The organism is Achromobacter sp. SLBN-14 (assembly GCF_006715415.1).
GTDB lineage: Bacteria > Pseudomonadota > Gammaproteobacteria > Burkholderiales > Burkholderiaceae_B > Achromobacter > Achromobacter mucicolens.
On sequence record NZ_VFNE01000001.1, the window covers coordinates 1,139,788 to 1,255,130 of the forward strand.

Genomic DNA, 115,343 nt, shown 5'->3' on the forward strand with positions numbered 1-115,343 from the left:
ACCGGCTTTCAGCGCGGCTTCAAGCTCCACCGGATCGAAGACGTCCTTGTTGCTGGACTGGTCCTCAAAGCGCGTCAGGATCGTCTGGGTGGTCAGGCGGCCATAGGTCGACAGGATGTAATCGGCCTGCATGTCGAACACGGCGCGCTCGTAGGCCAGGGCCAACTGCGTGCCGTAATGCGGATTGGCTGCGCTGTCGACCGACAGCGGCGCAAAGCCGGCGTAGAAGACTCGCCCATCCTGGGCCTTGCCCATCGCCTGGCCGAACTGCTCTTCGAACTCGGCCACCCAGTCTTCGTAGCTCTGGACGGGCTCATCGCCCATGGCATTGGCGCCCGTGGCCTTGTCAAGCAGCGCCTCCGGCGCCTGGCCGGGAACGGGGGTCACGGCGTGCGCGCCCGCTGCGGGCTGTGCTGCGGGTTGTGCTGCGGGTTGTGCCGGGGTTTGCGCCAGCGCGGTTTGCATCGGTGTGCCGGCTGCGGCAAGCAGGGACAACGCCAGGACGATCGGGGTGAATTTGGACATGACGCGGCCTCTTACCAAGCGAAATTCTGATTCGGCCCCAGCTTCTCGATGGGGATCAGGGATTGGAAAATTTCCAGGCCGGTATCACGCTCAACCACGCGGAAATCAAATTCGTACTCCAGCTGCTGCTGCTTTTGCGCCCCGTCGACCACCGTGCGCTGACGGATCGCGCCTCCCATTTCCAGATCGGACGCGACCACGGTGCCGTTACGGGCGACCGTCTTCTGGTTGAACATCTTGGACTTGCTGAGTTGACGCGAGTCCTTCACGAAGTCCGTGCGTTCGGCGCCCGTCGCGCCGGTAAAGATGAATTGGCCGGTCTTCGTCAGCGCGATCTTCATGCGCGAGGTCATGCTGGCGGTGTCGATGCGGAACGTCGTGTCGTTGACCACTTCGCCCATCTGCACGACCCAACGGCCGCCGCCCGGCTTCTTGGCGTAGGGCGATTCCAGGAACTCCTGCACGGCCTTCTTCGACGCGTATTCAAAATCCGTGTTCTGCAGACCGAAGGACACCATGCCCGGCTGGCCGGTGCGGCTGAGATCGCCATTCGGGTTGCTGGAAACCACTGCCATGTTCTGGCAGCCCGCCAGCGACAGCGCCAGGAGGGCGATGAGAGATGCTTTTTCATGGATGTTTGATGCTCAGTTTTCAACGTATATGCGCACGATGGCGCGCGTGGCCAGGGGATCCATGGCCGTGGACTGGATGATTTCCTGACGCCGAGGGTCCAACGCCAGGCCATCGACGACCTGGGCGCCGTTGACGACGCGGCGCCCGCAATCGTCAAACCACTGGACCGCGTATCGGACGCGCAGAATGACGCCGAAGGGCTGGGGGTCGCGCGCGTTGCGGACAGAGAACTGCACCGCCTTCATGCCGTTGCGCAGGTCGATCAACGCCGCGCCCTCCACCGCCGCCCCTTGCGGGCTGGCCTCATCCACGACCTGAAGCGCCGTTTCGGGGGCCAGTGTCATGTCGCAGGTGATGACCCGGGGCGCCGCGAGCGGCCCACGTGTTTCCCCCTGCACCCCGCCAGCAACCGCCGCCAACAGGACGATGGCCAATCCTTGAACAAGCGGCCGCATGTCAGAGACCACCGGCAACTTTCACCGGCGCGGCAGCTTGGGTGACCGGCGCCTGGGCCGGCAGCGGCTGCACGTACACAGCCGGCTTGCCGGCCGTGCCGGAGGCTTTCACCAGCACCAGCGTATTGACGTCTTCCTGCAGCGGGATCTGTGCAAGGGATTCGCCCTGGGCGGCGGCCAGCGTCAGCAGACCGTCTTTCGGGCGGTCGACCACCACCATTTGCAGCGTGTCAGGCAGATTGGCCCAGGCGCGAACATCCGCCTTGGTCAAGGCGTACTGCACGGCGCCGGTTCCCAGCTTCAGCAGCCCGGCCACCAGCGGATCCGCCTTCTGCTTGTCGATCTGGTGGTTCACAGCGGCCTGGGCGGTGGTCTTCAAGACCGTGGAAATCACGGCTTTGGCCACCACGCCCTTGTAGCCGGCATCGAACTCCAGCCCGGCCACTTCGTTCAGGTCGGTCAGGACTGCGGTTTCCTGCTGCGTCTTGCCCGAACCCACCTTCAGGCTGCCGTAGGCGGCCTGTCCGCGCACAAACTGGGGCAGCGCGATGCCGCTATAGGTGACCTTGTCGCTCACGATGAACAGGGGCAGGTCAATGCGAAACTCCTTGAACCCGGGTCCGACGCCGTCTTCGTACAGCACGATGACCTTGTTCTTCAACACGCCTTTGCCCTGCTGCAGCTCCCGGCTCAGGTAGGCAAGGACCGCATTGCCGCCGCGCGTGGCGCTGGCGGCGTTGGCGCTTTTCAACATGTCCCGGGACACGTTCGAGCGCTTGTCGGACGAGGACGAGGATGTCGCACGGAAGACGGCGCTCATGGCGTCACCCGCTGACAGGCGGATCTTCGACGACTTCAATCCACTAGGCAGATCTTTCACGCCGTCGGCGATCTTGGGGCCCACTTCGCCCAGGCTTTTCTTGGCGCCTTCGCTCTTCTCGTCGGCCAGACCGGTCTTCACCGACGCGTTGACGGTATCGGAATAGGCCTTGAGCTGGGTCTGCGCGTTGCCCTGCCGAACCTGCAAGCGGTTGAAGTCCACCCGGGCATTGCTCTCGTCGCCCAGCATCAGATGGTTGATGGCCTGGTAGTAGTCGACGAGCGAGCCTTGGTAGATCTTGCCCTGATAGGCGCCAAACGCGCTGCTGGTCAGGGTCGTGCCGATCAGGTTGGCGACTTCGGCCGGCGTCTCCACCGTGTCTTCCTTCCAGTTGAGCTGGGTGGCCGCGGCGTTGAAGGCGTCGCGGCTCAGGGCCCACATGCCGGCGTCGTTGAACGCCTTGCCCGCTTCCAGCGCGTCCAGCAGGCTGGCCGGGTCATACGTCGGTTGGCCCTTCGCGTCCAGGTAGCGCGCGGCATACGCCTGGTAATCCGACGCGGCGAGATGGATGGAAGCGTCTTTCTCGCTTACGGTCCGCGTTCCCGCGCAACCTGACAGCACGGCAACAGCCGCAACCAGCACCCCCTTTCCCACCCACCCCATGCGGCGCATCCTGCTCTCCTTGTAGTTAATTCAAATACTTGGTTACATAGATCGGGTGCGATGGTAACACATGGTTATTTTTAAGCACATTTCAAGCGTTATTTGTATCCCGCTTGTGACAGGTCGGGGGGCTTCAGCGCGCGCGCCCAGCGCGTGAGCGGTTTGCGGAGGAGATCGGGAAACGGACGGGGGAGTCACAAGGGGATCGGGATCGCGCCGTCAGGACAAGCAGGCGGATAGCGGATCGAGGGGGATGTCACCGGGGCGGTCGGCGAGGACGACGGCGGGGATGCAACCGAGCCAGGCGGAGCCGGCCGATGGAGTGCCGAGCCCGGCGGAGCTTGATGCCGAGCCCGGCGCCGTCTGAACAACAAAAAACCCGCATCCTCAAAGAGAGATGCGGGTTCATTGCGAGGAATTTCTTGGTGCCGACGGCGAGACTCGAACTCGCACAGCTTTCGCCACTACCCCCTCAAGATAGCGTGTCTACCAATTTCACCACGTCGGCTTGACCACTCCAACAAGGCGAACCTTGCTGGAAAGTCGAGCATTCTATCACGTAATTTTGAAAGCGGGAAAGCCGTCCCGCTTTATCCGTGAAGCGGATGACGCGAGGGTCATCGCTGCCCTCGCGCCCTGCCCCGCCGATCAGTTGATCTGCAGATTCGTCGCCTTGACCACGTCGCCCCACTTGCGGGTTTCGCTTTCCATGAATGCCTTGAACGCCTGCGGGGTGTTGGGCGGCGGGGGAAGCAAAAAGCCGTTGGTCTGGTAGCTGGCGGCCAGCGCGGAATCGGAGGTCAGGGCCTTGTTGATGGCAGCGTTGACCTTCTGCACGATCTCCGGCGGGGTGCCGGCGGGCGCGAAGAGGCCAAACCAGGCCGCCACGTCAAAGCCCGGCACACCGGACTCGGCGATGGTCGGGATCTCGGGCGCGAACGGCACGCGGCTGCCGGTGGTGACGGCCAGGCCCGTCAGTTTGCCGGCGCGCACGTGCGGCAGGAGCGGCGGCAGGTTGTCGAAGATGGAGTCCACCTGGCCGCCCAGCAGGTCGGCCACGGCCGGACCGCTGCCGCGGTACGGAACGTGCAGGATGTCGATGCCGGTCTTCATCTTGAAGAGCTCGCAGCCCAGGTGGGCGGACGAACCGTTGCCGGGCGAGGCGCAGGTCAGCTTGCCGGGATTCTTCTTGGCGTACTCGATGTATTCCTGCACGGTCTTGACCGGCACGTTCGCGTTGACCGCGAGGATGTTGGGCACCACGTTCAGCAGCGCGACCGCGTCCAGGTCCTTGAGCGCGTCATAGGACATCTTGGAGTACAGCGACTGGTTGATCGCCGTGGAGATAGACCCCACGAAGAACGTGTAGCCGTCCGGCTGCGCGCGGGCGACGGTCTCGGCGCCGATGTTGCTGTTGGCGCCCGGCTTGTTCTCGACCACGAAGGTCTGGCCAAATTCCTTGCCCAGCACGTCCGCGATCATGCGGGCGCTGATGTCGGTCGTGCCTCCCGGCGCGTAGCCCACGACCAGCCGCACGGGCTTGGTGGGATAGCCGTTTGCCTGGGCCTGGGCCTGGGCGGGGCCGGCCACGACACACGCGAGCGCCGCGGCAACGCCAGCCAGCTTGGAATAGATTTTTTTCATGTTTCCTCCTGTTGAAAGCGGTGGGGCGCGACGTTACGCCGCGCCATTTCTTGTTGTTGTCCGGGCCGTGCGGCCCGGTGGGAATCAGACGGCCGGCCGGGAACGCCAGGATCCGGCCGGTTGCACCGGCGCGATCAGGTCCGGCGTGACGTCGGCAAGCGTGCCGCAGCCCAGCAGCGCCATGTTCGTGGAGATCTCAGTGTGAAAGATCCGCGCGACCTTGCGGATGCCGGCGGCGCCCGCCACCGCCGCGCCAAAGAGCTGCGGGCGGCCGGTGAACACCATTCGCGCGCCCAGGGCCACGGCCTTGAGCACGTCGGCGCCGCGCCTGAAGCCCCCGTCGACCATCACGGGATAGCCTTCGGGCACCGCGGCCACGACATCGTGCAATGCCTGCAGCGGCGAAATGCAGCCGTCGAGCTGGCGGCCCCCGTGGTTCGACACGATCACGCCGTCCGCGCCCGCCGCATGCGCCATCCGCGCATCGTCGGGGTGCATGACGCCCTTGAGCACCAGCTTGCCTGGCCAGTTCTCGCGGATCCAGCGGATGTGTTCCCACGACAGCTTGTCGCGCTCGCCGCGAAAGCCGTTGGGCGGGTCCTGCGTGATGGGCGGGCCGATCTCTTCGTACAAGTTCGAAAACCGGGGCACCCCGCTGCCCAGCAGCGTGCGCATGAAGACGTTCAGCGTCCAGCGCGGATGCAGCATGCCGTCCAGCACGACGCGGCCGCTCATCTTGAACGGGACGGTGAAGGCCAGCCGTTGCAGGTTCTCGCGGTTGGCGCCCACGCAGGTGTCGATGGTGACCACCAGCACTGGAATGCTGGCCGCGCGCAGCCGCGCCAGCAGCTTGCCGATGCGATCGATGTTGCCCGGCAGATAGGCCTGGTACCAGCAGCGGTTGCCGGTCGCCGCCTGCAGGCGTTCGAGCGGCACGCTGGAGGCGCCGCTGATGATGAACGGAATCCGCGTCTCCTGGGCCACGCGCGCCAGCGCCAGATCGCATTCGTGCATGACGATGGCCGAGAAGCCGGTCGGCGCGAACCCCACCGGCATGGCGTAGTCCTGGCCGAACAGGCTGACCTGGCTGCTGCGCTGGTCCACCACGCGCAGGCCGCGCGGCCGAAAGCCGATGTCGCGCGGGGCGCGTACGCTCTCGGACAGCGACGCGCCGTCTTCCGTGCCGCCGCAGACGTAGCCTTCGACGCAGCGCGGCATGATGCGCCGCGCCTCGCGTTCGAAGTCACCCACCGACAGGCAGCGATCCAGCCGGCTCATGCGTCCACGGGCGCGGCGAGCGCCTGCAGGCAGGCCTCGAGCGAGCGCGCCTGCGTGTCGTCGTAAAGGGCCAGCTCGTCCAGCACGCGGGCGCCCAGCGCGGCTTCAAATGCCGTCTGGCTGGCATTCTGCGCGTACTCGGCCTGCGCCTTGTCGCCCAGGTTCGACTGGAAGATGCCGGCCGCGCTGACCGGCAGGAAGTCTTCATACACCAGCGGTTCGTATTGGATGAACCCCGCGTCGATCAAGGCGGACAACTCGGAGGTCTCCGGCGTGCCGGCCTTACCCGTCAGGAAGTAGCGGAAGTACGCCAGCCCCTGGTCATGCAACGCCGCGTAGTTGTCGGGAAATGCCGCAAAGCAATCCTTCAGGTTCTGCATGTACGCCGCCGCGTTGCCTTCGTTGGGCGCACCGCTGATGCGGCTGCGGGCCAGATCCAGCAACTGGTCGTACAGCGCGCGGCCCTTGCGGGTCAGCGCCACGCCACGCTGCTCGATCTCGCCAAAGCGGGCCGTGTGGCTGCCCACCGCACTGGTGCCGTCGGCGCCCGCAAAACGCACGGGCTCTTCCAGCGCCTTGAAGCTGGTCTGACGCAGCAGGATCGGGCACTTGCGCGGTGGCGGGCCTTCGATGACGGCCTTGGCCGACACGCCGCGCCGCGGCATCTCGGCCTGCGCTTCGTCGATGTCCAGCGTGCGCGGCGTCAGGTGATTGATGTGCGGCCCCTTGAACGCCACGACGTCGGCGATCAGGCGATGCTGGCCGTGCAGCTCGCGGTAGTCGTCCAGGCTGACCGTGGACTCGCTGTGCCAGCGGAACGTATGCAGCGCCTCGGCGACAAACTCGCGCGCGTCGGCCTCGGTGAGGCCGCCTTCCGCCTCGAAGCGGGCGGTCAGCGCCAGCGCGCGGTCCGTGAAGATCTGGCGCGCCGCCAGGATGCGGGCGGCCTTCTCGCGCAGCGCCACGTCATCGATCAGCTCCAGCCGCAGCAGCGACGTGAAAACGCGGAACGGGCTGACCTGCAGCGCTGCCTCGTGCGTGGCGCGAAAGGCCGTCGAATGCACGGGCACGCCAGCAGGCGACAGATCGTAGTAGCCGACCGGCTGCATGCCCATCACGGCAAACACGCGGCGCATGTTCGCCAGTTCCTCGGGCGTACCGACGCGGATCGCACCGTGGCGCTCGATGTCCAGGCGCTCGATCTCGCCCGTGCGCGCCAGTTGCGCGGCCAGTTCCGGCTGCTCGGACATCGTCCGCGCATTGACCTGCGCCACAAGGTCCAGCAGGGTGTCGTACAGCGGAACTTCCTGCTTGTACATGTCGGACATGGCGCGCGAAAACCAGGCGCGGATCTGATCGGGATTGACGAAATTCTGACTCATGGCGGGCTCGGCACATCGGTAAACAAGGATGGCCCGCATGAGATCATGCCCGCCGGGGCTCGATCAAATGAAAAAAATCGGCTTAATCAGTCCGTTTTTTCATGGATTGCCCGCGCGTGCCGCCCCGCGCCTCCTGCTGGCGCGCCTCGTCGCGCACCCACGCGACGAACTGCTTGATCTTGGGCACCTCGGCGGAGTGTTCGGAATACGCCACGAAGTACGCGCCGTCACTGGGCTGCACGTAGCCCCATGGGATGACCAGCTTGCCGGCTTGCAGCTCTTCCTCGGCCAGCAGACGCGGCGTGAGCGCGATGCCGCAGCCGCCCTCGGCCGCCCGCACGCACATGTAGAAGGTGTCGAACCGCGGACCGTGATAGCTGCTGTCCGATTGAAACTGCTGATGCGAGAAATAGTCGTGCCACGCTTCGGGACGCGAGGCGCACTGGATCAGCGTCTGTTGGCTCAGGTCGTCCAGGCTGGCGATCCGGCCGCCGCGCAGGAACCCGGGCGCGCACACCGGCACGACGTCGGCCTCGAAGAGCTCCAGGCACTGCGCGCCGGGCAACGTGCCGTGGCCAAAGAAGAACGAGATGTCGATCTTGGCCTGCATCAGGTCGAACGGGCGGGTTTCGCTGCGCACCTTGACCTGGATATCCGGATGCGCGGCCATGAAACGCTGCAGCCGCGGGATGAGCCAGCGCGAGCCGAAGGTGGGCTGGGTGCCGATCGTCAGCACCTGCGTTTCACTGCCGTAGGTCAGGATGTACCGCGAGGACATGTCCACCTGGTTCAGGATCGTCCTGACCTCGGATTGGTACAGCGCGCCGGCCGGCGTCAGTTGCAGCCGGCGGCGCACGCGCAGGAAGAGCGGATTGCGCAGCAGCGCCTCAAGCTGCGCAATCTGCTTGCTGATCGCGCTTTGCGTCATGTGCAGCTCTTCGGCGGCACGCGTGACGCTCATGTGCCGCGCCACCGCCTCGAAACACTGGAGCGCCATCATCGACGGCATCAATCGCTTTTCCATGGTTTCCCCACGCGGATCGCTTCAATATCGCAAGCATAAAAAAAGCCGGCTTGCGCCGGCCTTTCTGCTGCAGTCCCTTACTTTGCCGGAGCGGCGGGCGCTTGCGCCGGCTTTTCAGCGGCAGGCGCAGCCGGCGTGGCCGGGGCCGCGGGCACGGAGGCGTCGGGCGTGGCGGGAGCCGGGGTGGCAGGCACCGACGACGCGCCCGGCACGGACGATGCGCCCGGCGTGGCGGGCACCGAGGAGCCCGGGGCCTGCGGAACCGAACGGTCGGCCGGGAAGCTCTGCATCACGCCGGAATCCACGGCGGGACCGCTGGTGCCCTTGTGGCTGAAGTAAGCCAGGCCAGCGGTGGAGGCAAAGAACACGACCGCGGACCACTTGGTGGCGCGCGACAGGAAGTTCGCCGCGCCAGTGGCGCCGAACAGGCTGCCCGACGAGCCGCTACCGAAAGCGGAGCCCATGTCGGCGCCTTTGCCCTGCTGAAGCAGGACCAGGACGATGATAGCCAGCGCCGAGATCACTTGGACGGCCAGCAGAATTTTGAGCATCAGGGGCATTACAGACTCCGGAACGGAAACTTAGATGGCGGCAATTCGCAAAAACTCTTCGGCCACGAGCGACGCGCCGCCGACCAGGGCTCCGTCGATATCAGTCATGGCGAACAAACTGGAGGCGTTGGCGGCCTTGACGCTGCCGCCGTACAACACCTGAACCTGCGCAGCGCCGAGCGCGCGCAGGGCGGCGCGGATGGCGCCATGGACTTCCTGGGCCTGCTCCGGCGAGGCCGTGCGGCCGGTGCCGATGGCCCAGACGGGTTCGTAAGCGAGAACCATGCGCGAGACGGCGTCGGCGCCCAGCGCCAGCACGGGCTTGAGCTGCCGTTCGATCACGGCCAGCGTGTTGCCGGCTTCGCGGTCAGCCAGGGATTCGCCCACGCAGACCACGGGCGTCAGGCCGGCGGCCAGCGCGGCCTGCGCCTTGGCGGCCACGATCTCGTCGGTTTCGCCGTGCAGGACGCGGCGCTCAGAATGGCCGGCCAGCGCCCAGCGGCAGCCGAACTCTTTCAGCATCGAACCGGAGACTTCACCCGTGTACGCCCCCTTGTCGTGCGCGCTGACGTCTTGCGCGCCCCAGGACACGCTGCTGCCGGTCAGGGCCGACGCGGCCTGCGCCAGGTAGGGAAACGGAACGCAGATGCCGATTTCGCAGTGGCCCGCCGCATCCGCGGCACGAAGCTCGGTCAGCAACGCGGCGTTCTCGGCGAGATTGCCGTGCATCTTCCAGTTGCCCAGCACGAGGCGGGCGCGATTTTCGACTGAAGTCATGGCGAATTTGTCTGACGATTGGGTCTGAGGTGGGAGGACCTGTTACAGGGGCTTTGTGCAGCAACCGCCCACGGGCCTGCCTGGAAAAAATTCCAGGCGAAACCCGAGATTGTATCCTGTTGCGCGGCGATACGCCGAACGCCGCGCGTTTCTTACATGGTCAGGATGATTTTGCCGATGTTTTCCCCGCCTTCCATCATGGCGTGCGCCTTGGAGGCCTCGGCCAGCGGGAAGGTGGCATGGACGATGGGCTTGATGGCCCCTTTTTCCAACAACGGCCAGGCGTGCTCGCGCAGGGCACGCGCGATGGCGCCCTTGAAGGCCACCGGACGGGGACGCAAGGTCGAGCCGGTGATGGTCAGGCGGCGGCGCATGACCTGGGCGGTATCCACATTGGCGTGCGAGCCGCCCAGCTGCGCAATGATGACGATGCGGCCGTCATCGGCCAGGCACTGCATGTCGCGGGCGATATAGTCGCCGGCCACCATGTCCAGGATCACGTCCACGCCGCGTCCGCCGGTGGCGTCCAGCACTTCCTTCACGAAATCCTGCGTCTTGTAGTTGATGCCCTTGTCGGCGCCCAACGCCTCGACGGCGCGTGCGCGATCATCGCTGCCGACGGTCGCATACACCTTATGCCCCATCGCACGCGCCAGCTGGATGGCCGTGGTACCGATGCCGCTCGCGCCGCCGTGAACCAGCAGCGCCTCGCCCTCGGACAGGCGGCCGCGGTCGAACACGTTGCTCCACACCGTGAAATACGTCTCGGGCAGGCCCGCGGCCTCGATGTCGGACAAGCCCTTGGGAATCGGCAGGCACTGCGCCACGGGCGCAACGCAATATTCGGCATAGCCGCCGCCGGCCACCAGGGCGCAGACCTTGTCGCCTACGGCAAAACCGCTGCCAGCCACGTCGCCGCCAACGATCTCGCCGGCTACTTCCAGGCCCGGCAGATCGGACGCGCCACGCGGCGGGGCATAGTTGCCCTTGCGCTGGAACACGTCGGGGCGGTTGATGCCCGCAGCGGTCACTTTGATGAGAACTTCGCCGGCGCCGGCCTCGGGCGTGGGACGTTCCACGGGGACGAGGACCTCGGGGCCGCCGGGGCGGGTGATTTCAACAGCGTGCATCGCGTGCCTCCTTTGCAGCAAATGGATTATTATTGCGCCCTTTGCGGCATACCGTGGTATCGATCGGACAGAATGTTTGCCTGGCGGCCGCAGTATCGCAAAATGTCGGCAAAAGCAGGACAGGTCAGCCGATAATGTTGGGCTCTGGCCTGAATGGTTACGTCGGGAGGTGTGGCAGAGTGGTCGATTGCACCGGTCTTGAAAACCGGCAACGGGCAACCGTTCGTGAGTTCGAATCTCACCGCCTCCGCCAAAAGCATTTGTTGTAGCGGATGTTCCATGTGCAACACCTAGCCGCTGAATGCTGCGTTTCATAAGGCCTTGATCAGCAACTGCTGAGCACTCTGAGCCAACACATGCGCCGGGCTGCTCGACCGCTAGCTCCGCGAGCGAGCGAATCGCTGCGTTTTTTAGCGCTGCCACGGGCGTGGCGACGCATTAGCGGCAGCATTGCTCAACATTCCGTCCTTCTGAAAATCTGACTATCCCCATGCCTACAGCGCCTGCGTGCCCTCTGTGCCAGACAACTTCCGCGTTTGAATTGGCCTATCACAAGGCAGGAATTCCCATCTACCGGTGCCGGGGATGCGGCGCAGGCAAGGCGGAACCCGAGCAGTTCGATGCCGCCACCTATTACGATTCCTCGTACTTCAATGGAGGACGCGAGGACGGGTATTCCAATTATGTCCAGGCTGGCGACGTGCTGCGTACACAGTTCAAGCAGGACATCGCGCTGCTGAAAAGGCTGGGCGCGGGCAGCGGGCGCCTGATCGAGCTGGGCTGCGCTTATGGCTATTTTCTAGACGTGGCCAAGGCATCCTCCTACGAGGTAGGCGGCGTCGAACTGTGTGAAGAGGCTGTCGAAAGCTGCAATGCCCGAGGGCACGACAAGGTTTACCACGGAGAAGTATCCAGAGAGGCGCTGTCCCGCTTCTCTGACGCGGACGTCGTGGTCCTGCTGGACGTCATTGAACACTTGCCTGATCCAGTGGCTTCGCTTGAGGCGGCATCCGGCACGTTGAAGCCGGGAGGATTGCTGCTCATGACGACCGGAGATTTCTCCTCGGCGGTCGCGAAAGCCACCGGCAGCAACTGGCGTCTCATGACGCCTCCCCAACACTTGTGGTTTTTCACGCCAAAATCCTTGAAGTCGCTGTGCGATCGCCTGGGACTGGACTTGGTCCACATGGATCACCCCTGGAAAAAGGTGCCGATTGGTTTGATCGTGTACCAACTGCTCCGGTATGTTTCGGTGCGACCCACGCTGCCGACGTGGACGCACCGCATGGGTCTGCCCGTGAATCTGTTTGACGCGATGCGCCTGGTGTTCCGAAAACGGGAGGCAGCGTGAAGGCAGTCCACATCCTGCTCGGGTCTTCGGCGCAGCGCCAAGTGCCGACCGAACACCAAGGACCGTTTTCGCGCCTCTCGTCGCTGGCATCGGATTGGACATTCCTGCTCGGCGCGGCCAGCTATGGCGTCGTGCTGGTTTTCTGGGTTTGCCTGCTGGCGTTTATCCCGCTTTCCCGCGGCTATCCCTTTACGATCATCAGTCTGGCCGTTATCGGAGTCGGGCTGATCATCTTGGGCACGGAGTGAGTCATGGCGACAAATTGCCAAGACAACGTATGGGTCGTGATTGCTGCATTCAACGAAGGCAGCGTCATCGCCAACACCATCGCGGGCGTGCTCCCGTATGTCGGGAACGTGGTCGTTTGCGATGACTGCTCGGCCGACGCGACCGCCCAAGCTGCCCTGGCCGCAGGCGCTCACGTCCTCTCGCATCCCATCAACCTCGGTCAGGGCGCCGCGCTGCAGACCGGGATCGAATATGCCCTGCGTCAGCAAGCCGATTACATCGTGACGTTTGACGCCGATGGCCAGCACGACGCCCGCGAAATCCTGCCCATGCTTGCCGCACTCAAGGCGAGCGGCGTCGATGCCGTTCTGGGCAGCCGGTTCTTGGGCACCAAAACCAATGTCCCGTTTTCCCGCAAGCTAGTGCTGACCAGCGCCCTGCTGTACACGCGCATCACTGCGCGAATTCGCCTGACCGATGTGCACAACGGTTTTCGCGCCCTGACCCGCAAATTCTGCGAAGAGTTCAAGTTCAAACAGAACCGGATGGCGCACGCATCAGAAATTCTCGAACATATCGCGTCCCATAAAGTGCGCTATATCGAGCACCCAGTGACGATCGCCTATACGGAATATTCCATCAGAAAGGGGCAGCGCAGCTCAAATGCCATCCGCATTCTGATGGAATTGCTGATGGGGAGAGTTTCCAAATGATTTTCAGCATCTTGCTCACCGCGGTATTTTTGTTCATGGCGGTTTACAGCTTTGCATTCATTCGGCCGACCTGGATCTGCATGTTGCTGTGTCTGTCTTATCTGGTGGGGATCTACTTCGTCTGGAATCCTGAGATCACCTCGGAGATCGCTCATTTCTTCGGCATCGGCCGGGGCCTGGACTTTTTCATCATTCTGCTCCTGGTAGCGATCATCAACGCGCTGATTCTTCTCGCACGCCACCTCAATTCCCAGCATCGCGCCATTACCAGTCTTGCACGCTATGTCGCGCTGCAAAACGCACGCGTTGGCCGCAAAACGTTGGACTGAACAACCGTCATGGCTACCAAGCAGTCAGCTTGGCAGCACGTCACCGCGGGTCATTGGCTGGCGGTGCTTGTGTCTGCAACGCTCATTTACCTGTCGTTGAACCTGGGGGCGTTGCAACCGGAATATCGCGTCTGGATATCGCCCTCCGCATCGCCGGAAGGCAGCGTCACCGTAGCGCTCTACGGCAACGACTTCGATTCCTATCTGTCGCGCGGAATTCTGACCGTGCCCGCAAACGGTTGGCAAATCACCCGAGGCTCGGACTCGACGGTCATGACGGCGCAGGCGCCCGCCGCCCCCATTGAAGTCGTGGCGCGGAACAACCCGGTCATTCTGACGTTTGTGCATCACGCCAACGGCGGTTCGGCCACGGTGAACAACGGCGCCGGCGACCGGCGCTTGATCGCCCTGCGCGCAGACAGGGAAACCTTGTCCACGTTAGTCATTGGCGGCGCCCTCTCTTCCGTTGCAGCCAGCAGCGAGCCCCCCCGCTTCGGCGTGACGATCCGGATCTTCGCCGCCGCGGCAATTCTGATCCTGCTGACGGCAATCACCTGGCAGATGACGCGGCCTGCCATCGCCGATGAAATGCCGCGGCCCAGCCCGCGACGGCTTGAAGTCGCATTCTGTGCACTGCCTTTTCTGATCACGTCGGGCGCAACCCTGATTGCCTTCCTGCCCGGCAACGTCAGCTACGACGGCTCGATCCAGTGGGTTCAGGCGGCCGGCCGCGGTGAATTGTTCGAGCCCCTGGGCTACCCCACCACGTATCTCATGCGCGCGTTCGCATGGATGAGCAGCTCTCCGTTGCCGTTGATTGCCATCCAGGCGGTTTTCGCAGCGTTTGGCATGGCGCTGGTTCTGCGCGAATTGCGCCACCGTGGATTGTCATTGCCTGCCAGTCTGGCGGTGGCCACGGCCCTCGCCATCACGCCGCAGTACTTCTCGTTCTTCACCAATCTGGGCAAGGACCCGCTCTGCGTGACGGGCATCCTGTTTTTTTCCTGGGCGGTGCTGAATCTGTTTCGCCAGACGAAGAAGCAGTTGCCGCCGTGGGGCGTTTTGGCCGCGGCTGTCGCCTCGGGATTGTTTGCGGGTCTGATGCGCAATAACGTCATGCCCGTCATTCTGGTGGCCCTGGCCGTCGCCCTGGCCTGGTTGTTCTGGCGCAGCCGCGCCTACCGTCTGCTCGCGGCCGGCGCGGTATTTCTCGTCGTCGCACTGGTTGTTCCCAAGGCACTCGCGGCGCTGGCGGCACAGGAGGTGGAGCAATACCAGCGGCCGGTCGAGCGGGTACGCATTCTGCCCAACGCCGACCTGCCGCTCGGCGTTTTCACCAACCTTTACCTCTATCATTTGTTCAGCGCCGCCATGGCCAACAACGTCGCCGTTTCGGACGACGAGGCGAAGCCCTTTTTCGCCATCATTCCGCGGGAGAAATGGAAGAATTACTCCTGCTACATGACAGACACGACCATGGCCAGTCTTGGCCAGAACATTCGCTTCACGCAAAGTGAATACAACGCGCACCTGCAGGCACATCAGCCGGCCATGGCGCGAACCGTGCTGCGCATCGTTCGGGACAACCCAAAACTTCTCTTTGACCGGCAAGCCTGCATAACCCGGGTGTTGTGGCAGATCGGCGTCGGAGACCGTCCCTTCCAAGCGACCGCGATGTTGGGATACGACGTCGTCGACAAGCGCTTCCTGCCACTTGCCGGAGAAAGTCGCACGCCTTGGCCCTCGCTGCGCCAGAACATCCAGGATTACGTGCAGTGGACAGAGAATCCCGGCTGGTTCTGGTTCTTCTGGAAGCCGGCGCTGCCGCTGGCCTTCGGCCTCTTTATCGTCGGGCTGTATCTCGCGCGTACCCGAGACGTAGGCGTGATGATGGTTGCCCTACTGCCCGTGCTGACCATTGTGCAATTGCTGCTGGTGATCCCGTTCCCGGCCTACCGATACGCCTACCCGGCGGTGTTGGTGCTGATGCTGCTGAGCGGGCTGGTTTTTTGCCGTCCACTCCCGCCATCCGGGCACACTAACTTTCTGAAGTAAGGAAGCACTGCCGCGTTATGCAGCCCAGGAGCGCTCTTTCACGGCGAAATGCGCCGCTTTGGATATGGCTGGCCAGCTTGCTGGCAGCAGTCGCAATGTTCCTATCCCTGGATCTGGCCTACGAACGTCCGGTCTATCGGCTTCAAGTCGCTCCCGCCACTGGCTACAGCGGATCGCTCAAGGTTGTTTTCTACGGCCTGCGGATTGATGCGCTCCGCAAGGACGACGCCATATCGGTTCCCGAGCAGGGATGGACGGAAACGCGCGCCCTAGACTCCGTCACATTCAGCGCCGAGGCGGGTGCGCCGCCCCTAGTGATAAGAACCGCGGATGAGCCCATCCTCTTTGGGTTGCTTCGCTATGCTCAGCCCAGCGCCGCCATCTTGAGCGATAGCGCGGGATACCGGAATCAGATCGAGCTGCAGAGCGCCACTGAATCTATCGTCCCCATCGAGGTCGGCGGCGTCAATTCCTTGGTGCCCTCCACCGCCACGCGAGCCGTTTTCGGCTTGCCTGCCCGCATCGGCATATTTGCGCTGATCTTGCTGGTTACTTCCGCCGTCGCCTTCCGTTTGATGACGGCTTCAGGAGTAGGATCCGCGGCCAAGCCGAAACGCCGAGAAACGCTGTGGCTGGCCCTTCCGCTTGCTCTGTCTACAGCCGCCACGCAGGTCAGCTTCTATCCAGCCAACGTGGGGTATGACGCTGCGCTCCAATGGGTACAGGCCGCCTTGGGCGGCGATCTTTCCGAGCCGCTTGGCTACGCCGCGACATACCTGATGCGGCTATTCACGTGGATAGACACATCACCCGCGTTGCTGGTGGCCGTGCAGGGCGTGTCTGCCGCGCTCGCGGTTGCGCTGGTTCTGCGTGAACTGCGCTTTCGCGGCGTCCCCCTCTGGTGCGCCGCTGCAGCGGCACTTATCCTGGCATTCACGCCGCAATACCCGCTCTTTTTCACCAATCTTGGCAAGGATGCCATCAGCGCAGTAGGCCTCCTCTTTTTCAGCTGGGCGCTCATGGCCGCCTTTCGCACGCAACGCGGCGCGCGCGTGCCGGCGTTCTTGTTGACCTCGATCGTCTGTTCGGCGCTGATGGCGAGTCTCATGCGCGGCAATGTCATGCCCGCCATCATGCTCGCGATGCTATTCGTCGTGATCTTGCTGTACCGCCGGCACACCGCGAACGGCGCAGTCGTGGCCGGCGTGGTCTTCGTGGCGCTGGCCATTGCAATACCCAACGCCCTGTCCATGCTGGCAAAGGCGGAGCGCCGAGCCTTCCTTGCTCAAAGCGGTGTTGAAGAAATACAAGATAGACCGCCGCGCCTGTTCGCCAACCTGTACATCTACCATCTATTTGCCGCGTCGGTCGCCAGTGGCGTTTCCATTGATGCAGAGGATTCCGCCCTTTTCTATCGATTGGCCCCTCGCGAAGCCTGGGCAGATTTCGATTGCTACATGACGGATACGACACAAACTTCGGTTTCGCAGAACATCCAGCTGGACAGGGAGGCGTATCTGGCGTTCCTATGGAATCACCAGCTTGATTTGGCCAAGGCTGTCGGCAGGATCTTGTTGGCACACCCAAAGATCCTGCTGGACAGGCAAATATGCATCACAAAAATGATCTGGCATACCGGCGTGGGCCAATTGCCATTTCAGACGACCGCCGCTTTGGGTTTCGATGATCAGGAAAGCAGATTTCTGCCCCTCGCCGGCCCGCATCGAAGTCTGATCCCCTCGCTGACCGAGGCCATCGAGCAATATAAGAGTCAGACGGAGACGGCAAGTTGGTTCTGGCTATTCTGGAAACCCGCCCTTCCGTTGCTTGCGGGATTTTTCATCGTGTTCATGTTTGTCGCGCGGACGCGAGACCCCGGAGTGCTGATGGCAGCCGTTGTGCCCGTTGCATCGATTCTCCTGCTGCTGATGGTGATACCGTTCCCCGCTTACCGCTACACGTATCCCGCAGTGTTGATGATGCTGTTGCTCAGCACGCTGGCGTTCGCCCGGCCGCAAGATGGATCCGCCGGCGCGTGACCTCTCGCCAATCCGGGATGTCACGACTTCCGAGCAGTAGTAGGATGGGACCTGCCGGTGCGCCTTTCTTGCTACACCTTTCCTTCAAGAAGGCGTCGCGCCTCATCCCCTGGAGGTTGCCATGTACAAGCACATACTCATCCCCATCGACGGATCCAGCCTGGCCAATTCCGGCCTGGAGCAAGCGCTTGCGCTTGCCCGCGAGTTGGGCGCCAGCGTCACGGTCCTGACCGTGTACAGCCCTTTCCAGATGCCTTCCATGGAAACCGTGCAGCTCGAAGGCATGCGCGGCGTCTACGAAAACCAGGCGCGCGAACTGGCCAGTTCCTACTTGTCCGAAGCCGCCGGCAAGGCAAGCACCACGGGGGTGGCCTGCGTCACGGAAATGCGCGAAAGCGAGTCGCCGTACCAGGTGATCGTGGACGTGGCCATGACGCGCAATTGCGACCTGATCGCCATGTCCTCGCACGGCCGCGGCGGCGTGGCCGCGCTGCTGCTGGGCAGCCAGACCCAGAAGGTGCTGGCGCACAGCACGCTTCCGGTGCTGGTGTATCGCTGAGCTACGCCGCCGCGTAGGTCTTGGGAATGCCAGCGGCGGCCACGCCGCTGCGCAGTCTTTCCTGCGGCAGTGAATCGGCCAGGAGCGGGCGCGCCGCCAGCAGGCGGGACAGGTCGACGCCGGTTCGAAAGCCCATGCTTTCCAGCATGAACACCAGATCTTCCGTGACGATGTTGCCCGACGCCCCCGGCGCGAACGGGCATCCCCCCAGTCCGCCCAGACAGGAATCGAAGGCGCGGATGCCTTCGTCCAGCCCCGCCAGCGCGTTGGCCAGACCCAACCCCATCGTGTCGTGCAGATGCAGCTTGGTCAGCCGTGCCCCCACCGCGTCCTGCGCGGCCCGCACTGCCTCGCGCACCCGCCCGGGGTGCGCATAGCCCACGGTATCGGCCAGGGCGATTTCGTCGGCGCCGGCCCGCGCCACGGCTTGCGCCACGTCCGCCACGCGCCGCACCGGCACCTCTCCTTCCATCGAACAACCGAACGCCGTGGCAACGGCCGCGTCGATGCGCATGGGCCGCGCCTGTGCGCGAACCCAGTCGACGATGGCGGCCAGCATGTCGACCTGCGCGTCGGTGCCCTTGCCGACGTTGGCGCGGCTATGCGTGTCGCTGACCGACACCGGAAACGCCAGCACATGCGCGCCCGCCTCATACGCCGCGATCGCGCCCTTCAGGTTGCAGGCCAGCGCACATACTGTCAGCCCATCGATCTTCAGGACCTCGGGCAGGATGTCGCCGGTGTCCGCCATCTGCGGCACGAGGCGTGGCGACACGAAGCTGCCCACCTCGATCTCTCGCAGGCCGGCGTCGGCCAACTGCCGGATCCAGCGCAACTTGTCGGCGCCCGCCATCATGCCGTTGGCCATCTGCAGTCCGTCGCGCGGCCCGACCTCGCAAAGCCTGACTTCCTGGTTCATATGCGTTCCCGTGATGCTATTGCTGAATGACGATGCCGGCGCTCTTGATGGTTTGCCGCGCCTTGCCGATGTCCGACTGGATCAGCGCCGCAAACTGCGCGCTGGACACCGGATCGGTCTCCAGTCCCTGTGCCGCCAGCGCGTCCTTCACGTCCTGCCGGGCAAGCAGCTTGTTGAAGTCGGTGTTCAAGCGCGCCACGATGGCGTCCGGCGTCTTGGCCGGGGCAAGCACGCCGTAGTAGGTCACCACGCTGAAATCCTTGTAGCCCAGCTCGGCCACGGTCGGCACGTCGGGCAAGGCGGGATTGCGCTTGGGCGAAGTCACCGCCAGCGCGCGCACCTTGCCGGACTTGATCAGCGTGGCCGCCGAGGAAATCGACGAACCCGCGAACTGCAAATGGCCGCCCATCAGGTCGGCTAACGCCGGGGCGGACCCTTTGTAGGGCACGTGCTGCATCTTGAAGCCGGCTTCGTGCTGCAGCATCTCCATGGCGATGTGCACGCCGCCGCCCGTGCCCGACGTGCCATACGAGATCTTGTTGGGTTCCTTCCTGGCCGCCTCGATCACCTCGGGCAGCGTCTTGTAGGGCGATCCCTCGGCCACCAGCAGCACCATCGGCGTGGTGGCCACCAGCGCCACGGGCGTCAGGTCCTTGACGGGGTCGTAGGCCACTTTCATCAGCAGCGGAATCAGCGTGACGTTGTCGGACTGGCCGATCACCAGGTCGTAGCCCTGCGCGGGCGACCGCGCGGCCTCCGCCAGGCCCAGCGCGGTGCCAGCACCAGGTTTGTTCTCGGGCACCACCGCCCAGCCGTTCAGCTCGTGCAGCTTGGTGCTCATCAGGCGGCCGATGTAGTCGGTGCCGCCGCCTGGCGTGGACGGGATGATGATGCGGATGGGCTTGCTGGGATAGTCCTGCGCGTTTGCAGCACATGCCACGGCCAATGCGGCCAGCGCAACGAGTTTGCGGATCATGGTTGTCTCCTCTTTGATGGATGTCTTGGCGGTCTGGCGCCGCCTCGACAGGGATCGGGCGCTACTGCCCGTCGTTCATGCAATCACTCCCGAAGCGCGCAACGCGTCGATGCGCGCGGCATCCAGCCCCAGACCCTGCAGGATCGCGTGAGTCTGCGCGCCCTGCGTGGGCGGATCGAACCGCTTGCCCGCCTTGCGGCCGTCGAACTCGATGGGCAGCGCGGCGGCCGAGATTTCGCCGCCGTCCGGCAGCCGCGTTTTCAAGAGCGCCCCGCCAGCGTTCAAGTGCGCATCGTCGAGCAGGTCGTGCGGCTGGCGGATCGGGCCATACGACAGGTTGGCCTCTTCCAGCGCGGCGCACAGGTCGTCGGTCTTCCAGGCCTTCAGGACCTCGCCCACGCCCGGCACCAGCCACGACCGCGCGGCTTCGCGATCGACGGCGGTCGCCAGGCGCGGGTCCGCGGCCCACTCGGGCGGCAGGAATTTCTGCGCGAAGTTGCGCCATTGCGCATCGCCCACCACCGCGACGAACACGCGGCCATCCGCCGTCTCGAAGACGTCGTACACGCCCCATGGCGGCTTGCGCTCCGCGCCCATGGGTTTGGGCGCCGTTCCCGTCAGCTGGAACTGCGCGATGAACTGCGCAACGAGTAGAAGATTGTTTTCAAAGAGCCCGGACCGGACATGGCGTCCGCGGCCCGTCGCGTGGCGGTCGTGCAGCGCGGCAAGCGCGCCCACCACCCCGAACGTGCCGCCCAGGATGTCGTTGACCGACGCCGCCACCCGCTGCGGCGTGTCCGCGCCGCCGTTGATGTAGGCCAGCCCGCCCATCATCTGCACCACCTCGTCCAGCGCCGTGCGGTGCTTGTAGGGACCGGACAGAAAGCCCTTGAGCGACACATAGATCAGCCCCGGGTTCTCGGCCGACAGCGATTCATAATCCAGTCCGTACTGCGCCAGGCTGCCATCGCGGAAGTTCTCCACGATCATGTCGGTCTGAAGCGCCAGCTTGCGCACGACCTCCTGCCCCTCCGGCGACTTCAAGTCGATCGCCAGGCTCTGCTTGTTGCGGTTGAAGACGGGAAAGTAGCCACTGCCGGATCCCTTCAGGCGGCGCGTGCGGTCGCCATCGATGGGTTCCACCTTGATGACGTCGGCGCCCAGGTCCGCCAGCGACAGGCCGGCGGCCGGCCCCATGATCATGTGGGACAGTTCCAGGACCTTGATGCCGCGCAGGGGCAGTTCGGTGCTGTCCATGAAGGGTGAAGCCGGTGCTGCTGTCATCTCGGGTTCCTCTTGCCAGCCTGTTCGATGGAAGCGCGGCGGCGGTCAGGGACACTCGCCCGCCGCCGCCCGCCTGCCTGCATGATCGCGGGCGGGCGGCCAGGGCGGGTAGCGGTCTTTCAGCACGGGGGCATTCTCGTTTGGGAACGTCCGGGTTACCCCTGAGACGCCCGTCAGCTGCCCAGCACGCCCAGATGCGCCAGCAGCGCACGGGCGGCCGGCGACAAGGCGTCCGGATCCCGCACCGCGACGCACAGCGGCGTGCTGGACCAGGGCCCCTCCAGCGGAATGAAGCGGATGTCCAGGTGCGCCAACCGCGCCTTCAGGTAATGCGGCACCACGGCCACGCCCATGCCGCGCGCCACCAGCAGGCAGATGGTCTCGTGCGAACTGACCCGCGCGCTGATGCGGCGCGTCATGCCCGCGTCGCGCGCGGCCTGGTCGAACACGCTGCTGATGCCGTTGTCCCGGTTCAGCTCGATCAATTCGAACGGCAGCAATTGCGCGTACCCCAGCGTCTCGCGATCGGCCAGCAGGTGCCGGCCGGGCACCACCGCCGCCAGTTCGCAATGGCCAAAGGGAAATACCTGCAGACCGTCATGGCCGAAGTCCGATCCCGCCGCCACGTCCGCCTGCCCTTCCAGCACGGCACGAAAGGCGGTCTGCGTGGTGTCCTCTTCCAACGAGATGTCGATCTGCGGGTTCGCGCGGCGAAAAGACTGGATCTGCGCCGGCAGGTCACCCGACAGGGCCGCGAAACTGACCGCGAGCCGGATATGCCCGCGCACCCCGGTCGCGAATCCCGCCATGTCGCGGTGCATGCGGTCCATGTCTTCCAGCACGCGGCGCACATGCGCGGCCAGCGCATCGCCCGCCGGCGTCGGCTGCACGCCCTTCACGCCGCGCTCGAGCAGCGGCACGCCAAACGCGTCCTCCATCTCCGACATGCGCTTGCTGACTGCGGACGGCACGATGTTTTCACGGGCGGCGGCGCGCGCCAGGCTGCCCTCTTCCAAAGCGGCCAGGAACAGGCGCAGGGAAACGGGGTCGATGTCGCGGGATGGCGGGGCGGGCGGACTGGGTTTCATGGCGCAAAGTGTCGTCCGGAGTCCGGGCCCGCAGGGATCGGGGTTTACCCGCGCGCGGCCGCGGCAACAATTCGCCGCCGCGCGCGCGGCCATGCGGTCTAGATGGTATAGTCTCGCCCGCTGCCGGCCCCAAGCGGACCGCGCATCGCCCGAGTGGTGAAATTGGTAGACACAAGGGACTTGAACAAATTTGAGCCCTTTGGAGGAAACTCCAAAGGTGTAGCCCGTCAAACTCGGTGAAGGCCCTGGACCCCGTCCGCGCTAATGCCGAGCCAAGCCCCGGTGGCCAACCGGGGAAGGTGTAGAGAGCAGACGGCGGGCACCTAAGGCCGGCAAGGCTATGGTGAAGGCGTGCTCCAGACCACGAACAGCAAGCCTGTGCTGGCGGCGAAAGCCGAAGTGGTAAGAAAATCCCTCGGCCTCGCGGCCGTACCGGTTCGATTCCGGTCTCGGGCACCACCCCTCGCATCACCCCCGCACTGGACAAACCGCGCACCGGCGCGGCAAGCTAGGACTTCGAGACGCGCTCCCAGCGCGCCGCCCGATAGTCCGGGGAGCCGTCCATGTGTTCGCACTATCAGACGTTGAAAGACGCCGAACTGCTGCTGCAAAAGTTCGGCGTGCGCCGCAAACCCGCCGCCATCGGCAAGTACGACATGTGGCCTCGTTATGAAGGGCTGTTCGTGCGCCGCCCGCCCGAACACGACGCGGGCGACGATGCCGTCCCGGAACGCGAGGCGGTCACCGGCCGCTGGGGCTTGATCAGCGCCATGACCCGCACGGGCGGCCTGGACCGCGCCAGCAAGCTGTCCACCTTCAACGCCCGCGCCGAGACGGCCGCCGCGTCCTATACCTTCGGCAACGCCTGGCGCCGCGCGCAACGCTGCATCATCCCCGCCGACGCGATCTTCGAACCCGACTGGACCTCCGGCAAGGCCGTGGCCACCCGCTTCACCCGCGCCGACGGCAAGCCCATGGGCATCGCAGGACTGTGGGACAGGTATCGCGATGCGGCGGGGCAATGGCACGAGACCTACACCATGCTCACCATCAACGCCGACCTCGATCCCCTGTTCAGCCGCTACCACCAACCCGGCACGGAAAAGCGCATGGTGGTGATCCTGCCTGAGGGCGCATACGGCGAATGGCTGACCGCCGCAGCGGAGCGAAGCCGCGAAATGCTGGTCCCGTTTCCGGCGGAACAGCTGACGGCCACGCCGCTGGGTTGAGCGCCAACTCAGCGCTTGAGCGATGCGGACCTTCCGTTGGCCTCCCGGGCATTCACGACGGCAACGGCCTTCCCCTTGCGCGGCAGGTCCGCCAACAGGGTCCGAGGCAGCGCGAATCCCTCGAAGAGCGCGTGTGTGAATGGATTGTGGGACTTTTCAGCAGATACCCGGTAACGCATCGCACCATCGCTGGCGCTGAAGCTCAGGTCCACGCTGGTCGCGTTGGCGCTGTCCAGCCGGGCCTGGCTCAACAGACGGAACAACGACCAAGGCCCCCGATACGCAAGCGTGCTGCTGGTGCCGTTGCTGCGCACCAATGTGACGCGGCTTTCCGTGTTGGCGCCCAAGCTGTTGGGCCAGATCAGCACGACGCTGTTGGCCGCCCCATGGCTGTAGGAGATCAACTGGCCCTCCACGCTCAGAACGCTGCTTCGCCGCGTTGCCGCCAGTCCCAAGGGCTCCACGCTGAACTGAACGCTCAACGCCCCCCGGCTATTGAAAAACGCATCCTGGATCCGGTTTGCGGCTTCCAGCTGTTCAAGGACGTCCATGCGCACCAGATAGCCTCCGTGCCGCTCGGAATGCAACGCCTCGAGGTTGTCTTCCAGAAACAGCTTCAGGTATTGCTCCTTGAATTGGGCCAGCCGTCCTTGCGGCCCAAACATGGCGGTGAAATCCTCGAGCGACGCGTCGGTCCGGCCCGCCGGATTGAACGGATAGCGGTTGGCCAAACGTTCGTCGTAAAAGCGATAGACCTCGGTATTCCAGCGCCGTTCCAGCTCTTTGAGCGCCTCGATCACGAGAACCTGCGACGATTCATCCGCCAGCTTTTTCACCTGCCGGTTGAGCGGCTCCGGCATACCCGCGGCAATGCGCTGAAGGTTGCCGATGGGATCCTCGCCCTTCAGCGTGAATCGCTCCAGCACCACGCTGAGGGCCGCCTTGCCCGGGTCCGGGCTGTCCTGCACGCTCTTCACAACGTCATGGACCCGAGCCACGGCAGCGATGCTCTCGTCCAGATACGAAGGTTTAAGTTCCGTTGCGCGCAGCACATCGGTCAATGGACGGAAGGGACGCGCGATGGCGGCAATCTGCTGGTCCTTGGCCACGCGGGCGGGAGTTGCCCCCTCGGCATCCGGCTTGTCCTGCGGTATGCGCGCATCCAAAGGATGCAGGCTGGTGTTGTCGCGTACCGTCTCCACCAGCCGCCGCAAGGGGGCTGCAGGGCTGATGACGCTGCCCAGCACGCTCACCGCCTGGGCAATGTCGTCAAAGTCAGCCACTTCCAGACGATTCAAGCTGCGCTGCCACGTGTCGATGTAGTCGCGGTTGTAGATCGCGCGAACCCGGATGGCGAGCGCCTGTTTGTCGGCTTCGGAATACTCGATGCGCGCGCGCTCGCCCAACGTCCATTGATCGATGAGCGCCAGGTCGGTGAAGTCCTCGCTGCGCGGCTCAAAGTACCTCTGGTAACCGCGCGCGGTAAGCAGGGCGGCGATTCGCGTATCCGGACCGGCGGCGTTGCCGGCGTCCGCGGTCCGGTAAACGATGTCGAAAGCGGGACCGACCTCATTGCGCAGGTCCAGCGGCGATTGCAAGGCCTTGCCGGCCTGCTCACGCATGCTCATGTATACGCGCTGAGGCATGGGGACCTGCCGCAGCCGGGCCTGGATCTGCGCCACGCGGTCGCGATGCGCCGGCAGATCGGTGCGGGCGTACTTCATGGCATAGGCCAGATGGCGCATCAGCCCGTTCTGCACATCCCCGTCGCCCGGAAACGCCGCCTGCCATCGTGTGCTCATCCAATCCTGCACGACGGGCGCGCGGCGATTGTCGATATCCTCGATCATCCGGTAAACGCGCAGCGCCGCCAACTGCTCGTCGCTGCCGGCCGGCGCCGCATTGACGGCTTGCATTATCCCCCCGGCCAGTTCGGGCAGAAACCGCCGCGACAGCAGCTGCAGGTACGCTTCATCCACCTTAGGGCCGATCTTGCGGCCTTGGTACAGCCCCAGGTCCGACACCACCGGCCATGCTTCGCGATAGTCGCCAAACACCGAAACCGCGCTACGGATCTGGTCCAGCGGCGCCAGCAAGTTTCGGCCCGTCGGATCAGCGCTGCCATCAATCTGGAAAGCACTGAAGTCCCGGCTGCGCTCCAGCACCCGCGTCGCAAGCTCGCGATTGATGTCGTAGTAGCGATACCAGCCACCGATCAACACAAGGCTGCCCAGCGCCGCCACGGCGAATCCCAACCGCAAAACGCGACGCTTGGCGGCCAGCACCTTCAGGTTGTCGCCAGCCAGACCTGCTTCGGGATAGATGATGCGCTGGAAGACCCGCTGCGCAAAATAGACCACGGAGTGGCCGGCCGGTTGGGTGTCCGCCAGCGGTTCTGCCAGTCCATATGATTGCGACGCAGCATTGATGAAGGCGTTGCAGAGCAATCCTTGCTGATAGACGGAAGAAAAGTACACACCACGCGGCAGCGCCGGCGTCGTGTAGCGATCGCTGCCCAGCACCTCTGCCAGAAAGCCCAGCAGCACGGGGCGCATGCCGGCCAGTTGGCCGACAAGTGAAAACAGCGCTTCCCGGGTTTCCAATGCGTTGGCATCCGCCAGCGCGTCGAACACGCGTTCGTTCAACCGGGCGATGAAGCCGTCATAGCGGCTAGCCAGTTCCTCGAGCCATGCGTCGTACTGCTTCACGGAATCAAGCGTGAACGTGAACCCGAAGATCTCTTCGCGCACCGCGCGCGGCAGGCGTGAGAAAAACGGCTCGAATCCAGCCAACAGATCGAACTTGCTCAACACCACATACAGCGGCGGGCGCGTACCCAGGTGCCGGCTCAGTTCGCTCAGGCGCGTTCGCAAAAGGATCGCCAGCGCCTTGCGGTCGCTCGCCTTCTGGTTCAGCAATGTCACCAGATCGACCATCAGCACCACGCCATTGAGCGGCCGCCGGCTGCGGTTGCGGCCAAGCCAGTCGATAAGGCCTTCCCACAGGCGCCCGTGCAGGCCGGCGGGCCAGTGCTTGCCAGGCTTGGCGGCACCGTCGGCGCGGGCGTCCTGGCCCAATTCCCCGTTTGCAGGGGCCTCCTCGTCTGCCGTTTCGATCTGGCTGATCAGCTCCCCAGGCGGGTCGATCAACACTGCCTCGCCGCCCATCCACCAATCGATGCCATAGGCCAGGTCCGGATCTGCCGGCGCGCGCACGCTGCCCGACTTGATCTCCCCCGTCAGCGAAAATCGCTGACCCGACCGGTTGATGAAGCTGGTCTTGCCCGAGTTCTGTTGTCCCAGAACCAGATACCAGGGCAGCGCGTACAGGGCATTGCGGCCGTCCAGATTGGCCCGCAAGGCAGCAAGACTCGCGTCGAGCGCACGCTCCTGCGCCTGGACGAACCGCAATGCCGGGTCCTCCTGTCGTTGCCCCGCCTGCTCGCGTTCGGTCTCCAGCCGACGGTTGCGTCGGCGCAACGCGGCCAGCCAAACGATCAGCGGCAACATCAGGACCGCGAGCATGGCCAGCAGTCTGGCCGGCGCCTCGTCCAGCGGACGGCGGCCGTTCCAGCTTAGCGAGGGGCCAAGCCACCAGATTCCGATCAACACGAACAGCACGCCCAACAGCACCAGCACCGGCATCGCACTCTTGAACTGGCGCAGCACCGGCCCGCCAAATCGCTTGAAATACGCCCAGATTCTCGACATCGCGTTTCCTTCTAAAACCCAGCTTTAACGTTGTGGTTCTTCCGCGCCCGATCGGGCCGGCACGTATTGGCTCAGTGGGCCGAACAGCTCCGGCTCCCACTGACTGGCAGGCGTGTCCTGCATGAGCCGTCCGACGCCCGCATACAGGTCTTGCGCAAGCCATGACAGCCCGCGCACGGCAAGCATCTCCGCCGCGATGACGCGGGCGTGCCCCCGCTGTCTCGGCGTGGCGTCCTCGCCCTGTAATTCCTGCAGGCGCCGCAAAACGGCTTCCACGCCATCGCTTGCAAGCTGTGCCGACAATTCCTCTCGCAAGACGCGGAACTCCAACGTGGCAGGCTGCGCGGCGATTTCCGCATCTGCGCCGCTCAGCCAACCCAGCGTCTCGGCGTCCACGAAAGGGCGGCCATCGTTGAACTGCAAGTCGACCAAAACCGGAATGCGGCGCACGAATCGCTCGGTCGACGAACGGATCGCCGACGCCACTTCCTTCATTTCCAACCGCCGCGCGATGCTGGCGGCCAGAAAGCTCCCGCGGATCCAATACGGCGACGCCACCACGCTTTTCTCGACACGCTGGAGCAGCGCCGGCGTGACCGTGTTGGCGGTCAGTGCCTCGCCATACCCGTGTGCAATGTCGTTGGGCACCGCCATCAGTTCCGTGCGCATCTCCTTTCGCACGGGCGGCGCCGCGTGCAGATGCGCCCACAACGCAAAGCGGCGAAGCTGATAGCCGGCCGGATCGTAAGCATCTTGCTGATTGATGAAGTCGGCCACGCTCAACAAAGAGCGCCGGCTCTCGCGTTCGTCTCCCTGCTTCAACGCCTCGCCGGGCACGTTGAAGAAGGCCTCGCTGATGGCCTGGCCGCCTTGCTGCCCCAAGGCGGGCACGGCGGCGGCCGGCTCCGGATACCGCAGCTGCTCCACGCGTCGGGCGAATTGCGCTTCCAACCGCGTCAGCATGGCAACGTCCAGCTTTGCCGCAGCCGCCTGCGCCTGCAGCGCATCAAGCGCCTTGGAGGCAAACTCCTGGTGTTGCCGGGCGTCGTCCTGCGCTCGCAAGCCCCCCAACGCCGCGCCCAGCCGCTCGACCTGCAACGCGACGAACCGGCGCTTGCCCAGGAATCCGGTCGGGCCGGGCTTGGGAAAGCCTGCCTCCCAATAGCGCTCGACCATGCCGGCCAGTACATGGGCAGCCTCAGCCCAAGTTCGCCAGGAACCGGCCCGCAATCGGGCCGCGATCAGATGCCCTGCCACGCGAAAGTGCTTGCACTGCGACGCCAGATACTGGCGCGACGCCTCGTCGACATAAGCCCAGTCCAGCCGCGGCTCATGCAGGCCGCCCAGCTTGACCATCTCATGGTCGATGCCTTGGAACGTCTCATCTTCCTCATCGAAGCAGCCAGCCGGACTGGCGGCATCCAGCGGCGCAAGCAACGCTTCCAGGTCCAGCGCGGGGTAGTCGATCACCAATGACATGCCTCCCGTTGCTGCGCGATCAGCCCGGTCAACCCAGCCGCGTCAAACATCAGTCCGTGAACGACGGCGTAATCGCTCTCGACGCGCAGCCGGCCACCCGTGACAAACTGGCGCAGCAGGTCGATGGCCACGAGTCCCCGCCCGGCGTCGACCACGTTGCCCGGCTCGATTACCTGCCACGTCCGAGACGCCGACAATGGCCGTTCGTCGATAAACAGCCGAATGCGGATCTGGTTGCGATCCGCAGGTGCTGGCAAGAGCAGTTGAAGCCGCGAGATATTGGCGATGCAACTGAGGGCGAGATAGACGGAGTCGGCCGCGCCGTCAAGCGCTGGCGCCGAGATGAAGATCTGCGTCTGCCCGGGCGTGGCATCTTCCTGGCGAGAAACAAGAAACGTGTTGTCGCCCTCGCTTCGCTGCGCCTCGTTCCGGCGGATCAGGTCAACCAGGGCGGACGGGCGCGGCACGACGGATGTCGCTGCGGGAACGACTATGGAGGGCGAATCAACTGCCGGCATTGGCTCTGGCAGCGTGCCGGCGATGCGATCAAAGCACGCGAGCCGCTGCAGCCCTGACACGATCGCCGTGCAATCGCTCGTGGAAGGAATGGGCGGCGTCTCCGCATGGCAAGTCGCAGCCGCCAGCATCAGAAGGCAAAAGGTGTTCGGAGATTTCATCGGGAAGAGTCCTCGCGGTCCAGGTTCCAGGCCTGGCATCGGCGTGCCAGCGTGCGCTTGGGAATGCCCAGGCTCTGCGCCGCCCGGCTGCGCGAACCTTGCAGTGATTGCAGGCGTGCGGTGACGAGCAGGCGTTCGAAGGTATGAACCGCATGCGGCAAGTTGTCGGTGTGAAGCAGGCCATGCAGATGGCGATGCACCTGATCGGCGCATTCGAGGGCGTTGCCGCCAGCCTCCGGTTGATGCAGGTGCTGCAGGCCGATCGCCGCGCCGGCGCCGGCCCGCTCGGCGGCAACCAGCAACATGCTGCGCAGTTCTCGCACGTTGCCGGGAAAGGGATGGCTCTCCAGGAACGCCAGCGCGCGTGCCTCCAGCTCCTGCACATGGGTGCGTTGCTCGCGGTTGTGCCTGAGGATCATGTGCGACGCCAGCGCGGCAATGTCGTCTGGCCGGTCGCGCAGCGCGGGCAGATGAAGCGTCTGCTGGCGAATCCGAAAATAAAGGTCTTCGCGGAATCGTCCCTCCTGGATCAACTGCGCCAGGGGCTGATGCGTCGCGCAGATCAGCCGAAAGTCCGAGGCGTGCTCCCGATCGCCTCCAAGGGGCCGATACTTCTTTTCGTTGAGCAACCGTAGCAAGGCGGCCTGCAGGGCAAGCGGCATGTCGCCGATCTCATCCAGGAACAGCGTCCCGCCATCGGCCTGCGCCACCAACCCTGCGCGCGCGTGCGTCGCGCCGGTGAAGGCCCCGCGCACATTGCCGAACAGCTCGGCCTCGATCAGGTCCTTGGGAATCGCGGCGCAATTCACCGGCACGAACTTTCCTCCGCGCGGTGACGCCTGATGGATCAACCAGGCGGCGTGGTCCTTGCCCGTTCCCGTTTCACCCGTCAACAGCACGGCGAGCGTGGAGTCGGCAAAGCGCAGGATGTCCTCCCGAACCTGCCTGGCCGCAGGGCTGACGCCGATGAATTCCGCTGCCAGCAAGCGCGCCGTGCGAACGCCGCGGCGCTCCTCCTGCGGCTGGCGCAAGCTGTTCTGGTAGCGCGCGTTTTCGGACGCGCTCATCTGCGCACACAGGCGCGCCGCCAGAAGCTCATGGGTCTGCAGCAACAATTGCCACAGCGGATCGGCACGCCAGGTCTGCAGGCGGCGCGCATCGCCAGCCAATACCAGCACGGAGGCGACATGCTGGCGACTGTCGCGCTGCGGCAGCGCAAGCAACGCGCTTTGCGGTCCCAAGCACTGCGTCAGGCGTTCAAATCCGGCGCCCACCGCGACCAGCGCCGACAGGCGCTCCACAAAACATGGCTGGCCCGCCGTCAGGCTATAGACGACCGGATCGTCCAGCGCCTCAAGGTCTATCGCCGGAAACGGTTCTGTTTCCGGGGGGACGCTGGCGAGTGGCAGCAACTGATCTCCCGCCGCATCGCGCACGTACACACAGGCGGCGCGCAAACTTGCGAATCGGGTGAGAGCGGACAGGAAAACAACCGCCAGCGCCCGCGGATTGGGGGCCATGGCCAGATTCCTGGCGATCTCGGCCACGTCATGCGCGTTCATCGCCGCGCCTCAGTCCAGACTGGCCGTGAAAGCGCTGCATTGCCACTGCAATCTCGCGTTGCCAAACGGCGCGCCGGTCGCCAGGCGCTGCAAGACCGCCAGGGACAACGGCGGGAGCAGTTCGCCGTCAATGTTCGCGTCCAGCAATCGGGCGCCGTTCGCGTGGCGGTTGCAGCGCCGCCGCAACTCAGCCCGTGCCTCTATATCGATGTCCAGCACGGCGTCATAGCGCGTGCGGAATTGGGCTTGAAGCCGCGCCAACCGTGCATCGACAATCTCTCCCAGCACGGCTTCGTCCAGGTAGCGGTACGGAACGACCTGCATGCGGGCAAGCAGCGCGGGCTTGAAAAAGGCCAACAGCCGCTGGCGCAGCGCTTCGTCAGTCAAATCCGCCAGCTCACCGCCCTGCTCGTCGAAGCCTAGATTCGACGTCAGGATGAACAGCACGTTCCTGCAGTCGATCTGTCTCCTTTCCCCATCGGCTAGCTCGCCCTTGTCGAAAGCCTGGTAGAAAATGTTCAGCACTTCGGGATGGGCCTTCTCCACCTCGTCCAACAGCACCACGGCGTACGGTTGCCGGCGGATCGCTTCGGTCAGCACACCGCCTTCACCGTAGCCGACATAGCCCGGCGGTGCGCCCAGCAGGCGGGACACGGTGTGCTTTTCCTGAAATTCGGACATGTTGATGACGGTGAGGAAATGCTTGCCGCCGAACAGCACCTCAGCCAGCACGAGCGCCGTCTCGGTCTTGCCGACACCGCTGGGACCGGCAAGCAGAAAAGCGCCCAGCGGGGTGCCGGGTCGTCGCAGATCCGCCATCGCGGTGAGCAAGTGCCTGTGCACGCGGTCTATCGCCGCTTCCTGGCCCTTGACGCGCTCGCGAAGCAACATCGGCAGTTGCGCCAGACGTTCCGTCTGGCTGCTGTCCAGAGTGGTCACCGGAATTCCGGTCCAGTCCGCAATGACTTGCGCGATCTGCTCCCGTCCAACATCCGCATGCAGCAGCGCGCCGCCGCGCTGCAATTCGGCCAGCTCGGCGACCGCCGAGGCGAGGTCCGCATCCTCTTGGACGGACGCGCTTTCGCCTTGGCCGCTTCTCAAGGCCAGAATATCGTCGACCAGTTGCCTTTGGCTTGTCCAGGACGCCTGAACGTGTCCGGCCCGCCGCTGCTCGTCGCCTGACATTTCCTCCAAGGCCGCCAATCGTGCAGGATTGGCTTTTTTCCCTGCCCGCGCGTCGCGCCGCAGCAAGGCTGACTCCGCCTCGATCTGAGTCTGCTCCTGCATCAGATTTGCCAGTTTGCGAGGTGGCTCGGCCAACGCGGTGGCCACGCGAGCGCAGGCCGTGTCCAGGACGTCGATTGCCTTGTCAGGCAATTGACGTCCCGACAGATAGCGCGCCGACAATGCGACTGCTGCCTGCAGGGCGTCATCGCCGATATAGACGCCGTGCGCCTCCTCATAGGTCTGGCGCAGGCCGCGCAGGATGTGAACGGCGCTTTCGGCGCTGGGTTCGTTTACCTTGACCAGTTGGAAGCGGCGCGCAAGGGCCGGGTCCCTCTCGAAGTATTTCTTATATTCCGACCACGTCGTGGCGGCGATGGTGCGCAGTTCGCCGCGCGCCAGCGCGGGCTTGAGGAGATTGGCTGCATCACCACTTCCTGCTGCATTACCGGCGCCGATCAGCGTGTGCGCTTCGTCGATGAACAGAATGACCGGCCGCGCCGACGACCTGACTTCGTCAATGACCGCCTTCAGCCGCTTTTCGAATTCACCCTTGACGGACGCACCGGCCTGCAGCGCGCCCAAGTCCAACACCCAGATCGCAACCTGTTGCAGCGCTTCGGGCACGCGCCCCTCGGCGATGCGTAGCGCCAGCCCCTCGATGACGGCACTTTTCCCGACCCCGGCGTCTCCCACCACGATGGGATTGTTTTTCCGGCGGCGCGACAGAATGTCGATCACCAGGTCGATCTCCGCGTCGCGGCAAAGCACCGGATCTATGCGTCCCTCGCGCGCCTGAGCAGTGAGGTCATGGCCGAACCGGCCCAGCGCGCTGTCGTCACTGTTTGGGGCGAGCAGCGATGCCGCCGCGCCGACCTGGGCGGGTGTTTCCGACGAATCCGCCAGCACCACGCCGAAATTCTTGCGCAGCGCTTCGCGATTGACGCTCTCGAAGTACGAGACCGCCGCCAGGGGCAGATACCGCGGCGCATTGAGCAGGGCCGCAAGGAGCAGGCTGCCTCCCCGAATCTCCGTCTGCCCCAACTCCAACGATCCGAGCAGCCAGGCTTCCTGAAGCAACTCGATCAGCAGCGGAGAAAAGGTTGGGTATTGCTCCGTGCTCTCGGCCTGATACGACGCGCGCCCGGACATGACGGCGCGCGCCCCATCCACGTCCAGCGCGACGTGCCGCAATAACAACCTGACGTCGCCCAGCGGCTGGTCCAGGAGCTTGGACATCACCAGTGCAACAGTCACCTCGGCGCCTCGCTGGCTGATGCACAAGCTGGCGGCTTCTTCCAGAGCCTGACGGCAGGCAGGGTTCAAGCGCTGAATAACTGCGGGCAAATCAATTCTGATCATGGATCGCACTCGGCCGACTCGATGTCGTTATTTATCTTCAAGGCCCAAACACACTCCGCAAATGCAGCCATTAATAACGGAGATTATCTGAAACCCACAAAAATACGCGGCAAGAATATGCGAGGAACAACAAATTAAACAAGCATTTATTTTTCGAATTCTTATTATTCTGCGAACTCGATAACCCCCTTAGGATCACCGAAATCAGTATTTCAAAAACCAAACTGATTAATTACAAAACACCAACCGTCACCGCCCGGCTTAATCAGGGCCTTCCAAATCCGTTGCTTCCGCGTTAATAACCAGGAACTTTCATGGCTACAAAATCGGCTTCCGTCGCCCCACAAGAACGTATCAACATCAAATACGTGCCCGCGACGGGTGATCAGCAGACAGAAATGGAATTGCCCCTCAAGCTGCTCGTCACGGGCGATTTCAAGGGACATGGGGAAGAAGCCGCGCTGGAAGACCGCCCGCTGGTCCGCGTCGACAAGGACAACTTCGACGAGGTGATGGCGGGCGCCGGACTGTAACTGGCCATGCAGGTGCCCACTCGACTCGGCGATGGCCAAGAGGACGACACCCTGAGCGTGGGCCTGCAATTCAAGGGCATCCAGGATTTCACGCCGGATGCCATCGCCCGGCAGGTGCCCGAACTGAACAAGCTGCTGGAGCTCAGAGAGGCGCTCGTGGCGCTCAAGGGGCCACTGGGCAACGTGCCCGCGTTCCGCAAGCAATTGCAATCGCTGCTGGCCGACGACAAGGCGCGCAGCGCATTGGCCAAGGAACTGGACCTCGTGCTGGACACGTCCGCATCCTGATCCCCCACCCATCACCTACTGCCCACAGGTTTACAAGGACAAGCGCATGAAGGCTCAAGCCAGCGTTGCACCGGAAACGAAACAAAGCCAGGGACTGCTCGAGCAGATCATGGCGCAGACCCGAATCGAACCCACGCACGAGGGTTATGCCGTCGCTGAACGGGGGGTCGCGGCATTCATCGGCGAAATTCTAAAAAGCGATGAACGCGAGCAGCAGGTAAATAAACAGCTCGTCGACCAGATGATTGCGGAAATCGATCGAAAAATCGGTCATCAAATGGATGCGATTCTGCATCACAAGCCGCTGCAGGAACTCGAATCCGCCTGGCGTGGACTCAAACTGCTGGTGGACAGGACGGATTTTCGGGAAAACATCAAGATCGAAATCCTGCACGTCACCAAGGACGAATTGCTCGACGATTTTGAAGGCTGCGGCGACATCACGCGCAGTGGTTTGTATAAGCACGTGTATACCGCCGAATATGGGCAGTTCGGCGGCGAGCCGATTGCCAGCATTGTGGGCAACTACACGTTTGGCCCCTCGGCGCCCGACATCAAGCTGCTTAGCTATGTCGCCTCGGTTGGCGCAATGGCCCACGCGCCGTTCCTCGCCGCGGCCGGCGCCGAGTTCCTGAACCTCAAGAGTTTCCAGGATCTGCCCAATCTGAAGGAAGTGAAGGACATTTTCGAAGGTCCGCGCTTTGCGAAATGGCGCGGCCTGCGCGAATCCGAAGACGCCCGCTATCTTGGACTGACCATGCCGCGCTTCTTGCTGCGCCAGCCCTACGATCCCCTTGAAAACCCCACCCGCAGCTTCGTGTACCGCGAGACGATCGCAGGCGACCATGACAACTATCTGTGGGGCAACACGTCCTACCTGCTCGCCAGCCGTATCACCGAGAGCTTTGCCAAGTATCGCTGGTGCCCGAACATCATCGGACCGCAATCCGGCGGCGCGGTCGACGACCTGCCGGTGCACCTGTACGAATCCCTGGGACAACTGCAAGCCAAGATTCCCACTGAAGTGCTGGTGTCCGACCGCAAGGAATTCGAGTTGGCCGAAGAGGGTTTCATCCCCCTGACGATGCGCAAGGACAGCGACAACGCCGCCTTCTTCTCCGCCAACTCGGTGCAAAAGCCCAAACGCTTTCAAAAGACGCCCGAAGGCCAGGAGGCACAGACCAACTACAAGCTGGGCACGCAGCTGCCGTACATGTTCATCATCAACCGCCTGGCGCACTACATCAAGGTCCTCCAGCGCGAGCAGATCGGCAGCTGGAAGGAGCGGCAAGATCTGGAACGTGAGCTCAATGGCTGGCTCAAGCAGTACATCGCGGACCAGGAAAGCCCGTCTTCCGATGTGCGCAGCCGCCGTCCGCTGCGCGCGGCCAAAGTCCAGGTGCAGGACGTTGCCGGCAACCCGGGCTGGTACCAGGTTTCGCTGGCCGTGCGCCCGCATTTCAAGTACATGGGCGCCAACTTCGAGTTGTCGCTCGTGGGCCGCCTGGACAAGGAATAACGCGGCATGCCCAGAACAACCGGGCAGGCGAGCCTGTTCGAGCGGCTGACTCCGGACGCGCCGCCGCGGCGCGTCCGGTCACGCCAGGATGCCGCAGCGGCGCGCATCCTGGCGATCAAGCGTCATCTCGAGCTGATCCTCAACAGCCGTCAGGGGTGTTCGCTGAGCACGCCCGGCCTGGGTCTGCGCGACTTCAATGACGCCGCCATCGGCAGCGCCGACCTGCTGCTCCGCGTCAGCCAGGACATCCGCCAGTCGGTGGCCAAGTTCGAACCTCGGGTCCGCGTGCTGGCGGTTCGCGCCCGCCCCGATGCCTCGCGTCCGCTTGACCTGACTTTCCGGCTGGACTGCCTGGTTCCCCTTGCCAACGCCGCCGAACAGGTCGAGATTGACCTCATCATCCACCGCCCGGATCGACTCGCGCGAATCGTATAGCCATCGCCCAAGGAGGCGCATCGAACATGCCGTTGCGGGGAAAATTCCGCGAAGAAATGGATTACCTGCGCAGGCTCGGCCGCGAGTTTGCACGCGACAATCCGCAGCTATCGCAGTTTCTGGGCGACGAAGCGGCCGACCCCGATGTGGAGCGGCTGCTGGAAGGCTTTGCGTTCCTGACGGCCAAGCTAAGGCTCAAGATCGAAGACGACCTTCCCGAGCTGACCCATTCGCTCCTGCAACTCTTGTGGCCGAATTACCTGCGCCCCCTGCCCAGCGTGACCATCATGCGGTTCGACCCGGTAGATCGCGCCATCACGACGCGGCAGGTGATACCAAAGGGTACGCAGATCCTGTCTCACCCCGTCGAGGGAATCCGTTGCGAGTTTCGCACCTGCGCGGACGTCACGATCTATCCGCTACGTATCCAGGAAGTCAGCGATGCGCACTCGCGCGAGAAGTCCATCATGCGTGTGGACCTTGCACCGATGGCGGGAAATTCGCTGGACAGCTTCGACTGCGATCAGCTCGACTTTCACCTGAGCGGTGACGACACCACAGCACTGACGCTGTACTTGTGGCTATCCCGGTACTTGAGCGAGATACGGGTGGAATGCGGGGGACAAACGCGCCAGCTGTCGCCGCGCCAGGTGAGCTTTCCCGGATTCTCTCCCGAAGAAGCGTTGCTTCCCTATCCGAAGAACGTGTTCGACGGCTATCGGATCCTCCAGGAATACTTCATCTTCCCCCGCCGCTTTCAGTTCTTCAGCCTGACGGCCTTACGTTCACTCTGGCCGGCGGACAGCCACGGCAACGTCCGCGTGGAGTTCCATTTCTCGCGCCCCATGCCCGCCGACATCCGGCTGCGCAACAACGACCTGATGCTGTACTGCACGCCCGCAGTGAATCTGTTCGAGCACGATGCAGAGCCCATCAATCTGAATGGCCGTCAGGCAGCGCAACGGATTCTGCCGGGGGGACAACGCCAGGACGCTTACGAAATCTTCAGCATCGACAAGGTGAGCGGCTGGCACCGCAAGGCGGATGGCCAGCGCGGAGAATTCCTGCGTACCTTCCATCCGTTTGAATCACTGCAGCACGAGATCGAACATGCGCAGGGCCGGTCGGCCCTCTACTACCGAACGCGGATCGAGAAGGAATTGGCCAGCGACGGCGTGCGGCATCGGATTTCGTTCATCCGAAGCGACGAGACCCATTACATCGATGAGGATGAAACCGTTTCGCTTGCGCTGACCTGCACCAACAAGGACCTGCCCCTATCCCTCGCGGTTGGTGACATCTGCCTGCAAACGCAAACCACGCCAACGTTCGCACGCTATGGCAACGTCACAAGGCCCACGCCGTCATATCGGCCGGTCCTGGACGGCGAACTGCAATGGACGCTGATTTCCAACCTGTCGCTCAATTACCTGTCTTTGCTGTCGACAGAGCCGCTGAAGGCGGTACTTCGCGGCTACGACTTCGCGGCGCTGCATGACATTCAGCGCGCCCGCGCCACGCGAAAGCGGCTGGACGGCATCGAAGGCGCGGTCACCACACCGACGGACCTGCTGATGAAGGGCCTTCCCATCCGCGGCCTCAAGACAAGCATCCGGCTGGATCCGCAGGCCTTCCTGTGCGAAGGCGACCTGTACCTGTTCGGCACGGTGCTCAGTCACTTCCTCGCCTTGTACGCGAGCATCAATTCCTTTCACCTGCTGGAAGCCACCAACACCGGCAACAACGAGCGCTACGAATGGCCCCTGCAGACCGGCAAACAACCGCTGATCTAGCTGACCATCTGCTGGCTGACGCGAAGAACTTTGATTTCTTCCGCCTGCTCGAGCAGTTGCACGGCTTGCACGGCGACAACCTGGAAGCCCCCGACAGCGCGGCGCCGGAGCGCCAGCGTGTGCGCCTTGGCAGCTCCGCAGGACTGGGATTTCCGGCGTCCGACGTCGAGTTGGCCGAACGCATGCCCGCGTCCGCCAGCAGCGACTACCGCGTGCAAGCCACTTTTTTCGGCCTGCAGGGACCGGATTCCCCCCTGCCCGGCTTTTATCTGGATCGGCTCGCTTACGAATACGGCCAAGGTATTGGCATCCGTCCGGCATTTCTGGACTTCTTCCATCACCGGCTGCTGACGCTGCTGCATCAGGCCTGGCGCAAGTATCGCTATTACGTGCGTTTCCAAAGGGAGGCGCAGGATCGGTTCTCGCGCTACGTTTTCGCCATGGTGGGATTGGGGGACTCGGAGCTACGCGGCGTGACCCCCATCGCCTGGAGCCGCCTGCTGAGTTATGCGGGCGCGATTGCGGGGCGCAGCCGTTCAGCGCAGGTGGTCGCGGGCATCATTGCGCACTGTTTCGACCTCAAGACGGTGCGCCTGCGGGAGTTCGAGCCGCGATACATGCACATCAACCCTGGCCAACGGCTAACGCTGGGAAGGCGCAACGGAACGTTGGGCGATTCCTTTGTGATCGGCGATCGTGTACGTACACGCTATAGCAAGTTCACCATCGTCATTTCCGACCTTGATCAAAGACGTTTTCGCGAGTTCCTGCCCAGCGGCGAGAATTTCGAACGCCTGCGCAAACTGATCGACTTCCTGCTGCGCGACCCGGCCGCTTATGACCTTGAACTCGGGTTGCGGCAGGAAGAGGTCCCGCCCTTCAACCTGGGACGCGCCAGCGGCGCGCATCTGGGTTGGACCAGCTTCGTGGCGCATACGGTCGTGCGCCGCGCCTCCCACGTCAGAATCAAGGCGCGCTTATGACAACCCCCCTCTCCGAGCGCGGCATCGTGCTCGTCGTCGCCAATCCCCAGGCGCTGCAGCATGGCAGCACGCCCCGGCATCGATTTGACTTGAACGGCGGCACCATAGGCAGCCACGGCGCAAGCTGGACCTTGGTGGACAAGGCGGGACGCGTGCTTGCGTTGCACTGCGAGATCCGCCACAGCGACGACGCATTCTGCGTGATAGACCGATCAGGATTCACTCGTGTCAACGATGCGCGCGACCCCTTGGGCGTGATGGTGGGCGCGCGCCTGAGCGACGCCGACGTCCTGCACATTGGGCCGTACAGGGTTACGGTGCACCTGGACGACGCGCTGCATGCGATGCCGGATGCTTCGCGCCATCTCGCCCAGTATGACGTGAGCGAGATCCTCAATGCGCATCGCGCCGCAATGGACGATTTGCCGGCCGACCGCTATCCGTTCGATCAGGCCCGCGGCACACACGGCGCGGATGCCGCCTTCCAGGCTTTGGCTGCCGCCCGCGATTCCCGCACCGACCTTGACCCGCTGCGCGCCCTGGACGCCGCGGAACAACCTTCGTTCGCCCCGCCCTCGCCACTGGATGCCGGCAATGCGCGGGGCGCAGCGCTTGCGCCCACCCAGCCGGACCTGGCCTCCACCCGTTACGTTGCGGTCGCCGGCTCGCCCAAGATCACTTCTGGAGACTTCAGCATGTCGCAGTCACGCGAACCCACTCTTACCGACCCCGGCAGGACGGCCCCGGCGGCGCCCTCCTTTGGCGATTCTGCGCAGGCGGCGCTGGCGCTGCTTCAGGGCATGGACGTGGCGCTCGATGACATGGACGCGCAGGCGGGCCGTGCACTGCTGGTCGAAGCCGGGCAGGCGCTCGGCGCGGCCATTCGAGGCATTGCTGCGCTGTACGACGCCACGGAGCCTCAAGAGTCGCGATTGGCGATGAACACGCTGACGCTGCAGCCCATCGAGGACAATCCGCTGCGCCTGGGCCAAGGCTATCCGGACACCGTGCGCGCCTTGTTCTCGCGAGAGCGCAGCGTCGTGCATCTGTCGCCCAAGGCCGCGGTCGAAGAGACGATGACGCAGTTCAAGGGGCATCAGGCCGCCATTATCAAGGGAATCGAAGCGGGGCTGGATGCCCTGCTGCAAGCGTTTTCTCCCGAGGTGCTGGTGAAACGCTTCCGCCGCTATGGAAATGAAGATTCCGCCCATGCGGGCTCGAACGACTGGGCATGGCGAATGTACACGCATTACTACGAAGAACTCCGCTCGGCACGCCAGCGCGGTTTCGAGAAACTGTTCTGGGAAGTTTTCGCGCAGTCTTACGAACGCGCCGTGCGTGCGGAGGCCCAATGAAACGTCCGATCCTGGCCGGGCTTGCAGTCAGCATGCTCGTCGGGTGCGGCACGGTGGGCGAGGTCCTGACCAAGACAGGGCAGATCCTGATGGACCCGTCGATACCAGTGGGCGCCCCGGACGATCAGCCCAGCCTGATCGGTCTGAGCCTGTACGCCGCCGACGACGTCAATCCAAATCCCGAGAGCGCCCACGTGCCGCAGCCTGCGGATTTGTCCGGCACCGCCCAGCCGGGAGGCGATGCGAGCGGCGATGCATTCGAAATCAGCTTGCGATCGGGCAACCGGCACGATTTGATCGGCGAGTTGCGGGCGCTGCTCGACGAACTCGAGGACACAGCGGCGTCGCCGCAATCGATGAGCCGTGTCGATCGCGGCTCATCCCGCGTCTCCCAAGCCCGTGTCGTCGTGGCCCTATCGCCGCTTCCCGCCAGGCTAGATGTATCGCCCCACTACCTGCCCAACCGCGGATTCGGCGCCCCAGCCGCGGCGGCCAGCCAGCACCTGACAAGCGCCCCCTCCCCCCTCGCGCTTGTGGATGAGGACATTGCCGACCCGCAGGCGCACGCGCCGGCGCGCGGTCTTGGGCAGTACAGCCAAGGACTGGATATCGCCGCTCTCCCGACCGCCACTCCATCGCGCAGCCTGGCCACGCCCATTGCGTTCAAGGTATTGCAACTCAAGGACGATTCGCTATTGTTGAACGCAGACCCGCTGCTATTGGCCAAGGACCTGGAAAAAGCGCTGGGGACCACCTTCGTGACGCAGGACGACTACGTTCTGCAGCCCGGGCAGTTCAAATACATCGACTTCGCCCGCATCCGCCCGGACACGCGATATGTCGCCATCGTGGCCGACTTCCACGCGCAGAACGGCGCTGTGTGGAAGCAGGCTTTCCGTCTGGAGCCAAAGGGACGCCGGTATGCCCTGCTGCTGACGCTGAGCGGCACGCGCGTCGCCATCACCGACGAAAGCCATCGTCCCTTGCAATCGAGTTCCAATCCATGACATCACGCAATCCCGTTATCTGGAGCGAGGGGCTTTTCGTCAAGCCTCAGCATTTTCAACAGCAGGCGCGCGCCGCCGAGCACCACGCCAATCAGCGCATCAGCGGGGTCAGCGAAAACCTGTATGGGTTCAGTGAACTGGAGTTGAACCAGGAATACCTGAGCTTTGGAAAGATTGCGATTGTGCGCGCGCGCGGCGTCATGCCCGACGGAAGCGTATTCGACATCCCCAACGATCAGCCTCCTCCGGTGCCGCTGCCCATCACCGACGCCTCGGCCGTAAACCAGACCGTGTACCTGACGTTGCCGCTGCGTTCCGATGGCGTGCTGGAGGTGCAATGGCCCGAGACCTACGCCAATGCCCGTTACGTGACGCGCAGCGAAGAGGTGCGTGACACGCACAGCCAGGAGGGCGATTACGTACCGATGAACCTGGCGGCCTTGAATCTGCAACTTGCGCTGGAGCGCGACGACCGCAGCGCGTTTACAGGCATTGCCTTATGCCGCCTGCTCGACCGCCGTCCGGATGGCAGCCTGCTGCTGGACGAATCGTTCTACCCCACGGGAATCTCGCTGAATGCGATTCCTCCGCTCAAGCGCTATCTCGGGGAGATCGCCGGTCTCATGCGTGAGCGCGCCAAGAACATCGCCGAACGCATCGGCTCTCCCGGCCAGGCCGGCGTCGCCGATGTGACCGATTTCAACCTGCTGCTGGTCCTCAATCGCCTGCATCCGCTGTTCCTGCATCTTTCCCGATTGCGCCGCGTCCATCCAGAGCAGCTGTACGTCGCTTTCAGCCAGGCTTGCGGCGAACTGGTCACCTTCACCGACGAGGGCCGAATTCCTCAGGAGTACCCGGCCTATCAGCACGACGATCCGCGCGCGTCGTTCCGCGTGCTGGAAGACACGTTGCGGCGTGCGCTGAGCACGGTGCTTCAACCCCGTGCGGTTTCGCTGCCCATCGAACGTCAACAATACGGCGTGCTGACCTGCGCCGTGCACGACCGGTGCCTGTATTCGGAAGCCGACTTCATCCTGGCGGTGCGCGCGCGCATGCCGCTGGACACGTTGCGGCAGCAATTCGTGCAGCAGGCCAAGGTGACGTCGATGGAGAGGCTGGGCGAACTGGTCAGCCTGCAGCTCCCGGGCATTCCGTTATTGCCTTTGCCCGTCGCGCCGCGCCACCTGCCGTTTCATGCGGGATTTACCTACTTTCAGTTTGATCGAAGCCACCCAAGCTGGCAGATGATGCGAGAGACGGCGGGGTTTGGTTTCCACATTGCCGGGGATTATCCGGAAATGGAATTGCAGTTCTGGGCGATCAGGAGCCAATGACATGAGCACAATCCAGAATATAAATGCCGAGCCGGAGGGATTTTTTCGAACAAGTCCCGTCGCGGCGATCGAGCAGAAAGGTCTGATCGCATTCGACACCATTGAAAATATCGATCGCGACCCCGATCTGAATTTCCAACTGCGGGGGCATGGCTATAACCCCTTGGTCGACGGCGCACTACCATTATTCGCGCTGGTCATCCGCCTTCGCAAACTGGCGACTTATGAAGGCGTGGAGCAACTTTATGGCGCCGTACGCGACCAGATCGCAGCGCTGGATGAGGAAATCCGCCAGCACGATTACGACAGCGCCACGCAACTGGCCTATCGGTATGCCTTGTGCAGTTTCATCGACGAAGCGGTCATGGGCACGCCCTGGGGCGCGCATTCACGGTGGGCCGAACGGTCACTGCTCAGCGTGAATCACAACGAAACCTGGGGCGGTGAAAAGTTCTTCACGGTTCTGTCGCGCATGATGATGGACCGCACCAAATACCGCGATGTCCTGGAATTCAAGTACCTGTGCCTGTGCCTAGGCTTCAAAGGCAAATACGGCATGCAACATAATCAGAACGAAGCGCTTCAGGGGATTATTTCCAAATTGCATCGCGAGCTCCGTGCAATGCGTGGCGAGACGCCCGAAGTGCTTACCGATGCGCAAGAGAATATCGTTTCTAGCCGCTATCGCGTTGGCCGGCTTTGGCCCTGGTGGACGCCGTGGGTGAGCGCGGTGGTGGTATTGACGGTCATTTACGGCGCATTCGCCGTCAGCCTGCACGGGACCAGCGATCTGGTGCTGCAAGCGTTGGACGAAATCCTGAAGAAGTAATGCGTGGTCGGGCAGAACGCCAGAAAAAACACTATCCTTCTGCCTCGCCTTCCATTTTTCCGCCCGCCCGGGCGTCCGCGGCGCGCAGCGTGTGCGCGTTTTCCGGACCCGCGGCCGTACCGATCTTGAGCCTGCCCCCTCCTTCTCCCCCGTTTATCGTCCTGGACGCCTGCGTCCTCATGTCTGGCATCCTGCGCCGGCTGTTGCTGCGGCTGGCCGAGGCCGGTGTGTTTCAGCCCGTGTGGACCGAGCGCATTGGCGAGGAATGGCGCCGCAACGCCTGCCGGATCTGGGATATTCCGCCCGAGGTGATGGCCGATTTCTGGGCGGACATGAACGCGCGGTTTCCGGCGGCCCTGGAATCCGACACGCAGGTCTATGAGGCGTCGCTGCGCTATAGCGACCCCAAGGATTTCCATGTGATCGCGGCCGGGCTGGCGCGGCGCGCGCGCTGCGGGCTGCCGCAGACGCCGACCGTCCAGGTGCTGACGTGGAATCTGAAGGACTTCAACCGTTCCGAGCTGCGCCGCCAGGGCCTGGACGTCTACAACCCGGACCGGATGCTGGTGCAGTGGTGGCACGCGGGGTCCGAAAACATGCAGGATGCGATCGCGCAGATTCCGGCGGACTATGTCGCGCTGGGCCGCGACCCGGAGCCGTTGACGGCAACCCTGCATCGGGAACGCCTGTACGGCCTGAAGAACCTGGTGGCCCGGCAATAAAAAAAGGGTCTGGCCGGCTTGCGCCGAACCAGACCCGGAGCCAACCGGATCCAGAAAAGTCAGTCGACCTCGACGAAGGCTTCGTCGCGCTTCTTGCGCAGCGCGGGCAATGCCACCAGCACCAGCAGGATCGCGGCAAGCGCGAGCAGCGTGGCCGACAGCGGGCGCGTGACAAAGGTGGAGAACTCGCCACGCGACAGGAGCAGCGCCCGGCGGAAGTTTTCTTCCATCATGGGCCCCAGCACCAGGCCAAGCAGCAGTGGCGCGCCTTCACACCCCAGCTTGCTCCACACGTAGCCGATGATGCCGAAGATGGCGAACATGAAGATGTCGAAGGCGTTGTAATTCAATGAATACACCCCGATCGTGCAGAAGACCAGGATCGCGGGAAACAGCATGCGATACGGCACGCGCAGCAGCTTGACCCAGATGCCGATCAGCGGCAGGTTCAGCACCACGAGCATCAGGTTGCCGATCCACATCGAGGCGATCAGCCCCCAGAACAGCTCGGGGTGGCTGGACATGACCTGCGGACCGGGCTGGATGTTGTGGATGGTCATCGCGCCGACCATCAGCGCCATCACGGCGTTGCCCGGGATGCCCAGGGTCAGCAGCGGGATGAACGAGGTCTGCGCGCCGGCGTTATTGGCCGATTCGGGACCGGCCAGACCGGCCGGGTGGCCCTTGCCGAAGCGTTCCGGCTCTTTCGAGAGCTTCTTTTCCAGCGTGTAGGACGCGAACGCCGACAGCACCGAACCGCCGCCCGGCAGGATGCCCAGGGCCGAGCCCAGCGCCGTGCCGCGCACGATGGCCGGCGCGGCCTCGCGGAATTCCTGGCGGTTGGGATACAGAGATCCCACCTTGTCGGTGATCTCGACCCGGTTTTCCTTCAGTTCCAGGTTGCTCATGATTTCCGACAGGCCGAACACGCCCATGGCCACGATGGCGAAGTCGATGCCGTCCTGCAGTTCGGGAATGCTGAAGTCGTAGCGCGCAACGCCCGAGTTCACGTCGGTGCCGACCATGCCCAGCAGCAACCCGAGCAGGATCATGCAGATGGCCTTGGGCAGCGAGCCCGACGCCAGCACCACGGCGCCGATCAGGCCCAGGGCCATCAGCGAGAAGTACTCGGCAGGCCCGAACGCAAAGGCCACTTCGGCCAGCGGCGGCGCAAAGGCGGCGATCAGCACGGTGGCGACGCTGCCCGCAAAGAACGAGCCGATGGCTGCCAGCGATAGCGCGGCCCCGGCCCGCCCGTTTCGGGCCATCTGGTGCCCGTCCAGCACGGTCACCACCGCCGAGGTCTCGCCCGGCAAGTTCACCAGAATGGCCGTGGTCGAGCCGCCATACTGCGTGCCGTAGTAGATGCCGGCCAGCATGATGAGGCCCGCGGTGGGCGGCAGCACGTAGGTGATGGGCAGCAGCATGGCGATGGTCGGCACGGGTCCGAGTCCCGGCAGCACCCCCACCAGCGTGCCCAGCAGGCAGCCGATGAATGCGTAGGTCAGGTTTTCGGGGGTGAATGCCACCGAAAAGCCCAGCATCAGGTTTTGAAGCAGTTCCATGTCCGGTACCTCAGTTGGTCAGCACGCTGGGCCACAGCGGAAAGATGAGACCCAGCCCGCGAATGAACGCGAGGTAGGAGAACGCCACGAGGAACAGGCCGTTGGCGACGGCGACCTTCCAGTTGAATTCGTGGCTGGCAACGCTGCTGATCAGGACGAGCAGGAATACCGAGAGATACAGCCCGAGATAGCGCAGGGAAAAGCCGTACAGGAACACGGACCCGACGACGAGAAAGAGGATGCGAAAGTCATAGCGGCCGATGGTCGTGGTTTCGGCGCGGGGGGACAAGGCGCTCATCAGCACCGTCGCGCCCATCAGCGCCAGCACGATGCCGAGCCAGAACGGAAAGTAGCCGGGGCCCATGCGCGCCGCGGTTCCCATGGAATACGTGGTCGCCTGCAAGGCGAAGCCTCCTCCCACCACGATGAACATCACGCCAGACCAGAAATCCTGTCTGTTTCTTATCAATCTGCTTTCTCCCTAATTCGTCGCAGCCAGCAAAAGACAGCCTCAACTGCGAACGTTTCTCTTTCGACGAAGCCGCTTCAACGGGCGGCAACGACATGAACGCGGGATGGTAAATCGTGGAACGACATAATCCATATCGGTATCAACCATGACTTCCCGGGGGATATCCCTAGAACACGGAATGGACGCCGGGCGGTCGAGGGCCGGTATGAATATGGTGATGCAATCCAGGAACATCGCCCGAAAAGACCGTTTTTCGGGGAAGTTAGCCCGACGCCAAAAAGTTCCATGAAAAATTCAACGCCCGAAGTCCTGAAATATGCAGATGCATTTTTTCGGGGTCAGAGGTGCGCGTGGGGCCAAGTCAGTCGCACCTAGGCCGCAAACCTATTCGGCCCTTCAGCCGGTCAATGCGTGGGCCTCGCCCATGAAAAATCGCTCCCGCCAAAAGTTCGGCGGGAGCGACAGTTTTCTGACAGGAAATTGAAAGCAACGGCGGCGTGTCGACGCCGCGCGGCGGATCAGTGGTCGTGGTTGCTGGCGGCGAATCCCGCCGCGTTCAGGATGTCGATCACTTCCTGGATGTGCTCGGGGCCTCGCGTCTGGAGGACAAAATCCACCTCGACATTGCGCACCGGCAGCGACGTGAACGCGCGCTGGTGATGCACTTCCGTGATGTTGGCTTGCGCGTCGGCAATGAGCTTGGTGGCGTGGGCCAGCGCGCCCGGCAGGTCGCGCAGGTCGACGCGGATGCGCGCCAGGCGTCCGGCGCGAACCATGCCGCGCTCGATCAATTCGCCCAGCATCAGCGGATCGATATTGCCGCCAGTGAGCACCAGCCCGATGCGTTTGCCCTTGTAGCGGTCGCTGCCCTCTTCCTGCGCGCGCAGCAAGGCGGCCAGGCCAGCGGCGCCGGCGCCTTCGACGACGGTCTTTTCAATTTCCAGCAGCACGACGATGGCATGCTCGATGTCCGCCTCGCTGACCAGCTCGATCCGGTCGACCAGCCGGCGCACGACGGGCAGCGTCAGATCGCCGGGCGATTTGACGGCGATGCCCTCGGCAATGGTGTACTGCCCCGGCGGCATGGTCGCGCCCTGGACGGCGGCGTACATGGCCGGAAAACGCTCGGTCTGCACGCCCACGATCTCGATGGCGGGGTTCACGGCCTTGGCGGCCGTGGAAATCCCGGAGATCAGCCCGCCGCCGCCGATGGCGATGACCAGGGTATCGAGCTCGGGCTGGTCTTCCAGCATTTCCAGCGCGACGGTGCCCTGCCCGGCCATGACGGCTTCGTCGTCATAGGGGTGGATCATGATGAGGCCGCGCTCCTGGGCCAGTTCGTAGCCGCGCGCCTTGGCGTCATCGAAGGAGTCGCCCGCCAGGACGACTTCGGCGCCGAAGCGCCGCGTATTGGCGACCTTCACGGTCGGGGTGAACCGCGGCATCACGATCACCGCCGGCACCCCCATGCGCTGCGCATGGTAGGCCACGCCCTGGGCGTGATTGCCCGCCGAGACCGCGATCACGCCCTTGGCGCGTTCGGCGTCCGATAGCGTGAGCATGCGGTTCAACGCGCCGCGCTCCTTGAAGGACGCGGTGAACTGCAGATTCTCGAACTTCAGCCAGATCTCGGCGCCGAAGATGTCGGACAGCGTGCGGGACAGGGTGAACGGGGTCTTGAGCACCTGCCCGCGCAGGTTCTCGCGGGCGGCCTGGATGGATGCGATATCGATCACGATGGAAATCCTGTTAACGCACAGGCAGGAAGTTGAAGAGCAACAGGCCCTGGGCGTAGTTGATGCCGATGCGCCGGGAGTTTTCGCCGAGCAGGTTGGCGATCAGGTCCAGCCGGCCGATGATGGCGCCGAACTCGCGCTCGAAGCTGAGATTCGTGGCGTTCGGGGAAATCTCATTGGCCAACAGCAGCAGTTCGCCCTGGTTGTTGCGGCGCGTGGCCAGCAGCCAGGCTGCAGCCTCGACGTTCCGAGCGGCATTGTAGACCCGCTGGCCATCCAGGGCGTCGGTGGCGTACAGGCGTGTCTTGCCGTTGTGCGCGGCGATGATGGTGTCGGCAAGGCCGTAGATGAAGGCGCCGACCCGGTCGCCCGGATAGTTGGGATCCAGCGCAACCGCCAGGATCTGGATGTCGCGCAGACCGGCCAGGTCGCCAGGAGGCACACGCACTTCGATGGAATGCTTGACGCGGTTGACCGCCGTGGCCAGGTCCGGCACGCCGGTCTTGCGCCATTCCCGGGGATTGCGGCGATACAGCTTGTCGAGCAGCGAATACAGGCTGGTCAGGTTGTCTCGCACCTCCAGCGTGACGGTGCGGTTGAAGTCCGTCTGCGCGAACTGGTCCGCCGTCATGTCCTCGCCCTTGGGGCCGCGCTGACCCGGCCCGGGGGGAGTCATGCAGCCCGTCAACAGCGCAGCCAGCAGCGCCGTGGTGACTGCGGTTATCGGCCACGCCGTCATGCCTTGCTCATCCGTCTGCCCCCTTAAATCAAGCGTGAAGCGCGCCGCATCGGGGCGGCGCGTCTCTCGCGCAAGACTTTACAGGAAGGCGGGCGAACTGGGGAGCCGCGGGCCGTCCCGCATGGCTGCCACGGCGCAGGCAAAAAAAAACGACGCCTTGCGGCGCCGTCTTTCAATCAGGAGGCTGCAGGCTTATTCAGCTTGCGGTTCCGATTGGGGAGCGGCTTCGGGAGCGGCAGCGGCTTGCTGCTGCTCGATGCCGCCGATCGCCTTGATGGACAGGCGCAGGCGGCCCTTGTCGTCGGCCTCGATGACCTTGACGCGGACTTGCTGGCCGACCTTCAGCACATCGTTGATGTTCGCGATGCGGTAGTTGGCGATTTCGGAGATGTGCAGCAGGCCGTCGCGGCCCGGCAGCACTTGCACGATGGCGCCGAAGTCCAGCAGACGCAGGACCGAGCCTTCGTAGATCTGGCCCACTTCGACGTCGGCGGTCAGCTCGACGATGCGGCGCTGGGCTTCCTTGGCCTGCGCTTCGTCGACGCTGGCGATCACGATCGTGCCGTCGTCGGAGATGTCGATCTGCGTGCCGGTTTCTTCGGTCAGCGCGCGGATGGTGGCGCCGCCCTTGCCGATCACGTCACGGATCTTCTCGGGGTTGATCTTGATGGTCAGCATGCGCGGCGCGAAAGCCGACAGCTCGCCGCGCGAACCGTCCAGGGCTTCCTTCATCTTGCCGAGGATGTGCAGACGGCCTTCACGGGCCTGGTCCAGCGCAACCTGCATGATTTCCTTGGTGATGCCCTGGATCTTGATGTCCATCTGCAGTGCGGTGACGCCGTTTTCGGTGCCCGCAACCTTGAAGTCCATGTCGCCCAGGTGATCTTCGTCGCCCAGGATGTCCGTCAGCACGGCAAACTTGCCGCCGTCCAGGATCAGGCCCATGGCCACGCCGGCCACGTGATCCTTGATGGGCACACCAGCGTCCATCATGGCGAGCGAGCCGCCGCAGACCGAGGCCATCGACGAGGAGCCGTTGGATTCGGTGATTTCCGACACGAGGCGGATCGTGTACTGGAAGTCTTCCGGAGCCGGCAGCAGCGGCACCAGCGAGCGCTTGGCCAGACGGCCGTGGCCGATTTCGCGGCGCTTGGGCACACCGATGCGGCCGGTTTCGCCGGTGGCGAACGGAGGCATGTTGTAGTGCATCATGAAGCGGTCACGGTACTCGCCCATGAGCGCGTCGATGATCTGTTCGTCTTGCTTGGTGCCCAGCGTGGCCACGACCAGCGCCTGGGTTTCGCCACGGGTGAACAGCGCGCTGCCGTGCGCGCGGGGCAGCACGCCCAGACGCACGCTGATCGGACGCACGGTGCGGGTGTCGCGGCCGTCGATACGCGGTTCGCCGTTCAGGATCTGGCCGCGGACGATGGCCGATTCCAGCGAGAACATGATGTTGTCGACCGTGACGGCGTCGGGAGCCGATTCGCCCTTTTCGGCGGCGGCGGCGGCCAGCTTGGCCGAAACCTCGGCCGACACTTCACGCAGCTTGGCCGTGCGAGCCTGCTTTTCGCGGATCTGGTAGGCGGCGTTCAGGCCTTCCTGGGCGGCGGCGGTGACCGCGGCGATCAGGGCCTCGTCCTTGGCGGGAGCTTGCCAATCCCAATCGGGTTTGCCGGCGTCCTTCACGAGCTCGTGAATGGCGTTGATGACGGTCTGCATTTGCTGGTGGCCATAGACCACGCCGCCCAACATGACTTCTTCGGACAGCTGGTCAGCTTCCGATTCGACCATCAGCACGGCGTTTTCGGTACCGGCGACAACCAGGTTCAGCTTGGAGGACTTCAGTTCCGATGCGGTCGGGTTGATGGTGTATTGACCATCGATGTAACCCACGCGCGCGGCGCCGATCGGGCCATTGAACGGGATGCCCGAGATGGCCAGCGCGGCCGAGGCGCCGATCATGGCTGCGATGTCGGGATCGATTTCAGGATTGACCGACAGCGTGTGCAGGACCACCTGGACTTCGTTGTAGAAGTCTTCGGGGAACAGCGGACGCAGCGGACGGTCGATCAGGCGCGACGTCAGCGTTTCCTTTTCGGAGGGCTTGCCTTCGCGCTTGAAGAACCCGCCCGGGATACGGCCGGCGGCGTAGGTCTTTTCGATGTAGTCGACGGTCAGCGGGAAGAACGTCTGACCCGGCTTGGCCTTCTTGGCAGCCACGACGGTGGCCAGGACGACGGTGTCCTCGATCGACACCACAACGGCGCCGGAGGCCTGGCGAGCGATCTCGCCAGTTTCCAGGACGACCGTATGCTGGCCGTACTGGAACGATTTAGTCACTTTGTTGAACATGACGATTATTCCTTACAAATGAAAAACCGTGGCCGCTGCGACATGCGTCGCACCGACCACGGTTGCGTCATGGGGAGCCAGCCCCGTCGATCACTTGCGCAGACCGAGTTTTTCGATCAGTGCGCGGTACGAATCGGGATTGCGGCCCTTGAGATAGTCGAGCAGCTTGCGGCGACGGCTGACCATACGCAGCAGACCGCGGCGCGAGTGATGATCCTTCATGTGTTCTTTGAAGTGACCGGTCAGCTCGTTGATACGGGCGGTGAGCAGAGCCACCTGAACTTCGGGGGAGCCGGTATCGCCCTGAGCGCGTTGGAATTGCGCAACGATATCGGATTTCTTGATGTCAGCTACAGACATTGATGACCTCTTCGGACATGCGACAGGGCCGAGGCGCCCTGACGTGGTTTGGAAAAAATTTGCGCGAGCCAGGCTTGAATTCGCTTTCTCACTGCTGCCATTGGCGGGATCGGGCAGGACCGGCAAATGAGGCGTGACGCCGTGTTGCGGGCACTGCGACAAGCCACCAGCGGCTGGCGCAAAGGATCTTGCAGAATCAATACATTTGATAAAGCTCGGCGATTATAGCTGATTCGCTAGAATTACCCCAGCAAGGAGACTGGACCCGGCCAATGGCCGGTCGAGGCGGCAACGCCCACCCACAGGAGAAGGACATGATCAGCCCATACCGAATGGTCCGCTTGGCCGCCGCATCGATCGCGCTGGCCGGTCTGGCCGCCTGCGCCAACATGACCGAGGTGCCGCCCGGCACCCCGCTGTCGCAAGTCCAGGCGCAATTTGGCGCGCCCAACTTCGAGTGTCCCCAGGCCAACGGCGGCCGGCGCGTGATCTGGACGCAGCAGCCGATGGGCCAGTATGCGTGGGGCGCCAACGTCGGTCCCGATGAACGGGTCGACCGGGTGATGCCGCTTCTGACCGACGCGCATTTCAAGGTGCTGGAGACGGGAGATTGGGGGCCGGATCGCGTGCGCTGCGAATTCGGACCTCCCGCGCGCATCGACCAGGCCGGGCTGGGCGAAAAGCGCGAAGTCGTCTGGTCGTACCGCTACAAGGAAAACGGCGTGTGGAATTCGCTGATGTACGTCTACATGAGCCGCGACGGCAGCAAAGTGACGCACTTTCATCCCGGGCCGGACCCCATGTACGACGACGACCGGTTCAACTGGTGGTAGATGACCCGACTGGGCTGTCTGCGCCCCGGACCTGAAGGCCCGCCAGAATGAAAAAACCCGCCGGTTTTGAATCGGCGGGTTTCTTTTTGGGTGCCCTCAGGAGGAATGGCCCCGGCGCTCCTGCTGCAGGCGGCGCACCTTGTTCCAGCGCCAGACCCACGTGACCCAGCCCGACAGGCCGTACAGCACGAACAGGCCGAACAGCACCACCGGAGGATCGCTGGACACGAACACGAACACCGCAACGACGAGCAGGATGCCCCAGAACGGCACGCTGCGGCCCAGGGCGAAGCTCTTGCCGCTGAAGAACGGCGCGTTCGACACCATGGTGATGCCCGCGTACATGGTGAGCGTGAACGCCACCCAGGCCATCAGGCTGTCATGGATGGGCAGCTTGTTGTCCACGGCCAGCCACACGAAACCGGCCACCAGCGCGGCCGCGGCCGGGCTGGGCAGGCCCTGGAAGTAGCGTTTGTCGACCACGGCGATGTTGGTGTTGAAGCGCGCCAGACGCAGCGCCGCCCCTGACACATATACGAAGGCCGCCAGCCAGCCCCAGCGGCCAAGATCGTTCAGGATCCATTCGTACATGACCAGCGCCGGCGCCACGCCGAACGACGTCATGTCGGACAGCGAGTCGTATTGCTCGCCGAATGCGGACTGGGTGTTGGTCAGACGGGCCACCCGGCCGTCCATGCCGTCCAGCACCATGGCGACAAAAATGGCGATGGCGGCGACTTCGAAGCGGTCGTTCATGGCCTGCACAACGGCATAGAACCCGGCAAACAAAGCGGCGGTGGTGAACGCGTTGGGGAGCAGGTAAATGCTCCGGTGGCGGTTCTCGGAATCGCGCATGGAAAAATTGGGCATGGTCTCAATAACTTACGACGGACTTTGAAAGGTTAACCTATCTGGCCCTGCTTGCGGGCTACAGCAAGGATCGTGCCCGGCCCAATTGGCGCCAGGGGCCGTAAATAAGCAGGAAAAGGCCAAAAAAAGCGGCATGCCCTTGCGAGGCATGCCGCTTCGATCCTGACCGGCGGGGCCCGAAAGCCCCGCCTGCCCGGGGATCAGTTCTTGGACTTGTCCACCAGCTTGTTGGCGGCGATCCAGGGCATCATGGCGCGCAGCTTGCCGCCCACTTGCTCGATCTGCGATTCCGCGTTGATGCGGCGGCGCGAGGTCAGCGTCGGGGCGCCGGCGGCGTTTTCCAGGATGAACTTCTTGGCGTATTCGCCGGTCTGGATGTCCGTCAGGCACTGGCGCATGGCCTTGCGGGTTTCGTCCGTGACGATCTTCGGACCCGTTTCGTATTCGCCGAATTCGGCGTTGTTCGAAATCGAGTAGTTCATGTTGGCGATGCCGCCTTCATAGATCAGGTCGACGATCAGCTTGAGCTCGTGCAGGCACTCGAAGTAGGCCATTTCGGGCGCGTAGCCGGCTTCCACCAGCGTGTCGAAACCGGCCTTGATCAGTTCGACGGTACCGCCGCACAGCACGGCCTGTTCGCCGAACAGGTCGGTTTCGGTTTCTTCGCGGAAGTTGGTTTCGATGATGCCGGCACGGCCGCCGCCGTTGGCGCTGGCGTACGACAGGGCCACGTCACGCGCGGCGCCCGACTTGTCCTGGTACACGGCCACCAGGTGGGGCACGCCGCCACCTTGCTTGTACGTGTTGCGCACCGTGTGGCCGGGGGCCTTCGGGGCGATCATGATGACGTCGATGTCTTCGCGCGGCACGACCTGGCCGTAGTGCACGTTGAATCCGTGGGCAAACGCCAGGGCGGCGCCCGCCTTGATGTTGGCGTGGACTTCGTTGTTGTAGACCGAAGCGATGTTCTCGTCGGGCAGCAGCATCATGACGATGTCGGCCGACTTGACGGCTTCGGCGACTTCCTTGACTTCCAGGCCGGCGTTGGCGGCCTTGTTCCACGAGGCGCCGCCCTTGCGCAGGCCGACGATGACCTTCACGCCCGACTCATGCAGGTTCAGCGCGTGCGCGTGGCCTTGCGAGCCGTAACCGATGATGGCGACGGTCTTGCCTTTGATGAGGGACAGATCGCAGTCTTTGTCGTAGAAAACTTTCATGTTGTGCTCCAGATTCCAGTATTTGGATATTCGTTTGATTCAGATGTAGGGTGAGGCAGGCCTGGAAGGCCGGTCAAATCTTCAAAATCCGTTCACCGCGTCCGATGCCGGACACGCCGGTGCGCACGGTTTCAAGGATGGCACTGCGGTCCAGGGCCTCGAGGAAGGCCTGTACTTTTTCCTGCACCCCGGTCAGTTCGATGGTGTAGGACTTGTCGGTGACGTCGATGATGCGGCCGCGGAAGATGTCCGCCATGCGCTTCATTTCCTCGCGTTCCTTGCCGACGGCGCGCACCTTAACGAGCATCAGCTCGCGCTCGATGTGGGCGCCTTCGGTCAGGTCCACCACCTTCACGACATCGACCAGGCGGTTCAAATGCTTGGTGATCTGTTCGATGACCTCGTCCGAACCGGTCGTGACGATGGTCATGCGCGACAGCGTGGAATCCTCGGTGGGCGCCACGGTCAGGGTTTCGATGTTGTAGCCCCGCGCGGAAAACAGGCCCACCACGCGCGACAGCGCGCCGGGTTCGTTTTCGAGGAGGACGGAAATCACGTGCTTCATTGCGGGGCCTCCTTACAGGTCTTCAGAGCCGAGCAGCATTTCGGTCAGCCCGCGGCCGGCCTTGACCATCGGCCACACGTTTTCGGTGCGGTCGGTAATGAAGTCCAGGAAGACCAGGCGCTCCTTGTGCTTGCCAAACGCCTCGCGCAGCGCCGGTTCGACGTCGGCCGGGCGCTCGATGCGCAGGCCCACGTGGCCATAGGCCTCGGCAACCTTGACGAAATCGGGCAGCGAATCCATGTACGACTCGGAATAGCGCGAGCCGTAGTCGATCTGCTGCCACTGGCGCACCATGCCCAGGAAACGGTTGTTCAGGCAGACGATCTTGGGCGTCAGGCGGTACTGGTGGCAGGTCGACAGTTCCTGGATGTTCATCTGGATCGAGGCTTCGCCGGTGATGACAGCGACGTCCTTGCCCGGATTGGCCATCTGCACGCCCATGGCGTACGGCAGGCCCACACCCATGGTGCCCAGGCCGCCGGAGTTGATCCAGCGGCGCGGCTTGTCGAACTTGTAGTACTGCGCGGCCCACATCTGATGCTGGCCGACGTCCGAGGTGACGAAAGCGTCGCCGCCCGTCACTTCCCAGAGCTTTTCCACCACGTACTGCGGCTTGATGACTTCGGTCGAGTTGGCGAACTTCAGGCATTCCTTGCCGCGCCACGTCTCGACCTGGTCCCACCACTTGGCCAGCGAGGCCGGCTTGTGCTCGGCGGCGGCGATCTCGAACTGCGCGCTGAGATCGGCCAGGACGTCCTTGACGTTGCCCACGATCGGGACATCCACGCGCACGCGCTTGGAGATCGACGAGGGATCGATGTCGATATGGATGATCTTGCGGGCGTTCTGCGCGAAGTGTTTGGGATTGCCGATCACGCGGTCATCGAAGCGGGCGCCGATGGCAAGCAGCACGTCGCAGTGCTGCATGGCCATGTTGGCCTCGTACGTGCCGTGCATGCCGGGCATGCCCACAAACTGGCCGCTGCTGGCCGGGAAGCCGCCCAGACCCATGAGGGTGCTGGTGCAGGGCGCGCCCAGCTGCGTCACGAGCTTGTTGAGCTCGGGCGCGGCGTTCGAGAGGATGACGCCGCCGCCCGTGTAGATCATGGGGCGTTCGGCGGCCAGCAGCATCTGCACGGCCTTCTTGATCTGTCCCTGATGGCCCTTGTTGACGGGCGCGTAGGAACGCATCGAGATCTCGCCCTTGGGCGGCACGTACTTGCACTGCGCGACGGTGATGTCCTTGGGGATATCCACCAGCACCGGGCCCGGACGGCCCGTGCGCGCAATGTAGAACGCGCGGCGCATGGTTTCGGCCAAATCCTTGACGTCACGCACCAGGAAGTTGTGCTTGACGCAGGGACGCGTGATGCCGACGGTGTCGCATTCCTGGAAGGCGTCTTCGCCAATGGCCGCAGTGGGCACCTGCCCGCTGATGATGACCATCGGGATGGAGTCCATGTAGGCGGTGGCAATGCCGGTGACGGCATTGGTCACGCCCGGACCGCTGGTCACGATGCAGACGCCGACCTTTTGCGACGAGCGCGAATAGGCATCGGCCGCGTGCACGGCAGCTTGCTCGTGACGAACCAGGATATGCTGGAATTTGTCTTGCTTGAAGATTGCGTCGTAGATATAAAGCACCGCGCCGCCAGGGTAGCCGAAAACGTGTTCCACGCCTTCATCGGCCAGGCAGCGCACGACGATGTCGGCGCCATTCATTTCCATGTTGTAGTTCCTTTCAGTACCGGCCCTGCAACCCTGACTGCTGCGCGCCCGGATACGGCGGCAACTGAACCCATACCGGTTACGACAACATGATCCGGCGCTTAGCGGCTCACGGAGCCACGCCACCCGGACACCTTGCCGACCCGGCACACGCTCGACAGAACGCAGTGCAAACGCCCCTTGGGGACGCTGGAGGTCGAAATGGAAGCCTTGGCAACACACGCTTGTGGCGCGGCCAACGGCAGGTGTGACTTGCTGCAGGACGGCTGGGATGTGACCCTGGCCGTTCGCATCAACGCTCCGGTTTCGGATAGGCAGACCGAAGCAAGTGTGGCAATTTACCGCGTTGCGTCAAAGGTGGCAAATCGGCTTTTGCCGACCGTTGCAAGGAGGGTTCGGTAACTATCCGGCCCCAAAACCCGCGATGGCCTCTCTATACTTGTTGCGTCGTCCAGAACCGAGCCGCCGCCCATGGATTTACGCATTGCCAGCATCCGCCGCTTTCTCTATAGCCACTACTTCTTCGGAGGCGTGCGCCAGGGGGTTGGCATGCTGTTGCCCGTGCTGGTGCTGGGCGGCATCTTCGGCAATTACACGACCGGCCTGGTGGCGACCTTCGGCGCCCAGTGCCTGGCCATCATCGACCAGCCGGGCGGTCCGCAGCGGCACCGCACCAACGAAATGCTGGGCGGCGCGGCGCTGGGCACGATCACCGTCATCATCACGGGGCTGGCGTCCACGCATCCGGTGCTGATCTGGCTGGTGGTCATCGCGCAGTGCTTCGTCTATTCCATGTTCACCGTGTTCGGCAAGCGCGGCGGCCTGATCGGCTTTGCGGGCCTCTTGCTGATGACGCTGACCATGCATTCGCCGCTGGCGCCGCATGAAGTCCTGTCCCATGCCGCCGCCACGCTGGGCGGCGCGCTGTTCTATGTGGTGTTCAGTTTGGGGTTTTCGCGGCTGTTCTGGCTGCGCGAAGAGCAGCAGGCCATGTCGGTGGCGCTGTTTGCCACCGCCGACTACGTGGCCGCGCGCGCCAACTTCTACGACGAGACCTCGGATCTGGACGAGGCCTACCGCAACCTGATCCAGCGCCAATCGGTCATGACCGAGAAGCACCAGGCCGCGCGCGACATGGTGTTGCGCGCCTTGCCCCGCGGCAAGGGACTGGGCGACCGCCAGCGCGTGATGATCTGGAACATGTTCGTGGACATGCTGCAGCTGCTGGACACGCTGGTCGCCACGCACACCGACTACGCCGCGCTGCGCCGCACGCTGGCCGGCAACGACTGCCTGATCTTCATGCGCGACGCGCTGGTGAAGATGTCGCTGGAGCTGAACCGCATCGCGCTGGACGTCTCGCGCGGACGCAAGGTGCAGTACCGCAGCAGCGCCAAGGCCGAGCTGCGAGCCATCGAGTACGAGATCGAACAGTTGAAGCAGCAGGGGCTGGGCGAGCGCGATCCGGAGATGCTGGCGCTCATCGTCCAGGTGCTGCGGCGGCTGCGCAATTCGGCGCGCATCGTGGACCGGCTGGCCGATCACACCGCGGCCTCGCCCGACGCCAAGCCCACCGACGTGCTGCGCATCAACAAGTCGCTGACGCGGTTCATTTCGCGCCAGGAGTTCCGGTTTGGCCTGTTGACCAGCAACCTGCGGCTGGATTCCCCGCATTTCCGCTACGCGCTGCGGGTGACGGCCGCCGCGGCCATCGCGATGACGCTGGCCAGCCGCTGGCTGTCGCCCGAGTTCTCGGCGCACAACTACTGGATCATGCTGACCATCGTGATCATCATGAAGCCGGGCTTCGCGCTGACGCGCCAGCGCAATGGCTGGCGTCTGATGGGCACCCTGATCGGCTGCATCGTCGCGCTGCTGCTCTTTAACGTGACCGACGAGCCCAGCATCCTGTTCGCCGTGCTGCTGGGCGCGTGCATCATGGGCAACAGCCTGGTGCAGCTGAATTACATGGCCAGCGCGATCTTCAACACCTTGTTCGTGGTGCTGGTGTTTCACTTCGTGTCGCCAGGCACCGTGTCCATGTCGGTGATCGGCGAACGCGCCATCGACACGCTGCTGGGCTGCGCGCTGGCGCTGGTCTGCAGCTACATCCTGCCGTGGTGGGAGGCGCGTTACCTGAAGCCGCTGGCCTCGGCCGCGACCCGCGCCAACCGCGAGTATCTGCTGGCCGGCCTGCGCTACGTCGAAGCCATGCAGGCGCACGGCGCGCCGGTGGGCGAAGCCGCCGCCGAGACGCCGGCCGTCACCGACGCCGACCTGGCCTGGCGATTGGCGCGCAAGAACGTGCACATCGCCTTCAGCAATTTCGCCGAGGCGTTCTACCGGATGATGAGCGAACCCAAGTCGCATCAGGTGGACGTGCCGGAACTGAACAACCTGCTGATCCAGAACCACGTGCTGGCCTCGCAGATCACCGCCGCGATTCCCATCCTGGCGGCGCTGCCCGCCACGCCCGAGCCCATCAAGCAGGCCTTGGACGGCATGACCGTCCTGCTTGACGAAAACAGCCCGCGCGTGCCGCTGGACCTGCCCACGCAGTTCGACACCGCCGGCGATCAGGCCGCGTTGGTTTATCCCGTGAAGCAGATGCTCAAGGCCACCCACATGATCCGCCAGGAACTGCTGGCACTGGCCGACCCGCTGCATGCGCCGCCGGTGGCGGCGGCGGCCTCGTAAGCCGGCATTCGCCGGTTCCGCGGGCGAAAAAAATGCCGGCCTGGCGCAGATGCCAGGCCGGCATTTTTTGTGAAAAGGCGAAGTCCCAACCAGGTTCAACCCGGTGTCTGACACTCCAACGAGACAGTCTTCAAGCGACCGCACCGCTTCCGGGGTGTCTGACACCTTCCCCGCCCGGCGACGCCGTCAGTCCAGCTTGCGGCGGAACACCAGCTTGTCCGCCGACGACGCCGATGCGTCGTACGCGTAGCCTTCCAGATCAAAACCCTGCAGCCCTTCCGGCTTGGCGACCTTGTGCTGGATGGCGTAACGCGCCATCAGCCCACGTGCGCGTTTGGCATGGAAGCTGATGATCTTCCAGGCGCCGTTCTTCCAGTCCTGGAACACGCATTGCACCACCCGCGCCTTCAGCACCTTCTGGTCCACCGACTTGAAATACTCCTCGGAGGCCAGGTTGATGATGACCGGCGACTTCTGGCCGGCCTGGCGCTCGTTCAGGTAGTCCGCGATGGTGCTGCCCCAGTATTCATACAGGTTCTTGCCTTTGGGGGTCTCCAGCCGCGTGCCCATTTCCAGCCGGTAGGGCTGCATCAGGTCGAGCGGGCGCAGCACGCCGTACAGACCGCTCAGGATGGCGACGTGCTCCTGAGCCCAGTCGAGCTGCTTGGCCGACAGGGTGGCGGCGTCCAGGCCTTCGTAGACGTCGCCATTGAAGGCCAGCACGGCCTGACGCGAGTTGGCCTGCGTGAAGCTGCGCTTCCAGTGCGCGTAGCGCTGGACGTTCAGCTCGGACAGGGCCGGGCTCAGGCTCATGAGTGCCGAGATGTCCTCGGCGGTCTTGGTCTTCAGAACCTTGATCAGGCCCGCGGCCTGATCCACGAACATCGGCTGGGTGTGCGTCTCGATGTGCAGCGGCGAGTCGTAGTCCAGCTTCTTGGCGGGGGAAAGCAACAACAGCATTCAGGATTTCCTTGATTTAGCGCGCCGTCCAGCCGCCATCGACGGACACGGTCGTGCCGGTGATTTGCGCGGCGGCATCCGAGGCCAGGAACACGGCGGTGCCGCCCAGTTGTTCCGGCGTCACGAATTGCAGGGACGGCTGCTTTTCGCTGAGCAGTTCTCGAGCAGCGGCTTCCTGGTCCACGCCATTCTTTTCGGCCAGCGCGGTGATCTGCTTTTCGACGAGCGGGGTGCGCACCCAGCCCGGGCAGATGGCGTTGGCGGTGATGCCCTGCCCGGCCGTTTCCAGCGCCGTGACCTTGGTGAATCCCACCACGCCGTGCTTGGCCGCGACATAGGCCGACTTGCTGGCCGAGGCCACCAGACCGTGCGCCGACGCGATATTGATGATGCGGCCCGAGCCTTGCTTCTTCATGTGCGGCAGGGCGGCGGCGGTGCCGTGGAAGACGGCGGACAGATTCAGCGCCAGGATGGCGTCCCACTTTTCGGCCGGGAAATCTTCGATCAGCGCCGTGTGCTGGATGCCGGCGTTATTGACCAGGATGTCGATGCGGCCCAACTGGCGCACGGTGTTCTCGACCAGCTCGCGCACGGCCGCTCCCTTGGACAGATCCGCGCCGTCGTAGATGACCTTCACGCCATGCTTGCTGGCCAGATCCGAACGCAGCTTTTCAATGTCGGCCGCGTCGCCGAAACCGTTCAGCACGATGTCCGCACCCTGCTGGGCGAAGGCCGTGGCGATACCCAGGCCGATGCCGCTGGTGGAACCGGTGACAAGCGCTACTTTTCCTTTGAGCATGAGCTTTCTCCTGTGAGCGGGCGCATAAGTGAGGAAAAACGAAAAGGGGGCAAACGAACAGGGCTACAAGTGTAGCTGCCCGGCAAGGCGCCCATCATGCCATGCCCTCACCCGCCGCAGGGTCAAGCGGCGGGCGGCTTGTCCGACGGGGACGATGACGCGGCGTCGGCGGGCGGCGCGGCGTCCGCCACCGGCAGGCCGGCCATGCCGCCATACTTTTCGGGCACGCGCTCCAGCACCTTGATCAGCACCGGCACCACGCCCATCGACACGGCGACGATTACCGACAACACGTCGCGCTGCTCCAGGTTGACCAGATGGTTGTCCCACGCTTCGTTGAAGATGGCGAAGCTGAACTCGCCGCCCTGGGCCAGCACCAGCGCAAACAGCAGGCGGTGGTAACGGGGCAACCCCAGAAAGCGGGCAAAGCCATAAAGGATGACGGCCTTGACCGTCAGCAGGGCCAGCACGCCGGCGCAGATGAACATCCAGTGATGGGCCACCACCTTCAAGTTGATGGACATGCCGATGGCCACGAAGAACAGGCCCAGCAGCAATCCCTTGAACGGGTCGATCGCCTTTTCGAGTTCGTGCCGGTAGCGCGATTCGGCCATCAGCACGCCCACCAGGAATCCGCCCAGGCCGGCCGACAGACCCGCATAGTCGAACAACTGGGCGGCGCCCACCACCATCAGCAGCGCCGCGGCGGTAAACAGTTCGTTCAATTCCGCCTTGGCCGCCCACCCCAGAAGGCGCAGCCGGTAGGCCAGCGCCACCACCGCCACGGCGATCAGGGCTTCCTTGAAGGACGGGGCCGACGTGCCATCCGAACCCAAGAGGCCAGCAGCCACCAGCATCGGAATCGCGGCCATGTCCTGAAACAGCAGCACCCCCAACGCCGAGCGGCCCAGCGGCGCGCGGGTCAACTGGCGCTCGTCGAGCAGGCGCAGCGCCACCGCCGTGGACGACAGCGCCAGCGACAGGCCGCACAGCACGGCCGCCTGCCATTCCATGCCGGCCAGATGCCGCAGGGCCGCGCCGAACACCACGCCCAGCAGCAGGCCGCACACCAGCATCTGCAGCGAACCCAGGACAAAGACTTCGTTGCGCATCGCCCACAGGCGCTTGGGCGACAGCTCCAGCCCGATGATGAACAGCATCATCACGACGCCCCACTGCGAGACGCCGATCATCGTGTCCACATTGGTGACCAGCTTGAAGCACGATGGGCCGACCAGGATGCCTGCGATCAGATAGCCGGGAATGGCGCCCAGACCCAGCATTTGTGTGACGGGCACGCACAGCACCGCGGCGAGCAGCAGGATGAGGATGAGGTCCATGGGATGGGCAGAGGGCGGAATGGGAAGAATTCTGGCCAAAGATTGCCCCGGCTGAAAGCCGGATGAAACCCGTTGTGGTCCTTTTACCCTTCCTTTTATCCGCCCCTTTACACAAAAGAAAAAAATCCTGTAGAATTGCGGGCTTCGCTGCTCCGACAACGAAGATCCTTCCGACCAGGGATCTTTAGTGAAGGCTTGTTAATCCAAGCGCTCACCGTTACGGAACCCAGCCACGGAGAGGTGGCAGAGTGGTCGAATGTACCTGACTCGAAATCAGGCGTACGGTATCCCCGTACCGTGGGTTCGAATCCCACCCTCTCCGCCAAGTATTAAAGAATGAAGCCCCTGAGAAATCAGGGGCTTTTTTCTTTGTGCTGTGTTTGGTGTGGGCTTATCAGTGTGGGCTTATCAGTGCGGGCCTATCAATAAGCAGCCAGCCGCCGCGGCGCCGGCGTTTCGCCAGCGTGGACGGACGATACCGCCTCAACCGCCAACACCCGGTCCCCGCCCGGCAACCTGAACGCGCTCACCGCCCGCGTCAGATCCGCCGACTGATCCTGCATCGATCCCGCCGCCGCGGCGGCCTCTTCGACCAGGGCGGCGTTTTGCTGGGTCACCTCGTCCATCTGCGCCACGGCGCGGTTGACCTGTTCGATGCCGTCAGCCTGTTCGGCCGAGGCCGCGGCGATTTCGCCCATGATGTCGGTCACGCGTTGCACGGAACTGACGATCTCCTGCATGGTCGCCCCGGCGCGTTCGGCGCTGCCCGAGCCCTGGCCGATCTTCTGCACGGTGTCTTCGATCAGCACCTTGATCTCCTTGGCGGCCTGGGCACTGCGCTGCGCCAGCGTCCGCACCTCGGCGGCCACGACCGCGAAGCCCTTGCCCTGCTCGCCAGCCCGCGCGGCTTCCACGGCGGCGTTCAGGGCCAGGATGTTGGTCTGGAATGCAATGCCGTCGATCACCGACACGATGTCCGAGATCTTCACCGAGCTGGCGGAGATCGCGTTCATGGTGCTGACGACTTCGGACACGGTGGCGCCGCCGCGCGATGCGGTTTCCGAGGCCGCCGCGGCAAGCTGGTTGGCCTGCTTGGCGCTATCGGCGTTCTGCTTGACCGTGGAGGACAGCTGTTCCATAGACGCGGCCGTTTCTTCCAGCGAAGCGGCCTGCTGTTCGGTGCGGGAAGACAGATCGGTATTGCCTGCCGCGATTTCGCCGGACGCGGACGCGATGCTGTCCACACCGGTCCGGATGCGGGCGACCGTAGCGGCCAGGTTGGCGTTCATGGACTCCAGCGCCATCATCAACTGGCCGATCTCGTCACGGGACCGCACGACGATCGTGCTGGTGAGGTCGTTGGCAGCGACGGTGCGCGCCACGCGCACGGCGTCGGACAGCGGACGGGTGATGCTGCGCGTGAGCAGCACGGACATCAAGAGACCACACACCACCGCGATGGAGCCGATCACGATCATCCACAGATTCGCGTTGCCGTAGGACGCTTCGATCTCCGCGGCCCGCGCATCGATGTCGGCGCGTTGCAGCGCGGACAGGCGATTGATGTTGTCGATGAACTGACGCGTCGCGGGCAGGAACTCCTGCGTGAAGATCTTGTTGGCGGCCTCGACGTTGCCTTCCTGCTTGGCCTTGAAGATGCCGTCGCGGGTGCGCAGATAGTCCGCCCGCGCCTTGCCGATTCCCTGCCACAGCGCCTTTTCCTCGTCGGTCTCGATCAGCGGCTCGATCTTCTGCTGCAAGGCCGACGAGTTGCGGGTCGAGGCCGCCGCTTCCTCGGTGAAAAAGCCCGCCAGACTGGCGTCGGCGCTCTTTGCGATCGCGGTGGTCCGGGTGACCCCGGTCTGGATGTTGCGCGCCCAGTCGTTGATCAGGCGCTCCTTGGTCAGTGAACGCTGCGTCAGCGTGTCGACCGAATCGTTGATGTTGGCCAGGCTGACCAGCCCGACGACGCACATGACCATGATCATGGCCAGCAAGATGGCGAAACCACCCGCCAGGCGGGTTCCAAGCTTCATGTTTTTCATACTGCCTCCGGCGGCTTCCAGGGCAAGTGTGAATGCGGGCTCGGGCGGATGCCTCGGCGGCGGAATTGCGCCGCCTCCAAAACAGGCCAGATGCTCGCAAGCCCCTGGTTATCCGCCCCCAATAATGGTGTCCGTTGTGTCTGAGAATTGCCGGCGGAGAGGTCGAGTTGTCGAGGGTTCTCGCGACGGTCGAACGGATGCTAGCAGTCCGGATTTGGGGGGCATCGGGGGAAATGAAGGCGTTATTGACGCAACCTCGACGCATTGCGCCAAATCGCCGGCGGCGTTGTAAAAAAGCCGCTTTCCGGCCGCAACGCACGGGCAAAAAAAAGGCCCGAAGGCCGTGGTCAGATCAATCCGGCGTCGTCGGCCGCGCAAGCTGGAAGGTGTCCGTGCTGCGCGCGTACCAGCCGCCGCCGTGCATGCGGGCAATCAGCCCAAGCGCCGGCGTGTCCACGTGGCCGCGCTCGGCGTCGCGCACATAGGCGTCCTCGACGTGCGCGCCCAGGACGCGGCCGATGACGACGATCTGGCGCGGGCCGGTCACGACCGTTGCCTGGCTGACGCATTCCAGCGCCACCGGGCTGCCCTGGATACGGGGCGGCCGGACATGCGTGGACGCGAGCGCCGTCAGGCCGGCCGCGGCCATCTCGTCCACGTCGGCCGGGTAATCGGCGCAGGTCTGGTTCATTTCGCGGACCAGCGACTCCGGCACCAGGTTCACCACGAACTCGCCGTTCTCGATGATGTTGGCGCCCGTGTCCTTGAAATCGCCATCGGGATGGCGCATCAGGCCGATCGCGACCGTCGGCGGCTGATGCCCCATCACATTGAAGAAACTGAAGGGCGCCGCGTTGACCACGCCCTTGCCCGACACGGTGGTGACCCAGGCGATCGGACGCGGCGTGACGGTCGAGGTGAGGATGTTGTAGACCGTCTGCGCCGGCAAGGCGCTGAAATCGAACTCCATCGATCAAGCCTCCTGCTGCGGCGCGGCGGGGCCGGTCGCCGACACCGCGCGCTTCTCGCGGGTGTCCACCTGCAGCTGGAAGACGTCGGGGCGGGCGTAGTGCCCGGACACGTCGAAGTCGTATTTTCCGCGCAGGATCTGGTTGGGCTCGATGTCGGCGTACAGGATGGTCTCTTCCGAGAAATCCGGGCCGGCCAGCACCTCGCCGAGCGGGCCGATGATGGCGCTGCCGCCGCGCATCAGCACCGTGTCCGGCGCGTCGCCCAGGGCGCATTCGAAGTCTTCGGGGTACGCGCTGCGGCGCAGGTGCTGGCACGCCGTCAGCACGTAGCAGCGGCCTTCCAGCGCAATGTGGCGCATGCTGGGCACCCAGGTGTCGCGGTCGTCCGCGGTGGGCGCGCAGTACAGCGCCACGCCCTGGCTGTACATGTACATGCGCAGCATGGGCATGTAGTTCTCCCAGCAGATCACCGCGCCGATCTTGCCGTAGGGCGTGTCGATGACGGGTAGGGTGGACCCGTCGCCAAAGCCCCAGATCAGCCGCTCGCCCGCGGTGGGCATCAGTTTGCGGTGCTTGCCCGCCAGGCCGGCCTGGCCATTGAAGTACAGCACGGTGCAATACAGCGTGCCGCCGTCGGCCTCGATGCAGCCCATGACCACGAAGCTGTCGGTGTCGGCCGCGGCTTGCGCCACCAGCGCGACCTCTTCGCCGTCCAGGCGGATGGCCTGCCGATGGTATTGGGCGAACGCGTCGCGGCCCTCGGGTTTGCGCATGCCGATGGGCGCGCCGAAGGAGTTGCCCTTGGGATATCCGCCCAGGAAGGCCTCGGGAAACACCTGCACGCGGGCGCCCTGCTCGGCCGCCTGGCGGATGAGCCCGGCCGCCTTCTGGGCGCAGGCCACGCTGTCGGTGGGAATGGACGCTGCCTGGATGACGGCGGCCTTGAAGGTTGTTTGCACGGACATGTCTCTGCTCGCTTCCTTGTCGCGTTGTTGTTAGTGGACCGGGTCTTCGTCGATGGCCTGCGCGCGCGTGTTGGGCAGCAGCAAGCTGCCGATCACACCCACGATCACCATCACCGTCACCGGGTACATCAGGCCGCCGAAGATATTGCCGCTGGCCTGCGCCAGGTAGGTGGCGGTAAAGGGCACGATACCGCCAAATATGCCGGCGCCGATGTGATACGGAAAGGACAGCGCCGTATACCGGATGCGCGCGGGGAACAATTCCACCAGATAGGACGCGACCGGACCATAGACCATGGCAACGACAGCGGTCATGAGCACCAGGATCAGGATGATGGTGGCGCGGTCGATCCGCGCCGGATCGGCCTTTTCCGGATAGCCGGCCGCGGTCAGCGCCTTGGCGTACGCCGCGCGATCAAAGCCGTTGACGGTGGCGCCGCCCACGCTCATCGCGATCTCCTGCCCCGGAATCGGCGCGGCGTATTCGAAGTTGATGCCCTTGCCGACCAGGAATTTCTTGGCCTGCACGCATACCTTCTTGTGGTCGGCGTGGCTGCCGATCATGGCGGCCTGCAGCCCGAAATCGCAGGCGCCGCCGGTGGTGTCGGCATGCACGCGGACGGGCGTCGTCTGCATCGCCTGCGCCAGCGCCGGATTGCCGGCATTGAGCAGGACGTCGAACATGGCGTGGTAGCCCACCGCGCCGATGAACAGGCCCGCCATCATGATCCATTTGCGGCCCACCTTGTCCGACAGCCAGCCGAACAGCACGAAGGTCGGTGCGCCGATGATGAAGCCGATCAGGATCAGCGTGTAGACGGTGGTCTGATCAAGCTGCACGGCCTGCTGCAGGAAGATCATGACGTAGAACTGGCCGGTGAAGTACGTGGCGCCCTGCCCCGCCGTGACGCCGATCAGCGCCAGCAGCACGAGCCGCAGGCTGGGCCATTGGCCGAACGTTTCCTTGACCGGGTTCTTGGACAGGCGGTTCTGCTGCTTCATGCGCGTGAAGACCGGCGATTCGTGCAGCTTGGCGCGGACGTAGATCGAGATGGCCAGCATCACGATCGACAGGATGAACGGCAGGCGCCATCCCCACTGGCGAAAGTCCTCGGCGCTCATCGAGGCCTGGACGCACAGGATCACGACCAGCGACAGGATCAGCCCCGCCGACGAGGTGATCTGGATCCAGCCGGTCAAGAGGCCCCGGCGCCGCGGCTCGCAGTGTTCCGCGACGTAGATCACCGCGCCGCCGTATTCCCCGCCCACGGCCAGGCCCTGCACCACCCGCAGCGTCAGCAGCAGGATCCAGGACAGGTGGCCCGCCGTTTCGTAGGTGGGCAGGCAGCCGATCAGCACGGTTGCGCCGCCCATCATGACGACGGTGATCAGGAAGGTGTACTTGCGGCCCAGCTTGTCGCCCAGGTAGCCGAACATCACCGCGCCCAGCGGCCGGATGATGAAGCCCACGGCCAGCGCGCCCAGGGCGGCCAGCAGCGCGACAGTCGGGTTGTCCTGCGGGAACAGGACCTGGCTCATGAAGACGGCCAGCGTCCCGTAGATGAAAAAGTCGTACCACTCGAACAACGTTCCCAGTGTGGAGGCCACCACGACCTGGCGTTCTTCCTTGCGGCTCAGCGTCGGCCCGGCGTCGATCCCGGGCATTGCGACATTCGCTTCCATGCTTGCTTTCCCCTGATGTTTTATATTGATACCGCTGTATGCATTAACTATTATCAAAGCTAAGACGTCGCCGGCAAAAGCTAGGGGAAACCCGGCGCGGCGGTCCAAGCGGCAAAAAAGGCCGCTGCTACACTGCCGCCACGCACACAGTGGAGGCAGCAATGGCAAGGCCCGCCGGCAAGGCTGAGAAGAATTCGGAACAGGCGCCTGCCACGGCGCGCAGGGGCATCCAGTCGATCGAAGTGGGATTCCGGATCCTGGACGTCATCCGCAAGACCGGCCGCCCGATGCCGCTCAAGGAAATCGCGGACGCCTGTGCGCTGACCGTTCCCAACGTCCACTACTACCTGGTGAGCTTCCAGAAGGTGGGCGTGGTGCAGCAGCACGCCGACACCGGCCATTACGGGCTCGGTCCGTACGCGCTTCGGTTGGGGCTGGCCGCCCTGGAGCAGTTCGACGTGTTCACCACGGCGCGCCCGATCATGGCGGAGGTGGCCGCGGCCACCGGCCATACCGTGTTCTTGGGGGTGTGGGGCAACAAGGGGCCCACGATCGTGTACCGCGTCGAGGGCAGCCGCAGCCGGCCCCTCCTGGAATTGCGCGTCGGCACGGTGATGCCGCTGCTGTCATCCGCCCTGGGCCGCAATTTCCTGGCGCACCTGCCGGATGCGCTGACCCGCGAGCTACTGGAACAGGAGATGGCCTCGTCCGTGCCGGAAAGCCACGGCGGTACCGCCGGCAACGCCTACACGATGGCGGATGTGCAGGCCATTCGCGACGAGGTCCGCAAGCACCACATCAGCCGCTGCCGCCACGCGCTGCTGCCGCACTTCACATCGCTGTCGGCGCCCATCTTCGACATGCTGGGCGAAATGAAGGCGGCCATCACGCTGATGGGGCCGGTGGGCGCCGTGGATGACGACCTGGAATCGGCCACCGCACGCCTGCTCAGCGAAAAAGCCCGCTCGATCTCGGCGACGGCGGGCTGGGTGGATCCGGAGGCGGCAGCCAACTGAGTTACGCGGTGTCTGGCTTTATCCCTCAGCCACGATCTTCGCGTCCTGGATCGTCTTCGCGTACTTCTGCTGCTCGCTCTTCATGAATTCGGCAAAGCGCTGCACGCCCCCGCCGCCGTCTTCCGCGCCCACCTGCGCCAGCTTTTCCTGCACGTCGGGCATCGCCAGCACCTGGTCGATGTCGCGGCTCATGCGCTGGACCATGGCGGCGGGCATGCCGCCCGGCCCGACCATGCCGAACCAGATGCTGGCCTCGAAGCCCGGGTAGCCCTGTTCCGCGACCGTCGGCACATTGGGCTGGCTCTTGGAGCGCTTTTGCAGCGTCTGCGCCAGCGCGATGACCTTGCCGGACTGGATCAGCGGCGTGGCCGTCGTCATGCCTTCGAAGCAATATTGCACATGCCCGCCCAGCAGATCGTTCATCAGCGGCGCTGATCCCTTGTACGGCACATGCAGCACGTCAATGCCGGCGCGTGCCTTGAAGATTTCCAGGGCCAGGTGCTGGGCCGATCCGCTGCCTGCTGAGCCGAACACGATCTTGCCCGGCTGCGCGCGGCACAGCGCGACGAGGTCGGGCAGCGTCTTGGCCGGTTGCCCGGCGCCCCCGATCAGGATGGTGGGCGTCTTGCCGACCAGGGCGATCGGCGTGAAGTCCTTGTCCACCGAATACGCAAGCTTGGGCTGCAGGCCCGGCGCAATGCCGTGGCTATTCACGTGCGCCATCAAAAGCGTGTTGCCGTCGCCCGGCTGGCGCGCGACCTGTTCGGCCGCGATGATGCCGGCCGCGCCCGCGCGGTTCTCGATGATGACGGGCATGTTCCACAGCACGCCCAGCTTCTGTCCCAGCAGGCGGGCCAGTACATCCGTGCCGCCGCCCGCGGGAAACCCGACCACGATCTTCACCGGCCCGGACGGCATCTCCTGCGCCCGCGCCACCGCGGGCAGCACCAGCGCCGCTCCCAGCGCCGCGGCGCCGGTCATGAATTGCCTACGTTGCATTGTTGTCTCCTCGCGCGCCGGTCCAAAGGCCGGCAACTGGTTATGTGGACACTGCCTGCCTCTGTGGTATCCGGCCATCTGGCGCGGCCTGGATGCGGACCTTCGGTACGACACCCGCGTGAACCGGCGCCGCTGCCGCATGCGCACCGCATGTGACGTTTGGCGCGGCGCCTCGCCAATGGCCTAGCGGCCGACGCGCGTCCACTTGCCGAAGCGTTCGACCATGCGCTCGTCAAAGCCGAATCCCAGCCCCGGCTCCTGATGCAGAATCACGCGGCCCTGCTTGTGGGTCAGTTGGCGGTCGACCAGCTTGCGGAAGTTCAGCACCTGGTCGTCCCAGAAGAATTCGACATAGCGCGCGTTGGGCGTGGCCGCGACCAGCGGCGCATGCACGTCGTGGAACCAGTGCGGGCACACCACCACGCCGTAGCTGGCCGCCGTGGCCGCGATGCGCTTCCATTCGGTGATGCCGCCGCAGACCGCCGCGTCCGTCTGCAGGATGCCGGCCGCGCCCTTGTCCAGCAGTTCCTTGTGATACCAGCGGCCGTAGCCGATTTCGGCCGTGGCGATCGGCAGATGCGTCAGCCGCGCCAGCTTGGCATGGCTGTCGATGTCGTCCGGGCCGAACGGCTCCTCGATGAAGTACGGTTCGTATTGCTCGAAACGGCGGATGTACTGCATGGCCTGCGTCACGTCCTGCCAGGCGTTATTGCAGTCCATCATCAACTCGACATCCGGCCCCACAGCTTCGCGCGCGGCCTTCAGGCGCGCTTCTTCCTCGCGGGGCGAGAGGCGGCCGGTCTTCATCTTGACGGCGCCAAAGCCCTTGGCCACATAGCTGGCCATCTCCTCGCCCAGGTGCTGCGGGGTCTTGCCATCCAGGTAATAACCGCCGCTGGCATACGCCGGCACCGATTCCAATTCCATCGCGCCCAGGAACTTGTGCAGCGGCAGGCCCGCGGTCTTGGCATTCAGGTCCCACAACGCGATGTCCAGCGCGCTCAATGCGCGCATCACCGTGCCCTGCCGGCCCTGCAACAGCGCTTCCTGATACATCGCCTGCCACAGGCCTTCGACCGCATGCGAATCCTTGCCCAGCAGCACGGGTCCCAGCAGGCTCTGGACGGCGGCCTCGAAAATGGCGCCGCCGGCGCTGCCCACGTAGCAAAAGCCGATGCCTTCGACGCCATCGGTAGAGCGCACCTTGACCAGGCCATAGTGGCGGGTGGACACGGTGCGGTTGGAGAACGAGGTGACTTTATCCAGAGGCACCGCCGCGGCGCATACGTCTATGGATTCAATGATGGGCACGGGCAAGCTCCTTGATGACAGTGAAATCGGCTGGACCGATCGGCGCGCCGCGCGCTGCCTGATCGCCTGGACGTATTCTTCCCCTGCCCAAAGAAAACAACAATTATCTTCACGCATCTTTAGAATACGGAAAAACCATCTTCCGGATAGACAGGCCGTTATGGACTCACGCTTTTTGCAGACGTATGTGCATGTGGTGGAACTGGGTTCAATCGCCCAGGCCGCCCGTCACCAGGGGCTGACGCCAGCGACGGTGCAGCAACGGCTGCGCGCGCTGGAAGCCGACGTGGGCAGCGCATTGATCGCGCGCTCGGGCCGCACCGTCAAACCCACGCCTGCCGGCGTGCGCATCCTGGAGCGGGCGCGCGCCATCCTGCGCGACGTGCGCGACCTGCGCTCGGCCGCGTCGGACACGGATCTGCCTGCAGGACCCTTGCGGCTGGGCGCCACGCCCACCGCCCTGACCGGCATCATGCCGCCCGTGCTGCGCACCTGGGTGGCGCGGCATCCGGGCATCGAGATCTATATCGAGCCGGCGCCGACCACGCTGCTCTACAGCAAGGTGCTGTCGGGCGAACTGGACGGCGCGCTGCTGGTGCATCCGCTGTTTCCCATCCCCAAGACCTGCGCGTGGCGCGACCTGCGCCGCGAACCGCTGGTGCTGGTCACGCCTGCGCAGATGAAGGTCGACGACCCGCTGGCCGTCATCGCGCGGGAACCGTACATCTGCTATGACCGCAGCGTGGTGGGCGGCAAAATGGCGGACGACTACCTGCGGGCGCGCAGCCTGCGCCCCCGGGTCCGTTTTGAACTGGATGGGATCGAATCGATTGCCAAGCTGGTTTCCGAGGGGCTGGGCGTGGCGCTGCTGCCAGACTGGGCCAGCACGGGCGCGCCGCTGGCGCACGTCAAACGCTGGCCGCTGCCCGAGCCCTGTCCGGTTCGAACGGTGGGCGCCATCTGGCTGCGGTCAGGCGTGCGATCGGAATTGATGCGGGCCTTCGTGGAACTAGCCGAATCGCAGCTGGGCCTGGGCGGCACGACCGCCCAGCGCACGCGCTAGGCAATGGCGTCTTCGCCGTTGCGCGCCACGACCACGCCGCTGGACACCACCAGGCGCCGCGGCGAACGCTGCACCACGGCTTGGGCGATACAACCCGCATCGGCCAGCACCAGATCGGCACGCGCGCCGGGCGCCAGGCCGTAGTCCGCAAATCCGCAGGCGCGGGCGGCGGCGCGGGTCACGCAGTCGAATGCCCACTCGATCTCGTCGTCGCGGCGCAGATCGTTGCGCAGCCCGATCAGCGCGGCGCGCTCCAGCATGTCGGGGTTGCCGTAGGGCGTCCAGGTGTCCCGGATGCCGTCGTTGCCGCCAAAAAGCGTCACGGCCGCCTCGCGGCAGGCGCGTAGCGAGGGCACCGGACGAGACGCCGGCGCGGTGGTCAGCAGGGCGACGTCCAGCAGCGCCAACCGCCGCAGCAAGCCCTCCAGACGGCGGGCGTCGAGCGCGCCCAGGCAAAAGGCGTGGCTGATGACGACCTTGCCTTTCATGTCCAGCGCCTGGACGCGGTCCAGAATCAGCTCCAGCGTAAAGGCGCCCAGTTCGCCGGGCTCATGCAGATGGATATCCACCGGTTTGCCGTGCTTGTCGGCCAGGCCAAACAGCACATCCAGGGATTTCACGGGATCACGGTCGATGGCGGACGGGTCCAGTCCGCCGAGCACGTCGGCGCCATCGGCAAGCGCCTGGTCCAGCAGGTCGGCCGTGCCGGCGCGCGCCAGGAGGCCCGACTGCGGAAACGCCACCGTCTGGATCTCGACGCGCCCGGCCAGCGCTTGCCGCGTGGCATGCACGCCTTCCAGGTGCTTCAGTCCGGCGTCGGTGTCGATATCGACGTGGGTGCGGATGCGCGTCGTGCCCGCGCGCAGGAACGCCAAAGCCAGCGCATGCGAATGGCTGGCGGCGTCGTGCCCGGTGGCGGCACGCCAGTTGCGTTCGTTGTCGATGCGATCGGTCAGGGACGGGCCGACCTTGTTCACATACCAGGCGGAACCCCAGGTCGTCTTGTCCAGATGGGTGTGGCCTTCGACGAAGGCGGGCAGCAGCAAGGCGCCGCCACCCTCTTCGACGTTCACGGTGGGATCGGCCTCAAGGCCGGGGCCGATTTGCAGGATGCGGCCGCCGCGCACCAGAACGTCCACGCCCTCGCCTTGCGGCGTGCGGACGTTCGTGAGGAGCAGATCCGCCATGTCAGACTTGGGGCGGTTCGATCCAGAAAAAGCGCTCGCCCTGGCGGACCATGTCGGCAACGCCTTCGGCGCCGATGCGATAGTCCGTGCCCATCAGCGTGGCCCCGCCGTCTTCATGGATATGGATGACGGCCAGCGGGTCGTTGGCCATGGTGTACCAGTAGTAACCGGGCTTGAGATTATGGAGGTCGGTAGTCATGCGTCGAGTATACAAACAACGCCTCGGCATTTTCAAAAAGACAACACATATGCAGCGCCCACCTGACAGGTAAGTCGTGACACGTCATACTCCCCGAAGCAGAGATTGAGTCCGTCTCAAGCAGGTGGCACGTGCGGGCCCCAGCCATAACAGCAATAAGCGCGCAAGCGTTCATCGCGAGGGATACAGCTAGCACATGAAACGGCAGTTACTTCAGTTCAGCGAACCGCTCAAGCAGGCCATTCTGGACGGGGCAAAGGTGCAAAGTCGGCGCATTCTCAAGCCGCAGCCGTCCAAGTTCACCACGGTCTGGTACGCGGACGCCGCCGATTCCGGCAGATGGGTGGCCATGGGGCCGTCGCCTGACAACCCGTCCGAGATGCGCAAGACTTCAAGCTGGGTCAGGTGCCCCTATGGAAAATCGGGCGAGACCATCATCCTGGCCGACGAAGCCGGCGCGCCGTTTGCCAGCGCCGTGGTCGTGGGCGTACGTATCCAGCGGCTGCAGAACCTGACCGAGGCCGATGCGCGTGCGGAGGGCACGCACGCGCTTTATCAAAGCTCGGCGCTACTGCCCGGCGTGCCCCTGCAAACGGCGTTCGCGCTGATGTGGTGCGAACGCTATGGCGCGCATGCGTGGGCGGCCAATCCCTGGGTGTGGGTGGTCGAATACCGCCAGACCACGCCCTTCGACAAATCCGATTACTGAGGCGCTGGCGCGCGGGCGCAACACCGCTCGCGCCGGCCGCCCGGAGTTGGTGTCAAGGCGTAACACCGGCTCTCGGCTTCAGTCAATTCCATCCTATTTCAATCGACTTCAAGCGACGTTTCGCCAGAGCGGACCCGCGCTGCCGCAGTGCAGCACCCCTCGTCCACTGAAAACGGGGGCGGTTGCGGATTGTCGCGATTGCGGCCGGGATGCTTACGTATAGCTGGCGCAAACCGCCGAAAATAGCGCCAACGAATACTCAACTTTGCTGCGTCTCGCAGCGGGCAGGTGCAAGATGAAAAAATGGCTTATTGCAGGTGTTGGCGCCGCGGGGCTGATGATCTCCAGTGTCGCCTTGGCACGCGTGGACGTCGGCATCTCGATCGGCGTTCCTGGAATCGTCTACCCGGCACCGGTCTACGTGGCTCCACAGCCGGTCTACGTGGCGCCGCCGCCGCCGGTGTACTACCGCCCGGCGCCGGTGTACGTCGCGCCCCCGCCGCCGGTGGTATACCCGGCGCCGGTGTATTACCGTGGCGGTCGCTACTACGATCGCGGCCACTATCACGGCCCGAAACACGGTCACGGGTATTACCGGGGCCGCGGCCACGACCGCGATTGATAATCGCTCGCGCCAAAAGCAAAGGCCACTCCTGCGAGTGGCCTTTCTTTTGTCGAGGCAATGTCCGGTGCCCCGTGACAACCTGTCAGGCGGCGGGCGCCTGCACAGGCTTCGCAACCACCGAGGCCGGTTGTTGCGCAACCGGTTTGGCCTTGTCATCGGCCCAACGCGGTGATTCCTGGACCAGATCGATCCAGCGGCGCGGCGCACTGGACGCCCGCCACCAACCATTATGCGGACGCATGAGCAAACTCCGGTTCACCGTTAAAACGCACACCATTAATGCCCTGGAACAGATGACGGCTTTCCTGTTCTGCTTCGTGCAAATCAGTGAACGGCGCCTGACCCGGCACCGTCCAGCATTTTTCGGGTGCGGTTCCGCCGATTCGGCGAGTCCATATTTGCACCCGATAACCCTGCTCGTCTTCCTTTGCCACAGAGCATCTCACACGAAAATCTCCAATCATTCTTGAAGTCATGGACAACTCCTTGTTATATAAGTGAATGAAGCGTGTAGAACGCCGGTGTATTGTGCCGTAACTATCCGGCCCTTTTATGCCAAATACACAATTGCTCACATCAAAAATCAAGCACTCACGTGAGCACGATAGCGTTCCAAAAAGACAGCAATATGTCGGCAATGATAAAAAAAAACGGAGCCCGCAGGCTCCGTCTTTTTATCAGCCAAATGGCCGATGGACGCCGCGCGAATATCAGGGTTTTAGTACCGTAATACCGCCCATGTAGGGCTGCAGCGCTTCCGGAATCAACACGCTGCCATCTTCCTGCTGGTGGTTTTCCAGCACGGCGACCAGCGCGCGGCCCACCGCCAGGCCGGAGCCGTTCAAGGTGTGGACATATTCCGGCTTGCCCTGGGCATTGCGGAAACGCGCCTGCATGCGGCGGGCCTGGAAGGTTTCGCAGTTGGACACCGACGAAATCTCGCGCCAGGTATTTTGTGCCGGCAGCCACACTTCCAGGTCATAGGTCTTGGACGACCCGAAACCCATGTCGCCCGTGCACAGCAGCACGACGCGGTACGGCAGATTCAGCAATTGCAGCACGCGCTCGGCGTGCCCGACCATTTCTTCCAGGGCCTCGTACGACTGGTCCGGCTGCGTGATCTGCACCATTTCGACCTTGTCGAACTGGTGCTGGCGGATCATGCCGCGGGTGTCGCGGCCGCCGCTGCCGGCTTCAGAGCGGAAGCACGGCGTGTGGGCGGTGAGCTTGAGCGGCAGGTCGGCGGCGGCCTGGATCGTGCCGCTGGCCACGCTGGTCAGCGTGATTTCCGAGGTGGAGATCAGGTACTGGTCTTCGCGCACATACGGCTTGCCCTGGTCGTCGACCTTGGGATCGTCGTCGCCGCCGCCCTTGGAGACCGCAAACATGTCGTCCTTGAACTTGGGCAGCTGGCCGGTGCCGTACAGCGTCGAGGCGTTGACGATGTACGGGGTGTAGCACTCGGTATAGCCGTGCGTGCCGGTCTGCAGGTCGAGCATGAACTGGGCCAGCGCACGGTGCAGGCGGGCGATGGGGCCGCGCATGAACGAAAAGCGCGCGCCCGACAGCTTGGCGGCCATGTCGAAATCCAGGCCCAGCGGTTCGCCCAGCGCGACGTGGTCGCGCGGCTCAAAGCCCAGCGCGGGTGGGTTGCCGTCGGCGCCGGCCTGGCCGGGCAGCCAGCGGCGCACTTCGACGTTGTCGTCGGCGGACTCGCCCAGCGGCACGCTGGCGTGCGGCAGGTTCGGCACCGACATGAGCAGGTCATTGAGCGGCTGCTGCAGGGCGGCCAGCTCTTCCTCGAGCTGCTTCAGGCGCACGGGCACGGCCTGCGATTCCGCCATGACGGCGCTGGCGTCCTCGCCCTTGGCCTTCAATTGGCCGATCTGCTTGGCCAGCGCGTTGCGGCGGGCTTGCAGGGACTCGGTTTCGGTCTGGACGGCCTTGCGGCGAGACTCCAGGTCGTTGAACCGTTCCGTGTCGAAGGCGACGCCGCGGGTCTTCAGGCGGTCTACGACGGTTTGCAGGTCTTTGCGCAGCAGTATCGGGTCTAGCATGGTGAGGTCGGTGAGGTTGCAAAAAAGGCGGCGGGGGATTGCCCGTCACCGGTTCTTGGCGCGTTCCTGTGCGTCCAGCTCGCGCAGGAATGCCAGCTTCTGCTGGATTTTAGCCTCCAGGCCGCGATCGGTCGGCCGGTAGAAGGAAGGCTTGAGTCCGTCAGGGAAATATTGCTCGCCCGCGGCGTAGCCATGCGGCTCGTCGTGCGCGTAGCGGTAGGCCTTGCCATGACCCAGCTGTTTCATCAGCTTGGTCGGCGCATTGCGCAGGTGGATGGGCACCGGCGCGCTGCCGTGTTCCGCCGCGAACTTGCGCGCCTGGTTGTAGGCGTTGTAGACCGCGTTGGACTTGGCGGCGCACGCCATGTACACCACCGCCTGCGCCAGCGCGAGCTCGCCCTCGGGGGAACCGAGTCGCTCGTAGATGTCGGCGCCGTTCACGGCCAGGTCGGTCGCGCGGGGGTCGGCCAGGCCGATGTCTTCCACCGCCATGCGCACCAGGCGGCGCGACAGGTACTTGGGATCGGCGCCGCCGTCGATCATGCGGCAGAACCAGTACAGTGCCGCGTCCGGGTTCGAGCCGCGCACCGACTTGTGCAGCGCGCTGATCTGGTCGTAGAAGGCGTCGCCGCCCTTGTCGAAGCGCCGCAGGTTCTGCGACAGCGAGATTTCCAGCCAGGCGCCGTCCACCGTGTCGCGTCCGGCGGACTGCGCCGATTCGGCCACGACTTCCACCGCGCTGATCAGGCGGCGCGCGTCGCCGTCGGCCCACGCGGCCAGCTGCTCGCGCGCGTCGGGCTCGATGCGGATGGTGTCGCCCGGTTCCTGTCCTTCGTTGAGCGCCGCGACCGCACGGTCAACGAGCTGCTGCAGTTCTTCTGCCGTCAACGATTGCAGCACATACACGCGCGCCCGCGACAGCAAGGCCGAGTTGACCTCGAACGACGGGTTTTCGGTGGTGGCGCCGATGAACGTGAACAGACCGCTTTCGACATACGGCAGGAAAGCGTCCTGCTGCGCCTTGTTGAAGCGGTGGACTTCGTCGACGAAGAGGATCGTGCGCCGGCCCTGGCCTTGCGCGACCTGCGCCACCGTCACGGCGTCGCGGATGTCCTTCACGCCGCCCAGCACGGCCGAGATGGCGATGAACTGCGCGTCGAAGCCGTCGGCCATCAGGCGCGCCAGCGTGGTCTTGCCCACGCCGGGCGGCCCCCAGAAGATCATGGAATGCGGACGGCCGGAGTCGAAGGCGACGCGCAGGGGCTTGTCGGATCCCAGCAGATGCGACTGGCCAACCACGTCGGACAGGGTGCGGGGACGCAGGCGTTCGGCCAGGGGAACATAGGGCCGATGCGCGGGATCGGCCGCGAAGAGATCGTTGCTCATTGGCAGCAGATGAAGGGGTGCAGCAAGGATTTCAAGTCTGCATTACACCATGCCCGCGCCCTGGCGCCCGCCGGCCGTTGCCCCGGCCGGCGGCGTGGCCGCCCTACGCCAGTTCGGGCGGGGCGAAGCGGCGGTTGGCCAGCACGGGCAGCACCTTGCGCGCGTGGGCGAGGCGCTCCGGGTCGATGTCGGCAAAGACCAGCGCGGGCGCTTCGCCCGCACGCGCCGTGACGACGCCCAGCGGATCCACCACCATGCTGCAACCGATGTTGCGCTCGCCGCATTCGCCGGTGGCCGCGACGTAGCAGGTGTTCTCCAGCGCCCGCGCCGTGACCAGGACCTCCCAGTGCATTTCCTTGAGCGGGCCGCGCACCCACGCGGCCGGCAGCACCAGCAGGTCGGCGCCGTCCAGCGCCAGCCGGCGGGCCAGTTCGGGAAAGCGCACGTCGTAGCAGGTCATGAGGCCCACGCGCAGGCCGGCAATGTCCAGCAGCGGGGGGATGTCCGTGCCCGGGGTGACATTGGTCGATTCCTTCATGGTGAAGGCGTCGTACAGATGCAGCTTGCGGTACTGCGACAGGATCTGGCCGTCGCGGATCGTGACCAGCGTGTTCCACACCCGGCCCTTGCCCGTCGGCACATGCACGCACATCATGGTGGCCAGGTCCGACCCGCGGCTGGCATCGAGCAGGCGCGTGATGAACGGACCGTCCAGCGCCTGCGCGGCCTTGAGCACGATCTGCGGATCGGTGATGTCGCGCGCCAGGATGCCTTCGGGCAGAACCAGGAGGCCTGCCCCGCCGGCGCGGGCGCGTTCCATGAGATCGATGCAGACCTGCGCGTTTTCTTCCCAGACGCGGCTGACGGCGAACTGGCCCAGGGCGACTTTCAGCATGGCATTTCCTTTGTCAAAGCACAGGCGCGCCTCAAGGGGCGCGCGGCATGGACCTATTTTCCCATCGTCCGGGCGGCGTGGCGTACGGGAAACTCCTAGCTCCCGCTTGTAAATTTCTTTCACGATAATGAAAAAAACAGGATTTGACGTAAATATTTTCCATATCGGGCCGCCATCATGACCAACTCCTCCTCTCCCGCAGCTCCCCTGGACGTGAACGGCAAGGGCCTGGGCGCGTTTCCCGAATCCTGTACCACCGCCGACGTGGCGGCGCTGAACTGGAACCTGCTGAACGAAGACGTGAGCCTGCCGGTGGCCGTGCTGTACGAAGCCCGCATGCGCCACAACCTGCAGTGGATGCAGCAGTTCATGGAGGCCTATCACGTCAAGCTGGCGCCGCACGGCAAGACGACGATGAGTCCGGCCCTGTTCAAGCGCCAGATCGACAACGGCGCCTGGGGCATCACCCTGGCGACCGCACCGCAGGTCCTGGCGGCCTACCAGCACGGCGTGCGCCGGGTGCTGATGGCCAATCAGCTCGTGGGCCGCGCCAACATGGCCATCATCGCCCGTCTGCTGGAGGATCCGGCCTTCACGTTCTTCTGCATCGTGGATTCGGCCGCCAACGCCGCGCAGCTGGGCAAGTTCTTCGGCGACGAGGGCAAGGTGCTGCCCGTGCTGATCGAACTGGGTCCGGCGGGCGGGCGCACCGGCGTGCGCGACGACGCGCAGTTGCAGGCCGTGGCCGATGAGATCGCCCGCTGGCCCGGCCTGGCGCTGGCCGGCATCGAAGTCTATGAAGGCGTGCTGCAGGAAGAAGGCGCCATCCGCGCCTTCCTGCGCCGCGCCACCGACGCCTTGCGGGGCCTGGCCGCCGCGGGCCGGCTGCGCAAGAGCGGGCCCGCCCTCATCTCCGGCGCCGGGTCGGCCTGGTTCGACGTCGTGGCCGAGGAATTTTCGCAAATGGACATCGGCAGCCCGCTGGAAGTGGTGTTGCGCCCGGGTTGCTACCTGTCGCACGACGTGGGCATCTACCGCAGCGCCGCCGAGCGAATCAACGCGCAGAACCCCGTGGCCCGCCAGATGGAGCCCGGCCTGCAACCTGCCTTGCAGGTCTGGGCCTACGTGCAGTCGCTGCCCGAACCCGGGCGCGCCATCATCGCGATGGGCAAGCGCGATGCCGCCTTTGACGCGGGCCTGCCCACCCCTGCCCTGCTGTACCGGCCCGGTTCGGTGCAGCCCGGCGCGGCGCCGTCCCACTGGAAGCTGTCGGCCATGATGGACCAGCACGCCTTCATGCAGGTGGGCGACGGTGACGACATCCAGGTGGGCGACATGATCGCCTTCGACATTTCGCATCCCTGCCTGACGTTCGACAAATGGCGTCAGGTGCTGCTGGTGAACGAGCACTACGGCGTCACCGGCGTGGCCGAAACCTTTTTCTAGTCCCCCTGCCCGCGGCACCGCGCCAGGCCCACAGGGGACCGCAGCATCCGGGCACCCGGCGCTCATCCGATATCACGCGACAACCTGTTTCTGACCCTCTGGAGAGAGAATCATGAACTTCCGTACCTCCCGGCGAGGCGGTGGGCTGAAGAGCCTGCTCGCGGCCGGCGCAATTGGCTTGACCGCTTTGTCGACCCCCGCCCTCTGTGCCACGCCGGTCAAGGGAGGCACGATCTCCGTCGCCACCATCGGCGAGCCGCCGACGCTGGATCCGATGACCAGCACCGCCGATCTGGTGGGCATCCTGACCCAGCACTTCTTCGAGACGCTGTACACCTTCGATGCAAAGTGGAACCTGACGCCGCTCCTGGCCGACAAGATGCCCGAAGTGTCGGCGGACGGGCTGGTCTACACGATTGCGCTACGCCAGGGCATCACGTTCCATGACGGCTCGAAGATGGATTCGTCGGACGTGCTGGCGTCCCTGAAGCGTTGGACCGAGACCGCCACGCGCGGCAAGATGGCCGCCAAGATCATCAGCGGCATCGAGGCCCCGGACGCCAACACGATCCGCATCACGCTCAAGCAGCCGTACGCGCCGCTGACCGCGCTGCTGGCCATGAACAACAGCGCCGCGGTCATCATGCCCAAGGGCAAGATTGCGCCGTCCCTGACCGAATTCATCGGCACCGGCCCGTATCAGTTGAAGGCCCGCGTGCCCGACCAATACGTGCAGCTCGTCCGCTTCGAGGGCTACAAGCAGCGCGAAGGCGAGCCCAACGGCTATGGCGGCGCCCGCAAGCAGTACCTGGACGAAATCCGCTTCGTGCCGGTCAGCAATGCCAACACGCGCGTCGAAAGCGCCGTGGCCGGCCAGTTCGACTACGTGGACTCGCTGCCCGTGGAGTCGCTGCCCAAGCTGAAGAACGGCCGCTCCGATCCGGTCATGCTCAAGCCCTTCGGCTGGCCGCGCCTGGTGCTCAACACCAAGCAGGGCATCATGTCGAACCAGGCCGTACGCCAGGCGGTGCAGCTTGCCTTGAATGAAGAAGACATGCTGTTCGCGGCGTTCGGCGACAAGAACTTCTACAAGCTCAATGGCGACCTGTACCCGGAAGGCTATCCGTGGGCCACGTCGCTGGGCGGCAAGGTCTACAACAAGGGCGACGCCGCGGCGGCCAAGAAGCTGTTGGACGGGGCCAACGTGCAGGACCGCAAGATCCGCATCCTGACCAGCCAGCAGTACGAGTTCCATTACAAGATGGCGCTGGTGGCCGCCGAATACCTGAAGGCCGCGGGCTTCACGGTGGACATGCAGGTGGTCGACTGGGCCACGCTGACGCAGCGCCGCCAGGATCCGGCCGTGTGGGACATCTTCATCACGCACAGCCCCTTCCTGCCTGAACCGGCGCTGATCGACTTCCCGTCCAAGGACGCGCCGGGCTGGTGGGACACGCCGCGCCGCAACCAGGTACTGGACGCCTTCAACCAGGCCGGCTCGCAGGAAGAACGCGTCAAGCGCTGGGCCGACGTGCAGCAGGCCGTGTACGACGAAGTGCCGTTCATCAAGGTCGGCGACTTCAACGCCCAGGCCGCGCGCTCGCCCGCGCTGCAAGGCACGCAGGCCGTGCCGTGGCCGTACTTCTGGAACGCCTGGAAGGCGTCCAAGTAAGCGCACGTCCGTCGGGCGGCCGCTGCCGCCCGACGCCGCAGGCACCCGCGCGCGACCCGGTCGCGCCCGCGCAATGACCTCTAGGATTTCACCGTGTTGCGTTATCTCTTGAATCGGCTGGTCGGGCTGGTGGCCGTGATGTTCATCGTCGCGACGATCGTGTTCGTGATCATCCGCCTGACGCCCGGCGACCCGGCCGCCGTGATGCTCGGTCCGCAGGCCAGCCAGCAGGACATCGCCGCCCTGCGCGCGCAACTCGGGCTGGACCAGCCCGTGGCGGTGCAGTACGTGTCGTGGCTGGGCAAGCTGCTGCAGGGCGACCTGGGCCAGTCCATCTTCATGAACAAGCCGGTGCTGGCGGCGCTGGCCGACCGCGCCGAGCCGACGATCCTCCTGACACTGATGTCGCTGTTGATCGCCAGCGCCATCGCGCTGCCGGTCGGCATTCTTTCCGCGGTCAAACGGGGCACCACGCTGGACCAATCGGTGCTGTCGTTCTCGATGTTCACGTCCAGCGTGCCGAGCTTCTGGCTGGGGCTGCTGCTGATGCAGGTGTTTTCCGTGAAGCTGGGCTGGCTGCCGGTGGCCGGTTATGGCGGCCCGGACGCTTCGCTGGCCACGCGCCTGTCGCACCTGATCCTGCCTGCGGTCGTGCTGGGCCTGGTGAATTCGGCCCTGATTACCCGCTTCATCCGCGCCAGCATGCTGGACGTGCTGCGCGACGACTACGTGCGCACGGCGCGGGCCAAGGGCCTGCCGGAACGCAAGGTCATCCTGAAGCACGCGGTGCGCAACGCGTTGATCCCGATTCTGACGGTGCTGGGCTTGACGACGGCGTTGCTCATCAGCGGCGCGGTTGTGACCGAGACCGTGTTCGGCCTGCCTGGTGTCGGCAGCCTGGTGGTGTCGGCAGTGCTGCGCCGCGACTATCCAGTCATCCAGGGCGCGCTGCTGATCATCGCGGCGATCTACGTGCTGATCAATCTGCTGATCGACCTGCTGTACCTCGTGGTCGACCCCCGCGTGCGTTACTGAGCCATCGACATGACGACTGCAACTTCCATGAATCCCGGCGCGGACCGCTGGCAGGTCCTGCGCCTGCTGGTGGCGCGCAAGACGGTGCTGATCAGCCTTATCGTGATCGTGGTGCTGGCGGCCGCCGCGCTGCTGGCGCCGTGGATCAGCCCCTACGATCCCTTCAAGCTGTCCATCATGAACCGCCTGAAGGCGCCCGGCGCCGCGCACTGGTTCGGCACCGACGACTTCGGGCGCGACGTCTTCAGCCGCGTCATCCACGGCGGACGGCTGTCGCTGATGGTCGGCTTTTCCGTCGTCATCCTGTCCAGCGTGCTGGGCATTGCGCTGGGGCTGATCGCGGGGTTCTTCCGCACGGCCGACAAGTTCGTGTCGCGGCTGATCGACGCGATGATGGCGTTCCCCGATATTTTGCTGGCCATTTCGCTGGTAGCGGCGCTGGGCCCGTCGCTGGTCAACGTGGTGATCGCGCTGGGCATCGTGTACACGCCGCGCCTTGCCCGCATCGTGCGGGCCTCGACGCTGGTGATCCGCGAACTGCCCTTCGTGGAAGCCGCCCGCGCGCTGGGCGTGCCCACGTGGCGCATCGTCACCGTGCACGTGCTGCGCAACCTGGTGTCGCCCATCCTGGTGCAGGGCACCTTCATCTTCGCGTACGCCATCCTGGCCGAGGCCGGCCTGTCGTTCCTGGGCGTGGGCGTGTCGCCCGACATCCCGACCTGGGGCACCATGATCAACGCGGGCCAGCAGTACATGGGGTCGGCCGACTGGATCATGATCTTTCCCGGCGTCGCCATCGTGCTGTCCGTGCTGTCGCTGCAACTGGTGGGCGACGGCCTGCGCGACGTCCTCGATCCGCGCCTGCGCAAGGAGCTGTAAACATGACCGCAAGCACCCGAGACATCGTGCTGTCGGTGCAAGGCCTGAAGACCTGGTTCCACAGCCGCGACGGCATCGCCAAGTCGGTGGACGGCGTCACCTTCGACCTGGCCCGTGGCGAGACGCTTGCTATCGTCGGTGAATCCGGCTCCGGCAAGTCCGTGACCAGCCTGTCCATCATGGGTCTGTTGCCCAAGCCGGCCGGCCGCATCGAGGCCGGCAAGATCCTGTTCCGCGACCGCCAGGGCGTGCAGCACGACCTGGCGCACGCCACGCCCGCCACGCTGCAACGCATCCGCGGCGCCGAGATCGCGATGATCTTCCAGGAGCCCATGACCAGCCTGAACCCGCTGTACACCGTGGGCGACCAGATCGCCGAGGCGGTGCTGCAGCATGAAGGCGGCTCGCGCGCCGCGGCGCTCAAGCGCGCCCGCGAGATGCTGGAGCGCGTGGAGATCCCGGCGGCCGACCGGCGCGTGAACGAGTATCCGCACCAGATGTCCGGCGGCATGCGCCAGCGCGTGATGATCGCGCTGGCCCTGGCCTGCAACCCCGCCGTACTGATCGCCGACGAGCCCACCACGGCGCTGGACGTGACCGTGCAGGCGCAGATCCTGGACCTGCTGCGCCGCCTGCAGGCCGAGATGAACATGAGCATCCTGTTCATCACGCACAACCTGGGCGTGGTCGCCGAGATCGCGCACCGCGTGGCCGTCATGTATGCCGGCCGCGTGGTCGAGGACGCCGGCGTCTACGACCTGTTCGAAAAGCCCACCCATCCCTACACGCGCGGCCTGCTGTCCTGCCTGCCGACCGCCGCGCTGCTCGCGTCCGGCGAGCGCCTTCGCGCCATTCCCGGCAACGTGCCCAGCGTGCTGGCGCTGCCGCCCGGCTGCACCTTCGCGCCCCGCTGCCCGCTGGCTGCGGACGACTGCCGCGCCGGCGTCCCCGATCTGGTGGCGGTGCGGCCCGAACACCGCGCGCGCTGCATCAAGGTAAATCCGCTATGACGAGCCCATCCACTCCCCGCGCCGCCGCGCCGCTGGTGCGCATCGACGACCTGAAGGTCCACTTTCCGACCTCGCAGGCGCGCAACGCCCCCGTCGTGCGCGCCGTGGACGGCGTGAGCTTCGACGTGCCGCGCAACACCATCGTGGGCCTGGTCGGCGAATCCGGTTCGGGCAAGACCACGACCGGCCGCGCCCTGCTGCGCCTGTTCGCCCCCACCGCCGGACGCATCGTGTTCGACGGACAGGACATCACGACGCTCAATGAAAAGCAGATGCTGCCGTGGCGCCGCCGCATGCAGATCGTGTTCCAGGACCCGTACGCCAGTCTCAACCCGCGCATGACGGTGGCCGAGATCCTGGGAGAAGCCCTGGACACCCACAAGCTGGCGCAGCACCGCCGCGCCGAGCGGATCGGCGAATTGCTCGAACGCGTCGGCCTGAACGCGGACCACAGCCGCCGCTATCCGCATGAGTTCTCCGGCGGGCAGCGCCAGCGCATCGGCATTGCCCGCGCGCTGGCGGTGGAGCCGGATTTCATCGTGGCCGACGAGCCCGTATCCGCGCTGGACGTCTCGGTTCAGGCGCAGGTGCTGAACCTGCTGCAGGACCTGCAGCGCGACCTGGGCCTGACCATGCTGTTCGTCGCGCACGACCTGGCGGTGGTCGACTACCTGTGCGACGACGTCGTGGTGATGTACCTGGGCCGCATCATGGAACGCGGTCCGACCAGCGAGGTTTATGCGCGCCCGCGCCATCCCTACACCCGCGCGCTGCTGTCCGCCGCCCCTGTGCCGGATCCGCGCGCCCCGCGTTCGCGTATCCTCCTGAAGGGCGACATCCCGAGCCCGGTCAACCCGCCTTCCGGCTGCGTGTTCCGCACACGCTGCCCCCATGCCATCGACGCCTGTGCGGCGGCGGTGCCGCCGGCCGTCGGCGTGAGCGCGGACCACTACGTGTCCTGCATCCGCCTCGACGATCCCGCGCTCGCGGCATGAGTCCGCCCGAATTGATCCAGGAACCACACATGAACATCATCCGCGACATCGTCTTCCAGATACGCAGTCGGCGGGACGCATTGAGCGTGACAGAACGCAAGGTTGCCGACGCCATCCTGGACGACATCATCTGGAGCGCCAGCGCCACGGTGGACCAGCTGGCCGCCAAGGCCGGCGTCAGCATCGCCACCATTTCGCGGTTTGCGCGCACCGTCGGCTGCGACGACACGCGCGACCTGAAGATGAAGCTGGCGCAGGCCAGCACGGTGGGCAGCCGGTTCCTGGACCCCAGCGCCCCCGTCGAGGAAAGCACGTTCTACGCGCGCATCTACGCCGACATCGAAAGCACCCTGCGCGCGCATCTGCCGACGTTCACCGAGCCGCTATTCGAAGCCGCCGCGTCCATCGTGGACGGGGCGCGCATGATCTACGTCTTCGGCATGGGCGGCGCGTCGGCGGTGCTGGCGCAGGAAGTCCAGTCACGCCTGGTGCGGCTGGGCTATCCCATCGCGGTTTACAGCGACGCGGTGCTGCTGCGCATGGTGGCGGCCACGCTCGACGAGCGCGACGCCGTGCTGGTGCTGTCGGCCTCAGGCCTGACGCCCGAGATCGTCGGCGCCGCGCGCATCGTCAAGCAATATCGCGCGCGCATCGTCGCCATCACCGACGCGTCGTCCGAACTGGCGAAGCTGGCCGACGTGGTGCTGCCCATCCGCACCGACGAGACCGACTTCATCTACAAGCCGTCGGCCTCGCGCTACGCGATGATGCTGGCCATCGACCTGCTGTCGACCGAACTGGCCATGCTGAACCAGGAAGAAAACCGGGAACGCCTGCGCCGCATCAAGCTGGCGCTGGACGAACACCGCGGCGGGCCGAACCGCCTGCCGCTGGGCGATTGATCGGGAAACCACGATGTACGACACCCTTATTGGCAACGTCCGGATCCTGGACGGTTCGGGCGGCCCCGAATACCGCGCCAGCGTGGCACTGGCCGGCGGCCGCATTGCCGCGATCGGCGAACTGCCGGGCGCGCCGGCGCGCCAGCTCATCGACGGCACCGATCTCGCGCTGGCCCCGGGCTTCATCGACGTCCACACCCACGACGACACCAACGTCATCCGCACGCCGGACATGCTGCCCAAGCTGTCGCAGGGCGTGACGACCGTGGTGGTGGGCAATTGCGGCATCAGCGCCTCGCCGGTCACGCTGCGCGGCGAGCCGCCCGATCCGATGAACCTGCTGGGCAAGCGCGAGGACTTCCGCTACGCCACCTTTGCGGACTACACGCGCGCGATCGAAGCCGCGCGGCCGGCCGTGAACGTTGCCGCCCTGGTGGGGCATACGGCCTTGCGCAGCAACCACATGGACCGGCTGGACCGCGCCGCGACGCGCGAGGAGGTGCTGGCAATGCGCGCCCAACTGCGCGACGCCCTGGCGCACGGCGCGATCGGCCTGAGCACCGGCCTGGCCTATGCCTCGGCGTTCGACGCGGACACGGCCGAGGTCAAGCTGCTGGCCGAGGCGCTGGACGAATTCGGCGCGCTGTACACGACGCACCTGCGCTCGGAATTCGCCGCCATCCTGGAGGCCATGCAGGAAGCCTTCGACATCGGCCTGCACGCGCGCGTGCCAGTGGTGGTGTCGCACCTGAAGTGCGCCGGCGCCGGCAACTGGGGCCGCACGAAAGAGGTGCTGTTCGCGCTGGAAAACGCGGGGCGCATGCAGCATGTGGGCTGCGACTGCTATCCGTATTCCGCCAGTTCGTCGACGCTGGACTTAAAGCAGGTCACGGACGAATTCGATATCGACATCACCTGGTCCGAACCGCATCCGGAGCAGGCGCGCCGCAAGCTGGCTGCCATCGCGGCGGACTGGGGCGTCACGCTGCTGGAGGCCGCCAAGCGGCTGCAACCGGCCGGCGCGGTGTATCACAACATGCACGAGGACGACGTGCGCCGCGTGCTGTCGCACCGGCTCACGATGGTGGGGTCGGACGGACTGCCCAACGATCCCATGCCGCATCCGCGCCTGTGGGGCGCGTTTCCGCGCGTGCTGGGCCATTACAGCCGGGACGTGGGCCTGTTTCCGCTGGCGCAGGCCGTGCACAAGATGACGGGGCTGTCCGCCGCGCGCTTCGGCCTGGCCGAGCGCGGCTTCGTGCGCGAGGGGCACCACGCGGATCTGGTGCTGTTCAACCCCGATACCGTCATCGACCGCGCGACCTTTGCCGCGCCCGTGCAGACCGCGGCGGGCATCGAGGCCGTTTGGGTAAACGGTGTCCTGTCGTACCGCAAGGGCCAGGCCACCGGCGAGCGCGCCGGCCGCTGGCTGCCGCGCAGCGGCGACCTGCGCGCGTCCTATCCCGCCATTCCGGCTGCGTCGTAGCGGCCGCCCGCCGGACCACTTCAAGGAGAATCCTTCATGAGCGCTACCCCCACTCCCGACAACAACGGCATCACCCGCTACGGCGTGGCCGGCGGCACCGGCCAGGGCGGCTCGCACATGCCCTTCGCCCGCGCGGTCGCCGCGGACGGCTGGCTGTACGTTTCCGGCCAGGTGCCGATGGAAAACGGCGAAGTCATCGAAGGCGGCATCGTGACGCAAAGCCACAAGGCCATCCAGCAGGTGCTGGCCATCCTGCAGGAAGCCGGCTACGGCCCCGAACACGTCGTGCGCTGCGGCGTCTGGCTGGACGACGCGCGTGACTTTGCGTCGTTCAACAAGGTGTTCAAGGAATACTTCGGCGCAAATCCGCCGGCGCGTGCCTGCGTGCAGTCGAGCCTGGTGGTGGATGCGAAAGTGGAAGTCGACTGCGTGGCGTATAAGCGCCCCTGACACGCAGGCAGGTCGCGGTAGGTGTCAGACACCGGGTTCAATGCGCGGCTACCGCCAAACACGGCATGCCAAATAAAAAATGCCCGGTTTCCCGGGCATTCCGCATTGGGCCAAAAACGCCGCTACATCTTCACCACATCCACGCCCTTGGGCGCGGTGAACTGGAATTCCTTGGCGGGCAGTTGGGGGTTGGGCTGGATGGCCGACAGGTCGACGCGGGTGGTCTGGCCGAACGAGTCGAGCAGTTCCACGCGCACCGGCAGGTTGTTCTTCATGCCGATGTCCACGCGCGAGAAACCGGCGTCGGCCGTGCGCGGCTTGGCGCGCAGCCAGTCGACACCATCCTTGGCCGGCAGCGCGCTGACGTCGAAGGACTGTTCCAGCGAGCCCGAGCCGAAAAGAATGGCCGCGGGCGACGTGCCGATGGCGGCGTCGACCTTGCGCTCGGTGACCTGGGCCAGGTCGGGGTCGAACTGGAAGACCTGGCGGCCGTCGGAGATGACCAGTTGCTCGTAGGGCTTTTGCACGGCCCACTTGAATTTACCGGGGCGCTGGAACGAGAACACGCCGGTCTGCGCGGGCTGGGTGCGGCCCTGGTCGTTGACGGTGTACTGCGAAAACGACCCGGTGGCCGCCGTGACCGTGGACACGAAGTTGCGCAATTGCTCTTGCGCGCTGGCGGCCAGCGCCAGGGCGGGGACCAGGGCCGAAGTCAGGCCCAGCACCGCAACGGCGGCCAGGCGTTGAAACGTCTTCATCATGCTTCCTCTCGTGCGGCGGCTGCGGGAACCAGGATCTCGCGGTTCCCGTTGGATTGCATCGCCGACACCATACCCGATTGCTCCATCTGCTCGAGTAACCGTGCCGCACGGTTGTAACCAATCCGAAGATGACGCTGCACCAGCGAAATGGACGCGCGGCGGTGCTTGAGCACGACTTCGCAAGCCTGGTCGTACATCGGGTCGGATTCCGCGTCCCCGCCGATGCCCGTGACGCTGCTGGCGCCTTCGGCGCCGTCGCCGTCCAGGCCGCCTTCCAGGAGGCCCTCGACGTAATTGGGTTCGCCCTGCGACTTCAGGCTTTCGACCACGCGATGGACTTCGTCATCGCTGCAGAACGCCCCGTGCACGCGCACCGGCAAGCCGGTGCCGGGCGGCATGTAGAGCATGTCGCCCTGACCGAGCAAGGTTTCCGCGCCCATCTGGTCAAGAATGGTGCGCGAGTCGATCTTGGACGACACCTGGAACGCGATGCGCGTGGGGATGTTGGCCTTGATGAGGCCGGTGATCACGTCCACGCTGGGACGCTGCGTGGCCAGGATGAGGTGGATGCCCGCCGCCCGCGCCTTCTGCGCCAGCCGGGCGATGAGTTCTTCGATCTTCTTGCCCACGACCATCATCAGGTCGGCCAGCTCGTCGATGACAACCACGATGGTGGGCAGCGGCGACAGCGGTTCGGGCTGGTCCGGCGTGAGCGAGAACGGATTGGGGATCGGTTCCTCGCGCTTGATCGCGTCGCGGATCTTGGTGTTGTAGCCGGCCAGGTTGCGCACGCCCATCTTGCTCATGAGGCGATAGCGCTTTTCCATTTCGCCGACGCACCAGTTCAGCGCATTGGACGCCTGGCGCATGTCGGTCACCACAGGCGCCAGCAGGTGCGGGATGCCTTCGTAGACGCTCATTTCGAGCATCTTGGGGTCGATCAGGATCAGGCGGGTATGCGAGGCGTCGGCCTTGTAGAGCAGCGACAGGATCATGGCGTTGATCCCGACCGACTTGCCCGAACCGGTGGTGCCCGCCACCAGCAGGTGGGGCATCTTGGCCAGGTCGGCCACCACCGGGTTGCCGGCGATGTCCTTGCCCAGCGCCATGGTCACGACCGAATGGCTGGCGTGGTAGGTCTGCGAACCCAGGATTTCGGACAGGCGCACCATCTGGCGGCGCGGGTTGGGCAGCTCCAGCCCCATCAGGTTCTTGCCCGGTATGGTTTCGACCACCCGGATGCTGACCAGGCTGAGCGCGCGCGCCAGGTCCTTGGCCAGGTTGACGATCTGGCTGCCCTTCACGCCGGTGGCCGGCTCGATTTCGTAGCGGGTGATGACAGGGCCGGCCTGCGCCGCGACCACGGTGACCGACACGCCAAAGTCGGCCAGCTTCTTTTCGATCAGGCGCGAGGTGAATTCGATGGTCTCGGCCGACACGGTTTCCTGGTTGTTCAGGGGCGGATCGAGCAGGCCAAGGGTGGGCAGATCGCCTTCGGCGCCGCCGGTGGGCGGGAAAAACAGCGATTGCTGCTTTTCCTTTTCGACGCGCTCGGACTTGGGCACCACGGTGATGGCCGGTTCGATGCGGACCGGCTGCTCGTGCACCAGTTTTTCCTGCTTGGCCACCACCTGTTCGGTGCGCACGGCCTTGGCGACTTCGCCGACCTTGCGGTCCTGGCGCGCGGTGTAGGAATTGCGCATCTTGCGGACCAGGCCTTCCAGCCAGGAACCGACGCGCTCGGCGACCGCCAGCCACGAAAACGAGAAGAACAGGCTGAGTCCGATTGCCAGCATGACCAGGAAGGCCAGCGTGGCGCCGGTAAAGCCGATGCTGCTGCCGATGAGGTCCGCCAGCATCTGGCCGATGACGCCGCCCGCGCCGCTTGCCGTTTCCGACGCGCCGGGCAGATGCGTGCCGCGGCTGGCCAGGCGCAGGGCTTCCATGCCCAGCGAGCCCATCATCAGCAGGAAAAAGCCAATGCCCTCTTCCCAGTGGACGCGCGGCAGCACTTCGGGTTGCTTGCTGTTGGCCACGCGCAACTGCGCGGCCAGGCGCCGGTAGCCAGCTCGCACGCGATGCAGCAGCAGGACGACCCACCACCAGGCGGAGAAACCAAAGAGATAGAGGAGGATGTCCGCCAGGTAGGCGCCCAGGCGTCCGCCCTGGTTGCGCACGACATCGCCCGGAACCGAGTGCGACCAGCCAGGGTCGGACGCGCTCCAGGTGGCGAGCACCAGGGTAAGCCAGGCCGCCAGGGCGGCAAAGAGGATCCAGCGGGCTTCACGCAACAACGCGGAAATGCGCGTTTGCAGCGGCGAGGGTCCGTTGCGGGTGTTGCGCGAGGCGCGCGGAGAAGCAGTCGAGATACGCGGCATGCGGCTCATTATAATTGGGCGTTACCCTAAAGATACCTGCCCATGTCCACGCCTACGCACGCTAAAGTTTTGATACTCGGTTCCGGCCCCGCCGGTTACACGGCGGCCGTCTATGCGGCACGCGCCAATCTTAACCCTGTTCTTGTTACAGGTTTGGCCCAAGGCGGCCAGCTCATGACCACCACGGACGTCGACAATTGGCCGGCCGACGCGGATGGCGTGCAGGGTCCGGACCTGATGCAGCGCTTCCAGAAGCACGCTGAACGCTTCAACACGGAAATGCTGTTCGACCACATCGCCAAGGTCGACCTCTCCAAGCGCCCCTTCACCCTGACCGGCGACACCGGCAAGGTCTACACCTGCGACGCGCTCATCATCGCCACGGGCGCCTCGGCCAAGTACCTGGGCCTGCCGTCCGAGCAGTCCTTCATGGGCCGCGGCGTCTCCGGCTGCGCCACCTGCGACGGTTTCTTCTACCGCAACCAGGACGTGGTGGTGGTCGGCGGCGGCAATACCGCTGTCGAGGAAGCCCTCTACCTGTCCAACATCTGCCGCAAGGTCACGCTGATCCACCGCCGCGACAAGTTCCGCGCCGAGCCGATCCTGGTCGACAAGCTGATGAGCAAGGTCGAAAACGGCAACATGGAACTCAAGCTGTTCCACACGCTGGAAGAAGTGCTGGGCGACGACAGCGGCGTGACCGGCGTGCGTGTTCGCCACGTGGACACCGGCGCCACCGAAGACATGGCCGTCACGGGCGCCTTCATCGCCATCGGTCACCAGCCCAACACGGAAATCTTCCAGGGCCAGCTCGAGATGAAGGACGGCTACATCGTCACCAAGAGCGGCCTGTCCGGCATGGCCACCATGACCTCGGTGCCCGGCGTGTTTGCCGCCGGCGACGTGCAGGACCACGTCTACCGCCAGGCCATCACCAGCGCCGGCACGGGCTGCATGGCCGCCCTGGACGCCCAACGGTGGCTGGAGAATGCGGGGCAGTAAGGTCGGCATGGCCGACCTGAAACGCCTGAAGAAGGACCTGCAGGAAGAACGCGAACGCGCCGCCCTTGCCCCGCAACGGGCGGCGGCGGCGGCCGCGCGCCCCGCGTCGCCCCCCGAGGACGACCTGGCGGCGTTCAAGCGCTCGATGAAGTCCGTCACGCCGATCCGGCACGCGCAACGCGTCGAGCACAAGCCCGCCCCCGAACCCGCGCCCGCCCTGCGCCGCGCCAACGCGCTGGGCGAAACGCCCAACCGCGCCGACGCGGGCGTCTCGGACGGCGGCGAGATCACGCACCTGCTGTCCGAAGGCGGCACCGCCTTCGTCCGTGGCGACGTGGCGCCCGACACCGCGCGCAATTTGCGCCGCGGCCAATGGCGCGCCGGCGCGGAACTCGATCTGCACGGGCTGCGCGTCGAGCAGGCGCGCCATGCCCTGCTGTCGTTCCTGGACGAGTGCCAGGAACACGGCATCCGCTGCGTGCGCATCGTGCACGGCAAGGGCTACAACTCGGAAGGCCTGGAGCCGGTGCTGAAAGACAAGGCCCGGACGTGGCTGGTCCAGAAGGCCGACGTCATGGCATTCTCCGAGGCCCCCGAGCGCGAAGGCGGCGCGGGCGCCCTGTTGGTGCTGCTGCGCCAGTCCGAGGGGCCGCGCAAATGAAGTGGCTTTACCTGGCGGTGGCGATCGTCGCAGAGATCTTCGCCACCAGCGCCCTCAAGGGCTCCGAAGGTTTCACGCGGCTGGTGCCGTCGGTCATCACCGTCTTCGGCTACCTGATTTCGTTCTACTTCCTGTCGCTGACGCTGCGCGAGATTCCCGTGGGCATCGCCTACGCGATCTGGTCCGGCGTCGGCATCGTGCTGATCTCCATCGTGGGCGCGGTGCTGTTCAAGCAGCACCTGGACACACCCGCGCTCATCGGCATCGGCCTCATCATCGCCGGCGTGGTGGTGATGAACGTCTTCTCCAAATCCGTCTCGCATTGACGACGTTCTCCGCAGTTCGGATACAAGGCCTGGGGACGCGGGGCATCCTGGCGCAGACCTCGCTACGCGTCGCCCTTGCGGCAATCCTGTGCCTGGGTTGGCTGTTCGCCGCCTGCGCATCGGCCCAGGGCTTTGACCGCGCCGCCGAGCTCAAGCGCTACCGGGCCTGGTACACGGTCTTCTCAGAGGACATGGACCGGCTGGCCGCGGCGTCCGGCCCGCTGACGGAAGCGCAGTTCGATGCGCTGTTTGAAAAGTCGGTCGTGCCCGGCTCGCGCGCGGCCGGCTTCCTGCGTGAAACCTTCGCGCGCCGAACCGGCGATGGCACGTACCGCCCGCGATACGGCCCCCGCCCCGTATTCATGGGCGTGCTGGCCAGCGGCATTCCCGCGGGCCAAGGCGGCCGCTATCCAGAATCTGATGCCGCGTTCCAAGGCAAGGACCTGTCGGTCTGGTACCTGCACGTGGACGTGGGCGACATGACCAACACGTACCTGCTGTCGTCCGGCGCCTTCGCCCCCTACCGGCTGCCGCCCGCGGGCGCGTTCGAGCGCCGCGCCTACCCGTTCCTGCTGATGGACACCCGCGACGGGGCGTTGCGGCTGGGCGGCGTCAGCGCCGAACTCTGGGGCCTCGTTGCGTGGCTGCAAATTGCCGCGAACTAAGCCCGTGCTGCGCCTGTACGCGATGGCGGCGATGTCCGCTGCGCCCGGCCTTGCTCTGGCCCTGTGCCAGCCGCTCGCCGCGAACGAACGTCTGACCGTTGTCGCCGACGTGCGGCTCGACGACACCCACACGCTGCTGGCCAAGGACGGCTCACGCATCCGCAGCTGGCTGCCGGCCGTCCAGGTGCCCGACGGACCGCGCGCCGTGCCGGTCATCTGGGCCGAAAACGTGGACTGGTCGGTGTACGCCGCCGGACCCGGCACGCACATTGGCGTGACGGTGCTGCGATTCGAGCAACGCCAGGACGGCCGCCCGCATCTTTGCGGCATTGCTCAGTACAGCCCGAACACCGTGGACGAGGCCCGCGCCGAGCCCGGACCCGCCCTGCCGCCGCCAGAGAGCGAGACCCGCTTTCGCTACGACGCATCGGGCCGGCTGATCGGCTACGAGGTGCGGTCCCGCACCTGGGACGGCCGCGCGAATCGGCCCGTCCGGCGTTGCCTGCGCTATGACGCCAACGGCTGGCTCGCCGAATTGGCCGACGGCAGTTGCGACGGCGCCTCCCGTCCGCAGGTGCGCTATGTGCATGACGCGGCCGGCCGCCTGTTGCGGACCGTCCGCCACGCGCCTGAAACCGGTGAAGCAAACGAGGTCATCGTGCATGACGCCGCAGGCGGGATCGCCCAGCGCTATCTGCGGCCGGTCCTGCAAAGCGAAGACGGGCGCGACGCGCAGGCGGGATTGCCATACCGCGCCGTCGCGGGCGAACACCCGGTTCTGGTGCTGCCCGGCCCCGGCTGGCAGCCGCCCACCCTGGAGTCCTACCACTACGACTGGGCCATCGTGCAGCCGCGCGGCGACGCCAGCGTTTACGAGGCCAAGCGCGATCCCAAGTCCGTGCTGGCCAGCGGAAACAGCGGCGAAAACGGACGCTTCGACATGAGCGCGGACGTCCGCCGGCGCGTGTGGGCGGCGGCGGGCCGCGCGCCTGGCGGCGTACAGTGGTTGTGGGCGCCGGGACAGGTGCTTACGCTGCTGCAGGCCATGCCCGGCACCGCGTGGGCCGCCTGCGCCGACCCCCAGGACCGCCGGCCGGCAGCCTGCCCTGCTCCCTAGCTGTTGTCCGGCTGCGGATGCCGCGCGTCCGGGTTGCGCAGGTAATCGACCAGCGCCAGCGTGGCCCGGTCGGGCGGCGGGGTCAGCAGCGACACCACGAAGATCGTCAGGAACGCCACCGGGGCGCCGAATACGCCCGCCGCGATGGGCTGAATGCCCCACCACAGGTCCACCGGCTGCGTGCGCGCGATGCCCAGCACCGATTCCCGCAGCCACGGGTGCGTGTGCGTCATGTAGGCAAACGTCGCGGCCAGGCCTGCGGCCATCCCCAGCGTGGCGCCCCATTTGTTGGCGCGCCGCCAGAACACCCCCATGACGAGCGCCGGGAAGAACGACGAGGCCGCGAACGAAAACGCGGCCGACACCATGAACAGGATGTCCGCGGGTTTGCGGGCCGCGACCCACGCCGCGCCAAACGCGACCACCAGCAGCAGGATCTTGGACACCATCACGCGGCGCGCGGCCGACATGCGCGGCGACACGACCCGGTACCACATGTCGTGAGAAAGCGAGTTGGACAGCGTCAGCAGCAATCCGTCGGCCGTGGACAGCGCCGCCGCCAGACCGCCGGCCGCGACCAGCCCGGAGATCACGTAGGGCAAGCCGCCGATTTCGGGCATGGCCAGCACCACCACATCCGCGCCCATGCTGATTTCGCTCAGCTGCACGACGCCATCGCGGTTGATGTCGGTGACGTCGAGCAGGTTGGTGTCGACCGCGCTCCAGGCGTGCACCCAGTTGGGCAGACTGAGGAAGTTCGAGCCCACGACCTGGGTATAGATTTCGAACTTGACCAGCAGCGCCAGCGCGGGCGCCATGAAGTACAGCAGCAGGATGAACAGCAGCGACCAGCACACCGACTTGCGCGCCTCGATGACGGACGGCGTGGTGTATGAGCGCATCAGGATGTGCGGCATGCCGGCGGTGCCCAGCATCAGGCACAGCACCATCGCCAGGAAGTTGATGCGCATGTTGCCGCGTTCCTCGGGGTCCTTGGCCGGGAACGGTTCGGCGTGCGGCGTGGGCGGCGCGGCGCGGGCCTCGAAGGTCGCCTTGGCCTGAGACCACGTGGTGCGTGCATCGTCGACGGTCGGCGGGTAGGCGGCCAGTTCGCGTTCGGCCGACCGGATCTCGACCATGGGCGCGTCGCCCGCGTTCAACTGGGCCAGCCGGCTGCGCAGCTTGTCCTTTTCCAGCGTCCACGATTCGGGCAGCGTCTGCAGGCGGCGCGACATCTCGTCGGCGCGCTGCTGCCAGATCGTGCGCACCTCGATCTCGGACGGATCGTTCTGCAGGTAGACCTCTTTTTCGGTCACCTGCTGCAGCACGGCTCCGCCCGACAGTTGCGGCAACGGCATGTTGGTGTGCTTGACCGACAGCCAGATCACCGGCACGAGGTACGCAATGACCAGGATGATGTATTGCCCGACCTGCGTCCACGTGACCGCGCGCATGCCCCCCAGGAACGAACACACCAGCATGCCGCCCAGCGCAACGAAGATGCCCAGCTCGAATGAAATGCCCGTCATCCGCGTGGTGATGATGCCCACCCCGTAGATCTGGGCGACCAGATACGTGAACGAGCAGAGAACGGCGCAGAAGACCCCGGCCAGGCGCGGCAGGTTGCCGCCGTAACGGGCGCCCATGAAATCGGGAATGGTGTATTGGCCGAAGCGGCGCAGGTACGGCGCCAGCAGCATCGCCACCAGCACATACCCGCCCGTCCAGCCCATGATGTAGGCCAGCCCGCCATAGCCGGTCAGATACAGCGTGCCCGCGACGCCGATGAAGGACGCCACCGACATCCAGTCGGCCGCGGTCGCCATGCCGTTGTAGATGGCCGGCACGCGCCGGCCGGCGACGTAGTACTCCACCTGGTCGGAGGTGCGGCAGACAATGCCGATGCCGGCGTACAGGCTGACGGTGACCAGCAGGAACACATAGCCGATCCAGTTGCGCGGCATGCCCAGGATCTCGGCCAGCGCCATCAGCAGGATCATCAGCGCAAAGCCTGCCGTGTACAGCACATAGATGCGCCGCAGGCGGATGCGGAACTCCTGGGGGGTGTCTCCCGTGAAAAATGGCATCAGCGCGGCTCCCCGGTTTCGTCGGCGCGCTCATCGGCGCGATTCATGACCCGGGCGTAGACGGCGATGATGATCAGGTAGGCCAGCGGGGCGCCGTAGGCGGCCATCCAGAAGGCGAAGGGCCAGCCAATGAAGTCGAACGAGAGCCGGCGGGCGAAAAACGAGGGAATGAAGGTCAGCGCCGCCCAGATGGCGAGCAGCAGCAGGATCAGCCGCAGATTGCGGCGCCAGTAAGGCGTGACGGATGTCCGGGAGGGAGTAAGGCGCGTTTGCGGCATAGCGTGGATGAGCAGGTCCCATCTAAATATCGCCAAACGCAGCGCTTGAAAAGCCCTGAAGCTTGATCTGCCGGCTTTTTATGCGACAACGGCTGGCACTTCCTGGTGCCAGCCGTTGTGCGTTTGCTTTTTTGAGTACTGCTTTACTTTTTTATTTACCGGTGCCGCCGGTATTTGCCCATGCAGGGCTTTGTCTCCTCACCTGCATGGGAAGAGATTCTGCACCAGATGCGGGATTGCCACACTAGGGGAATGCCCTAAGACGGAGCATTCATTTACATATTCCCTGCACCATATAAGTGCATTTTGGCCCTGCCGTTCTAAATATTGGGATTTTTTGGCCCAAACCGCCCCGCGCACGGCCTAATTCTTGAGCACTGCTCAGTTCATGAGCATGGCCGATGGCGCCCGGCGTCCGAACCCGTGCACGCCAGGATGCCCGATTCCGGGCACGACAGCCAGAAGCTTGCCAGCCCCTCTTTACACGGCGTTTACACCCCGCCCGCCAAGCTATACCCCGTTTTTACCCCCCGCTCCGTAACCTGCCGGTGTCTTCAATGGTCACCTCGCCTGCCCGGCGCACATCCGCCTTTTGCCGCGCAGGCCTGTTCGAAGGGAGCAAGCCTCCCGGGGAGAAAAAACGTGGATCTCGTCTATATCGGGCTCTTTGCCGCGATGGCCGGGCTGACCTGGGCGCTCGTCCGGTTCTGCGACGCCTTGTCGGCCGGAGGGCAGTCATGAGCTGGCTCTACTGGCTAAGCGGCCTGACGGCCGCATTCCTGTTCGTGTACCTGCTGGTCGCGCTGTTCAAACCGGAGAAATTCTGATGACCCCCGAATTCGTCGGGCTGCTGGTCTTGTACCTGGCAGTCCTTTTTGCGATCGCGCCCGTCCTGGGCCGCTACATCCGCGTCGCGATGGAAGACGGCCGCTCGCGGCTGACGGCCTGGGGACGGCCGCTCGAGCGCGGCATCTACCGGCTGGCGGGCATCGACCCCAATGCGGAAATGGGCTGGAAACGCTATGCCGCCGCCGTGCTGGTCTTCAACCTGGTCGGCATCGCCGCCGTCTATGCCCTGCAGCGCGTGCAGGGGCTGCTGCCGCTGAACCCCGCCGGCCTGGGCGCCGTGTCGCCCGATTCCGCCCTGAATACGGCCATCAGCTTCGTCTCGAACACCAACTGGCAGGGGTACGCGGGCGAATCCACAATGAGCTACCTGACGCAGATGCTGGCGCTGACGGTGCAGAATTTCGTATCGGCGGCGACCGGCATCGCCGTGGTTTTCGCGCTGATCCGCGGGCTCGCCCGGCACTGCTCGGCCACCGTGGGCAACTTCTGGGCCGACATGGTCCGCTGCACGCTGTATGTGCTGTTGCCGCTGTCGCTCGTGCTGGCGATGGCACTGGTCAGCCAGGGCGTGATCCAGAACTTCAACCCCTACCAGGCCGTGCAGACGGTCGAGACCGTGCACTACGACCAGCCCCGCGTGGACGCGCAAGGCCAGCCCGTGCTGGACGCGGCCGGCGCGCCGGTCACCGACCCGGCCACCACGCGCACGCAGACCCTCGCCATGGGGCCGGTCGCGTCCCAGGAAGCGATCAAGCTGCTGGGCACCAACGGCGGCGGCTTCTTCAACGCCAATTCGGCGCACCCCTTCGAAAACGCCACGCCGCTATCGAACTTCCTGCAGATGCTGGCCATCCTGGCGATACCCGCCGCGCTGTGCTTTACCTTGGGCGAGATGGTGGGCAGCCGGCGCCAGGGCATCGCCATCCTGGCCGCGATGACGGCGCTATTCGCCGTCTTTGCGCTGTCCACCGCGTATTTCGAACAGCAGCCCAATCCGATGGCCGAGCAAGCTGGCGCCGCGACGTTCGGCGGCAACATGGAAGGCAAGGAGACGCGCTTCGGCATCGCGGCCACGTCGCTATTTGCCACGGTCACCACGGCGGCGTCCTGCGGCGCGGTGAACGGCATGCACGATTCGTTCTCCGCGATGGGCGGCCTGTCGCCGATGCTGCTCATGCAGCTGGGCGAAGTCGTATTCGGCGGTGTGGGCTCCGGCCTGTACGGCATGCTGGCCTTTGCCATCCTGGGCGTCTTCATCGCCGGACTGATGATCGGGCGCACGCCCGAGTACCTGGGCAAGAAGATCGAGGCCTTCGACATGAAGATGGTTTCCATCGTCATCCTGGCCACGCCGCTGCTGGTGCTGGGCGGCACGGCGCTGGCCGTGTCCGTGGCGGCGGGCCAGGCCGGCGTGCTCAATCCCGGCATCCACGGATTCTCGGAGATCCTGTACGCGCTCTCGTCGGCCGGCAACAACAACGGCAGCGCCTTCGCGGGGCTGTCAGCCAACACGCCCTTCTACAACGTCCTGTTGGGGATCGCGATGTGGTTCGGCCGGTTCGCCGTGATCGTCGCGGTGCTGGCCATGGCCGGCTCGCTGGCGGCCAAGCGCCGGCTGCCCGCCGGCCCCGGCAGCATGCCGACCACCGGCCCGCTTTTCGTGACGCTCTTGATCGGCGCCGTGCTGCTGGTCGGCGCCCTTACCTATGTGCCCGCGCTGGCTCTCGGCCCGGTCGCGGAACACCTGCAACCCTGATGCAAGAAGGCTAGGAAAGAACATGGCCAAGATTGAAATGCAAACCGTCGGATCTGACGGCAGTACAGCCGCCCGCGCGTCCGCGCCCGGCGAACCGGGTCAACCGAACGCGGGCAAGCAGAGCGCGGCGCGGACTGACGCGGCCCGACCTGACGCGACCCGACCCTTTGGCCTCTGGTCGCGGGCGCTGGTGGGTCCCGCGCTTCTGGACAGCCTGCGCAAGCTGTCGCCCGCCGCGCAGGTCAAGAACCCCGTGATGTTCGTGGTCTACGTGTGCAGCCTGCTCACCACGGTCCTGTGGATCATGGCCCTCGGCGGCCAGGCCGAGGCGCCGGCGGGATTCATTCTGGGCATCGCCGTGTGGCTGTGGTTCACCGTGCTGTTCGCCAACTTCGCCGAGGCGCTGGCCGAAGGCCGGGGCAAGCAGCAGGCGGCCACGCTGCGCGGCCTGCGCACCACCATCGACGCGCACCTGCTCAAGGGCTTTCGCGACGACGACGCGTTGGATGCGGACCCGGCGCACTGGCGCGGCCAGGCCGTCAACCAGCCATCGGGCCTGCTGCGCCGCGGCGATGTCGTGCTGGTCGAAGCCGGCGACACGGTGCCCGGCGACGGCCAGGTCATCGCCGGCGTGGCCTCCGTCGACGAAAGCGCCATCACGGGCGAGTCCGCGCCCGTCATCCGCGAGTCGGGCGGCGACTTCTCGTCCGTCACCGGCGGCACGCGCGTGCTGTCGGACTGGATCTTCGTGCGCATCGCCGCCGATCCCGGCGAGAGCTTCCTGGACCGCATGATCTCGATGGTCGAAGGCGCCCGGCGCCAGAAGACGCCCAACGAGCTGGCGCTGACCATCCTGCTGGTGGGCCTGACCGTGGTGTTCCTGCTGGTCGTCGTCACGCTGATGCCCTTCTCGCTCTACGCCGTCGCGGCGGCGGGCGGCGGCGCAGCGGTCACGGTGACCGTGCTGGTGGCGCTGCTGGTCTGCCTGATACCCACCACCATCGGCGGCCTGCTGTCGGCCATCGGCGTGGCGGGCATGAGCCGCATGATGAGCGCCAACGTGATCGCAACGTCCGGCCGCGCGGTCGAAGCCGCGGGCGACGTCGACGTGCTGCTTCTGGACAAGACCGGCACCATCACCTTCGGCAACCGCCAGGCGTCCACCTTCCTGCCGGCGCCCGGCGTTTCAGCGCGCGAACTCGCGGATGCCGCGCGCCTGGCCTCGCTGGCCGACGAGACGCCGGAAGGCCGCAGCATCGTGGCGTTGGCGGACAAGGCCATCCATGCGCCCGCGCCGCGCATCGCGGGCATCGAGTTCGTGCCGTTCACCGCGCAATCGCGCATGAGCGGCGCGGACCTCGGCGAGCGCAAGATCCGCAAGGGCGCGGTCGACGCGATCCAGGCCTGGCTGGCCGCGCAGGACGCCACGGTACCCGCCGAGGCGCTGCGCCTGGCCGAAGACGTGGCGCGGCGCGGCAGCACGCCGCTGATGGTCAGCGACGGCAATCGCGCATTGGGGGTGGTCGAGCTCAAGGACATCGTCAAGCCCGGCATCCAGTCGCGCTTTGCCGAACTGCGCCGCATGGGCATCAAGACCGTGATGATCACCGGCGACAACAAGCTGACCGCCGCCTCCATCGCGGCGGAAGCCGGCGTCGACGACTTCCTGGCCGAAGCCACGCCCGAGGCCAAGCTCAAGCTCATCCGCGACTACCAGTCGCAAGGCCGCCTGGTCGCCATGACGGGCGACGGCACCAACGACGCGCCCGCGCTGGCGCAGGCCGATGTGGCGGTGGCGATGAATTCGGGCACCCAGGCCGCCAAGGAAGCCGGCAACATGGTGGACCTGGATTCCAACCCGACCAAGCTCATCGAGATCGTCGAGATCGGCAAGCAGATGCTGATGACGCGCGGCGCGCTCACTACGTTCAGCGTGGCCAACGACGTGGCCAAGTACTTCGCCATCATCCCGGCCGCCTTCGCCACCGTCTATCCGCAGCTTGGCGTGCTGAACATCATGGACCTGGCGACGCCGTCCTCGGCCATCCTGTCGGCCGTGATCTTCAACGCGCTGATCATCGTGGTGCTGATCCCGCTGGCCTTGAAGGGCGTTCGCTACCGCCCGCTGGGCGCCTCGGTGCTCCTGCGCCGCAACCTTCTCATCTATGGCCTGGGCGGCCTCATCGTGCCGTTTGCCGGCATCAAGCTCATCGACATGGTGCTGGCCGCGCTGGGCTGGGCGTGACGGCCGCCGTCATCCCTGCCACTGCCTTGCAAGCCTCCACGCAAAGGAATTCCTCATGACCACCGCAACTTCCGCGCCGCGCCAAGGCGGCATCCTGCGCCCCGCGCTGACCGTCTTCGCCGCGCTGTCGCTCATCACCGGCCTGGCCTATCCGTTTCTGACCACCGGCATCGCGTCGGCCGTGTTCCCCCGCCAGGCTGCCGGCTCGCTGATTGAGCACGACGGCAAGGTGATCGGCTCCGCGTTGATCGGCCAATCGTTCACCTCGCCGCAATATTTCTGGGGCCGCCCGTCGGCCACGGCGCCCATGCCCTACAACGCGGCAGCCTCCGGCGGCTCCAATCTCGGCCCGCGCAACCCGGCGCTGGCCGAAGCCGTCCAGGCGCGCATCGCGGCCTTGAAGGCGGCCGATCCGGACAACGCCGCGCCGATTCCGGCCGACCTTGTCACCGCCTCGGGCAGCGGGCTGGATCCGCACATCAGTCCGGCCGCCGCGGCCTATCAGGCGGACCGGGTGGCGCGGGCCCGCAATCTGCCGCGCAGCGAGGTCGATGCGCTTATCCAGGCCCACACCGCCACGCCCTGGCTGGGCGTGCTGGGCAGCCCCGCGGTCAACGTGCTGACGCTGAACCTGGCGCTGGACAAGCTGCGCGGCCCGCGATGATGGGGCGGCGTATAGTATTGCCAGCCGTTTCCTCCCCTTCCTTGCGCGTTCATGGCTGACATCGCTGGCGAGCGTCCCGATCCGGACGCGCTCTTGAAAACCCTGGACGCCGCCGAGCGGCAGGCGGTGCGCGGCAAGCTGCGCGTGTATTTCGGGTCGTCGGCCGGCGTGGGCAAGACCTACGCCATGCTGGCGGCGGCGCGCGCGCAGGCCGCACAGGGCACGGACGTGCTTGCCGGCATCGTCGAAACCCACGGCCGCCGCGAGACCGCGACGCTGCTCGATGGCCTGCCGGTCCTGCCGCTTCGGGACGTTGTCTACCGCGGCCACGTGCTCAAGGAATTCGACCTGGACGGCGCGTTGCGCCGCCGTCCGGCGCTGGTGCTGGTCGACGAACTGGCCCACTCCAACGCCCCCGGCTCGCGCCACGCCAAGCGGTGGCAGGACATCCAGGAGCTGCTCGCGGCCGGCATCGACGTCTGGACCACGCTGAACGTGCAGCACCTGGACAGCCTGAACGAAGCCGTGGGCAGCATCACCGGCGTGCGCGTCTGGGAAACGGTGCCCGACGACGTGTTCGACGCGGCCGACGAGGTCATGCTGGTCGACCTGTCGGCCGACGAACTGCTGCGCCGCTTGAAGGAAGGCAAGGTCTACCTGCCCGAACAGGCGCGGCACGCCTCCCGCAATTTCTTTCGCAAGGGCAATCTGATCGCGCTGCGCGAGCTGGCGCTGCGGCGCACGGCCGAGCACGTGGACGACGATGTGCAGGCCTACCGCCGCGATCGGGCCATCGAGTCCGTGTGGCGCACGCGCGAAGCCATCGTGGCCTGCATCGGGTCCGACGCCGACGCCGAATACGTCATCCGCAGCGCCCATCGCATGAGCCAGCAGCTCGATTGCGATCTGCATGTCGTCACCATCGACACGCCGCGCGCCGCGCCGCCCGCCGCCGCCGAAACCGAGCGCCTGCAGCACGGCCTGGCGCTCGCCGACGCACTGGGCGCGCGCACCGAGACGCTGGCCGGCGGCGACATGGTCGACGCCGTGGTGCGTTATGTCCGCCGCCACAACATCACCAAGGTGATCGTGGGCCGAACCCGCGCCGGCGGATGGCAGCGCCTGCGCCTGTCGCTGACGGCGATGCTGACCGCCGGCATGTCGCACGGTTGGCTGTGGCGGCGCCACAGCTTCGCCGACCAGCTCGCCGCCGGGTGCCCGGAGATCGACATCATCCGGCTGGGCGCGCCGCCCGTGCCCCAGCACGCGCCCGCCAAACGCGACCCGCTCACGCTGGGCCGCCGCGCGCGCGCAGCCGACGACGAACGCGCCGCCCGGCCACTGGCGGGGTACGTGTGGGCGCTGTGCTACTGCGCCGTGGCCACGGCGCTGTCCTCCCTCGTCTTCCCCGCGCTGCACCAGACCAACATCGTCATGCTGTTCCTGCTGGCGGTGGCCGCCGTGGCGCTGCGCCACGGACGCGGGCCGGCCGCGCTCGCGTCCGTCGTCAGCGTCGGGCTGTTCGACTTCTTCTTCGTGCAGCCCTTGTCTTCGTTCGCCGTGTCGGACGTGCAGTACCTGCTGACCTTCGGCGTGCTGCTTGGCGTGGGCTTGCTGATCGGCCAGCTTACCGCCGGCCTGCGCTTGCAGGCGCAGGCGTCGGTCAAGCGCGAGGCCGACGCGCGCAGCCTCTACGAATTCGCGCGCGAACTGTCCTCCGCCCTGCTGCCCGAACAGATCGTCGCGCTGGCCGGCTCGTTCGTGCACGCCACCTTTGGCGCGCGTTGCGCGCTTTACATCCTGGGCCTGGACGACCGCCTGAAACTGGCCATGCCCGCCGACAGCGACATGTCCCCGCCCGAATCGGCGCTGGCGCAGTGGGTGTACGACCACGGCCAGCCTGCGGGCGCCGGCACCGCCACCCTGTCCAACAGCGGGTTGCTGTACCTGCCGCTGAAGGCGCCGATGCGCACCCGCGGCGTGCTGGTGCTGGACGCGCCCCGCCGCAGCCTCTACGCCAATCCGGACACGCGCCGCCAGGTCGAGGCCTACGCCACCCTGATCGCCATTGCGCTCGAACGCCTGCACTATGTCGAGGTTGCGCAGCAGGCCGTGGTCAGCATGGAATCCGAAAAACTGCGCAACTCGCTGCTGGCCGCGGTTTCGCACGACCTGCGCACGCCGCTCACCAGCCTGGTAGGCACGACCGACACGCTGATGCGCGAGCGGCAGGCGCTGCCCGCTGGCGTGCAGGACACGGTGCGCGCCATGCGCGATCAGGCGCAGCGCATGCACGCGCTGGTGGTCAACCTGCTGGACATGGCGCGGCTGCAAAGCCGCGATACGCCGCTGCGCCTGGAATGGCAATCCATCGAAGAGCTGGTCGGCGCCGCGCTGGCGGCCATGCGCGAACCGCTGGCCGGCCGCGAGGTCCTGGTCGCGCCGCTGTCGGCGCTGCCGCTGGTGGAGTGCGACGGCGTGCTGATCGAACGCGTGCTGTGCAATCTGCTGGAGAACGCAGCCAAGTACACGCCCGCCGGCAGCACGCTGCGCATTCACGCCGTCGTGCACGAGGCCGAAACGCCGGGAGCCGAAGCGCAAGGGCGCGAAATGCGCGTGGCCATCGCCGACAACGGTCCCGGCGTGGCGCCCGGCGCCGAACGCCGCATCTTCGAAAAATTCACGCGTGGCGAGCGCGAGTCCGCCACGCCTGGCGTCGGCCTGGGACTGGCGGTGTGCGAAGCCATCGTCGCCGCCCACCACGGCCGCATCTGGGTCGAACACACGCCCGGCCAGGCCAGCGGCGCGCAATTCGTCTTCAGCCTGCCGCTGGGCGTCCCGCCCGAGATCCAACCCGAAACCGCCTGAGTACCCCCATGTTCGATTTCCAGCCCATAGTCCTCATCATCGAAGACGACGCCAACATCCGGCGGTTCGTGCGCCAGGCCCTGGAAAGCGAAGGCTGCGTGGTGCACGAAGCCGACACCGTCAAACGCGGGCTGATCGAGGCGGGCACCCGCCAGCCCGACGCGATCGTGCTGGACCTGGGCCTGCCCGACGAGGACGGCATGACGCTCATCCGCGAGCTGCGCGGCTGGACCGAAGTGCCGGTGCTGGTGCTGTCCGCGCGCAGCGCAGAAGCCGACAAGGTCGCGGCGCTGGACGCGGGCGCCGACGACTACCTTGCCAAGCCTTTCGGCGTCAGTGAACTGCTGGCGCGTTTGCGCGTGCTGCTGCGCAGGCATGGGCGGGGCGGCGCGGGCAATGCGGCCGAGATTGCGTTTGGCGACGTGCGCGTGGACTTCTCGCGGCGCGTGGTCGAACGCGCCGGCCAGCACGTGCACCTGACCGCGATGGAATACCGCCTGCTGGCGGCGCTGCTGGCCCATCGGGGCAAGGTCATGACCCACCGCGAACTGCTGCGGCAGGTATGGGGGCCGTCTCATGTCGAGAGCAATCACTACCTGCGGATCTACATGGGCCATCTGCGCCAGAAGCTCGAGGCCGATCCGGCGCAGCCCGTGTTCCTGATGACCGAGATCGGCGTGGGCTACCGCTTTGCGGGCTGAGCTTTCGCGCGCGCAGCCATTTTGACGCGCGCTTTACGCGCAGGGCGCGAGTCTTGTCTCGCGCTTTATGCCGGTCCTCCTATTGTTGCGGTCCGCTCAACACCAGGAGGCTTTCCCATGCCCCGCAACACCCTCGCCGCAGTGGCGCTGCTATCCCTCGTTCCCCTGGCGCAAGCCGCCGACGCCCCCGTCGCCGCCGATGCCGTGTCGCCGTATTCCCTGACGGCCAACGTCACGCTCGCCAGCCAGTACCGCTATCGCGGCCTCATGCAGACCAACAACCGGCCCGCCATCCAAGGCGGCTTCGACCTCGTGCACGCCAGCGGCTTTTACCTGGGCAACTGGAACTCCAGCATCAGCTGGCTGAACGACAGCAACAGCGACGTCTCCGCGCCTGTGGAAATGGACTTCTACGGCGGCTACAAGGGCAATCTGACGGACAATGTGCCCGTGGACCTGGGCGTGCTGCAGTATTACTACCCGGGCGACTATCCATCCGGCTACACCAGCCCCGACACCACCGAACTCTACGCCAGCATCGGATACGGCCCGGTGATGTTCAAGTATTCCCTTGCGCTGACCAACCTGTTCGGCTTTGCCGACAGCAAGTACAGCCAATACTTCGACCTGTCGGGCAACTTCGACACCGGCATCTGGGGCCTCGTCATCAACGCCCATGCGGGCCGCCAGATCGTGCGCAACGTCGACAACGGGTCCTACACTGACTGGAAGCTGGGCCTGACCAAGGACTTCGGCCAGGGCCTGTCCGTCTCGCTGGCCTATCTGGACACCAACGCCGACCGCGCCGTCTACACCAATACCCGGGGCCGCGACATGGGACGCGCCACCGGTCTTCTATCGGTGACCAAGACGTTCTGACCGGCGCCTGCCGTTGACGCGGTTTTTACGCGGCAGACGCGCATTTATCGGCAGGTTTTACGGCGCGATTTCTATAGTGGAATCGTCAACAACCCACCGGATACGCGGGACGCCCTCAACGGCCCCCGCCCTCAAACCGCCATGATTCCCCGACCGCGCCTTCGCCAGGTTCCGATAGCCGCCCCCGTTGCCGCCTCGCCCGCGCCGCAGCCGCAATGCCGCCTGATTGCGCTGACCGTGCGCATCGATACGCTGGACGCCCTGAACGTGCGGCTGGCCCTGCACCGCGCATTGGGCGACCGCATTAGCGTCTACCTGCTGTCGGTGGACCACGCGCACGCCCAAAGCACGCTGGAACTGCAATGCGAACGCGGCGAACTGGACGCCATGATGTCCGCGGTCATGCGCGGCCTGCCCAGCGCGGAGTTCGGGCCGGCGCGCCCGGCGACTGCCGTCACGGAGCGCTGAGCCATGCACCCGAGTCCCAAACCCATGTTCGAGGGCCTGTGGCTGCCAATGGTGACGCCCATGCGGGGCGGCCACGTGGATCTGGACGCCGCGCAGGCGTTGGCCCGCTATTACCGCAACGCCGGCATCGCCGGCCTGGTGCTCTTTGGCTCCACCGGCGAGGGCAACCTCTTGAGCATGCCGGAGAAGGTCCAGATGATCGAGGCCATCAACAGCGACTCGCACGCGCTGCCGCTGGTCCTGGGCGCGGGCGGCGTCGACACCCGGGGCGTGGCCACGGCGGTGCGCCGGCTGGACCGGTACGCGCCGGCCGGCTACCTGGTCCCGCCGCCGTATTACCTGGGTCCGTCGCAGGCCGGAATTCTGTGGCACTACCGGCAGATCGCGTGGGCGACAGAGCGTCCCATCATCCTGTACAACATCCCCAAGCGCGCGGGCGTCGCCATGACGGTCGAAACCATGGAGGCGCTGGCGGTGCTGCCCAACTTCGGCGCGGTGAAGGAATGCAATCCGGCCGTGCTGGCCGCCTTGAATGCGCGGGGCCGGCTGAATGCCCTGTGCGGCGAGGACCTGGCTTTGCTGGACCACTTTTTGGCGGGCGGACGCGGCGCCATTCCCGCGGCCGCGCACCTTTATCCGGAGCGCTTTGTCGCGCTGATGGCGCTGGCGCAGTCGGGCGACGCGCAGGCCGCTCGCGAATGCTTCGACCCTTTGCGCCCCCTGATCCGGCTACTGTTCAGCGAGCCCAATCCCGCGCCGGTCAAGCGCGCGCTGGCCATGCAGGGCCTCATCGCCGACGAGCTGCGCCTGCCCATGATGCCCGCCAGCCGCGAGCTGAGCGCGCGGCTGCGGCGCGCCCTGGACCTCATCCCGGCATCGGCTGACCGGTTGCAGACAGCTTGAAGATCGACACGGCGCGCGCCAGGTCGCCCGCCTGTCCGTGCAGCGTGGCGGCCGAGGCCGCGAACTCCTGCACCAGTGCGGCATTCTGCTGGGTGGCGCCGTCCAGATGCGTCACGGTCACGTTGATCTGCTCGATGCCCGCGCTTTGCTCGCCGGACGCCGTGGCGATTTCGCTCATCAGCGGCGCGCTGGTGGCCGCCGAGTCCAGCACGCTGCCCATGGTGGCGCTTGCCTGCTCCACGCGTTGGCTGCCGCGCGCCACGGATGCGGACGAGGCCTCGATCAGCGTCTTGATCTCTTTGGCGGCCGTGGCCGAGCGCTGGGCCAAGGCCCGGACTTCGCCTGCCACCACGGCAAAGCCGCGGCCCTGCTCTCCAGCGCGCGCGGCTTCGACGGCAGCGTTCAGCGCCAGGATATTGGTCTGGAACGCGATCTCGTCGATCAACCGGATGATCTCGTCGATGCGCTGCGAACTGTGCGAGATCTCGCGCATGGCATCGATGGCGTGCTGCGTCTCGTCGCTGCCCTGCCGGGCCAGGCGCGCGGCCTCGGCGGCCAACGCGCTGACCTCGCGCACGTGCTCGGCGCTTTGCCGGGCCGTGGCGGTGATCTCTTCCACGCTGGCCGCAGTCTGCTCCAAGGCGGCCGCCTGCTGTTCCGTGCGGTCCGACAGGTCCACGCTGCCCGCGGCGATCTGGCGCGAGGCGGCCGCAATGGACGCGGTGGAATGCACGATGGTGCGCACCGCCGCGTCCAGCCGCTGCTGCATCCGCGCCATTGCGCCGAACAGCCGGCCGATTTCGCCGCGATGATGGTGCGAGATGGCGCTGGACAGGTCCCCATTGGCCACCCGCTCGCACACGGCCACCGCCTCATCGAGCGGCCGCAGGATATGCGTGCTGAAAAAGCGCAGCGCCGCCGCCAGCACCAGGGCCAGCAACACCAGCGTCACGCTGCCCTGCCGCCATAGCGTGCCGTAGAACGCCGCGTCGACGTCGTCGACATACAGGCCCGTGAACATCAGCCAGCCCCATTCCGGGTCGTAGGCCGCGTAGGTCAGTTTGGGCAGCGGATCCTCGGCGCCCGGCCGCGGGAACAGGTAGCGCACGTAGCCGCCGCCCGCCTTGCCTTGCGCGTAAAGGTTCTCAAAGAGCGGCTGCCCGTCGCTGTCGCGCGTGGCGCGCACGTTCGTGCCAACCCGCTTCGCGTCGGGATGCACCAATAAATCAAAGTCGTCGCCAAACGCGCCCACATAACCATCTGCGCCGTACCGCATTGCCGACAGCTGGCGCGCCACGTCGCGCTTGGCTTCGGCCAGCGGCACGCCTTCCTGCACGCGCCGCTTACCCCCGCTGACGACGCCCGCAGCCATGTCGATCACGTGGCGAAGCTCCGTCTTGCGGTCCTCCATCATCTCGGCGCGCCGCTGCCAGGCGTCCCACACGCCCAGCGCCAGGACGGCGGCGCCAATGGCAAACACGAACCACAACAGTTCCCTGCGCAAGCTGGAATGACTCATCGACTCTCTTCTGCATGACCGCGACTCGAAACAAAAATCAGCGGATTGTGACTTTTTATGTAGACCGACCGACGAGCATACTATTTCAAACTTCGTTTGAATTCGATTTGACTAGTCACTTTGATCTAGCTCAATTTCCACAAAAAAAACGCAAGGCGACTCGCGCCTTGCGTTCTTCTTCAACCCGGCCGGCGGGACGATGCCCGCGTGCCCTAGCCCCCGGGCGGGGCGACGCGCTGCGGCCGCGGCGTCGTCAGGGCAATCAGCGCCACCATGATGAGCGCATAGGTGGGCACGCTGCGCATATTGCGGAACATCATCTCGGTCATGCTGAACGCGCAGTAGCTCAGGCAGAACAAGAGCCCCATCTGCGCGCCCACCCGGATGACCCGGTCGTCGCTGGCCAGGCGCCGGAAGAACACGCCCGCCGGCACCAGATACAGCGCCAGCATGCTCAACAGACCCAGCAGGCCGTATCCCGCCATGGCGGCCAGCAGGTCGTTGTGCGGCTCGCCAAATCCATCAACCACTTCCTGCGTCACGATGCCCTGCTTCTGCAGCTCGCGCAGCTCCTCGCGGAACCGGCTGGGGCCGATGCCCACGATCGGGCTCTTTTCGAACATCAGGAACGAGGCATGCCACAGCTGCAGCCGGATGCCGAACGACGTATCGCGGTTGGCCGACGTGGAAAAGCCCTGAACGTCGTGGGTGATCTGTTGCATGCGGCTGCTGAAGGTCCAGATGGCCGCCGCGCTGGCGACCAGCGCCACGCAGACAGCCAGCGCGCAATACACCTTGTGGCGCCGGCGCCAGTTGCGCAGCCCAAGCAGAAAGACCAGGCCCAGAATGGGCAACAGCATCCAGCTGCTCCGGGTCTCGGACAGCCAGGTCGCGACCACGGCCAGCGCCACGGCCACCAGCTTGACCGCCGTTTCCAGGCGCGGCCAGCGCGAGCCCGGCCCCCAGCCCAGCGACAGCAACGTCATGCCGCCCAGCAGCAGCACCATGTTGGCAAAGGCCACGGCGTTGTAGCGTCCGCCCACCTCGACCACCGCGCCGCGGCCGCCCGAGAGCATCGTCACGATCAAGAGGATGGACCCGGCCAGCGCACCGGCCAGGATGGTCCATTCGATATGGCGAAGCAGGCGTTGCGGCGCACGCAGCAGCAACCACAGGACGGGAAGCGCCAAGGCAAACCGAAGCAGTTTCTCAAGTTCGGAACTGCTCCACATGCCTTTCACGGCCGAGGTGATCAGCAGACAGGCCAGCGGCGAAAGCAGCGCCAGGGAAAGGGGCCAGAGCGCGCGGAAATCCATGGGCTCGTAGCGCTTGACGGCGTTCATGGTGATCGCGGTCAGGGCAATCAAGGCACTCAGATACAGAACGGCGGGGCCGCCCACGGGGCTGGTCAGCGCCAGGGCGGGCATCAGCAGCACCAGCCAGGCGGCCAGGGTTACATACAGTCGGGGCACAACAATCAACCTGAAAAGAACAAAGCACGCACGATGCGCGTCATGCCGGTGGTTAGAGAAAACCCGCCGGCCATGAAGGCGGGCGGGTTTGGCGAAAGAGCGGGAGCCGGGCCTTGCACGGCAGACAGCCTTGCGGGGGGCCCTTTTCGCGGCTTACATGTTTTCGATCATCACCTGGCCAAAGCCGGAGCACGACACCTGCGTCGCGCCTTCGAGCAGACGGGCAAAGTCGTACGTGACCTTCTTGGACTGGATCGACTTTTCCATGCTGGAGATGATCAGGTCCGCCGCTTCGGTCCAGCCCATGTGGCGCAGCATCATTTCGGCGGACAGGATTTCGGAACCGGGGTTCACGTAGTCCTTGCCGGCATACTTGGGCGCCGTGCCGTGGGTGGCCTCGAACATGGCCACGGAATCGGACATGTTGGCGCCCGGGGCGATGCCGATGCCGCCCACTTGCGCGGCCAGCGCGTCCGAAATGTAGTCGCCATTCAGGTTCAGGGTGGCGATGACATCGTATTCCGCGGGACGCAGCAGGATCTGCTGCAGGAACGCATCGGCAATCACGTCCTTGACGATGATCTCGCGGCCGGTCTTGGGATTCTTGAACTTGCACCACGGGCCGCCGTCGATCAGCTGCGCGCCGAACTCCTTCTGCAGGAGCTCGTAGCCCCAATCGCGGAAGCCGCCTTCGGTGAACTTCATGATGTTGCCCTTGTGCACCAGCGTCAGCGACGTACGGTCGTTGTCGATGACGTACTGGGCGGCCTTGCGGACCAGGCGCTCGGTGCCTTCACGCGACACCGGCTTGATGCCGATGGACGAGGTGTTCGGGAACCGGATCTTCTTGACGCCGAGCTTGGTCTGCAGGAACTGGATCAGTTCCTTGGCCTGCTCGCTTTCGGCCATGTATTCGATGCCGGCGTAGATGTCTTCCGAGTTCTCGCGGAAGATCACCATGTTGGTCTTTTCGGGCTCGCGCACCGGGGACGGCACGCCCTTGAAGTACGCCACGGGGCGCAGGCACACGTACAGGTCCAGCTGCTGGCGCAGGGCCACGTTCAGCGACCGGATGCCGCCGCCGACCGGGGTGGTCAGCGGGCCCTTGATGGAAACCACGTAGTCTTTGACGACTTCCAGGGTTTCGTCGGGCAGCCACACGTCCGGGCCGTAGACCTTGGTGGCCTTTTCGCCGGCGTAGACCTCCATCCAATGGATCTTGCGCTTGCCGCCATACGCCTTCTGCACTGCCGCGTCGACGACCTTGATCATGACGGGGGTGATGTCGGCGCCCGTGCCGTCGCCTTCGATGAAGGGGATGACGGGCTGGTCAGGCACATTCAGCGAGAAATCGGCGTTGACCGTGATTTTCTGGCCGCCGGCGGGAACCTTGATATGTTGGTAGGACATGAATGCTCCATTTGCTCCGGGTGGTTTTTCTGCACGCGCCAGGATCGGACAACGTCCGATTCCGCGGGTCATACCGCCTCCTGCGAACCGCACACCGGATGGCGGATAGCAGCCCATTCTATATCGCAAAGCGCCGGGCGAAACCTGAGCTGCATCGTGGGGCGGTAAAATAACGCGACTCCATCCTGCTTTTGGCCCCCTCCCGATGTTCAATCCCTCCCGCGACCAAGTTCGCGAATTCTTTATCGAAACCTGGCGCAAGCACCGCGCCAACGAGGTCCTGACCCCGCTGGAGGCGATCGCGCTGGACTGGATCATCGAGCACCCGGAATACCACGCAGACCTCGAAAGCCCCGAGGCCATGACGGCCGAATACGCGGTGGAAAAAGGCCGGACCAACCCGTTCCTGCACCTGTCCATGCACCTGGCGATCGCGGAACAACTGTCCATCGACCATCCGCCCGGCATCCGCCAAGCCTACCAGCAGCTGACGGCGCGCTCGGACGCGCACCACGCCGCCCACGAAATCATGGAATGCCTGGGCCAGGTCGTCTGGGAAGCGCAGCGCCTGGGCACGCCGCTGGACAGCGACACCTACATCGACCTGATCCGCCGCCGTGCCAGCCTCTGACCCAAACAAAAAAACCC

The 115,343-nt window shown here is 65.2% G+C and carries 99 protein-coding genes, 3 tRNA genes and 1 pseudogene (1 of these 103 running past the window's edge); 50 read left to right on the forward strand and 53 right to left on the reverse strand.

The window, feature by feature from the left end; translation table 11 throughout:
• The 12 genes from FBY20_RS05205 to FBY20_RS05260 form a co-directional block, all read right to left on the reverse strand.
• On the reverse strand, nt 1-525 hold the beginning of the coding sequence (locus tag FBY20_RS05205; protein ID WP_142050500.1) for a DUF6844 domain-containing protein. The gene continues 963 nt to the left of window position 1, outside the view; 525 of the gene's 1,488 nt are visible here — the first part of the coding sequence; the start codon lies at nt 523-525; its stop codon lies beyond the left edge, outside the window.
• A gap of 11 nt (nt 526-536) precedes the next feature.
• A complete protein-coding gene (locus FBY20_RS05210) occupies nt 537-1,100 on the reverse strand; it encodes a penicillin-binding protein activator LpoB (RefSeq protein WP_142050503.1) in 564 nt (187 codons plus the stop codon).
• Between the two features lie 69 nt (nt 1,101-1,169).
• Nucleotides 1,170-1,613 carry a hypothetical protein gene (locus FBY20_RS05215; protein WP_142050506.1) on the reverse strand — a complete coding sequence of 148 codons (444 nt, stop codon included), beginning with the start codon at nt 1,611-1,613 and terminating at the stop codon, nt 1,170-1,172.
• Between the two features lies 1 nt (nt 1,614).
• A complete protein-coding gene (locus FBY20_RS05220; protein ID WP_142050509.1) occupies nt 1,615-3,105 on the reverse strand; it encodes a hypothetical protein in 1,491 nt (496 codons plus the stop codon).
• Between the two features lie 414 nt (nt 3,106-3,519).
• Nucleotides 3,520-3,604: transfer RNA gene (locus tag FBY20_RS05225), tRNA-Leu, on the reverse strand.
• Between the two features lie 140 nt (nt 3,605-3,744).
• Nucleotides 3,745-4,740, reverse strand: a complete 996-nt coding sequence (locus FBY20_RS05230; protein WP_142050512.1) for a tripartite tricarboxylate transporter substrate binding protein — start codon at nt 4,738-4,740, stop codon at nt 3,745-3,747.
• Between the two features lie 84 nt (nt 4,741-4,824).
• Entirely contained in the window at nt 4,825-6,018 is a 1,194-nt protein-coding gene (locus FBY20_RS05235; protein ID WP_142050515.1) for an alpha-hydroxy acid oxidase, read from the reverse strand.
• Nucleotides 6,015-7,400 carry a VOC family protein gene (locus tag FBY20_RS05240; protein WP_142050518.1) on the reverse strand — a complete coding sequence of 462 codons (1,386 nt, stop codon included), beginning with the start codon at nt 7,398-7,400 and terminating at the stop codon, nt 6,015-6,017. Before FBY20_RS05240 ends, FBY20_RS05235 begins: the two co-directional genes overlap by 4 nt.
• A gap of 82 nt (nt 7,401-7,482) precedes the next feature.
• Nucleotides 7,483-8,424 carry a LysR substrate-binding domain-containing protein gene (locus FBY20_RS05245; RefSeq protein WP_056321530.1) on the reverse strand — a complete coding sequence of 314 codons (942 nt, stop codon included), beginning with the start codon at nt 8,422-8,424 and terminating at the stop codon, nt 7,483-7,485.
• Between the two features lie 77 nt (nt 8,425-8,501).
• Nucleotides 8,502-8,984 carry a preprotein translocase subunit SecG gene (gene secG, locus FBY20_RS05250; RefSeq protein WP_108006533.1) on the reverse strand — a complete coding sequence of 161 codons (483 nt, stop codon included), beginning with the start codon at nt 8,982-8,984 and terminating at the stop codon, nt 8,502-8,504.
• 21 nt (nt 8,985-9,005) lie between these two features.
• On the reverse strand, nt 9,006-9,752 hold the full coding sequence (gene tpiA / locus FBY20_RS05255; RefSeq protein WP_056321524.1) for a triose-phosphate isomerase: 747 nt from the start codon (nt 9,750-9,752) through the stop codon (nt 9,006-9,008).
• A 152-nt stretch (nt 9,753-9,904) separates the two neighbouring features.
• Nucleotides 9,905-10,882 (reverse strand): NAD(P)H-quinone oxidoreductase, encoded by a 978-nt coding sequence (locus tag FBY20_RS05260; RefSeq protein WP_062840447.1) that lies wholly within the window; start codon nt 10,880-10,882, stop codon nt 9,905-9,907.
• A 165-nt stretch (nt 10,883-11,047) separates the two neighbouring features.
• On the opposite strand from FBY20_RS05260, the gene FBY20_RS05265 reads away from it, so the two are divergent.
• From FBY20_RS05265 to FBY20_RS05300, 8 genes are all read left to right on the forward strand, one after another.
• Nucleotides 11,048-11,135: transfer RNA gene (locus FBY20_RS05265), tRNA-Ser, on the forward strand.
• 288 nt (nt 11,136-11,423) lie between these two features.
• Nucleotides 11,424-12,233, forward strand: coding sequence for a class I SAM-dependent methyltransferase (locus tag FBY20_RS05270; RefSeq protein ID WP_056321519.1), 810 nt, complete (start codon nt 11,424-11,426; stop codon nt 12,231-12,233).
• Entirely contained in the window at nt 12,230-12,481 is a 252-nt protein-coding gene (locus tag FBY20_RS05275; RefSeq protein ID WP_142050521.1) for a hypothetical protein, read from the forward strand. Before FBY20_RS05270 ends, FBY20_RS05275 begins: the two co-directional genes overlap by 4 nt.
• A 3-nt stretch (nt 12,482-12,484) precedes the next feature.
• Entirely contained in the window at nt 12,485-13,174 is a 690-nt protein-coding gene (locus FBY20_RS05280) for a glycosyltransferase family 2 protein (protein ID WP_056321515.1), read from the forward strand.
• Nucleotides 13,171-13,503: a DUF2304 domain-containing protein gene (locus FBY20_RS05285; protein ID WP_056321511.1), complete on the forward strand. Its 333-nt coding sequence runs from the start codon at nt 13,171-13,173 to the stop codon at nt 13,501-13,503. Before FBY20_RS05280 ends, FBY20_RS05285 begins: the two co-directional genes overlap by 4 nt.
• A 9-nt stretch (nt 13,504-13,512) precedes the next feature.
• A complete protein-coding gene (locus tag FBY20_RS05290; RefSeq protein WP_142050524.1) occupies nt 13,513-15,558 on the forward strand; it encodes a hypothetical protein in 2,046 nt (681 codons plus the stop codon).
• A 95-nt stretch (nt 15,559-15,653) separates the two neighbouring features.
• Nucleotides 15,654-17,597 (forward strand): hypothetical protein, encoded by a 1,944-nt coding sequence (locus tag FBY20_RS05295; protein WP_142050527.1) that lies wholly within the window; start codon nt 15,654-15,656, stop codon nt 17,595-17,597.
• 121 nt (nt 17,598-17,718) lie between these two features.
• Nucleotides 17,719-18,156, forward strand: a complete 438-nt coding sequence (locus FBY20_RS05300; RefSeq protein WP_056321504.1) for a universal stress protein — start codon at nt 17,719-17,721, stop codon at nt 18,154-18,156.
• A 1-nt stretch (nt 18,157) separates the two neighbouring features.
• Here FBY20_RS05300 and FBY20_RS05305 read toward each other — a convergent pair whose 3' ends face one another.
• The 4 genes from FBY20_RS05305 to FBY20_RS05320 form a co-directional block, all read right to left on the reverse strand.
• Nucleotides 18,158-19,075 carry a hydroxymethylglutaryl-CoA lyase gene (locus FBY20_RS05305; protein WP_056321501.1) on the reverse strand — a complete coding sequence of 306 codons (918 nt, stop codon included), beginning with the start codon at nt 19,073-19,075 and terminating at the stop codon, nt 18,158-18,160.
• Between the two features lie 16 nt (nt 19,076-19,091).
• The gene (locus FBY20_RS05310; protein ID WP_056321498.1) at nt 19,092-20,051 is read right to left on the reverse strand and encodes a tripartite tricarboxylate transporter substrate binding protein; all 960 of its coding nucleotides are present in this window, start codon (nt 20,049-20,051) and stop codon (nt 19,092-19,094) included.
• A gap of 75 nt (nt 20,052-20,126) precedes the next feature.
• On the reverse strand, nt 20,127-21,335 hold the full coding sequence (locus FBY20_RS05315) for a CaiB/BaiF CoA-transferase family protein (protein ID WP_056321496.1): 1,209 nt from the start codon (nt 21,333-21,335) through the stop codon (nt 20,127-20,129).
• Between the two features lie 173 nt (nt 21,336-21,508).
• Nucleotides 21,509-22,423 (reverse strand): LysR family transcriptional regulator, encoded by a 915-nt coding sequence (locus FBY20_RS05320; protein WP_142050530.1) that lies wholly within the window; start codon nt 22,421-22,423, stop codon nt 21,509-21,511.
• 563 nt (nt 22,424-22,986) lie between these two features.
• Between FBY20_RS05320 and FBY20_RS05325 the strand changes: the two genes are divergently transcribed.
• On the forward strand, nt 22,987-23,652 hold the full coding sequence (locus FBY20_RS05325) for an SOS response-associated peptidase (RefSeq protein WP_056321492.1): 666 nt from the start codon (nt 22,987-22,989) through the stop codon (nt 23,650-23,652).
• Nucleotides 23,653-23,660: 8 nt separating this feature from the next.
• Here the strand turns inward: FBY20_RS05325 and tssM are convergent, their stop codons facing one another.
• The 5 genes from tssM to tssH form a co-directional block, all read right to left on the reverse strand.
• Nucleotides 23,661-27,320 (reverse strand): type VI secretion system membrane subunit TssM, encoded by a 3,660-nt coding sequence (tssM, locus tag FBY20_RS05330; protein ID WP_222119260.1) that lies wholly within the window; start codon nt 27,318-27,320, stop codon nt 23,661-23,663.
• A 66-nt stretch (nt 27,321-27,386) separates the two neighbouring features.
• Nucleotides 27,387-28,841, reverse strand: coding sequence for a type VI secretion system protein TssA (gene tssA, locus FBY20_RS05335; RefSeq protein WP_142050537.1), 1,455 nt, complete (start codon nt 28,839-28,841; stop codon nt 27,387-27,389).
• Nucleotides 28,829-29,518, reverse strand: a complete 690-nt coding sequence (gene vasI / locus FBY20_RS05340; RefSeq protein WP_222119261.1) for a type VI secretion system-associated protein VasI — start codon at nt 29,516-29,518, stop codon at nt 28,829-28,831. The genes tssA and vasI overlap by 13 nt, the downstream gene beginning before the upstream one ends.
• The gene (locus tag FBY20_RS05345; RefSeq protein ID WP_142050540.1) at nt 29,515-31,080 is read right to left on the reverse strand and encodes a sigma 54-interacting transcriptional regulator; all 1,566 of its coding nucleotides are present in this window, start codon (nt 31,078-31,080) and stop codon (nt 29,515-29,517) included. The genes vasI and FBY20_RS05345 overlap by 4 nt, the downstream gene beginning before the upstream one ends.
• Nucleotides 31,081-31,089: 9 nt before the next feature.
• Nucleotides 31,090-33,666: a type VI secretion system ATPase TssH gene (tssH, locus tag FBY20_RS05350; protein ID WP_142050543.1), complete on the reverse strand. Its 2,577-nt coding sequence runs from the start codon at nt 33,664-33,666 to the stop codon at nt 31,090-31,092.
• A gap of 314 nt (nt 33,667-33,980) precedes the next feature.
• Between tssH and tssB the strand changes: the two are divergent.
• The 10 genes and pseudogenes from tssB to FBY20_RS05400 all read left to right on the forward strand — a co-directional run bounded on the left by tssB (nt 33,981) and on the right by FBY20_RS05400 (nt 44,464).
• Nucleotides 33,981-34,487 (forward strand): annotated as a pseudogene (tssB, locus tag FBY20_RS05355) (type VI secretion system contractile sheath small subunit).
• 46 nt (nt 34,488-34,533) lie between these two features.
• Nucleotides 34,534-36,006, forward strand: coding sequence for a type VI secretion system contractile sheath large subunit (gene tssC, locus FBY20_RS05360; protein WP_142050546.1), 1,473 nt, complete (start codon nt 34,534-34,536; stop codon nt 36,004-36,006).
• Between the two features lie 6 nt (nt 36,007-36,012).
• On the forward strand, nt 36,013-36,441 hold the full coding sequence (tssE, locus tag FBY20_RS05365) for a type VI secretion system baseplate subunit TssE (RefSeq protein ID WP_142050549.1): 429 nt from the start codon (nt 36,013-36,015) through the stop codon (nt 36,439-36,441).
• 26 nt (nt 36,442-36,467) lie between these two features.
• On the forward strand, nt 36,468-38,234 hold the full coding sequence (gene tssF, locus FBY20_RS05370; protein ID WP_142050552.1) for a type VI secretion system baseplate subunit TssF: 1,767 nt from the start codon (nt 36,468-36,470) through the stop codon (nt 38,232-38,234).
• Complete coding sequence (gene tssG / locus FBY20_RS05375) at nt 38,198-39,217, forward strand: type VI secretion system baseplate subunit TssG (protein WP_142050555.1); 1,020 nt, start codon at nt 38,198-38,200, stop codon at nt 39,215-39,217. The genes tssF and tssG overlap by 37 nt, the downstream gene beginning before the upstream one ends.
• Entirely contained in the window at nt 39,214-40,572 is a 1,359-nt protein-coding gene (gene tagH / locus FBY20_RS05380) for a type VI secretion system-associated FHA domain protein TagH (RefSeq protein ID WP_142050558.1), read from the forward strand. Before tssG ends, tagH begins: the two co-directional genes overlap by 4 nt.
• Nucleotides 40,569-41,579, forward strand: a complete 1,011-nt coding sequence (tssJ, locus tag FBY20_RS27910) for a type VI secretion system lipoprotein TssJ (protein ID WP_142050561.1) — start codon at nt 40,569-40,571, stop codon at nt 41,577-41,579. Before tagH ends, tssJ begins: the two co-directional genes overlap by 4 nt.
• Nucleotides 41,576-42,913, forward strand: coding sequence for a type VI secretion system baseplate subunit TssK (gene tssK, locus FBY20_RS05390; RefSeq protein WP_142055812.1), 1,338 nt, complete (start codon nt 41,576-41,578; stop codon nt 42,911-42,913). Before tssJ ends, tssK begins: the two co-directional genes overlap by 4 nt.
• A 1-nt stretch (nt 42,914) precedes the next feature.
• Entirely contained in the window at nt 42,915-43,742 is an 828-nt protein-coding gene (gene icmH / locus FBY20_RS05395) for a type IVB secretion system protein IcmH/DotU (protein WP_082586261.1), read from the forward strand.
• 125 nt (nt 43,743-43,867) lie between these two features.
• A complete protein-coding gene (locus tag FBY20_RS05400) occupies nt 43,868-44,464 on the forward strand; it encodes a PIN domain-containing protein (protein WP_082586279.1) in 597 nt (198 codons plus the stop codon).
• A gap of 59 nt (nt 44,465-44,523) precedes the next feature.
• On the opposite strand, the gene FBY20_RS05405 is transcribed toward FBY20_RS05400, so the two are convergent.
• From FBY20_RS05405 to rpsO, 6 genes are all read right to left on the reverse strand, one after another.
• Complete coding sequence (locus FBY20_RS05405; RefSeq protein ID WP_142050564.1) at nt 44,524-46,029, reverse strand: tripartite tricarboxylate transporter permease; 1,506 nt, start codon at nt 46,027-46,029, stop codon at nt 44,524-44,526.
• A gap of 10 nt (nt 46,030-46,039) precedes the next feature.
• Nucleotides 46,040-46,462: a tripartite tricarboxylate transporter TctB family protein gene (locus FBY20_RS05410; protein ID WP_056321452.1), complete on the reverse strand. Its 423-nt coding sequence runs from the start codon at nt 46,460-46,462 to the stop codon at nt 46,040-46,042.
• A 557-nt stretch (nt 46,463-47,019) separates the two neighbouring features.
• Nucleotides 47,020-48,237 (reverse strand): threonine ammonia-lyase, encoded by a 1,218-nt coding sequence (locus FBY20_RS05415; RefSeq protein ID WP_142050567.1) that lies wholly within the window; start codon nt 48,235-48,237, stop codon nt 47,020-47,022.
• A gap of 13 nt (nt 48,238-48,250) precedes the next feature.
• Nucleotides 48,251-48,976 (reverse strand): hypothetical protein, encoded by a 726-nt coding sequence (locus FBY20_RS05420; RefSeq protein ID WP_056321446.1) that lies wholly within the window; start codon nt 48,974-48,976, stop codon nt 48,251-48,253.
• A gap of 192 nt (nt 48,977-49,168) precedes the next feature.
• Nucleotides 49,169-51,331 (reverse strand): polyribonucleotide nucleotidyltransferase, encoded by a 2,163-nt coding sequence (pnp, locus tag FBY20_RS05425; protein ID WP_142050570.1) that lies wholly within the window; start codon nt 51,329-51,331, stop codon nt 49,169-49,171.
• Nucleotides 51,332-51,421: 90 nt separating this feature from the next.
• Complete coding sequence (gene rpsO / locus FBY20_RS05430) at nt 51,422-51,691, reverse strand: 30S ribosomal protein S15 (RefSeq protein WP_006223612.1); 270 nt, start codon at nt 51,689-51,691, stop codon at nt 51,422-51,424.
• A 314-nt stretch (nt 51,692-52,005) separates the two neighbouring features.
• On the opposite strand from rpsO, the gene FBY20_RS05435 reads away from it, so the two are divergent.
• Nucleotides 52,006-52,524, forward strand: coding sequence for a hypothetical protein (locus FBY20_RS05435; RefSeq protein WP_056321438.1), 519 nt, complete (start codon nt 52,006-52,008; stop codon nt 52,522-52,524).
• A gap of 96 nt (nt 52,525-52,620) precedes the next feature.
• Here FBY20_RS05435 and pssA read toward each other — a convergent pair whose 3' ends face one another.
• The 4 genes from pssA to FBY20_RS05455 form a co-directional block, all read right to left on the reverse strand.
• On the reverse strand, nt 52,621-53,394 hold the full coding sequence (pssA, locus tag FBY20_RS05440; protein ID WP_062840424.1) for a CDP-diacylglycerol--serine O-phosphatidyltransferase: 774 nt from the start codon (nt 53,392-53,394) through the stop codon (nt 52,621-52,623).
• A 200-nt stretch (nt 53,395-53,594) separates the two neighbouring features.
• The gene (gene ilvC / locus FBY20_RS05445; RefSeq protein WP_056321433.1) at nt 53,595-54,611 is read right to left on the reverse strand and encodes a ketol-acid reductoisomerase; all 1,017 of its coding nucleotides are present in this window, start codon (nt 54,609-54,611) and stop codon (nt 53,595-53,597) included.
• Nucleotides 54,612-54,684: 73 nt separating this feature from the next.
• Nucleotides 54,685-55,176, reverse strand: coding sequence for an acetolactate synthase small subunit (gene ilvN, locus FBY20_RS05450; RefSeq protein WP_006223608.1), 492 nt, complete (start codon nt 55,174-55,176; stop codon nt 54,685-54,687).
• 12 nt (nt 55,177-55,188) lie between these two features.
• The gene (locus FBY20_RS05455; RefSeq protein ID WP_223576600.1) at nt 55,189-56,958 is read right to left on the reverse strand and encodes an acetolactate synthase 3 catalytic subunit; all 1,770 of its coding nucleotides are present in this window, start codon (nt 56,956-56,958) and stop codon (nt 55,189-55,191) included.
• 417 nt (nt 56,959-57,375) lie between these two features.
• Here FBY20_RS05455 and FBY20_RS05460 point away from each other — a divergent pair, with 417 nt between their 5' ends.
• On the forward strand, nt 57,376-59,601 hold the full coding sequence (locus FBY20_RS05460; RefSeq protein WP_142050573.1) for an FUSC family membrane protein: 2,226 nt from the start codon (nt 57,376-57,378) through the stop codon (nt 59,599-59,601).
• Nucleotides 59,602-59,787: 186 nt separating this feature from the next.
• On the opposite strand, the gene yaaA is transcribed toward FBY20_RS05460, so the two are convergent.
• The 3 genes from yaaA to FBY20_RS05475 all read right to left on the reverse strand — a co-directional run bounded on the left by yaaA (nt 59,788) and on the right by FBY20_RS05475 (nt 62,700).
• Complete coding sequence (yaaA, locus tag FBY20_RS05465) at nt 59,788-60,561, reverse strand: peroxide stress protein YaaA (protein WP_056321427.1); 774 nt, start codon at nt 60,559-60,561, stop codon at nt 59,788-59,790.
• Between the two features lie 16 nt (nt 60,562-60,577).
• Entirely contained in the window at nt 60,578-61,360 is a 783-nt protein-coding gene (locus tag FBY20_RS05470; RefSeq protein WP_056321424.1) for a 3-hydroxybutyrate dehydrogenase, read from the reverse strand.
• Nucleotides 61,361-61,482: 122 nt separating this feature from the next.
• A complete protein-coding gene (locus FBY20_RS05475; protein ID WP_142050576.1) occupies nt 61,483-62,700 on the reverse strand; it encodes a cation:proton antiporter in 1,218 nt (405 codons plus the stop codon).
• A 234-nt stretch (nt 62,701-62,934) separates the two neighbouring features.
• Between FBY20_RS05475 and FBY20_RS05480 the strand changes: the two genes are divergently transcribed.
• Nucleotides 62,935-63,025 (forward strand) — tRNA-Ser (locus tag FBY20_RS05480).
• 97 nt (nt 63,026-63,122) lie between these two features.
• Here the strand turns inward: FBY20_RS05480 and FBY20_RS05485 are convergent.
• From FBY20_RS05485 to FBY20_RS05500, 4 genes are all read right to left on the reverse strand, one after another.
• A complete protein-coding gene (locus FBY20_RS05485) occupies nt 63,123-64,736 on the reverse strand; it encodes a methyl-accepting chemotaxis protein (RefSeq protein ID WP_276530672.1) in 1,614 nt (537 codons plus the stop codon).
• A gap of 361 nt (nt 64,737-65,097) precedes the next feature.
• Nucleotides 65,098-65,715 (reverse strand): flavin reductase family protein, encoded by a 618-nt coding sequence (locus FBY20_RS05490; protein WP_056321417.1) that lies wholly within the window; start codon nt 65,713-65,715, stop codon nt 65,098-65,100.
• Nucleotides 65,716-65,718: 3 nt separating this feature from the next.
• On the reverse strand, nt 65,719-66,681 hold the full coding sequence (locus tag FBY20_RS05495; RefSeq protein ID WP_062840417.1) for a carbon-nitrogen hydrolase family protein: 963 nt from the start codon (nt 66,679-66,681) through the stop codon (nt 65,719-65,721).
• 30 nt (nt 66,682-66,711) lie between these two features.
• Nucleotides 66,712-68,364, reverse strand: a complete 1,653-nt coding sequence (locus FBY20_RS05500) for an MFS transporter (protein ID WP_128827594.1) — start codon at nt 68,362-68,364, stop codon at nt 66,712-66,714.
• Nucleotides 68,365-68,525: 161 nt separating this feature from the next.
• On the opposite strand from FBY20_RS05500, the gene FBY20_RS05505 reads away from it, so the two are divergent.
• On the forward strand, nt 68,526-69,380 hold the full coding sequence (locus tag FBY20_RS05505) for an IclR family transcriptional regulator (RefSeq protein WP_056321410.1): 855 nt from the start codon (nt 68,526-68,528) through the stop codon (nt 69,378-69,380).
• Nucleotides 69,381-69,398: 18 nt separating this feature from the next.
• Here FBY20_RS05505 and FBY20_RS05510 read toward each other — a convergent pair whose 3' ends face one another.
• On the reverse strand, nt 69,399-70,379 hold the full coding sequence (locus tag FBY20_RS05510) for a tripartite tricarboxylate transporter substrate binding protein (RefSeq protein WP_056321409.1): 981 nt from the start codon (nt 70,377-70,379) through the stop codon (nt 69,399-69,401).
• 183 nt (nt 70,380-70,562) lie between these two features.
• Complete coding sequence (locus FBY20_RS05515) at nt 70,563-71,690, reverse strand: mandelate racemase/muconate lactonizing enzyme family protein (protein WP_062840413.1); 1,128 nt, start codon at nt 71,688-71,690, stop codon at nt 70,563-70,565.
• A 160-nt stretch (nt 71,691-71,850) separates the two neighbouring features.
• On the opposite strand from FBY20_RS05515, the gene FBY20_RS05520 reads away from it, so the two are divergent.
• A complete protein-coding gene (locus FBY20_RS05520) occupies nt 71,851-72,753 on the forward strand; it encodes a LysR family transcriptional regulator (protein ID WP_142050581.1) in 903 nt (300 codons plus the stop codon).
• Here FBY20_RS05520 and FBY20_RS05525 read toward each other — a convergent pair.
• The gene (locus tag FBY20_RS05525) at nt 72,750-73,940 is read right to left on the reverse strand and encodes an amidohydrolase family protein (RefSeq protein ID WP_142050583.1); all 1,191 of its coding nucleotides are present in this window, start codon (nt 73,938-73,940) and stop codon (nt 72,750-72,752) included. The genes FBY20_RS05520 and FBY20_RS05525 overlap by 4 nt on opposite strands.
• Nucleotide 73,941: 1 nt before the next feature.
• Complete coding sequence (locus FBY20_RS05530) at nt 73,942-74,139, reverse strand: hypothetical protein (protein ID WP_056568607.1); 198 nt, start codon at nt 74,137-74,139, stop codon at nt 73,942-73,944.
• Between the two features lie 196 nt (nt 74,140-74,335).
• On the opposite strand from FBY20_RS05530, the gene FBY20_RS05535 reads away from it, so the two are divergent.
• Both FBY20_RS05535 and FBY20_RS05540 read left to right on the forward strand, forming a co-directional pair.
• The gene (locus FBY20_RS05535) at nt 74,336-74,848 is read left to right on the forward strand and encodes an ASCH domain-containing protein (protein WP_056321397.1); all 513 of its coding nucleotides are present in this window, start codon (nt 74,336-74,338) and stop codon (nt 74,846-74,848) included.
• Nucleotides 74,849-75,143: 295 nt separating this feature from the next.
• A complete protein-coding gene (locus tag FBY20_RS05540) occupies nt 75,144-75,470 on the forward strand; it encodes a virulence factor (RefSeq protein ID WP_056321394.1) in 327 nt (108 codons plus the stop codon).
• A 230-nt stretch (nt 75,471-75,700) separates the two neighbouring features.
• Here the strand turns inward: FBY20_RS05540 and FBY20_RS05545 are convergent, their stop codons facing one another.
• The 4 genes from FBY20_RS05545 to FBY20_RS05560 all read right to left on the reverse strand — a co-directional run bounded on the left by FBY20_RS05545 (nt 75,701) and on the right by FBY20_RS05560 (nt 79,811).
• Nucleotides 75,701-75,949 (reverse strand): hypothetical protein, encoded by a 249-nt coding sequence (locus FBY20_RS05545; protein ID WP_081100999.1) that lies wholly within the window; start codon nt 75,947-75,949, stop codon nt 75,701-75,703.
• 234 nt (nt 75,950-76,183) lie between these two features.
• A complete protein-coding gene (gene serS, locus FBY20_RS05550) occupies nt 76,184-77,530 on the reverse strand; it encodes a serine--tRNA ligase (protein ID WP_056321392.1) in 1,347 nt (448 codons plus the stop codon).
• Between the two features lie 45 nt (nt 77,531-77,575).
• Complete coding sequence (locus FBY20_RS05555) at nt 77,576-78,916, reverse strand: replication-associated recombination protein A (protein WP_142050586.1); 1,341 nt, start codon at nt 78,914-78,916, stop codon at nt 77,576-77,578.
• A gap of 103 nt (nt 78,917-79,019) precedes the next feature.
• A complete protein-coding gene (locus FBY20_RS05560) occupies nt 79,020-79,811 on the reverse strand; it encodes a deaminated glutathione amidase (protein ID WP_142050589.1) in 792 nt (263 codons plus the stop codon).
• 177 nt (nt 79,812-79,988) lie between these two features.
• On the opposite strand from FBY20_RS05560, the gene FBY20_RS05565 reads away from it, so the two are divergent.
• The 9 genes from FBY20_RS05565 to FBY20_RS05605 all read left to right on the forward strand — a co-directional run bounded on the left by FBY20_RS05565 (nt 79,989) and on the right by FBY20_RS05605 (nt 89,686).
• Entirely contained in the window at nt 79,989-81,257 is a 1,269-nt protein-coding gene (locus FBY20_RS05565; RefSeq protein WP_056321387.1) for an amino acid deaminase, read from the forward strand.
• 112 nt (nt 81,258-81,369) lie between these two features.
• Complete coding sequence (locus FBY20_RS05570) at nt 81,370-82,929, forward strand: ABC transporter substrate-binding protein (protein ID WP_142050592.1); 1,560 nt, start codon at nt 81,370-81,372, stop codon at nt 82,927-82,929.
• 93 nt (nt 82,930-83,022) lie between these two features.
• The gene (locus tag FBY20_RS05575; RefSeq protein WP_056321384.1) at nt 83,023-83,964 is read left to right on the forward strand and encodes an ABC transporter permease; all 942 of its coding nucleotides are present in this window, start codon (nt 83,023-83,025) and stop codon (nt 83,962-83,964) included.
• Nucleotides 83,965-83,973: 9 nt separating this feature from the next.
• Nucleotides 83,974-84,843: an ABC transporter permease gene (locus FBY20_RS05580; RefSeq protein WP_142050595.1), complete on the forward strand. Its 870-nt coding sequence runs from the start codon at nt 83,974-83,976 to the stop codon at nt 84,841-84,843.
• Nucleotides 84,844-84,845: 2 nt separating this feature from the next.
• A complete protein-coding gene (locus FBY20_RS05585) occupies nt 84,846-85,853 on the forward strand; it encodes an ABC transporter ATP-binding protein (protein WP_056321377.1) in 1,008 nt (335 codons plus the stop codon).
• On the forward strand, nt 85,850-86,848 hold the full coding sequence (locus FBY20_RS05590; protein WP_056321373.1) for an ABC transporter ATP-binding protein: 999 nt from the start codon (nt 85,850-85,852) through the stop codon (nt 86,846-86,848). Before FBY20_RS05585 ends, FBY20_RS05590 begins: the two co-directional genes overlap by 4 nt.
• 29 nt (nt 86,849-86,877) lie before the next feature.
• Entirely contained in the window at nt 86,878-87,750 is an 873-nt protein-coding gene (locus FBY20_RS05595) for a MurR/RpiR family transcriptional regulator (protein WP_142050598.1), read from the forward strand.
• A gap of 13 nt (nt 87,751-87,763) precedes the next feature.
• Complete coding sequence (locus FBY20_RS05600) at nt 87,764-89,236, forward strand: amidohydrolase family protein (protein WP_142050601.1); 1,473 nt, start codon at nt 87,764-87,766, stop codon at nt 89,234-89,236.
• 36 nt (nt 89,237-89,272) lie between these two features.
• Nucleotides 89,273-89,686, forward strand: a complete 414-nt coding sequence (locus FBY20_RS05605) for a RidA family protein (RefSeq protein WP_056321365.1) — start codon at nt 89,273-89,275, stop codon at nt 89,684-89,686.
• 122 nt (nt 89,687-89,808) lie between these two features.
• Here the strand turns inward: FBY20_RS05605 and lolA are convergent, their stop codons facing one another.
• Nucleotides 89,809-90,444 carry an outer membrane lipoprotein chaperone LolA gene (gene lolA / locus FBY20_RS05610; protein ID WP_174245465.1) on the reverse strand — a complete coding sequence of 212 codons (636 nt, stop codon included), beginning with the start codon at nt 90,442-90,444 and terminating at the stop codon, nt 89,809-89,811.
• Complete coding sequence (locus tag FBY20_RS05615; RefSeq protein WP_128827581.1) at nt 90,444-92,825, reverse strand: DNA translocase FtsK; 2,382 nt, start codon at nt 92,823-92,825, stop codon at nt 90,444-90,446. The genes lolA and FBY20_RS05615 overlap by 1 nt, the downstream gene beginning before the upstream one ends.
• A 42-nt stretch (nt 92,826-92,867) precedes the next feature.
• Between FBY20_RS05615 and trxB the strand changes: the two genes are divergently transcribed.
• The 5 genes from trxB to FBY20_RS05640 are packed head-to-tail and all read left to right on the forward strand — an operon-like array spanning nt 92,868 to nt 96,596.
• Nucleotides 92,868-93,827 (forward strand): thioredoxin-disulfide reductase, encoded by a 960-nt coding sequence (gene trxB / locus FBY20_RS05620; protein ID WP_056321357.1) that lies wholly within the window; start codon nt 92,868-92,870, stop codon nt 93,825-93,827.
• Entirely contained in the window at nt 93,814-94,488 is a 675-nt protein-coding gene (locus FBY20_RS05625) for a Smr/MutS family protein (RefSeq protein WP_056321354.1), read from the forward strand. The genes trxB and FBY20_RS05625 overlap by 14 nt, the downstream gene beginning before the upstream one ends.
• Nucleotides 94,485-94,814 (forward strand): multidrug efflux SMR transporter, encoded by a 330-nt coding sequence (locus FBY20_RS05630; protein WP_056321352.1) that lies wholly within the window; start codon nt 94,485-94,487, stop codon nt 94,812-94,814. Before FBY20_RS05625 ends, FBY20_RS05630 begins: the two co-directional genes overlap by 4 nt.
• The gene (locus tag FBY20_RS05635; protein WP_255452248.1) at nt 94,811-95,479 is read left to right on the forward strand and encodes a hypothetical protein; all 669 of its coding nucleotides are present in this window, start codon (nt 94,811-94,813) and stop codon (nt 95,477-95,479) included. Before FBY20_RS05630 ends, FBY20_RS05635 begins: the two co-directional genes overlap by 4 nt.
• Nucleotides 95,466-96,596 carry a hypothetical protein gene (locus FBY20_RS05640; protein ID WP_142050617.1) on the forward strand — a complete coding sequence of 377 codons (1,131 nt, stop codon included), beginning with the start codon at nt 95,466-95,468 and terminating at the stop codon, nt 96,594-96,596. The genes FBY20_RS05635 and FBY20_RS05640 overlap by 14 nt, the downstream gene beginning before the upstream one ends.
• On the opposite strand, the gene FBY20_RS05645 is transcribed toward FBY20_RS05640, so the two are convergent.
• Nucleotides 96,593-98,683 (reverse strand): sodium:solute symporter family protein, encoded by a 2,091-nt coding sequence (locus FBY20_RS05645; protein ID WP_142050620.1) that lies wholly within the window; start codon nt 98,681-98,683, stop codon nt 96,593-96,595. The genes FBY20_RS05640 and FBY20_RS05645 overlap by 4 nt on opposite strands.
• Nucleotides 98,683-98,961 carry a DUF4212 domain-containing protein gene (locus FBY20_RS05650; protein WP_056321343.1) on the reverse strand — a complete coding sequence of 93 codons (279 nt, stop codon included), beginning with the start codon at nt 98,959-98,961 and terminating at the stop codon, nt 98,683-98,685. The genes FBY20_RS05645 and FBY20_RS05650 overlap by 1 nt, the downstream gene beginning before the upstream one ends.
• Before the next feature lie 737 nt (nt 98,962-99,698).
• Here FBY20_RS05650 and kdpF point away from each other — a divergent pair.
• The 9 genes from kdpF to FBY20_RS05695 all read left to right on the forward strand — a co-directional run bounded on the left by kdpF (nt 99,699) and on the right by FBY20_RS05695 (nt 110,294).
• The gene (kdpF, locus tag FBY20_RS05655) at nt 99,699-99,788 is read left to right on the forward strand and encodes a K(+)-transporting ATPase subunit F (protein ID WP_056321339.1); all 90 of its coding nucleotides are present in this window, start codon (nt 99,699-99,701) and stop codon (nt 99,786-99,788) included.
• On the forward strand, nt 99,788-101,566 hold the full coding sequence (gene kdpA / locus FBY20_RS05660) for a potassium-transporting ATPase subunit KdpA (protein WP_142050623.1): 1,779 nt from the start codon (nt 99,788-99,790) through the stop codon (nt 101,564-101,566). Before kdpF ends, kdpA begins: the two co-directional genes overlap by 1 nt.
• 37 nt (nt 101,567-101,603) lie before the next feature.
• Entirely contained in the window at nt 101,604-103,811 is a 2,208-nt protein-coding gene (gene kdpB / locus FBY20_RS05665) for a potassium-transporting ATPase subunit KdpB (RefSeq protein WP_370458363.1), read from the forward strand.
• A gap of 55 nt (nt 103,812-103,866) precedes the next feature.
• Nucleotides 103,867-104,475 carry a potassium-transporting ATPase subunit KdpC gene (gene kdpC, locus FBY20_RS05670; protein ID WP_142050629.1) on the forward strand — a complete coding sequence of 203 codons (609 nt, stop codon included), beginning with the start codon at nt 103,867-103,869 and terminating at the stop codon, nt 104,473-104,475.
• A 51-nt stretch (nt 104,476-104,526) separates the two neighbouring features.
• Nucleotides 104,527-107,343 (forward strand): sensor histidine kinase KdpD, encoded by a 2,817-nt coding sequence (locus tag FBY20_RS05675; RefSeq protein WP_142050632.1) that lies wholly within the window; start codon nt 104,527-104,529, stop codon nt 107,341-107,343.
• Nucleotides 107,344-107,351: 8 nt separating this feature from the next.
• Nucleotides 107,352-108,044, forward strand: a complete 693-nt coding sequence (gene kdpE / locus FBY20_RS05680) for a two-component system response regulator KdpE (protein ID WP_062840395.1) — start codon at nt 107,352-107,354, stop codon at nt 108,042-108,044.
• Between the two features lie 117 nt (nt 108,045-108,161).
• A complete protein-coding gene (locus FBY20_RS05685) occupies nt 108,162-108,923 on the forward strand; it encodes a TorF family putative porin (protein WP_142050635.1) in 762 nt (253 codons plus the stop codon).
• Nucleotides 108,924-109,064: 141 nt separating this feature from the next.
• Nucleotides 109,065-109,391, forward strand: a complete 327-nt coding sequence (locus tag FBY20_RS05690) for a hypothetical protein (protein ID WP_255452249.1) — start codon at nt 109,065-109,067, stop codon at nt 109,389-109,391.
• 3 nt (nt 109,392-109,394) lie between these two features.
• Nucleotides 109,395-110,294 carry a 4-hydroxy-tetrahydrodipicolinate synthase gene (locus FBY20_RS05695; RefSeq protein ID WP_142050638.1) on the forward strand — a complete coding sequence of 300 codons (900 nt, stop codon included), beginning with the start codon at nt 109,395-109,397 and terminating at the stop codon, nt 110,292-110,294.
• Here the strand turns inward: FBY20_RS05695 and FBY20_RS05700 are convergent.
• The 3 genes from FBY20_RS05700 to icd all read right to left on the reverse strand — a co-directional run bounded on the left by FBY20_RS05700 (nt 110,257) and on the right by icd (nt 114,695).
• The gene (locus tag FBY20_RS05700) at nt 110,257-111,813 is read right to left on the reverse strand and encodes a methyl-accepting chemotaxis protein (RefSeq protein ID WP_142050641.1); all 1,557 of its coding nucleotides are present in this window, start codon (nt 111,811-111,813) and stop codon (nt 110,257-110,259) included. The two genes, FBY20_RS05695 and FBY20_RS05700, sit on opposite strands and share 38 nt — an antisense overlap.
• A 212-nt stretch (nt 111,814-112,025) precedes the next feature.
• Nucleotides 112,026-113,285 carry an O-antigen ligase gene (locus FBY20_RS05705; protein WP_062840391.1) on the reverse strand — a complete coding sequence of 420 codons (1,260 nt, stop codon included), beginning with the start codon at nt 113,283-113,285 and terminating at the stop codon, nt 112,026-112,028.
• 153 nt (nt 113,286-113,438) lie between these two features.
• Nucleotides 113,439-114,695, reverse strand: coding sequence for an NADP-dependent isocitrate dehydrogenase (icd, locus tag FBY20_RS05710; protein ID WP_056321319.1), 1,257 nt, complete (start codon nt 114,693-114,695; stop codon nt 113,439-113,441).
• A 205-nt stretch (nt 114,696-114,900) separates the two neighbouring features.
• On the opposite strand from icd, the gene FBY20_RS05715 reads away from it, so the two are divergent.
• A complete protein-coding gene (locus FBY20_RS05715) occupies nt 114,901-115,326 on the forward strand; it encodes a DUF1841 family protein (protein WP_062840390.1) in 426 nt (141 codons plus the stop codon).
• The last annotated feature ends 17 nt before the right edge of the window (nt 115,327-115,343 follow it).

Coding starts and splice junctions, on each gene's coding strand:
- FBY20_RS05210 (WP_142050503.1), bottom strand. CDS start 1,100: ATGGCAGTGGTTTCCAGCAACCCGAATGGCGATCTCAGCCGCACCGGC.
- FBY20_RS05215 (WP_142050506.1), bottom strand. CDS start 1,613: ATGCGGCCGCTTGTTCAAGGATTGGCCATCGTCCTGTTGGCGGCGGTT.
- FBY20_RS05220 (WP_142050509.1), bottom strand. CDS start 3,105: ATGCGCCGCATGGGGTGGGTGGGAAAGGGGGTGCTGGTTGCGGCTGTT.
- FBY20_RS05230 (WP_142050512.1), bottom strand. CDS start 4,740: ATGAAAAAAATCTATTCCAAGCTGGCTGGCGTTGCCGCGGCGCTCGCG.
- FBY20_RS05235 (WP_142050515.1), bottom strand. CDS start 6,018: ATGAGCCGGCTGGATCGCTGCCTGTCGGTGGGTGACTTCGAACGCGAG.
- FBY20_RS05240 (WP_142050518.1), bottom strand. CDS start 7,400: ATGAGTCAGAATTTCGTCAATCCCGATCAGATCCGCGCCTGGTTTTCG.
- FBY20_RS05245 (WP_056321530.1), bottom strand. CDS start 8,424: ATGGAAAAGCGATTGATGCCGTCGATGATGGCGCTCCAGTGTTTCGAG.
- secG (WP_108006533.1), bottom strand. CDS start 8,984: ATGCCCCTGATGCTCAAAATTCTGCTGGCCGTCCAAGTGATCTCGGCG.
- tpiA (WP_056321524.1), bottom strand. CDS start 9,752: ATGACTTCAGTCGAAAATCGCGCCCGCCTCGTGCTGGGCAACTGGAAG.
- FBY20_RS05260 (WP_062840447.1), bottom strand. CDS start 10,882: ATGCACGCTGTTGAAATCACCCGCCCCGGCGGCCCCGAGGTCCTCGTC.
- FBY20_RS05280 (WP_056321515.1), top strand. CDS start 12,485: ATGGCGACAAATTGCCAAGACAACGTATGGGTCGTGATTGCTGCATTC.
- FBY20_RS05285 (WP_056321511.1), top strand. CDS start 13,171: ATGATTTTCAGCATCTTGCTCACCGCGGTATTTTTGTTCATGGCGGTT.
- FBY20_RS05290 (WP_142050524.1), top strand. CDS start 13,513: ATGGCTACCAAGCAGTCAGCTTGGCAGCACGTCACCGCGGGTCATTGG.
- FBY20_RS05295 (WP_142050527.1), top strand. CDS start 15,654: ATGTTCCTATCCCTGGATCTGGCCTACGAACGTCCGGTCTATCGGCTT.
- FBY20_RS05300 (WP_056321504.1), top strand. CDS start 17,719: ATGTACAAGCACATACTCATCCCCATCGACGGATCCAGCCTGGCCAAT.
- FBY20_RS05305 (WP_056321501.1), bottom strand. CDS start 19,075: ATGAACCAGGAAGTCAGGCTTTGCGAGGTCGGGCCGCGCGACGGACTG.
- FBY20_RS05310 (WP_056321498.1), bottom strand. CDS start 20,051: ATGATCCGCAAACTCGTTGCGCTGGCCGCATTGGCCGTGGCATGTGCT.
- FBY20_RS05315 (WP_056321496.1), bottom strand. CDS start 21,335: ATGACAGCAGCACCGGCTTCACCCTTCATGGACAGCACCGAACTGCCC.
- FBY20_RS05320 (WP_142050530.1), bottom strand. CDS start 22,423: ATGAAACCCAGTCCGCCCGCCCCGCCATCCCGCGACATCGACCCCGTT.
- FBY20_RS05325 (WP_056321492.1), top strand. CDS start 22,987: ATGTGTTCGCACTATCAGACGTTGAAAGACGCCGAACTGCTGCTGCAA.
- tssA (WP_142050537.1), bottom strand. CDS start 28,841: ATGTCATTGGTGATCGACTACCCCGCGCTGGACCTGGAAGCGTTGCTT.
- vasI (WP_222119261.1), bottom strand. CDS start 29,518: ATGAAATCTCCGAACACCTTTTGCCTTCTGATGCTGGCGGCTGCGACT.
- FBY20_RS05345 (WP_142050540.1), bottom strand. CDS start 31,080: ATGAACGCGCATGACGTGGCCGAGATCGCCAGGAATCTGGCCATGGCC.
- tssH (WP_142050543.1), bottom strand. CDS start 33,666: ATGATCAGAATTGATTTGCCCGCAGTTATTCAGCGCTTGAACCCTGCC.
- tssC (WP_142050546.1), top strand. CDS start 34,534: ATGAAGGCTCAAGCCAGCGTTGCACCGGAAACGAAACAAAGCCAGGGA.
- tssE (WP_142050549.1), top strand. CDS start 36,013: ATGCCCAGAACAACCGGGCAGGCGAGCCTGTTCGAGCGGCTGACTCCG.
- tssF (WP_142050552.1), top strand. CDS start 36,468: ATGCCGTTGCGGGGAAAATTCCGCGAAGAAATGGATTACCTGCGCAGG.
- tssG (WP_142050555.1), top strand. CDS start 38,198: ATGGCCCCTGCAGACCGGCAAACAACCGCTGATCTAGCTGACCATCTG.
- tagH (WP_142050558.1), top strand. CDS start 39,214: ATGACAACCCCCCTCTCCGAGCGCGGCATCGTGCTCGTCGTCGCCAAT.
- tssJ (WP_142050561.1), top strand. CDS start 40,569: ATGAAACGTCCGATCCTGGCCGGGCTTGCAGTCAGCATGCTCGTCGGG.
- tssK (WP_142055812.1), top strand. CDS start 41,576: ATGACATCACGCAATCCCGTTATCTGGAGCGAGGGGCTTTTCGTCAAG.
- icmH (WP_082586261.1), top strand. CDS start 42,915: ATGAGCACAATCCAGAATATAAATGCCGAGCCGGAGGGATTTTTTCGA.
- FBY20_RS05405 (WP_142050564.1), bottom strand. CDS start 46,029: ATGGAACTGCTTCAAAACCTGATGCTGGGCTTTTCGGTGGCATTCACC.
- FBY20_RS05410 (WP_056321452.1), bottom strand. CDS start 46,462: ATGTTCATCGTGGTGGGAGGAGGCTTCGCCTTGCAGGCGACCACGTAT.
- FBY20_RS05420 (WP_056321446.1), bottom strand. CDS start 48,976: ATGACGGCGTGGCCGATAACCGCAGTCACCACGGCGCTGCTGGCTGCG.
- pnp (WP_142050570.1), bottom strand. CDS start 51,331: ATGTTCAACAAAGTGACTAAATCGTTCCAGTACGGCCAGCATACGGTC.
- rpsO (WP_006223612.1), bottom strand. CDS start 51,691: ATGTCTGTAGCTGACATCAAGAAATCCGATATCGTTGCGCAATTCCAA.
- FBY20_RS05435 (WP_056321438.1), top strand. CDS start 52,006: ATGATCAGCCCATACCGAATGGTCCGCTTGGCCGCCGCATCGATCGCG.
- pssA (WP_062840424.1), bottom strand. CDS start 53,394: ATGCCCAATTTTTCCATGCGCGATTCCGAGAACCGCCACCGGAGCATT.
- ilvC (WP_056321433.1), bottom strand. CDS start 54,611: ATGAAAGTTTTCTACGACAAAGACTGCGATCTGTCCCTCATCAAAGGC.
- ilvN (WP_006223608.1), bottom strand. CDS start 55,176: ATGAAGCACGTGATTTCCGTCCTCCTCGAAAACGAACCCGGCGCGCTG.
- FBY20_RS05460 (WP_142050573.1), top strand. CDS start 57,376: ATGGATTTACGCATTGCCAGCATCCGCCGCTTTCTCTATAGCCACTAC.
- yaaA (WP_056321427.1), bottom strand. CDS start 60,561: ATGCTGTTGTTGCTTTCCCCCGCCAAGAAGCTGGACTACGACTCGCCG.
- FBY20_RS05470 (WP_056321424.1), bottom strand. CDS start 61,360: ATGCTCAAAGGAAAAGTAGCGCTTGTCACCGGTTCCACCAGCGGCATC.
- FBY20_RS05475 (WP_142050576.1), bottom strand. CDS start 62,700: ATGGACCTCATCCTCATCCTGCTGCTCGCCGCGGTGCTGTGCGTGCCC.
- FBY20_RS05485 (WP_276530672.1), bottom strand. CDS start 64,736: ATGAAGCTTGGAACCCGCCTGGCGGGTGGTTTCGCCATCTTGCTGGCC.
- FBY20_RS05490 (WP_056321417.1), bottom strand. CDS start 65,715: ATGGAGTTCGATTTCAGCGCCTTGCCGGCGCAGACGGTCTACAACATC.
- FBY20_RS05495 (WP_062840417.1), bottom strand. CDS start 66,681: ATGTCCGTGCAAACAACCTTCAAGGCCGCCGTCATCCAGGCAGCGTCC.
- FBY20_RS05500 (WP_128827594.1), bottom strand. CDS start 68,364: ATGGAAGCGAATGTCGCAATGCCCGGGATCGACGCCGGGCCGACGCTG.
- FBY20_RS05505 (WP_056321410.1), top strand. CDS start 68,526: ATGGCAAGGCCCGCCGGCAAGGCTGAGAAGAATTCGGAACAGGCGCCT.
- FBY20_RS05510 (WP_056321409.1), bottom strand. CDS start 70,379: ATGCAACGTAGGCAATTCATGACCGGCGCCGCGGCGCTGGGAGCGGCG.
- FBY20_RS05520 (WP_142050581.1), top strand. CDS start 71,851: ATGGACTCACGCTTTTTGCAGACGTATGTGCATGTGGTGGAACTGGGT.
- FBY20_RS05525 (WP_142050583.1), bottom strand. CDS start 73,940: ATGGCGGATCTGCTCCTCACGAACGTCCGCACGCCGCAAGGCGAGGGC.
- FBY20_RS05530 (WP_056568607.1), bottom strand. CDS start 74,139: ATGACTACCGACCTCCATAATCTCAAGCCCGGTTACTACTGGTACACC.
- FBY20_RS05535 (WP_056321397.1), top strand. CDS start 74,336: ATGAAACGGCAGTTACTTCAGTTCAGCGAACCGCTCAAGCAGGCCATT.
- FBY20_RS05540 (WP_056321394.1), top strand. CDS start 75,144: ATGAAAAAATGGCTTATTGCAGGTGTTGGCGCCGCGGGGCTGATGATC.
- FBY20_RS05545 (WP_081100999.1), bottom strand. CDS start 75,949: ATGACTTCAAGAATGATTGGAGATTTTCGTGTGAGATGCTCTGTGGCA.
- serS (WP_056321392.1), bottom strand. CDS start 77,530: ATGCTAGACCCGATACTGCTGCGCAAAGACCTGCAAACCGTCGTAGAC.
- FBY20_RS05555 (WP_142050586.1), bottom strand. CDS start 78,916: ATGAGCAACGATCTCTTCGCGGCCGATCCCGCGCATCGGCCCTATGTT.
- FBY20_RS05560 (WP_142050589.1), bottom strand. CDS start 79,811: ATGCTGAAAGTCGCCCTGGGCCAGTTCGCCGTCAGCCGCGTCTGGGAA.
- FBY20_RS05565 (WP_056321387.1), top strand. CDS start 79,989: ATGACCAACTCCTCCTCTCCCGCAGCTCCCCTGGACGTGAACGGCAAG.
- FBY20_RS05570 (WP_142050592.1), top strand. CDS start 81,370: ATGAACTTCCGTACCTCCCGGCGAGGCGGTGGGCTGAAGAGCCTGCTC.
- FBY20_RS05580 (WP_142050595.1), top strand. CDS start 83,974: ATGACGACTGCAACTTCCATGAATCCCGGCGCGGACCGCTGGCAGGTC.
- FBY20_RS05585 (WP_056321377.1), top strand. CDS start 84,846: ATGACCGCAAGCACCCGAGACATCGTGCTGTCGGTGCAAGGCCTGAAG.
- FBY20_RS05590 (WP_056321373.1), top strand. CDS start 85,850: ATGACGAGCCCATCCACTCCCCGCGCCGCCGCGCCGCTGGTGCGCATC.
- FBY20_RS05595 (WP_142050598.1), top strand. CDS start 86,878: ATGAACATCATCCGCGACATCGTCTTCCAGATACGCAGTCGGCGGGAC.
- FBY20_RS05600 (WP_142050601.1), top strand. CDS start 87,764: ATGTACGACACCCTTATTGGCAACGTCCGGATCCTGGACGGTTCGGGC.
- FBY20_RS05605 (WP_056321365.1), top strand. CDS start 89,273: ATGAGCGCTACCCCCACTCCCGACAACAACGGCATCACCCGCTACGGC.
- lolA (WP_174245465.1), bottom strand. CDS start 90,444: ATGAAGACGTTTCAACGCCTGGCCGCCGTTGCGGTGCTGGGCCTGACT.
- FBY20_RS05615 (WP_128827581.1), bottom strand. CDS start 92,825: ATGCCGCGTATCTCGACTGCTTCTCCGCGCGCCTCGCGCAACACCCGC.
- trxB (WP_056321357.1), top strand. CDS start 92,868: ATGTCCACGCCTACGCACGCTAAAGTTTTGATACTCGGTTCCGGCCCC.
- FBY20_RS05625 (WP_056321354.1), top strand. CDS start 93,814: ATGCGGGGCAGTAAGGTCGGCATGGCCGACCTGAAACGCCTGAAGAAG.
- FBY20_RS05630 (WP_056321352.1), top strand. CDS start 94,485: ATGAAGTGGCTTTACCTGGCGGTGGCGATCGTCGCAGAGATCTTCGCC.
- FBY20_RS05645 (WP_142050620.1), bottom strand. CDS start 98,683: ATGCCATTTTTCACGGGAGACACCCCCCAGGAGTTCCGCATCCGCCTG.
- FBY20_RS05650 (WP_056321343.1), bottom strand. CDS start 98,961: ATGCCGCAAACGCGCCTTACTCCCTCCCGGACATCCGTCACGCCTTAC.
- kdpF (WP_056321339.1), top strand. CDS start 99,699: ATGAGCTGGCTCTACTGGCTAAGCGGCCTGACGGCCGCATTCCTGTTC.
- kdpA (WP_142050623.1), top strand. CDS start 99,788: ATGACCCCCGAATTCGTCGGGCTGCTGGTCTTGTACCTGGCAGTCCTT.
- kdpB (WP_370458363.1), top strand. CDS start 101,604: ATGCAAACCGTCGGATCTGACGGCAGTACAGCCGCCCGCGCGTCCGCG.
- kdpC (WP_142050629.1), top strand. CDS start 103,867: ATGACCACCGCAACTTCCGCGCCGCGCCAAGGCGGCATCCTGCGCCCC.
- FBY20_RS05675 (WP_142050632.1), top strand. CDS start 104,527: ATGGCTGACATCGCTGGCGAGCGTCCCGATCCGGACGCGCTCTTGAAA.
- kdpE (WP_062840395.1), top strand. CDS start 107,352: ATGTTCGATTTCCAGCCCATAGTCCTCATCATCGAAGACGACGCCAAC.
- FBY20_RS05685 (WP_142050635.1), top strand. CDS start 108,162: ATGCCCCGCAACACCCTCGCCGCAGTGGCGCTGCTATCCCTCGTTCCC.
- FBY20_RS05690 (WP_255452249.1), top strand. CDS start 109,065: ATGATTCCCCGACCGCGCCTTCGCCAGGTTCCGATAGCCGCCCCCGTT.
- FBY20_RS05695 (WP_142050638.1), top strand. CDS start 109,395: ATGCACCCGAGTCCCAAACCCATGTTCGAGGGCCTGTGGCTGCCAATG.
- FBY20_RS05700 (WP_142050641.1), bottom strand. CDS start 111,813: ATGAGTCATTCCAGCTTGCGCAGGGAACTGTTGTGGTTCGTGTTTGCC.
- icd (WP_056321319.1), bottom strand. CDS start 114,695: ATGTCCTACCAACATATCAAGGTTCCCGCCGGCGGCCAGAAAATCACG.
- FBY20_RS05715 (WP_062840390.1), top strand. CDS start 114,901: ATGTTCAATCCCTCCCGCGACCAAGTTCGCGAATTCTTTATCGAAACC.